Source organism: Streptomyces daqingensis, assembly GCF_014645895.1.
In the GTDB taxonomy this organism is placed as follows: Bacteria; Actinomycetota; Actinomycetes; order Streptomycetales; family Streptomycetaceae; genus Streptomyces; species Streptomyces daqingensis.
In genome coordinates this window covers 230,687-321,615 of record NZ_BMMP01000009.1, presented here as the reverse complement: position 1 = coordinate 321,615, position 90,929 = coordinate 230,687, and the positions used below count along the sequence as shown (strand labels likewise).

Genomic DNA, 90,929 nt, shown 5'->3' with positions numbered 1-90,929 from the left:
AGTTCTCAAAGAACGGACGCTTCCTTCGCAACCCTTTCACAGGCCACTCCGGGCGCTTCCCTCTCGGTGAATCCGACTCTACCAGAAGTTCTCCGGTGGAAAGTCGGGGGCCAACTCCGTTGCAGCTTCCGTTAATTCAGAGTGACTGCGTGAAGTCGGGAAGATACGGACCGCTTCTGCCGGGCTCGAGCGGCTCGGTGCAAGCGTTCGAATCAACCTCCACAGAAGGCCGGTTAGACCGGCTTCCGGGGCGGCGAGAACAGTAGCAGCTCATTCGGCGACTACGCACATCACGCCGCTGTCGGGACTGTCGCGGGTCGGTCGTCGGCTGCCACGTCTCCGGTCTCCCCGGCTTTCGCTGCACGTCCCCCGAGGACGTACACGTAGGTGAGGAAGAGGAGTTCGCATGCGACTCCGATCGTGATGCGCGCCCACGTCGGGAGTCCGGAGGGCGTGACGAAGCCTTCGATCACGCCGGAGACGAAGAGGACCGCTGCCAGTCCGATTGCCATACCGATGGCCGCGCGTCCCTCTGCCCCGAGGGCCTCCCGGCGAGTACGAGGGCCGGGGTCGACCACAGTCCAGCCCAGTCGGAGTCCTGTGCCCGCCGCGACGAAGACGGCTGTCAGCTCGAGGAGTCCGTGCGGGAGGATGAGTCCGAGGAAAACGTCCAGGCGGCCTGCGGACTCCATGAGGCCGATGCCCGTGCCCAGGACGAGCATGTTGGTGAAGAGCACCCAGAGCACCGGGATGCCCAGTAGTGCGCCCAGGACGAGGCATACGGCCACTGCCTGGGCGTTGTTCGTCCAGACCTGGGCGGCGAAGGATGTCGCCGGGTGGCTGGAGTAGTACGTCTCGTACTGACCGCCCGGGCGTGTCATGTCGCGCAGTTGTGCTGGAGCGGCGATCGCCGCGCGAACCTCGGGATGGGTGCCGATCCACCAGCCCAGTAGTACTGCCACGACGACGGAGGCCAGCGCCGTGGGCACCCACCAATGGCGGGTGCGGTAGACCGCTGCGGGGAAGCCGACGGCGAAGAAGTGGCCAACGTCCCGCCATGATGCCTTCCTTGCCCCTGTCACCACGCTCCGGGCACGCGCGACGAGTGAGGTGAGGTGGCCTGCGAGAGCCGGATCCGGAGCGCTCGACTGGACCTGGGAGAGGTGCGTGGCGGTGCGCTGGTACAGGGTGACCAGCTCGTCCGCCTCCCGGCCCGTGAGACGACGGTGGCGGCGCAGCAGCTCCTCCAGCCGGTCCCATTCCGCGCGGTGGGCGGATACGAAGACATCCAGGTCCATGGTGAGAGCTTGGCAGAACTCGCCGCGGCGACGGCAGACTGGGCGAGCGCGGGACTCAGCGGAGGCAGGGAGAGACGGTGGACGAACTCGTCACAGGAGATGCGGTCGTGCTGGGTCTCCGGCCTGCCCGGCTGCTGAGCCGCGGGCTGGCGGTCTTCGTCGATCTGACACTGGCTTGGGCCGTCTATCTGCTGCTCTCGATCGGGTTGTTGGCGGCAGTGGCATCGCTGGACGTCGCTGCTGTGGCGGCGGTTCAGGTCGCACTGTTCCTGCTGGTTCTGGTCGGTGTGCCGATCGCGGTGGAGACGCTCAGTCGCGGACGGTCGGTGGGGAAGGCGCTGTGCGGGCTTCGCGTCGTACGGGAGGACGGCGGGCCCGTGCGGTTCCGTCAGGCACTCGTGCGGGGCGCGCTGGGGGTCGTCGAGATCACGGTCTTCTTCGGTGTCGTCGCCTGCGCTGCCTCGCTCGTCTCGTCGAGGGGCCGACGGCTGGGGGACGTCTTCGCCGGAACTCTCGTCGTACGTGAACGCGTGCCCGCGATGCGCGGTCTGCCGGTTCCACCGGCCTCGTCGCCCGGTGGAAGCTTCGGCGAGCTGGACTTGTCGCAGGTGCCGGGCGGCCTCTGGCTCGCCGTGCGGCAATACCTGACGCGGACGGGACAGCTCGACGAAGCGGTCAGCCGTTCCATGGCGGAGCGGCTCGCTGCGGACGTCGCTTCGTTCACCGGGGTGCCCGCGCCGGAGGGTGTTCCTTCTGTGGCGTATCTGGCAGGTGTGGTGGCCGAGCGGCAGGCGCGCGAGATGCAGCGGACGTTCGGGGCACAGGTGCCGGGGGCTTGGGCGTCCGCGCCGGACTCCGGTGGCGCTGCGGCTGCACAGGGGCTGGTGGGCGGGACGTCTGTCCACTCCGGGGAGGCTCCTGAGCGTCCGGCAGCACACTCCTGGGCGCCGGTTCACGTGCCTCCGGCCTCACCGTTCACTGGACCTCCTGCTGCCACGTACGTCGCCGACGGGCAGGACAGCCAGCGCACGGATGGAGCGGGAAGGCCTTCCGCCGGCGGTGAGAAGCGGCGCACAGGGTTCGTACCGCCCACGTAGACGGCTTCGCACTTGCGCGGACTTGTCCGCACAGTGGGTCAGCTGAACGTGGAGGGCGGCGACTCCAGTTCCTCCAGTTCGATGCCCGGTGCGGACAGAACGACGTCTCCGGCGATGTGAACGGGGTTCTGCTCGCCCCTGTCGACCTCGACCACACGGTAGTTATGGACGATCAGCGGCTCGCTGTCGGTCTCGTGTGCCGAGGTGTCCACGAGCGACCACGTCTGATCGAGCGTGAGCGGGGCGAGTACAGGGGGTGTCAGGGCGACGAGCCGTACGCGCCTTGCCTGTTCGCCGGCGGACGGGCGCAGGAGCCGTGAGTTCGCGATGAGGAAGGCAGGCGATGCGCCGGTGAATGAGTGGGCTGCGACGTTGCCCTCCTGGGCGTGCTCCCCCGTGGGGTCCGTACGGACCCAGGTGACGCCGTCCAGAGCCGCGCCGCGCACCCGCCAGCCCGCGGCGTGCAGTTCGAGTCGGATGGGGCGGCCGAGTTCGTCCAGAGCGAGGTCGACCGAGCCTGCGTGGTCACCGGCGGGAGTGGTGATCTGGGAGACGTAGCGCCACCCCGACGGGCCCGTGGCGCACTGGAAGTGCTCGTCCCCGAGGTGGGTGCGGTCGTGCGGGTCGTGGAGCGAGTAGCGGCCGCGAGGCATGGTGCGACCCTACGTCCGCAGCGGCCGGGACAGCCGAAGACCCCCGCCGCGGGGACGGGGGTCCTGGTGCTCACCGGTACCGGAGCGGGTCACCGGTCCTGACGGCCGGCTCTCCGACGGATCAGTAGCGGTAGTGGTCCGGCTTGTACGGGCCTTCGACCGGGACGCCGATGTAGTCGGCCTGGTCTTTGCGGAGCTTGGTGAGCTTCACGCCGAGGGCGTCCAGGTGCAGGCGGGCGACCTTCTCGTCGAGGTGCTTGGGAAGCACGTAGACGCCGATCGGGTACGACTCCGGCTTCGTGAACAGTTCGATCTGGGCGATCGTCTGGTTCGCGAAGCTGTTGGACATCACGAACGACGGGTGGCCCGTCGCGTTGCCCAGGTTCAGCAGACGCCCTTCGGACAGCACGATGATCATCCTGCCGTCCTTGAAGGTCCAGGTGTGGACCTGCGGCTTGACCTCTTCCTTGACGACACCGTCGATGGCGGCGAGACCCGCCATGTCGATCTCGTTGTCGAAGTGGCCGATGTTGCCGACGATCGCCTGGTGCTTCATCCGGGCCATGTCGGACGCCATGATGATGTCCTTGTTGCCCGTGGTGGTGATGAAGATGTCGGCCGTCTCCACCACGTCTTCCAGAGTCACCACCTGGTAGCCGTCCATGGCTGCCTGCAGCGCGCAGATCGGGTCGATCTCGGTGATCATGACGCGCGCGCCCTGACCGCGGAGCGAGTCCGCGCAGCCCTTGCCGACGTCGCCGTAGCCGAACACCACGGCCGTCTTGCCGCCGATGAGGACGTCCGTCGCACGGTTGATCCCGTCGATCAACGAGTGACGGCAGCCGTACTTGTTGTCGAACTTCGACTTGGTGACGGAGTCGTTGACGTTGATCGCCGGGAAGAGAAGCGAGCTGTCCTGCTGCATCTCGTAGAGGCGGTGCACGCCGGTCGTGGTCTCTTCCGTCACACCGCGGATCTCGGACGCCAGCTGCGTCCACTTCTGCGGGCTGTCCTTGAGCGTGCGGTTCAGCAGCTCGAGGACGACACGGTGCTCGTCGTTCTCGGCCGTGTCCGGGGAGGGAGCGGCCCCGGTCTTCTCGTACTCGACGCCCTTGTGGACGAGGAGAGTCGCGTCGCCACCGTCGTCGAGGATCATGTTGGGACCGCCGGTGGAGGCGTTCGGCCAGGTCAGAGCCTGCTCTGTGCACCACCAGTACTCTTCGAGCGTCTCGCCCTTCCAGGCGAAGACAGGAACGCCCTGCGGGTTCTCCGGGGTGCCCTCCGGGCCCACCGCCACCGCGGCGGCGGCGTGGTCCTGGGTGGAGAAGATGTTGCAGGACGCCCAGCGGACCTCTGCGCCCAGAGCGGTCAGGGTCTCGATCAGGACGGCCGTCTGCACGGTCATGTGGAGGGACCCGGTGACCCGGGCGCCCGAAAGAGGCTTGTCAGCGGCGTACTCCCTGCGGATCGCCATAAGGCCGGGCATCTCGTGTTCGGCCAGGCGGATCTCCCTGCGGCCGAAGGCCGCAAGAGAAAGATCCGCGACCTTGAAGTCCTGGCCGTTGGAGGTCGTCGTCATGCGAGCTGCTCTCCTCGATGTCGAGGTCATGGCTGACTGGTCCGTGCTGCGGCTCTGGGGCTCCGTGTGCGGTACGTGCGTCAAGTGTGCAGAGCACACGCGGACACACTCGTCCCCTGCTCGCAACCCAGTCCGTCGGAGGCCCTCTCTCCCTCGGTGGCCCTCGGAACGGGCCAGCCGACCGCCATCAGCAGCGACGTCTGTGCTTTACGAATCTACACCCGCCCGTCCAGACGAACGGAGTGATCAGGTGCGAGCAAGGACGGACCTGATCGGTTCTCGGCCGCACACTGCACGCAGTCTTCCCGATGCCCACGAGCACGCGCTCCCACACATCCGGACGTACCGCCCATACGGGCCGGAGGGTGTGATTCCCCCCCGGCCCGCAGCACGGTGTTTGCGGCCCGGAAGGCCGCTGTTCCGGCTATGCCTCGGCGGTCGGTGCGGCCGCGGGCTCGGGCCGGTAGACGTCCGGTTCGAGATAGATCACACGGGCGCTGGAAACCGAGGTGCGAATGCGCTCCTCAGCTGCGTCGATGGCCCGGGCGACGTCTGCGGCGGAATCGTCGTGCTGCACCGCGATCTTCGCGGCCACCAGCAGCTCCTCGGGGCCGAGGTGCAGTGTGCGCATGTGGATGATTCGCGTCACACTGTCGCCGTCGACGAGCGCGGCACGGATCTTCTCCCGCTCGGCCGGGTCGGCCGCCTCCCCCAGCAGCAGCGACTTGGTCTCGGCCGCCAGCACTATCGCGATCACGACGAGCAGCACACCGATGCACAGCGTGCCGACACCGTCCCACACCCCGTTGCCGGTCGCGATGGCCGCGCCCACGCCGAACAGGGCGAGTATCAGACCGACCAGGGCGCCCAGGTCCTCCAGCAGGACGATCGGCAGCTCCGGCGCCTTGGCCCGGCGCACGAACTGACTCCAACTCAGCTTGCCGCGGACCTCATTGGACTCCTTGATAGCGGTACGGAAGGAGAGCGTCTCCGCGATGATGGCGAAAACCAGCACCCCGACCGGCCAGTACCAGTCGTTGAGTTCATGCGGGTGCTTGATCTTCTCGTAGCCCTCGTACAGAGCGAAGACGCCGCCGATGGTGAAGAGGACGATCGAGACGAGGAACCCGTAGATGTAGCGCTCCCGGCCGTAGCCGAAGGGGTGCTCCTCGCTTGCCGCCCGCTTGGCCTTCTTGCCGCCCAGGAGCAGCAGCGCCTGGTTGCCCGAGTCGGCGAGCGAGTGCACGCCCTCCGCGAGCATCGAGGACGAGCCGCTGAAGATGAACGCGACGAACTTGCCCACCGCGATGGCCAGGTTCGCGCCCAGTGCGGCGATGATCGCCTTCGAACCGCCTGATGCACTCATACGAGTCGGGTGTCCCTCTCTGCGTGTCGAACATGGTTCCCGGGCTCCCCCGGCCGCGGGGCACCGGCGTCCGCGGCGCCACGTCTCACTGATCGGCGACTGCCGCCGTTCCCGGGAGCCGGAGAGCCGTCCTGTCAGACGGCCACTGTGGCGCGAAAGAGCGTACCGTCACCGCTCGCCTCGACACTCTCCCCGGCTTGGACGTAGGCGGACTGCCCGCGTTCCAGGGTGAGTTCGCCACCGCCGTCCGCTGCTTTGCGCAGAACTGCACGGCCGTCCGCGCACAGGAGGATCTGGGGCGTACGGTCGTCGAGCCGGCGGGGTTCCCCGGCCGGCGACAGGAGGTAGCGGGAGAGACGGAAGTCGTCGGTCGGCACCTCGTACTGCTGCTCCCCCTCCGCGTCGGCGACAGGACGCAGCACCTCCGGGGCGCCGGACTCGAAGCGGACGATGCGCAGCAGTTCCGGGACGTCCACGTGCTTGGGCGTGAGGCCGCAGCGCAGCACGTTGTCGGAGTTCGCCATGATCTCGACGCCCAGGCCGGCGAGGTAGGCGTGGGGCACGCCGGCACCGAGGTAGAGGGCCTCTCCGGGTTGCAGGCGCACGTAGTTGAAGAGCATCGCGGCGATCACACCGGGGTCGCCCGGATAGTGATCGGCAAGAGAGGCGTAGGCGGCGTACGCGCGGGCTTCCAACTCTTCTCCGTACGCCGGGGCTTCCGGCCGAGCGCCGTCCGTCGCCGCTGCGGTTGCTCCTGCTCTGGCCGTCGGCGAGCCGCCGGCGAGGTGCCTGGCGGCGCGGGCGGCTTCCGCGACCGTACGGGCCATCTCGTCGCGGTCGGCCGTGAGCACGGCGGTCAGGACCTCGCGCAGGGCGTCGCTCTCCGGGCCGGCACGCAGGATGTCCGCGTACGGCTTGAGCCCGTCCACGTCCAGAGCGTCCAGCAGGTCCGCGGTCCTCGATGCGTGGCGGAAGCCGCACAACCCCTCGAACGGCGTGAGCGCGCAGATGAGTTCGGGCTTGTGCTGCGGGTCCTTGTAGTTCCGGTGGCCCGCTTCCAGAGGGACGCCGCGGGACTCCTCGTCGGCGAAGCCCTCCCGCGCCTGGCTGAGGTCCGGGTGCACCTGCAGGGAGAGAGGCGATGCCGCCGCCAGCAGCTTCAGAAGGAACGGCAGACGCGGGCCGAAGGCTGCCACGGCGTCCGGTCCCAGTTCGCCCTCCGGGTCCGCGTCGATGAGTTCCGAGAGCGGCTGTGCGCCGCTGCCACGGTCGACGTGGGAGGGGGCTCCGGGGTGGGCGCCCATCCACAGTTCGGCCTGCGGCTCGCCCGTGGGCGCTGCGCCCAGGAACTCGGGAATGGCGGTGGTGGAGCCCCAGGCGTACGGCCTGACGGTGTTGATGAGGCGGTCCATGCGGTGGTGCTTCGCTTCCTTTGGGCGGTCAGGACCATGAAGGGCCGCCGTCGGCCAGCGCGAGGTAGACGGCGGCGAAATCCAGAGTGGCGATCAGCTCCGCGGCAGCGGCGGCCGGGCTGCTGCTGTCCGAGGGTTCGAGCTCGCTGAGGGGCACCTCATGCGCGTACGCCAGTTCCCGTACGGCGACGGCTGCGGAGTGCTCGTAGTCGGTCTGCTCACGCACGAACAGCACACGCGCGCGCAGCGATTCGGGTTCCTCGACGCGGTCGCGGAAGAAGTCCTCCGGGTCCGAGGCGGCGGCGAGCGACCCGGACAGCAGCGTGCTGTGCTCGGACAGCGCTCCGGGAAGCGCGGCCGTGAGCACCGGGAGGCCCGGAAGGGCGGCGAACGCCCTGGCGCACCGCTGTGCGACAGCTTCCGCGACTGCACCCTCGCTCCACAACAGCGGGAGAGTGCCCGTGAGTTCCGTGGCAAGGGTCTTGGCGGGGTTCGTGTACGTGGCGATGGCCGGACCGCAGCGCTCGGCGACGTGGTCGAGCCGGTCGCCCAGCGACTGCAGGGACGAGGAGTCGGCGGGGAAGAGCCCGAGCCTGTCGAACAGCACGAGGAGGGGCGTCAGAAGCGACCACAGGACCGCCGGGGACGCGGACAGTGCGACGGACTGCTGAGCGAGCTGTCCGGTCTTCTCCTCCGCACCAGCGCGGGCGGTGGGCACGTAGGGCGGCTCCCACACCGCGGCCGGCCCGAGATGCAGCGGCACGGCGAGACCGTGGGTCTCGCCGGTCAGCTCGGCCACCGCGGCGGAGGCCGGTGAGACGCTCACGACGGTGCATCCGCGGCGGTACGCCTGCTCGATCAGTGCGGTCAGGCCGGCCTCACTGCCGTCGGTCGTGCACACGATCAGCAGATCGAGCGGACCGGCCCATCCCGGCAGCGTCCAGCGCAGCGCTCCGGGTGCCGCGAGCGGACCGTACGAACGCAGCAGCGTGACGGGCAGTGCACCGTTCGTGAACGCGCCGAGGAGGCCGGCGGTGCACGCCGTGGCGGGGCCCGAACCGGCGACGAGCACGGCACGGGGCCGCCCCTCGGGACGCAGCTCGCTGAGCGCGGACTCCTCCGCGTGGCGCGCCGCCGTCCGCACGTGGGCGCCTGCCTCGGCAGCGGCACGCAGCTGCCCCTGGGCGTCCGCGCGGGCCAGGGCCTCGGGAGAGTCGAGGAGCGACTCGTCGAACATCTTCCGGAGCCTCCGATCGGCTGCGGGACGAAGAGCTGCCAGCGCCGTGGTGTACAGGGGTGTGCCGCTCGACGGTGTGACCGTTCGGCCGGCAGCCGCCGGGTGCCGTCAGGCGGGGCGCCGGGCCTCGTCGACGAGGAGCACCGGGATGCCGTCGCGGACGGGGTACACCAGGCCGCACTCCGTACCGCCAGTGCAGACCAGCTCCTCGGACTCCTCGCGGAGCGGCGAGTGGCACGCCGGGCAGGCGAGGATGTCGAGAAGACCGGCTTCGAGCGGCATGGGGAACCCTTTCCAAAGCAAAGGCACGGCTGCTGGCAAGGGTACCGCCGGGGGCAGGACGCCCGTCGTGCGGCCCGGCGCCTCCGGCCGTCCCGCCCAGCCCGCAGCCGGGCCTCCCGCGGGGCGGGCCTTGCGCTGTGTGCGCGGGAGTGCTCCGCCGGAGCTCCGTGCCGAGGACGGAGCGCCCCCGGAGAGCTGCCCGGCTACGCGCGCACGATCCCGAGCACTTCGTCACGCACCGCGTCCACTGTGGCGGCGTCGCGGGCCTCGACGTTCAGCCGCAGCAGCGGTTCCGTGTTGGAGGCCCGCAAGTTGAACCACCAGTCGGCGGCGGTGACCGTCAGTCCGTCCAGCTCGTCGATCTCCACGCCGTCACGGTCCTGGAAGGCGGCCTTGACCGCAGCCGCGCGGCCGGGCTGGTCCTCGACCGTGCTGTTGATCTCGCCGGAGGCGGCGTAGCGGTCGTACTCCGCGACGAGTTCCGACAGCGTGCCCTGCTGCTCGCCCAGTGCCGCGAGTACGTGGAGTGCGGCGAGCATGCCCGTGTCGGCGTTCCAGAAGTCCCGGAAGTAGTAATGCGCGGAGTGCTCACCGCCGAAGATCGCCCCGGTGCGGGCCATTTCGGCCTTGATGAACGAGTGGCCCACACGCGTACGCACGGGCGTGCCCCCGCTCTCGCGCACCACCTCGGGCACGGACCACGACGTGATGAGGTTGTGGATGACGGTGGACCCCGGCGACTTGGCCAGCTCCCGCGCAGCCACGAGGGCGGTGATCGCCGACGGCGCGACGGGGTCGCCGTTTTCGTCGACGACGAAACAGCGGTCCGCGTCGCCGTCGAAGGCCAGCCCGATGTCGGCGCCGGTCTCGCGCACGCGGCGCTGCAGGTCGACGATGTTCTTCGGGTCGAGCGGATTGGCCTCGTGGTTGGGGAAAGTGCCGTCCAGTTCGAAGTACATCGGGTCGAGTTGCAGCGGCAGACCCTCGAAGACGGTGGGGACCGTATGTCCGCCCATTCCGTTTCCGGCGTCCACCACGACCTTCAACTGGCGGATTCCGGTGAGGTCGACGAGGGTGCGCAGGTGCTGGGCGTAGTCGGTGAGCACGTCCCGCTGTACGAGCGTTCCCTCAGCCACGTCCGGTTCACGGGCCGGCGGGCCTGAGACGCGCCACTCCTCGACGAGCGCGCGCACCTCTGCGAGGCCGCTCTCCTGCCCGACGGGCTTCGCGCCTTCCCGGCACATCTTGATGCCGTTGTACTGCGCGGGATTGTGGCTCGCAGTGAACATCGCCCCGGGCAGGTCCAGTTGCCCACTGGCGAAGTAGAGCTGATCCGTCGAGCAGAGACCGATCTCTGTGACGTCGGCGCCCTGGCCGGCGGCACCGCGGCCGAAAGCGCGTGACAGTCCGGGAGACGAGGGCCGCATGTCGTGTCCCACGACGATCGCCGACGCGTCGGTGACACGCACGAAGGCGGCACCGAACAACTCGGCGAGCGCCTCGTCCCATTGGTCCGGTACGACGCCGCGCACGTCGTACGCCTTCACGATCTCCGACAGATCAGCCACAGCCACGGGGCAGCCCTCTCCTGGGTGCTCGGGGTTTCCTACAGCTCACGAAGCCCCAAACCTACCCGCTGAGTCCTCGATCACCGTTGCCGCCAGGCGGAGTTCTCCCGGTGCGTCGCAGGGGCACGTGCCGGCGCAGCGGAGGCGGAAGGCCGAGCTCGGCGTTGCTCTGGCCGACCGGGAGCAGACGTAGTCGATGCCGCTCTGCGGCTGTAGCGGGAGACTGCCCGGCAGTTCTACTTCTCGGGCGACTTGAGCACTCGGAGGTGACCGCGCCGGGCGACCTCCATGGGGTCCGCGTCGCGTCCCTCGGGCCCGCCCACGGCATCGGAGGGGCGTGCCGCCGACGGGTCGCGGCGCGGCGTACGGGCCGCCTCCCGTACCGCGTTGGCGAGCGCTTCGAGGTCGTCGCCGCTCGGACGGGCCGGGCCCGTGTCGACGGCCAGCCGGACGACCTCCCACCCGCGGGGGGCGGTCAGCCGCTCGGAGTGCTCGGAGCACAGGTCGTAGCAGTGCGGTTCCGCGTAGGTGGCGAGTGGGCCGAGGACGGCGGTCGAGTCGGCGTAGACGTACGTAAGCGTCGCGACGGCGGGACGGCCGCATGCGGTGCGCGAACAGCGACGTACAGGGCTCACGACGATGGACCGTACCGCACTCTTGAGCGGCCTGCGACGACTCCCCTTGACGTCACTCCGTCGTGTCGTCCCGGTTCGTCTGAAACATCTGATCTGCGAGAAAGCGAAACCGCCGACACCCGTGTCCCCAGGGGGAGTCGGCGAACGCACAGCAAGCGGTCGCGAGCCGGACACAACGCGACCTCTGGGGGCGAGATCATCGGTCACAACAGGTATCCAGTGCGATACAGAACGTTCACCTGTCGATCGCCACAGGACACGGCCGTGAAAGACGCTCCAGAGGCTTGCGGCACCGGCGTGCGGGCTAGGCTCAGGGTGATGAGCAGCCCCGTACCGCCCCGACGTCCCGGTCTCGACGGCGAGAGCGGATCGACCGGTCCACGGCCGCGCAAGCGCGACCGTCATGGCCGCGGCATGCGCGGGCCGGTCGCGCCGCCGCAGGTACCGCTCGCCGTGAGCCGCTCGGAGTCCTTCGACGACCTGGTCCGCGACTCGGTCAGCAGGCTGGAGAGGCGCTGGCCGCAGCTGACGGGCGTGGAGTTCGCCGTGCAGGAAGTGCCACGGACGGACAACGGCGAACTCGACGAGCAGACCGACGTGGTGCCGCTGGGGCGGGTCGCGGAGCCCAAGGACGGACGTCCCGACAGGATCGTCGTCTACCGTCGGCCGGTCGAGATCCGCACCCGCAATCGCGACGAACGGGCACTGCTGGTGCACGAGGTCGTCGTGGAGCAGGTGGCCGAACTGCTGGGGCTGGCCCCGGAGTCGGTGGACCCGCGCTATGGGCAGGACTAGCACGGCAGGGGGCACCGGCACGTTGTCCGGGAATCGCTGCTCACGTGCGCTATCGCTCGGGTTGGGGATGCTGATCGAGTCGCATTCGTGCAGCGAACGCCGTGTGACCGTTCGCGCGTTGGCGCGATCAGTCACGTCGCACGTCCCCGTAAGGGCATGAGACCGGGTGGCTCGCTGCACGCACTCCGGCTGAACGCACCGGCGAGCGGGGATGCACGCAACTGACCGCATCCGTCGCCGGGTCCGGCGCGAGGGGTGGCCTGGTGAGCGACCGTGCTGACGCAGGGCGGCGCATCTATCCGGTCAACTCTGAACAGCCGGGCCGATGTCGGCGTCTGCCTCTCCCAGTTCCTCGCCGGTGCAACGAACGCTGACGCGGTCCGGCTGCGGCAACAGCAGCACCGCTGCCGCAGCCCGGTACATGAGCGCGGACTCGCGATCAGCCGCCTTCGGTGAGCACGGAGAGGTCCTGACCGGAGCCGGGCACCGAGACAGTGCCGCGGTCGTCCGGAAGTACCTGCACTGTGAACGCGGGCAGCTTCTTGCTCCTGCGCTCCAGCATCCGCGAGGCGTGCACCGGTCCACCCGAGAGCCGTTCGACAGTGACCGCGTAGCTCCCCTTCACGCCCTTCGGCAGTGGCGGGACGAGAGACCTGGTGGTCTTGCTCTTGACCTTGTACGTCTTGCTGACGGACTCGCCGCCACCGCTGCCCGCCGACGACGTCACACGGACTGTCGCGGACTTGCCAGGCGCGGTGAGCGACACGACAGAGCCCTTCCCGCTGTTGTCGGCCGCAGTGGCACGGTGCGCCAGGGGTGCCGTTCCGGGGATGAAGGCGGTCTCCTGGTTCGCGCCCTTGCCGCGTATGACGCGCACAGCGGCGATCACGGGCGTCGCGCTGCTCGCGTCCTCCGACGGAGAGAGCACCAGCGAGCCGGCCTCTCCCTTGGTGAGGTCCCGCAGATCGACAGCCTTGGTGGTACCTCCGCGCACGTGCAGCGTCTCGTAACCGGCCGGGGAGATCTGACCGGACGGGCCGGCGAGCCGGACGTCCAGGTCCGCGTCGTTCTCTCCGGGGGCGAATACCGCCAGGCGCACGGCCTTGGCGTCGCTGGGGATGCCCGGCAGGACGACCTGCGGGGCAGGATCGGCGACACCTGAGATCCAGTCGCCGCCCAGCTTCTTGTCGACTGCCTGCACTTGGGCGCCCACTCGGCCGGAGCGGGCGACGACATGGAGCGTCACGTTGACGGCGGGCTCGTTCGTCAGCGTCGAGAGCAGCACAGGGACCGTGGAGTGAGGCCGGATGGTGATGCCTTCGCCGGCCTTGGTGCTCTCCTTGCCCTTCTTGCTGTAGAGGTCGAGGTCGACCACTGCGCTCGTGTCGTCGGGGTTGGTCAGATGGACGTAGTCCTGCCGGTTCTTGTCGGTGCTCGCGCCGGGGAACCAGAAGTCGGTGTCGGGGGGCGCGCACGCCGTGCCCTGCAGTCCTCGCCCCGCTCCGGCGGATACCTGCGTGGTCTGCTGGACGGTCCAGCCGGGTGCCAGCCGTCCGTCCGCCGACCCGAAGAGAGCGGGTGCCTTGGCGGTGTCCTTCGTGGCCGTCGCGGGCTTGCCGGGGGCGTCCAGCGGGAGGAACGGCTTCGCCGCCGCGGCGTCGCCCGGCTCGTCCGTGCGCTTTTCCTTGTCCTCGGCGTCCTTCTTGCCGCCCTTGCCCTTGCCTTTGCCCTTGTCGTCGTCGGTGCCGTCCGTGTCCGTCTTCTCGGCGGGGAACAGCTTCGCCGCGCCCTTGCCCTCGCCGCCCTTGGGCGCGAAGGCGGTGTAGGCGGTCTCAGCGACGTCGGAGTAACCGGGCTGCGGGCAGACCAGCGTGGAACGCTCGACCGGCTTGCGACCGGCCCCGGCCGATGCCGCGGACTCCTCACCGCCCGGCGCTGCGACAGCGGCCACACCGGTCACGGCAGCGAGTGCGGTGACCGCTCCGATCAGGGTCATGGTGGTGCGGTTCACTGCTGATCGCTCCTGTTGCCGTACCGGGGGTCGTACCCGTACGGGTCGGCCGTCCCGGAGTAGTCGTCGTACTGCTGCGTCCTGTCCCAGCCGTCGTAGGGCTGCCCGTAACCCGGGTCGGCCGGCTCCCCGCCGGACGGCTGGTCACCGTAGGACGACTGGTCCTCGTAGTAGGGACGAGCCGACGGCGATGGCTCGAACTGCGGCTCGCCGTAGGACTGTCCGTACTCGGCGCCGTACCGTACGTCCGCTCCCGGCTGCGACCCGTAGGTGCTCTCGAACGCGGAGTCGTACGAGGAGTCGTAAGCTCCGTCGCTCACGCCCTCGCCGGACGCGCCGTGCACGTGCGCCGACTGTCCGTCCCGCTGCTCGCGCAGTTCGCCGTCCGATGCGTCCGCAGACGCCGATTCCTCACCTGCAGCTGCACGCAGCCTTCGCGCACGGCGCCCCTCTCCCGGGACGGGCTGCGCCGGTACGGACGCTGCTTCGGGCAGGTCGTCGTCCACTTCGCGACGGCGGCCGGGCAGTGCCATGACGACGACCACCACCGCGAGGAATCCCTGCATCCACAGCCACACGGTGTGCGCCATGTCCGTCTCGAAGGTGAGCTGCAGGCGCCCGCCGCCGGCCGGGAGCTTGAAGCCCTGGGCCCAGCCGTCGAGCGTGACGGGCTTCAGCGGCGTGCCGTCGAGCGTCGCCTGCCACCCCGGGTCGGCGCTGTCCGCGATGCGGAGCACACGTCCGGACGGCCCGGGCTTGATCTCCGTATCCGCCTCGACGAGGCCCGCGGCCACCGGGACGGGCGCCTTCTGCGAGCCGGCGCTGCCCGGTTCGCCGCTGTTCCCGCCGCTGACCACGCTGATCCGGGAGACCGCCCGGTCCACGCGCCACAGCTCGCTGCCGTCCTCCTGGCTCAGCCTGGTGAGGCCCGGCGTCGAGTCCAGCACGCGGCTCATCTGGCGGGGGGCGCCGTCCCGGACGAGTACGTAGTGCACCGCGTAGCCGCCCAGCTGCGTGGTCTGGTCGGCTCCGGAGCCCGCGACGAGATTGGCGACCACGCGTCCCAGACGTTCGTCGTCGCCCCCGGCAGCCGCCAGGTCGCCGTCTCCCAGCCGCGCGCCTGACCCGCGCACCAGCGAGTACGAGACGTTCGAGAGCGCCTTGGACGATCCGGGGGCGTCACCTGACAGCACCAGAGTGCGTGCCTGGTCGCGGGTGATGCTCTCTTCCGCCACGAAGGCAGGTACCTGTACGGGATCACGTCGCGACAGCGGACCGTCGGCGCCGCCGACCATCCAGCTCACCGCGGCGACCAGCGGTGCGGCGACCGCGGCAGCGGCGACGAGAGCTGCCGCGGGCTGCTTCCAGCCGAAGTTCTGCTCCGCGACACGTTCCTTGGCGCCGTCCGCCCCGATGGCCGCGGCGCACAGCAGTGCGAGGCCGTAGACGAGGGTCGACGGGCCGGCCCAGTACGAGCTGTTGCTGAGTCCGGCGTACAGCAGACCGATCAGTGCGACTGCCCAGGCGGCGCGAATGGCCAGCTGGCGCTCCTCCCGGAGCAGCGCGGCGAGCGCGGCCAGTACGACGCCGACGAGCAGCAGTCCGCCAGTGGCGCCGGGGCCGCCCGGGGTCAGGGTCAGCAGGTCCAGCGCGGAGGCCGAGCCGCCTCCGAACGGCAGTCCCGCTTCCGCGAAGAAGTCGGACGGGCTCGCCAGGAGTGACAGCGACCACGGGGCCAGCAGCACCATGGGGGTCACGAGCGGAACGCTGTTGCGGAGGGCGTACCGCTGGAGCGAGTCGCCCGCAGCGGAGCCCGAGCGGTCGGAGGCGGGGCCGATGAAGCCCTGCCAGCGCAGCACCACCAGCAGGACGGCCAGTGTCAGCGCCATCAGCCACACGACGGGCGTGAAGGCCGTCGCCAGGCTGAGCAGCAGCGCGTAACCCCACACCGCGCGCCAGCCGGGCTCGCTGCGCATTCCGCTGACAGCAAAGGCCGAACGCGCGAGCAGCGGAAGGGTGATGGCGAGTACGGCGGTCCCGATGCGGCCGCCCGCGAGTGCGCCGGTGGCCGCGGGCAGGAAGGCGTACGCGACGCTTCCCCACGCGCGCAGCAGGCGGGACTCGACGAGGGGCCGCGAGGTGAAGTACGCGGTGAAGCCCGCGAGCGGCACGGAGCACACGAGCAGCAGCGTGAGAGCGAATCCCGTACTGCCGAAGAGGACCGTCGCGACCGAGGCGACGACGGCGAGATACGGGGGCGCGGTCTGCGTGCCCCCGATGCCGACCGGATGCCAGCCGTCGAGGTAGCGGCCCCACAGGTCGGACACGTCGGCGGGTGCGGGGAGCAGTGCGCCGCCGGCGAGTGCACCGCTGCCGAGCAGCGCACGGCAGGCGATGAGCGACACCAGCAGCAGAACGACGAACAGCACGGGACCCGGCTTCCGTGCGATCTGCTTGAGCCGCGCGAACTGTTCGACGTCCAGGTAGTCCGCGTCCTCGTCTCCGGGACCGGTCTCGACGGCGCCGTGCCGTCCGCCCGAGGAGGTCTCCGGTTCCGACCTGCCGCCGAAGTGGCTGGCCACCTGCTCCGCGGTGACGCGGAGCGTGGCACCGGGCGGCGGGAAGAGGTGCCGCATGTCGGTGTAGGGCACGGCCGGCTTGCTCCGGCGGCGGCGCGCGCTCATGAGCCTGCCTGGCCGGAGGAGGGTGCCGGTGAGGCCGGTCACCTCGTCCAGGGCCTGCCCGGGCACCTTTCCGACGAGATAGGCGAGCGTGCGCAACAGCGTGCCGAGCACGAGGCGCAGCAGCACCCAGGGAAGCTTCTTGCTGGGCACGTTGGCGAGCAGCGTGTAGACGGCACCGGCCTTGTCGACGCGGTGCGGGCTGGCGCCGCCCCGGGCGGCCCTGCCCACGCAGTCGACGGGACGGCGCTCGCGCGACGCCGCCTCCGCGTGGCGGACCACGGCGTCCGGCACGATCAGCACGTTGTGCCCCGCGGCGTGTGCACGCCAGCACAGGTCGACGTCGTCACGCATCAACGGCAACCGCTGGTCGAAGCCGCCCAGTTGCTCGAAGACGTCCCGGCGGATGAGCATGCCCGCGGTGGAGACCGACAGCACCGTCCGTACCTGGTCGTGCTGTCCCTGGTCCTGCTCGCGCCGTTCGACCCCGGTCCAGCGCCGGCCGCTGTTCGCGATCGAGACACCGGCCTCGAGCAGTTGCCGGCTGTCGTACCAGCTGCGGAGTTTGGGGCCGACCACCGTCGCGCTGGTGTCGGCGTCGACGACGCGCAACAGCCGTGCCAGGGCGTCAGGTTCGGGGGCGCAGTCGTCGTGCAGGAGCCACAGCCACTGCACGGGCTCGCCGTGCGGCAGCTCCGGCATGTCGTAGGCGTCGTCCCGCCAGGTACGCGTGACGGGGTCCCATCCGCTGGGGCGCTTCAGGTACGGCAGATCGTCCGGTGTGGGCTGGCCCGCTGTACGTGCGGCCTCGTCGACAGCGGCACCGAAACCCGTACGGCGGGCCATGTGCAGGACGCTGTCCGGACCGAGCGACTCGGTGAGGAGGCGCGCTGATTCGTCTGCGCTGCCCGTGTCGGCCGCGATGACGTTCTGCACCGGGCGTTCCTGGGAGAGCAGCCCCGAAAGCGCTTCGGGAAGCCACCTCGCGCCGTCGTGCGAGACGAGCACGGCGGTGACGACGTGCCGGGGGAACTCAGGTGTGGCCGCTTCGTACTGGGCCGCCGAATAGCTGTGCACGGACATCGAGGTGCGGGCCCCTCCCGGGGGTGCGGGGGCGATCCCCCGAAGACGCTGCGACGGACTGAGCAGGCGCACTCGCCCCTGGGAGGGGTCGCGCACCGTGGACGGGCACACACTAACGGCTCAATGCCATGTGCTCATCGGTCCGTGCAACTAGTCCATGCAACTGTCCGTGCAAGTACGGGCGTTTGCCGCCCGGAAGCCTGTCAGACAGCGGCCTTCTTCAGGCGCCTGCGCTCACGTTCGGACAGCCCGCCCCAGATGCCGAAGCGCTCGTCGTTCGCGAGGGCGTATTCGAGGCACTCGGAGCGCACCTCGCAGGCCAGGCAGACCTTCTTCGCCTCTCGGGTGGAGCCGCCCTTCTCCGGGAAGAACGATTCCGGATCGGTCTGCGCGCACAAGGCGCGTTCCTGCCAGCCGAGCTCCTCGTCCACCTCATCGACCAGCACTTCCTGGAACAGCTCGGCCATTTGTGCGCCCCTCGTCCGTCTTTGCGTCCCCGTGATGCTGTCGTTATCGATTCCTGAACGACACGTGTGAAATTACAAGTGTGCCGATCCGCGCCAGTCAAGCCGAGATCTGCTATTGAGTCCGTTATTCACTCTGCGGAACCAAGGGCGATAGGAAGTGTTGATTTCCGCACAATCCCTGTCGCGGCCTCGCAGACGAGATGTGATCCACGCCTCCTGAGAGGCAGATCACGCAGCGCCTGCCGCCGTGAGCGGCTTCCCTCCACGCGTGCAATCCCGGTCACTGCGTGATCACGAGTGCGCAACGCCGTTCCCGTACGCGGGCGTTGCCCACCTGTACCCCCCACGGAGGTCACAAACCTCTCCGCGACCGCCACGACCGGATGTGGTGAACCATCGCCCCCAAACACCTCATCCAGTTGACATCGGTACGGGTGACTCGGTCTCCTTGACCACATGCCAGTGACCCCCACCGAGTCCCGCACGGCCGTTGCCCGTCGGCTCCTTCGCGCTGCTCGCGTCGTCCCGGGTCACTGCTGCTGTCGCTGTCGCTGTTGTTGAGGCACTCCTCGCAGCGTTTCGTTCTCGCTTCCTCCGCGGTTCCCGCCACCCGGCCGGAACCACGCCTCTCCCCGCCCGGCTCTGCCGGGCTCCCCTCAGCGCGAAAGTCCACTGACGTGAACAGCGACGTCGAGATCGCGGGCGACCCGCTCGCCCTCCCCCACCTGATGCCTCCGGCCCCGGCCCACCCGACGACTGTCGCGGGCTTCGCCCGGCTGATCCGCACCATCGCCGCCGACAGCCCCGGCTGGGCTCCGCTCGTGCAGTACGACCCCGTCAGCCGCTGGTACCACCGGCTGCGCACCGGTCCCGGCTACGAAGTGTGGCTGCTCAGCTGGCTTCCGGGGCAGGGCAGCGGACGGCACGACCACGGTGCGTCCTCCGGTGTGTTCACCGTGCTCGACGGTGAACTGACCGAGCACTCGCAGGGACAGCGGCACGTTCTCCGGCCGGACGCGCAGCGCGTGTTCGCACCCGGTTATGTGCACGAAGTGGTCAACGACGGTCTTGCGCCGGCCGTCAGCCTGCACGTCTACTTCCCCGGCCTGACGGAGATGGCGATGCACCCCTCCGGCGGCGCCTGCACCGCCGCTGCAGCGGCTCTCGCAGCCGACTGAGCAGGAGCCGGGCCGTGCAGTGCGCGGAGCCGCGGTCCGCAGTACGGGCTCCTCCGGGTGCGTGGGCGGCGTCCGGGCGGCGGCAACCGCCCTGCAGTTCGAGGACCGGCGGCTGACACACTGAGCGCATGGAGCGCATTGTGGTTCTGGCCGGCGGCATCGGTGGTGCCCGCTTTCTGCGCGGGCTGAAGTCCGCCGTGCCCGACGCGGACGTCACCGTCATCGGCAACACCGGTGACGACATCCATCTGTTCGGTCTGAAGGTCTGCCCCGACCTCGACACCGTGATGTACACCCTCGGCGGCGGCATCCACGAGGGACAGGGCTGGGGACGGGCAGACGAGACGTTCGCGGTGAAGGAGGAGTTGGCGGCCTACGGCGTCGGGCCGGACTGGTTCGGGCTGGGCGACCGCGACTTCGCCACGCACATCGTCCGTACGCAGATGATGAGCGCCGGATACCCGCTCAGCGCCGTCACCGAAGCGCTCTGCACACGGTGGCAGCCGGGAGTGCGGCTCCTGCCGATGACCGACGACCGCGTCGAGACGCATGTGCTCATCGACACGGCCGATCTCGGCGAGTCCTCGCAGGCCGGAGGCGAGGACGGCGGCAAGGACAGCCGCAAGGCCATCCACTTCCAGGAGTACTGGGTGCGGCTGCGCGCCTCGGTCGACGCCCACGCCGTCGTGCCCGTCGGTGCGGAGAGCGCCAAGCCGGCGCCGGGCGTGCTCGACGCGATCGCCGAGGCCGACGTCGTCCTCTTCCCGCCGTCCAACCCGGTGGTGAGCGTGGGGACGATTCTCGCCGTGCCCGGGATAAGGGAGGCGATCGCCGACGCCGGGGTTCCCGTCGTGGGGCTCTCACCGATCGTCGGGGGCGCGCCGGTGAGCGGCATGGCCGACAAGGTGCTCTCCGCGGTCGGGGTCGAGGCCACAGCGGCCGCCGTCGCGCAGCACTACGGCAGCGGGCTCCTGGACGGCTGGCTCGTCGACACGGTCGACGCCGACTCCACCCAGGCCGTCGAGGACGCCGGTATCCGCTGCCGCGCGGTTCCGCTGATGATGACCGACACGGAGGCCACGGCCGCCATGGCCCGGGAGGCTCTCGCCCTGGCCGAGGAGGTACGGGCATGACGCGGGTGCACCGCACGGACGACCACACAGAGCGCGCTCCCGCCTTCCAGGTGTGGGCGCTGCCCGGCATCCCGGAGGTGCGCCCCGGGGACGATCTGGCGAAGCTCATCGTCGACGCGGCGGGCACGGGCAGCGGCACGAAGCCGGAGCAGCAGGGGCTGGCCGACGGCGACGTCCTGATCGTCACGTCGAAGATCGTGAGCAAGGCCGAGGACAGGATCGTCCAGGCCGACGACCGCGAGGCGGCGATCGACGCCGAGACGGTCCGCGTGGTCGCGCGCCGCGGCCCCGCCCGGATCGTGCAGAGCCGGCACGGCTTCGTGATGGCGGCGGCAGGCGTCGACGCCTCCAACACTCCCGCGGGCACCGTCCTGTTGCTTCCCGAGGACCCCGACGCGTCCGCGCTGCGGATACGCGAGGGCGTGCGGGACGCGCTGGGTGTCGACGTCGGGGTGGTCGTCACCGACACGTTCGGGCGGCCGTGGCGCGAGGGACAGACGGACGTCGCCATCGGAGCGTCGGGCGTGCGGGTGCTGGAGGACCTGCGCGGTGCGCTCGACACCTTCGGCAACCCTCTGGGTGTGACGGTGACAGCTGTGGGCGACGAGCTCGCAGCAGCAGGCGAACTGGTGAAGGGCAAGGCCGACGGTCTGCCGGTGGCCGTGGTGCGCGGACTGCCGCAGCACGTGCTGAAGCCGGCCGAGCCCTCGGAGTCGGCTAGGGCGCTGGTGCGGGACGCGGAGCACGACATGTTCCGGCTGGGCACCTCGGAAGCCGTCCGAGAAGCGCTCGGACTGCGCCGCACGGTCCGCGAGTTCACCTCCGAGCCGGTCGACGGCGGCGCGGTGCGCCGGGCCGTGGACGCCGCGGTGACAGCGCCCGCACCGCACCACACGACGCCGTGGCGCTTCGTGCTGCTGGAATCCCCGGAGTCCCGCCTTCAGTTGCTCGACGCGATGCGCGACCAGTGGATCGAGGACCTCCGCGCGGACGGCAAGAGCGAGCAGAGCATCGCGAAGCGGATCCGGCGGGGCGACGTCCTGCGCAACGCGCCGTACCTCGTCGTCCCGTGCCTGGTGACGGACGGATCGCACGACTACCCGGACGCGCGGCGCGCTGCTGCGGAGCGGGAGATGTTCGTCGTCGCCTGCGGTGCGGGTATCCAGAACTTCCTGGTGGCGCTGGCCGGTGAGCGGCTGGGGTCGGCCTGGGTCTCTTCGACGATGTTCTGCAGGGACGTCGTCCGTGACGTGCTCGGCCTGCCTGACGACTGGGACCCCATGGGGGCCGTCGCTGTCGGCCACGCCGCGGCGCCTCCGCTGGTGCGGCCGCCGCGGGACGGCCGGGACTTCACCGAGGTCCGCTGAGCGCTGCTGCGCGCGGGCGCTCGTGAGGCGGGCGTCTCGGCGCGCCTCTGCCGGAGCGGTCATCGCTCTGCACCTGCCGCGGCCCGTACAGACGCCCGCTGGTTGATCAGAGGCGGGCGATGTCGGCGATCGGGAACTTCGGCTGACGGCGTGACGGGCCGCGGCCGACCATAAGGATCAGTCTGGCCGCCCGGTGCCGCTGTCCCTCGTACGGGGCGAGCAGCTCCAGCATCCCGTCGTCGTCGGTGTCACGTGCGCCGGTGAGCGAGTGCCCGATGATGCGTGGCAGGTGGAGGTCTCCGACAGTCAGCGCGTCGGGGGCGCCGTTACTGCGCTGAAGCGTCTCGGCAGCGGTCCACGGCCCGATGCCCGGAATGAGCTGGAGCCTCGCCATGGCGGGCGCGAGCTCCATCGACGCCGCCTCCTCCAGACGTGCCGCCCGCTGCGCGGCGCGTATGACTGCGGCGGAGCGTTTGCTGTCGACCCCCGCACGGTGCCACTCCCAGGACGGAATGCGGCACCACGCGCGGCAGTCCGGCATGACGTACATCCCGTCGTGCGGCCCGGGTGCGCGCTCGCCGAAGCGGCGCACGAGGAGGCGCCACGCGCGGTACGCCTCGTGGGTGGTGACCTTCTGCTCCAGCACCGAGGGAATGAGCGCCTCCATCACCAGTCCCGTGCGCGGCAGGCGCAGCCCGGGGTTGCGCCTGTGCGCCTCCCTGGTCAGACGGTGATGGGGCGTGAAGGCCGACGGGTCGTCCTCGGCTCCGAGCAGCGCGGGAAGCCGGTCGAGGGCCCACTCGGCGCCCGGGCCCCATGCCTCCCCGTGTACCTCGGTGCCGGCCGCCCGGGCCGTGAGCCGCAGCGTCGCGGGCCCCTCGGGCGTCCGTGTCGCACGCCAGACGGCGCCGTCCTCTGTCCGGTAGCAGGGGTCGTACGGTCCGCGCCGCAGCACGCGCAGGTTGCTGCGCAGGTCGTAGAACGGCGGCGCGGTCCAGGTACGGGCGGCAGCGGCAGGCACGCCCGACAGCGTAGGCGCGGCCGGGCGGGAGCGGCCCCGCGGGGCGGGGAACCGTTCAGCAGCGCAGCGGCGCGGGGCCACTGTCCGCTCTGCCGATGCTCCGCCCGGGGCTTCGCCGACGTGTCACTGATCGGACGAGAAGCGCACTGCCCCCGCGGGGATGCGCGCATCGCACCACACGCGGATTCCCCCGCGCAGTTCGTTGTGCTCCCCCACCACAGCACCGTCGCCCACCACAGCACCGTCGAGCAGGGACCCCTCACCGATACGGGCGCCCGCGCCGATGAGCGAGTCCCGCACCTCGGCGCCGGGTGCGATGACGGCGTCGTCCAGCACGGTCGAACCGTCCACGCGGGCGCCGGCTCCGACAGTGGCACCGGCCCCCACGACAGTGCCGCCCGTGAGCTTCGCGTCCGGGGCCACCTGCGCTGTCGCCATGACGAGTTGGTCCCCGCACCGGCCCGGCACCGCGGGGGACGGTGCTCTGCCGAGTACCAGATCGGCAGAGCCGCGTACGAACGCCTCGGGCGTGCCCAGGTCGAGCCAGTACGTGGAGTCGACCATGCCCTGGAGGTGCGCGCCGTCCGACAGCAGCCCGGGGAAGGTCTCGCGTTCGACGGACACGGGCCGCCCGGTGGGGATGGTGTCGATGACGGAGCGGTTGAAGACGTACGCGCCCGCGTTGATCTGGTCGGTGACGATCTCCTCGGGCGTCTGCGGCTTCTCCAGGAACGCGGTGACACGGCCGCTGCCGTCCGTCGGGACGAGCCCGTAGGCGCGAGGGTCGGAGACGCGCGTGAGGTGGAGGGAGACGTCGGCGCCGGTGCGGGTGTGGGTGTCCACGAGCGCGGCGATGTCGAGCCCCGTGAGGATGTCCCCGTTGAAGATGAGCACGGGGTCGGCGGGGCCAGAGTGCAGCCGCGAGGCGACGTTGCGGATGGCTCCGCCCGTGCCGAGGGGTTCCTTCTCGGTGACGTACTCCAGGTGCAGGCCCAGCTCCGAGCCGTCGCCGAAGTACGGCTCGAAGACCTCCGCCAGGTACGAGGTGGCCATCACGACGTGGTCGACGCCCGCCGCCCGCGCACGCGCGAGCTGGTGGGCGAGGAACGGGACACCCGCCGCTGGAACCATCGGCTTCGGCGTGTGCACGGTCAGCGGACGCAGCCGGGTGCCTTTGCCTCCGACCAGGAGGATCGCTTCTGTCACCAGTGTTCTTCGCTTCCTGACTGACGGAGGAGGCCTGAGCCGGTGGTCGGCGGCCAGTTTATGCAGGGGGACACACTGCCTGGGCGTGCCCCCGGACGTGCGACTGCCGCGCCGGGCGGAGGAGCGGCGCGGCAGCCGGGCATGGCGTGCGGATGCGAACCGACAGGGCGTCAGGTATTGAACTGCGCGCGCAGCGGACAGGCGAGCCGGCCAGCTCGCACGATCACTGAGCGTTGCTCTGCTCGCACCGCGCTCTGTTCACACCGCGCTGTTCGTGCCGCCTCCCGCTCAGCGTCCCTGGAGCCGTCCGGCTTGTTGCCGTACGGCGGGCAGCTCGCCGTAGAGCCGTTCGCCCGGACACTCCGTCACGTAGCCGTCCCGGTGACCGGAGACGGCGTTGAAGGAGACCTTCGTCCCCTTCGAGTGCTTGGTGCCGCCGCCGGAGGTGAGCGTCACCTTGCCCCGGGCGTCGACCCCGTGGACGCCGAGCTTCCAGGCGGAGAGCTTGGCCAGGGCCTCGGTGACCGCCTTGGGCGCGGACTCCTTCGTGTAGGTGCCCAGGACCGCGATGCCTGTGGTGTCCGCGTTGAACCCGAAGGTGTGGGCGCCCATCACCGGCCGGGCCATGCCTCCGGCGCGCCCCTCGTAGATCTTTCCGCACTTGTCGACGAGGAAGTTGTAACCGAGGTCGCGCCAGCCGCTGCTCTTGACGTGGTAGCGGTAGATGCCGCGGATGATCGCCGGGGCCTGGGCGCAGGTGTAGTCGTTCGTCTCGGCCGAGTGATGGACGAATGCGGCCTTGACGGTCTTGCTGTAGCTGAACTCCTTCTCCCTCATGCTTTCGTCCGCGCCCCATCCCTTGCGGGTGACGATGTCCGGACGGGGCCCGATGCGGGCGTCCGCGGGCCGGTCGCTCCGCGACGGGGTCGCCTTGGCGGCGTCGTCGCCGTAGGTCGCCCGCGTCTGGGCGGAGGTCATGGCGGGCAGCACGCCCCCGGGACGCTTCTCCGGCCTCTCCGCGGTCTCGCCGTTCGCCTCGCCGCCGTCCCGGCCCGCGCCCGGCCCGGGGTCGCGGCGCTCTTCCGGAGCCCGCTTCCCGCCGGCGGCCGGCGGAGTGTCCGGCCCGGGATCGACGAGTTCCAGGCGGGCGCCTCCGGGCAGTTCGGCCTTTCCGCGTTCCTGCCCGTGCGACTGTCCGCTCGCTCTCGTCGGGGACTTGTGCGGCACGACGCGTACGCGTACCGCGTCGGAGTTCCCGACCCAGAGCGGCGCCGTCGAACCGAGGGCCCGCCGACCGGAGGACCTCTTCGAGCTTGCCTCCGGACTGTGGCCGCCGTGGGTCTCCAGCGAGCGCCAGGCCGACCAACTGCCGCTGCCGGACGCTCTCGTCTGCACCTGGAGCTGTCCGCGCGGTTCGGCGGCGGCGTCCTCCCAGACCACCCCCACCAGGGAGAAGGGCTTCACGTTGCGGGAGGCGACGCGGCGTCCTCCTGAGGGGTCGTCCTCCCACGCGGAGAGAAGTCTGTCGACCGAGCGGGTGCTGTCGGAAGGAGTGCCGAGCGGCAGCGACTGCGTGCTGCCCGGTACTCCGGTTCCGGATTCGACCCGGGCCTCCCCGGCCGGGGGGACTGCGTCCTCCGCGGGGTTGGCGCGGCCGCCGGGCAGCGTGGAGTCGGCGGATTCGGTGGGCGATAGCGGAAGGAGCAGCAGGGCTCCCGCACACGCGGCTCCGATCGAGGTGACAAGTAGTGCACGCATGGTGCGATCGTGCACATATGCCTACAAATCTGTCTATTCGGACAGTGTTCGGCTGTTGACCCTGTGTCCGACCTCTGACCCAGGGTGTACTTGCGCCGCTCCCCCGCAGTCGCACGCGGAACGCCACACGTACGCTTGCCGGGTGAGTGCTCCCGTACGTACCGTCGCCGGCCTGCTGAACTCCGCCCTCGCGGAGGATCCGGGCCGCCCCCTGGTGACCTACTACGACGACGCGACAGGTGAACGCGTCGAACTCTCGGTGGCGACGTTCGCCAATTGGGTGTCCAAGACGGCGAACCTCCTGCAGGACGACCTCGCCGCCGAGCCCGGTGACCGGCTGGCCCTGCTGATGCCGGCGCACTGGCAGACAGCCGTCTGGCTGGTCGCCGCCTCCGCCACGGGAGTCGTCGTCGACCTGCAGGGCGACCCGTCGGCTGCCGCGCTCGTCGTCAGCGGCCCGGAGACCCTGGACGATGCCCGCGCGTGCCCTGGCGAACGGGTCGCACTCAGCCTCCGGCCGCTCGGCGCGCGCTTCCCGGAGACACCCGAGGGCTTCATCGACTACGCGGCCGAGGTTCCCGGGCAGGGCGACCAGTTCATGCCGTACGTCCCTGTCGACCCCGGCGCACCCTTCCTCGCCGTCGGGCAGACGCAGGAACTGACCGGGGAGCAGACGGTGCAGCGGGCGGAGGAGGACGCCGCCGCGAAGGGCCTGTCCAAGGGGTCGCGGCTGCTGTCGACTCGTCCGTTCGACAGCTGGGAGGGGCTGAGCACCGGCCTCCTTGCTCCACTCGCGGCGGGCGGCTCCGTCGTCCTCTGCCGCAACACGGCCCAGCTCGACGACGCGACGCTCCAGCGCCGGAGCGAGGAGGAACGCGTCACCCACACCGTCGGCTGAACGGTCTGCCGCCCTCGGCGCTCCTGTTCTTCCTTATCGGCTGTGATCAGCAACGATCAGGGGAGAACACGATCATCAGCTTTGCGTACAACTCTGCACAGGCTTCGGGTGTCTGCCTACGTGACGGGGCGCCCGCACGCCTGTACGCCTCCCTGCACGCGCCGCCGACCCGAGGGATGACGCAGACGTGACCGACCCCGGCCCAGACGAGGACAGAGCGACCGAGAACAGCACCGCGGCCACCGCGAGGACAGCAGCTTCGACACACTCCGGGCACACCGCCGGCCCCGTCCCCCGGAACCCCCGCCGGCCCGTCCCCGCCTCCTTCTCCCGAACCCCCGCACGTCCTGCCCCCCGATCCCGCCGTCGATGGCTGCGCTGGGCGGCGCTGAGCGCCTCCTTCGCCGTGCTGGGCGTGGCCGGCGCCGGCTGGGCCCTCTACGAGAGACTCGACGGCAACATCCGCACCGACGTCGGCACCGCGAAGGAGCTCAAGCGCTACGCCGCGGAGCGCCCCGCGGCGCCTGCCGGTGAGGCGAAGAACATCCTGCTGCTCGGTTCGGACAGCAGGAAGGGCAGCAACAGCGCCTACGGGCACGACGAAGGCAGCTCCCGCGCGGACACCGCGATCCTGCTGCACCTCTCCGCCGACCGGCACAGTGCGACGGGAGTCTCGCTTCCCCGCGATCTGATGGTGGATCTGCCCGGCTGCCGCCAGGCGGACGGCTCCCACACCAGGCCGCAGTTCGGACAGTTCAACTGGGCGTTCCAGTTCGGCGGTGCCGCGTGCACTATCCGTACGGTCGAGCAGCTGACGGGTGTACGAGTGGACCATCACCTCGTGGTCGACTTCGCGGGCTTCAAGTCGCTCGTCGACACGGTCGGGGGCGTCGACGTGTGTCTCCCCGGGGCCGTCCGGGACCGGGACGCCAAGCTCGATCTGCCCGCCGGGCGCCAGACACTGGGCGGCGAGGACGCCCTGGGCTTCGTACGGGCGAGACACGGACTGGGAAACGGCAGCGACACCGACCGCATGCACCGGCAGCAGCAGTTCCTCGGATCCCTCGTGAAGAAAGTGCGCAGCAACGGTGTCCTGCTGAATCCGGCAAAGCTCTATCCGGTCGTGCACTCGGCGACCTCCGCACTCACCGCGGACGAGGGCCTCGATTCACTCGGTGAACTGTACGAACTCGCGCGCGGCGCAAGGGATATCTCCGAGGACCAAGTGCGCTTTCTGACGGTTCCCCGGCAGTCTTACTCCCGGGACCGCAATCGCGACGAACTGGTCCAGCCGGCGGCCGCGCAGCTCTTCGCCCAGCTCCGCGAGGACCGCCCCGTGCAGGTCAGCGACAGCGGGGGCAGGACCGATCGCGCAGCTCCCGCACCCTCCGGGCAGGCCGAACGTCCTGCGAGGAACCATGCGCGGAGCAGTGCCGTCAGATCATCGGTGCGGACTGAGACCGCACCGCGGGCCCGTACGGAAGACGACGGGAAGGGTAAGGCTCCGCCGGTCTACCGGGGGACCACAGCAGCACACGACATCTGCACCGGCGACAGCGCTGAGAATAGGGTGAATTGACCAGTTACGAGTTCATGGAATTCGTCACCGCCGTCGCTCCACAGCGAACCGGGCGGATAGTGTGGCCGCTTCGGTTCGACCCGTCAGGGCGATGCCAGGCGGCTAATGGAGGACTTACGCAACCGTGAACGCGCAAGGCCGTGGGCACGCGGGAGATGTCGATCCCGCGGATCAGTGGGTGTTCGACCCGGACACCGGCAGCTACACGCTGCGGCTGAACCCCGTTGCCGACGACTCCCGGAGTCAGTACGGCAGCAGCCGCCCAACCGCGCCACGTCAGAGAAGCAGTCCCGGCCGCGGGGAGGAAGCACACGTCCCCCCGCAGCGCCGCCGTGGCCGCGCGGAGCCCCCCGCACCTGCCGGGAACCGCGCCGCGACGGGAGGCCGCCGCAAGCGCAAACCCGGCCTGACCAGGAAGCAGAAGGTCCTGCGCTGGAGCGCGGGAACTCTGGGATTGATACTGGTCGCGGGTGGAACCGCCGGATACTTCCTGTACAGCCATTTCAACGGCAACATCAACAAGGTCGACGTCGGCCAGAACAACGCGGCAGTGACCGACGGGCCGGTGAACATACTCGTCCTCGGCACCGACTCCCGTAAGGGCAAGGGCAACGGCGGATACGGCGACGCCGCCAGCGTCGGCCACGCCGACACCACGTTCCTCTTCCACGTGTCGAAGGACCGCACCAACGCCACCGCGCTCTCCATCCCGCGCGACATGATCACGGACATTCCGGACTGCCCGACGAAGCAGCAGGACGGCTCGACGAAGACCGTCCCCGGGCAGCGGCAAGTACGGTTCAACACCAGCCTCGGCCAGTCCGGCCGCGACCCGGGCTGCACCTGGCGCACCGTCGAGAAGATGACGGGCGTCAAGATCAACCACTTCATGATGGCCGACTTCAACGCGGTGAAGGAGCTGTCGACCGCCGTCGGCGGCGTCGAGGTCTGTGCCGCGAAGGACATCAACGACCCCAAGTCGCACCTCAACCTCAAGGCGGGCAGGCACGTCGTCAAGGGCGAGCAGGCCCTCGCCTTCGTACGGACCCGCAAGTCCGTCGGCTTCGGCAGCGACCTGAGCCGGATCGAACTGCAGCAGCAGTTCCTCAGCTCGATGATCCGGAAGATGAAGTCCGGGGGGACGCTGACCAACCCCTCGAAGCTCTTCGCGCTGGCCAACGCCGCGACCAAGGCACTGACCGTCGACACGGGCATCGGCAGCGTCGGGAAGCTGACCGACCTCGCCAAGGACCTGCAGCGGGTGGAGCCCAAGAACATCACCTTCGCCACGGTCCCGGTCGTGGACAACCCTGAGGACCCGGCAACGGTCATACTCGACGAGGCCAAGGCGAACCCGCTCTTCAAGATGGTGCAGGCGGACAAGTCGCTGACGAAGACGGGCAAGGGCTCCAAGGGGAAGGGGCCGTCGAAGGCGAAGAAGGTCCCGGCGTCGCAGGTCCGCGTGGATGTGCGCAACGGCGGCGGCCCGGTGGGCGCGGCCCAGGAGACCGTGGACTGGATGCAGAACCAGAAGGGCGTGGGGCTCTCGACCAACGCCGGCAACGCCCCTTCGCAACTGTCCAAGACCCGGCTGGAGTTCGCCCCTGACCAGGCGGGCCAGGCGGCCACCGTCGCGGACATGATGGGGCTGCCGAAGTCGGCCCTGAAGGAGAGCTCGAGCGCCGGCGAGGCGATGCAGCTGACGTTGGGCAAGGACTTCACCAAGGCGGGCGAACCCGTCTCCGCGCCCGAGAAGGCGCCGGACGGCGTGCAGAACGTCAAGGCGAACGACAAGAACATCTGCGCGAAGTGACGTAGAGACCCCCGGGCCCCATCCAGGGCCCGGGGCGCACACCGCGTGGGAACGGAAACGGGAGGTCCCGTGCGGCAGAACGGCACCCGAGGCGGCCGGGAGATGTACGACGGCGCGTCCGCGGAGCGTGACCGCAGGTGGGACGAGGCTTCGTACGAGGGAGGCCGCCTGCCGCGACAGCGACAGGGGCACGTACAGACAGGCGGCATGAAGATGGACTCCGACGGGTTCGACGACGGAGAGATCCGTCAGCCACGCAAGAAGAGACGGGTGCTGCGCTGGTTCAGCATCTGCCTGTCGCTTCTGATACTCGCGACCGCGGGCGCGGGCTACTTCTACTACGAGCACCTGAACGGCAACCTCAGCAAGGACCTGCTGAACCTCGGCGACAACAGGCTCGACAAGAGCAACCCCAACGCCGCCGGGCAGACCCCCATGAACATCCTGCTGCTGGGCTCGGACTCCAGGTCCTCGAAGGAGAACGTCGAGCTCGGCGGGGCCCGCGGGGACCGTGACCGCCCCCCGCTCGCCGACGTCCAGATGCTGCTGCACGTCTCCGCGGACCGCAGCAACATGTCGGTGATCTCGGTGCCCCGCGACACCAAGGCGACGATCCCCAAGTGCACCGACCCGGACAGCGGTGACGTGTACCAGGAGACCACCGACAAGATCAACAGCAGCCTCCAGCACGGCGGTCCGGGCTGCACCGTCGCCACGTGGGAAGAGCTGACGGGCATCCCGATCGACCACTTCATGATGATCGACTTCGCCGGCGTGGTCTCGATGGCCGACGCGGTGGGCGGCGTCCCGGTCTGCGTCGACAAGAACGTGTACGACCGGCAGTCCAAACTCCGCCTGAAGAAGGGCAAGTCGGTGGTCAAGGGCGAGCAGGCCCTGCACTGGCTGCGTACCCGCCACGGCTTCGGCGACGGGTCCGACATCGGCCGCGCCCGCGCCCAGCACATGTACATGAACTCGATGGTCCGCCAGCTCAAGGCCGGCACGAAGCTCACCGACCCCGGCAAGATGCGCGGCCTCGCCGAGGCGGCGACGAAGGCGCTCACGGTGGACGAGGGCCTCGGCACCGTCAAGAAGCTCTACGACCTCGGCAACGACCTCAAGCGGGTTCCGACCGAGCGCATCACCATGGCGACGATGCCCTGGAAGTACGCACCGGGCGGCTACGTGGTGCCCAAGCCGGGCGACGCGGACGACACGTTCTCGCTCGTCCGCAACGACATCGCGCTGGACGGCAAGGACAAGAAGAAGCAGAAGCCGAAGTCCCCGCCGCCCAGCAAGCCTTCGGCCCCCAAGGCGCAGATCCCCGTACGCGTCATGAACGGCACCGGCAGCGCATTGCAGGCACCCGTGTCCGGACGGGCGGGAGTGATCTCCGAGCAGCTCGGCCGTGAGGGCTTCGCCCAGGCCACCGCCGACCAGACACCCCGGTCCCAGGCGGACACCACGGTCAGCTACCCGCGGGAGAAGAACCGCGGGGACGCGCTCGCGGTCGCCGAAGCGCTCGGCGTGCCCGAGAGCGCCGTGAAGCACTCCAGCGGAGTGGAGCAGGTGACGCTGGTCATCGGCGGTGACTGGCGCGACGGTACGACGTTCCCGAAGGACGCCGGCGGCTCGGGCGGCAAGAAGGAGAACAAGGCGCCCGACAGCGCGGACGCGCTGCGCGGCGACGACGACAAGGCCTGCATGGAGGTCAATCCGTCGTACGTGTGGTGACGCCGGCGGCACCCCGTCTCCGGGACGGGCGAGCGGCGAGCGGACCGAGCGACGAGTAAGGGGCAGCCACCCAGGTGGCTGCCCCTTACGTCGCTGTACGGCCCCAGCGGCTCACTGCGCCGGCACGGGCTCCCGGCGCGAGGCGATGACCTTGCGGGCCAGCTTCCGCGGGCTCGTCAGGAAGCCCCAGCCCCACGACATGTGCATCGTGGCCAGCGCGACGGGGATCTGCACCCGGCTGCGCAGCGGAAGCCCCTTGCCCGCGGGCAGCGAACCGGCGGTGATCGCCGCCAGGTAGCCGCCCGGCACGAGGAAGCCCCAGGGGAACCCGGCCAGCCCGAGGCCGGTACCCACCGCGATGGCGCTCAACGCGACCGGCGGCGCGAGGTAGCGCAGGTTGATCGACCCGGCGTGGTAGCGCGCGACGACGTGGCGCCAACGTCCGTAGTTCTTGTACTGCTTGGCCAGCGCCCGCACGTTCGGCCGCGGACGGTACGTCACCTTCAGCTCGGGCGAGAACCAGATCCGGCCGCCCGCCCCGCGGATGCGGAAGTTCAGCTCCCAGTCCTGAGCCCGGATGAACTCCTCGTTGTAGCCGCCCTGTTGCTCAAGCACCGAGCGCCGGAAGACGCCCAGGTAGACGGTCTCCGCCTCGCCGGCCTTCCCGCCCGTATGGAACGCGGCGTTGCCCACGCCGATCTTCGACGTCATCGCCGCGGCGACGGCGCGCTCCCAGTCGTTCTCGCCCTCGGCGTGCATGATCCCGCCGACGTTGGCCGCACCGGTCTCGTCGAGGAGCCGCACAGCCGTGGAGATGTACCCCGGCGAGAGCATGCCGTGGCCGTCCACGCGCACCACGACCGGATGTCCGGACGCCTTGATGGCGGCGTTCAGCGCCGCGGGCGTACGGCCCGTGGGGTTGGGGACCGTGTGCACTCTCGGGTCCTGACGCACGAGCTCCGCCGCGATCTCGTCCGTACGGTCCGTGGAGGGGCCGAGGGCGATGACGACCTCCAGCTCGCCGTCGTAGTCCTGCTGGAGGATGTGCTTCACGGAGCTGCGGAGATGCCGTTCCTCGTTGAGAACCGGCATGATCACCGAGACGGCCGGCAGCTCCGCGCTCGTCGAGGAAGTCCTATCAGTCACGCGTTCACGTTACCGCGAACGGGCGTACGCCCCCGCACGCCAGGAGAGTGCCGCGGAACCGCGGAGCGGCGTGTGACCGGGAGCCGCCGGTCGTATCCCCCTACGGTATGGCGATGCGCGCGGATGCACACAAAGACGGCCGAAGGCCCCGCTGGGGTGTGCGCCTCGCCACAGCGCTCTCCGTACTGGTGCTGGGTGCGAGCGGTGTGGGCCACGTCATGGTCAACGGGCTCAACGCGGACGTGAACCGGCTCGACCCCTTCCACGGCCTGACCGACCGCCCCCGCGACACCGGAGGTGTCAACTTCCTCGTCGTCGGCACCGACAGACGCGACAAGCTCTCGCACGAGCAGCGGCAGAAGTACCGTCTCGGAGGCGCCCCGTGCGACTGCACGGACACTCTGATGCTGGTGCACCTCTCCGCCGGCCACGACCGCGCCAGCGTCGTCAGCCTCCCCCGCGACTCGTACACGAAGCTGCCGGCCCACACGGACGCCGGGACCGGCAAGCGGCACGCCGCCGTGCCGGCGAAGCTCAACTCCGCCTACGCGCACGGCGGGGCGCATCTGACGGTCAGCACGGTCGAAGCCATGACGGGCGTCCACATCGACCACTACCTGGAAGTCGACTTCACCAGCTTCATGCGCACCGTCGACGTCCTGGGCGGGGTGCCCGTGTGCACCGACGAGGCGCTCAGGGACAGCCACTCCGGCCTGGACCTGCCCGCGGGCCGCACGAACCTCGACGGCGGCCGCGCCCTGCAGTACGTGCGGGCCCGGCATCTCGGCGACGGCTCGGACCTGAGCCGGATGAAGCGCCAGCAGCGCTTCCTCGCCTCCGTCATCGAGAAGGCGACGGACAGCGGCGTGCTGATGAACCCCGTGAAGCTGAGGAAGGTCTCCTCGGCGATCCTCGAGTCCGTACGCGCGGACGACGGCCTGGGCACGGAGCAGATGCTCGAACTGGGCCGGGCCATGCGACGCTTCACTGCCGAGTCGTCCGAGTTCGCCTCGGTCCCCGTCGAGGACTCCGACTTCACCGTGCCGAAGCTGGGGTCGACCGTGAAGTGGGACGAGCGCAAGGCCAAGAGGCTCTTCGACGCACTGCGCGCGGACCGTCCCCTCACGGAGCAGAAGCACCGCAGGACGGAGCGCGCCGACGGCGACTCGCAGCAGGCCGGGAAGGCGGACCGCCCCGCGACGGTGCGCATCCCTCCGTCCGGCATCCGCGTGCAGGTGGAGAACGGCACCGGCCGCGAAGGACTCGCACGCGAGGTCGAGGCGGAACTCGGCCGCACCGGTTTCGACACGACGGGAACGCCGACCTCGGCCGCCGCCAGCGACGTCGCGCGTACGAGGATCGCCTACGACCCGCGCTGGGACCGCTCGGCGAAGACGCTGGCCAAGGCGCTGCCCGGCGCCAAGCTCGTCGAGGAGTCCGGACGCGGGCCCGTGATGCGGGTCACGGTGGGGCGGAAGCACCACACCGTGCGGCGGGTGCGCGTCGAGTCGTCCGCCCCGAGCTCCGAACCGTCCCGGCCCGCGGGCGACGCGGTCAAGGGCGACAAGCAGGCCTCCTGCTCCTGAGCCCGCACTGCCGGGGCCCGCACGCCGCTCCGTGGGGCGGCGCCCCTCCCCGGACCAGGGCGGGTCGTTCGGATCTTCGTTGATCAGCCCGGGGCGCGGGATGCGGTGCATCGCGAGGCGGGGGATCGTCCTCGTGCTCGGGGTCCCCCATGCCGAAGGCCAGGGGAGTACTCAGGCGACTCCGACAACGCAGCGAGGTGCCGTAGCCGGCGTCGCGGGCCTACGGAGATCCAAACGACGCGGACTAGCCCCCGGACTCCACGGTCCTGCGGGCGCGCAGCTCCTTGATCTCGCGGCGCCGCGCCAGACGGTGCGTGCGCCGGATCTGGGCCTCCTGGTAGCGCCTCTTGTCCTGCTCGGACTCGGGCACCACCTGCGCGACGGGCCGCGGCCTGCCGTCCTCGTCGACCGCGGCGAAGACGAGGTAGGCGCTGCCGACGTGGCTCGCGGGCGTCGACTCGTTCCAGCGCTCGGCCAGTACCCGCACGCCGACCTCCATCGACGACCGGCCTGTCCAGTTCACCTGGGCCTTCACATGGACGAGGTCGCCCACGCGCACCGGCTCCAGGAAGACCATCTCGTCCATCGAGGCCGTCACCGCGGGCCCCTCGGAGTGCCGGCCCGCGACCGCTCCGGCGGCGTCGTCCACCAGCTTCATGATCACGCCGCCGTGCACGGTGCCGAGGAGGTTGGTCTCGTTGCCCGACATGATGTGGGACAGCGTGGTCCGGGAGACGGCGGTGGGCTTGCCCGGCTGGTCGCCCGGATCCGCGTGGGCCTGGTCGGTCATGGCCTCTACCCTAAGTGCCGGTGCGGTACCGGAGGCCCGGGGACCGTCGTGGAACGTTTGCATCAGAACGGCTACAGCCTCGGTCCGATGCGGTACCCGGTCTGTGTTCACCCGGGCGGCGCAAGGCAGACTGCCGTCCATGAATGAGTGGCCCGGTGGATGGAACGACGGTTCCCGCGACAGGTACGGCAGCCCGCGAGCCCACGGTGGCGTGCCGCCCCAGGCGAGGGGTGGCCACGACGCCGGTTACGGCAGACAGCCGGGCTACTACGAGGACGGCTACACCGACTACGACTCCGGATACAACACGGGTCAGGTGTACGGCGGTGGCGGTGGCGACGGCTACGCCCCGTACGACGAGCCGCCCCGGCGCCGGCGCGTGCGCTTCAAGACGGTGGTCATATCGCTGGTCGTCGTGCTGCTGGTGTGGTCGGTCGGCACGTACTTCTGGGCGAACTCGAAGCTGAAGCGCGAGGTCGACCTCAGCATCGTCCAGGACCGGCCGGAGACCGGGGACGGCACCAATTACCTGATCGTCGGTTCCGACAGCCGGGAAGGCCTCTCCGCGCAGGAGAAGAAGGACCTGCACACGGGTTCGGCAGCGGGCAAGCGCACCGACTCGATGATGATCCTGCACGTCGGGAGCGGCGCCCCGACGCTGATCTCGCTGCCGCGTGACTCCTGGGTCGAGATCCCGCCGTTCAAGGGCTCCGAGTCGGGCAAGCAGTTCAACAACACGCAGCAGACGAAACTCAACGCCGCCTACGCGCAGGACGGCGCCCCGCTGCTGGTGCGCACGGTGGAGCACAACACCGGCCTGAAGATCGACCACTACGCGGAGATCGGCTTCGGCGGCTTCGCGAAGATCGTCGACTCGGTCGGCGGCGTGGAGATGAACATCCCGCAGGACATCAAGGACAAGAACTCCGGGGCCGACTTCAAGAAGGGCAAGCAGACCCTGGACGGCAAGCAGGCCCTCTCCTTCGTCCGCAACCGCCACGCGGGCACCGGGGACAGCGACCTCGGGCGCACCAAGAACCAGCAGAAGTTCCTGGCCGCGCTGGCCAGCCAGACGGCGACCCCATCGACGATCCTCAACCCCTTCCGGCTGTACCCGACGCTGGGTGCCGGCCTGGACACGCTGATCGTCGACGAGGACATGAGCCTGTGGAACCTGGGCTCGATGTTCTTCGCGATGAAGGACGTCTCCGGCGGCGAGGGCAAGCGCATGAACATGCCGATCTCCGGTCCCGCCCCCGCCGGTTCGCTCCAGTGGGACAAGGCGAAGGTCCAGAAGCTGATGCAGCAGCTGAAGAACGACGAGAAGGTCACGGTCACGTCGGACCGCTGAGCCCTGATATGCGATGCTGCCGCCGTCGGCTGACGGCGGCAGCATCGCGTACCGGCAGCGGTCAGGCCGGTGACCGGCCTACGCGTCGCACAGGCAGAACGGGTGCCCGGCAGGGTCCAGGTAGACGCGGAAGCCTCGCTTCCCGTCGTCGTCCCCCTGGATCAGCCGGGCACCCAGTGCGATGACCTCCTGTTCCGCCTGGTCCATGCGCTCCCTGGGGACGGTCAGGTCCAGGTGAAGCTGCTGGGGCCGCTCCAGGCTGGGCCACTGCGGCGGAATGAACCCGGGTGACTCCTGGAAGGCGAGCTTGTGCCCGTCGGGGCCGGTGACGTCCACCCAGTCGCTCTCTTCGCCGGGTTCGACCTTGCCCCCGAGTACCTGCGCGTAGAACTCGGCGAGCCTTCGCGGGTCCGGGCAGTCGAGAACTACCGAGTGCATTGTGGCGATCGCCATGGTGGTTACCCCTTAATGCCATGATCCGGTAACGCTCTTCGGTTACCAGATGATGGCCCCTTGCCAGTAATCTGGCAAGCGTGACGGACCGTTCAGCCCCGAAGACACTCGTCCTGGTGCAAGAGCTCGTGAACACCCTCGACGTCGAGACGGGCGAAGACTCGCTGACCACCCCGGACGGCGTCGCGGAGTTCGCGGAACGCCAGGACCTGCGGGGCCTCGGCCTGGAGGAGACCGGAGACGCGGACCTGCGCGCGATCCGCGAACTGAGGGAGTCCCTGCGGGCGGCCTGCCTGGCGCACACCGGGACGGACATGCCGCAGGAGGCGGCGGCGAAACTGGCACGGCTGCTCGCGGCCGCACCTCTCGTGGTGACGCTGGACGAGTCGGGCCGCCCCCGGCTCGGCCCCGCCGGGGGCCTGTCGGGGGCCGCCGCGCTGACCGCCGAGATCGCCGCGGGCATCGCCACCGCCGAGGCGGACGGCTCGTGGCGTCGGCTCAAGGCCTGCGAGGCACACGACTGCCTGTGGGTGTTCTACGACCGCAGCCCGGCCGGCCGCGGCCGCTGGTGCACGATGGCGGTGTGCGGCAGCAGGGCGAAGATGCGTACGTACAGGGCGAAGCGCCGCGCCTGAACCGGGCCGGGCACGGCGACCCGCGCGAGACGGCGGGACGGGGCAGCGCGGCCGGTCAGGCCGTGGGGCGTCCCAGCGCGCGGAAGTGCCAGTTCTCCTTGCGCCACATCGCCGGGTCGAGGGTGTTCCGCCCGTCCAGCACGCGCCGTACCGCGACGACCTCGCCCAGCGCCGCCGGGTCCAGCTCCTGGAACTCGCGCCATTCCGTGAGATGCAGCAGGACGTCGGCGCCCCGCGCGGCCTCATGCGCGCTCGGCGCGTAGCGCAGCGTCGGGAAGATGGCCCGCGCGTTGTCCATGCCCTTGGGGTCGTAGACCGTCACCTGCGCGCCCTGCAGGTGCAGTTGGCCGGCGACGTTCAGCGCGGGCGAGTCCCGTACGTCGTCGGAGTCCGGCTTGAACGTGGCGCCCAGCACGCCGATGCGCGTTCCCAGGAGCGTGCCGCCGACGGCCTCCCGCGTCAGCTCGACCATGTGGGCCCTGCGCCGCATGTTGATCGAGTCGACCTCGCGCAGGAACGTCAGCGCCTCGGACGCGCCCAGTTCGCCCGCCCGCGCCATGAAGGCACGGATGTCCTTGGGCAGGCAGCCGCCGCCGAAGCCGATGCCGGAACGCAGGAACTTCTTGCCGATGCGGTCGTCGTGGCCGATCGCCTCGGCCAGCTTCACCACGTCGCCGTCGGCGGCCTCGCACACCTCCGCCATCGCGTTGATGAAGGAAATCTTCGTCGCGAGGAAGGAGTTGGCGGACGTCTTGACGAGCTCGGCGGTCGGGAAGTCGGTGACGATGAACGGCGAACCCTCGGCCAGCGGCGTCGCGTACACCTCGCGCAGCGTCTTCTCGGCGCTCTCGCTGCGGACGCCCACCACGACGCGGTCCGGGTGCAGGGTGTCCTTCACCGCGAAGCCCTCCCGCAGGAACTCCGGGTTCCAGGCCAGTTCGGCCTCCTGGCCCGCCGGCGCCAGCTCCGCGAGCCGTACCGCCAGGCGCTGCGCGCTGCCCACGGGCACGGTGGACTTCCCCACGACCAGGGCACGGCGCTTCAGATGCACCGCGAGCGCGTCGATGGCGCTGTCGACGTAGGACATGTCGCACGCGTACTCACCGTGCTTCTGCGGGGTGTTGACGCAGATGAAGTGGACGTCGCCGAATTCGCCCACTTCCTCGTAGGAGGTCGTGAAGCGGAGCCGTCCGCTGGAGTCGGGGTGCCCCGCCACGTGCCTGCGCAGCAGTTCGTCCAGACCCGGTTCGTACATCGGCGTCTCGCCGCGCTCCAGCAGCGCGATCTTCTCCGGCGAGATGTCGAGCCCGAGCACCTCGAAGCCCAGTTCGGCCATGGCGGCGGCGTGGGTGGCGCCGAGATACCCGGTGCCGATCACTGTGATCCTGAGCGGGGCCTTGTTGGCCATGAGGGGGTGCTCCTGTAGGACGACGTCTGGAACGCTCCGAGAACGCTGCCCGGGCAGCATAACGGGGGCGTCCTGTCGTGAACCTCACGTATCCCGGTCAGGCCGGTGACCTCTAGAATCGGTTACTTAACGGTAGTTAGCCGTCCCACAGTCCCCACACGTATTCCGCTCGCCGCCCAGCGAAGCAGAGCTGAAGAGGAGTGAGTCACCTTGGCGCCATCGGGAAAAAGCGCGGCCGCCGAATTCGGCCTCTACCGGCCGTCCGAGGAGCACGACATGCTCAGGGACTCGGTGCGCGCCCTCTCCGAGGCGAAGATCGCCCCCTTCGCCGCGGAGGTCGACGAGGAGGGCCGCTTCCCGCAGGAGGCCCGGGACGCGCTCGAGTCCAACGACCTGCACGCCGTGCACGTACCCGAGGCGTACGGGGGCGCGGGGGCCGACGCGCTCGCGACCGTCATCGTGATCGAGGAGGTCGCACGCGTCTGCGCCTCCTCCTCCCTCATCCCGGCGGTCAACAAGCTCGGTTCGCTGCCCGTGATCCTCTCGGGCAGCGAGGAGCTGAAGAAGAAGTACCTCGCCCCGCTCGCCCGCGGCGAGGCGATGTTCTCGTACTGCCTGAGCGAGCCGGACGCCGGCTCGGACGCGGGCGGCATGAAGACGAAGGCGGTGCGGGACGGCGACCACTACGTGCTCAACGGCGTGAAGCGCTGGATCACCAACGCCGGCGTCTCCGACTACTACACGGTCATGGCCGTGACCGACCCGGACAAGCGCACCAAGGGCATCTCCGCGTTCGTCGTCGAGAAGGACGACGAGGGCGTCTCCTTCGGCGCCCCCGAGAAGAAGCTCGGCATCAAGGGCTCCCCGACGCGCGAGGTGTACCTCGACAACGTGCGCATCCCCGCCGAGCGCATGCTGGGCGAGGAGGGCACCGGCTTCGCCACGGCGATGAAGACCCTCGACCACACCCGCATCACCATCGCGGCCCAGGCCCTCGGCATCGCGCAGGGCGCTCTGGACTACGCCAAGGGTTATGTCACCGAGCGCAAGCAGTTCGGCAAGCCGATCGGCGACTTCCAGGGCGTCCAGTTCATGCTCGCCGACATGGCGATGAAGCTGGAGGCCGCCCGCCAGCTGACGTACGCGGCTGCCGCGAAGTCCGAGCGCGTCTCCCTCGGCGGCGGCGACGAGGACCTGACCTTCTTCGGCGCGGCGGCCAAGTGCTACGCCTCGGACGCGGCCATGGAGATCACCACGGACGCCGTCCAGCTGCTCGGCGGCTACGGCTACACGCGCGACTACCCGGTCGAGCGGATGATGCGCGATGCGAAGATCACGCAGATCTACGAGGGCACGAACCAGGTCCAGCGGATCGTCATGTCCCGCAACCTGCCGTAGGCCCGGCGGCACCGGAGCCGCGCGAGCTCCGGCGCCCGTTGCCGACCGGCCCGGAGGGGCGCTCCCGATCGAACGGGAGCGCCCCTCCGGCGTTTCTCCGGGGGCAGGGGCGACAGTGCGCCCCGCTTCCGTGCACGCGCCGCCCGGACGCCTCGCGGCCGTCACGGCGGCCGCGCCGCGTCCCGCTCCGTACGTGCGCCCGTGCGGGCCGCGATCCAGCCGAGGACCCGCTCGGCCACGGCCGGCGTGCGCATCAGCGCCCCGCCGTGCTCCGCCCCGGGGACCGTCACGACGCGGACGTCGTCCGCGCCCATGCCGCGCCGCCGCTCGGCCGCGCGCAGGTCCTCGGAGTGCACCGGCGGCACGAAGTCCCGCCGGGAGTGGACGAGCAGCATCGGGGCGTCGTCGCCGCCCGTCGCGTGGTGGACCGCGGACATGTCCCGCCAGACACGCCGGCAGTCCGCCCGCTCCGCGCCGGAGCCGCGCCGCGGGTCGCATCCCGCGAGCACGGCGGCGCTCGAGCGCAGGACGGCCGCGCCACGGCGGACAGTGCCGCCGTCCCTCGCCGCGCCGTCCCGCCAGGCGCGGTACGGATCGACGACGGGCGAGAGCGCCACGGCGCCCGCGAGCAGCTCGCGGCCGGCCCCGTACGCCGCCACGTTCGTGGCCAGGTGCCCGCCCGCGGACGACCCGAGGAGCACCAGCCGGCGCGGGTCGACGCCGAGGCTCCCGGCGTGCCGGCGGATCCAGTGCAGCGCGCGCAGGACGTCCCGGCGCTGAGCCGGCCAGGGGGCGTCCACGCTGCGCCGGTAGTCGACGTCGAAGACGACGACGCCCTCGTCGGCGATGCGCCGGGCCCACGGGCGCCAGCCCCGCGACCTGTCCTGGTACCAGAAGCCGCCGTGCAGGACGACCACGCCGGGGAGCGCCTCGCCGCGAGCGGGCGGCGTCCGGTCACGGTAGGCGACCAGCTGCTGGCGTGCCCGCGGGCCGTAGGAGTGGGCGCGCTCCGTCTCCCGTCCGGCCGCGGGGCCGGCGTACAGCACGGGTGACGTGCAGAGCAGCACCGTCAGGCCGACGAGGACAGCGAGGGGAAGCCTGCGCACACCCTCAGCGTCGGGGCGCCGGCCCATGGCCGCAACATCGCCCTCCGCGACCGCGCGGGTGCCGGAAGCGCGCCGCCCGTACGCACGGCGGCCCCCCGGCTCTGGGAGCCGGGGGGCCGCTCGCGGTCGTACCGGGGCCGCGCGGGTTACTTCACCTCACCCATCAGGGGCCGGATCTTGTTGCGCGCGGCGAGGAAGACCACGCCGGCGAGGGCGGCGATGACGCCCTGCACCGCGAAACCGGTCCTGCCGCTCGCGGCGTCGCCGATGAGCAGCTGGACGATCGCGAAGACGCAGTCTCCCGCCGTGACGGCGAGGAACCACACGCCCATCAGCTGGCTCGCGTACTTGGCCGGGGCCAGCTTCGTCGTCACCGACAGGCCGACGGGCGAGAGACACAGCTCGGCGAGAGTCTGGATCAGGTAGACGAAGATCAGCCAGAGCGGGCTGACCTTGGCGTCGCCCGAGGCGGCGGCCATGGCCAGCATCATCAGGCCGAAGGACGCACCGACGCCTATGAGACCCATCGAGAACTTCGTCGTGGTGGTGGGGTTGCGGCTGCCCAGCTTCACCCAGAGCGCGGCGAGCACCGGGGCGATCGTCATCACCCACAGCGGGTTCACCGACTGGAACCAGCTGGTCGGGAACTCGATGCCCCACAGGTCCGTGGACGTCTCCTTCTCGGCGAACAGCGTCAGCGTGGAGCCGGACTGGTCGAAGATCATCCAGAAGATGGCCGCGGCGATGAAGAACCAGATGTAGGCGCCGAGCTTCTTCTTCTCCTCGACCGTGACCTCACGGTCGCGCCGCATCCGCACGAAGTACCACGTGGGCAGGATCAGTCCGGCGATGCTCACCGGCCACAGCACCCAGTCGATGGTGAAGGCGTCGGCGAGCACGACGGCGGTGTAGAAGAGCGCGAGCACGACGACGGCCAGCACGGTGTTGCGGATCGCCTTCGTCCGCTCGTCGCGGCTGAGCGGGTACGGGACGACGCTCGAGCGCGCCGGCAGGTGCCGGGTGCCGATGAGGAACTGGATCAGGCCCAGCCCCATGCCGAGCGCGGCGAGGCCGAAGCCCAGGTGCCAGCTGACCTTCTGGCCGGCCCAGCCGATCAGCAGCGGCGCGGCGAAGGCGCCGATGTTGATCCCCATGTAGAAGACGGTGAAGCCGCCGTCCCTGCGCGGGTCGTTGGGCCCCTGGTAGAGGTGGCCGACCATCGTCGAGATGTTGGCCTTCAGCAGACCGGAGCCGACGCCGATGAACACCAGCCCGACGAAGAACAGGGCGTCGACGCCCACGGCCAGCAGCCCGTGGCCGATCATGATCACGAACGACGAGACGGCGACCGTCTTGCGGGGGCCCCAGACGCGGTCGCCGAGCCAGCCGCCCGGCATCGCCATGAGGTAGACGGTGGCGTTGTAGACGGAGTAGAGGGCCACGGCGGTGGCCGTGGCCATTCCCATGCCGCCTTCGGTGACCGCCGCCGTCAGGTAGAGGACGAGCAGGGCGCGCATTCCGTAGAAGCTGAAGCGCTCCCACATCTCGGTCATGAAGAGGGTGGCGAGACCGCGGGGGTGACCGAAGAAGGTCCTGCCCTCGGCCGCGGGTGGATCCTGCGGTTCGTCCTTGGAGAGTGTGGAGGCCATGTGGGGGGTTCCTCGCTGTTGGGATGGTGCCTGCCAGCCGCGCACCCCCGTGCAACGCGCGTAGATCACGCAACGGGCCCAGCCGACGGGTCACTGACCGATCTCGGGCCGCCTCCGCCGTGCCGGTCCGGCCGCGACGACGGCCGGGCGGGCATCTGCGCACAGAAGCCCTGAACAGGGCCGACGGTGATACGTGCAGAACACACGCACCCGGAAGCGGCCCTCACCATACGTCACGAAGACCCCCCGAACGGAAGGCGTTGCGACACAGATCACAGGTGACGCCCATATCATTTCGGCCAAATCGAAGGTAACGAGTGTGCATCTCCGACGATCCGCACCGGTTGCCGGGGACCGGCCTTACGCATCGCAACGAGGACTACCATCAGCTCATGACCCGTGTACTGCTCGCCGAGGACGACACCTCGATCTCGGAGCCGCTCGCCCGTGCGCTTCGCCGCGAGGGATACGAGGTCGAGGTGCGCAAGGACGGCCCCACGGCACTCGACGTCGGGCTGCGCGACGGGATCGACCTCGTCGTGCTGGACCTCGGCCTCCCCGGAATGGACGGTCTGGAGGTCTGCCGCCGGCTGCGCACCGAAGGGCACACCTTCCCCGTGCTCGTCCTCACGGCCCGCGCCGACGAGGTGGACACGGTGGTGGGCCTCGACGCGGGCGCGGACGACTACGTGACGAAACCGTTCCGCCTCGCCGAGCTGCTCGCGCGCGTCCGGGCCCTCCTCCGGCGCGGCGCACCGGTCGAGCCCGTGGTGCCGCCCGCGACGCACGGGGTGCGCATCGACGTCGAGTCGCACCGCGTGTGGATGGGCGAGGAGGAACTGCAGCTGACGGCGAAGGAGTTCGACCTGCTGCGCGTCCTGGTGCGCGACGCCGGACGGGTCGTCACGCGCGACCAGCTCATGCGCGAGGTGTGGGACACCACGTGGTGGTCCTCCACGAAGACCCTCGACATGCACATCTCGTGGCTCCGCAAGAAGCTGGGCGACGACGCGGCCAACCCCCGCTACATCGCGACCGTGCGGGGCGTGGGCTTCCGCTTCGAGAAGAGCTGACCGTGAGGCGTACGTGCGACGGCGGCTGATCCAGTCGACCCTCGCGGTCGTGCTCGTCGTGGTCGCCGTCTTCGGCGTCTCGCTGATCCTCGTGGAGTCGCGCTCCATCGAGAACAGCGCCCAGGACGGGGTGCAGTCGGAGGCCGCCCAGCTGATCTCCGTCGTGGAGAGCCGCATCGTCGCAGGTGAGCGGGTTTCCCCGGGCACGATGAGCAACGCCGCGCCGACGAACCGCCACGTGCGCATCGAGGTCCCGGGGCAGCGCACCATCACGCTCGGAAAGAAGCTCGAGGGCAAGGTCATCCAGGCGTCGCAGACGGGCGGCCACGGCGAGCGCGTCACCGTGCGGCGGTCCTACGGCTCGGTCCAGGAGGAGATCGGCCGCACCCTCGGGATCATTCTCGCGGTCGCCCTTCTCGCGGTGGCCGCCGCCGCGATCCTCGCGGTACGGCAGGCGCACCGGGTCGCCGCACCGCTCACCGACCTCGCCGAGACCGCCGAACGGCTGGGTTCGGGCGACCCCAGACCGCGCCACCGGCGCTACGGCGTCCCCGAGCTGGACCGGGTCGCCGACGTGCTGGACGGCAGCGCCGACCGCATCGGGCGGATGCTCACCGCCGAGCGGCGGCTCGCCGCGGACGCCTCGCACCAGCTGCGCACGCCGCTGACCGCGCTGTCCATGCGCCTCGAGGAGATCATCGCGACCGCCGACACCGACGACCCGGAGGACCAGGCCACCGTCAAGGAGGAGGCGACGATCGCCCTGGCGCAGGTGGAGCGGCTGACGGACGTCGTGCAGCGCCTCCTCACCAACTCCCGCGATCCCCGCTCCGGTTCGGCCGTGGACTTCGATCTGGACGAGGTGCTCAAGCAGCAGGTCGAGGAGTGGAAGCCGGCCTGCAGGAGCGAGGGGCGGGCGATCGTCCGCTCCGGAAAGCCGGGTGTGCGGGCGGTGGGGACGCCGGGAGCCGTGGCCCAGGTGCTCGCGACGCTGATCGAGAACTCCCTCATGCACGGGGCCGGGACCGTCGCCCTGCGCACCCGCATCACCGGCAACCAGGTCGTCGTGGAGGTGACCGACCAGGGCCCCGGTGTGGACCCGCAGCTCGGCTCGCGGGTCTTCGAGCGGACGGTGAGCGGTCACAACTCCACCGGTCTCGGCCTGGCCGTCGCCCGCGACCTCGCCGAAGCGGACGGCGGGCGGCTGGAGCTACTTCAGCAACACCCGCCGGTCTTCGCGCTTTTCCTTGGACGAGAGCTCTCCTGAGGCGCCGGAACGTCCGAAGACGCGGCCTGCGGAACCCGTCTGGAACACCCACGTGCGGTACGTCCAGAAGCGAAAGACCGTGCCGATGCCCAGACCGATCACGTTCTTGGCGATGTTGTCCGCGAGCGGCGAAGTGAAGCCGAGACCGTAGTGGGAGACGGCGAGCACCGCGTTCTCGATGACGAGCGCGACGCCGCTGAAGGCGAAGAAGAGGACCGTCTCGCGGTGGATGCGCCGCTTGTCGGTGTGCCGGTACGTCCAGTACCGGTTGCCCAGGTAGTTGGTGCCGATCGCGACGACCTGCGAGATCACACCGGAGCGGATCGGTGCCAGCTGGAACGTGTGGATACACAGGTTGAAGACGGCCACGTTGACCAGGAACCCGACCGCACCGACAGCACCGAACTTGGCGACCTCGCGAGCGAGGCGTTCGAGCCGGGTGCGCAGTCGTCTCACTGTGCGCGCTGCGCCCCATTCACCCATGGTCTCGCTGTGCCCCGTTCCGGTCGCGGTCGTCCGTCCCCCGCGCACATGCTAACCAGCGGCCCCCGCTCGCGCAGCGCGGTGCGGAGCAGCCGGGCGGGCCGGGACCCGCGCGGCGGCGTCCGCACCGGGAGCGTGCGGGAGCTGCGACGCCGGCCCCGGGCGCACCACGGCTGAGCCGGACGGTGCACCGCCGCGCGAGCCGCTGAGGCCCGCGGCGGGAGTGTCGGCGGGGGGACACGGCCGGTGCTCCGGACGGCCGCGCCCCGGGAGTGGCCGGACGCCACCCGCCGGGCTCGGGGACCGGAGGGCGTGCGGATACGCTGACGTTGTGACGTTCCCGGTAGTCGGCATGGTCGGCGGTGGCCAGCTCGCCCGTATGAGCCACGAGGCGGGCATCCCTCTCGGCATCAGATTCAGGCTTCTCTCGGACACCCCGCAGGATTCCGCTGCGCAGGTCGTGCGCGACGTCGTCGTGGGCGACTACCGCGACCTCGACACGCTGCGCGAGTTCGCCCGCGGGTGCGACGTGATCACCTTCGACCACGAGCACGTGCCGACCGAGCACCTGCGCGCCCTGGAGGCGGACGGGATCCCCGTACGCCCCGGGCCTGACGCGCTGGTGCACGCGCAGGACAAGGGTGTGATGCGCGCCCGGCTCGACGCCATGGGGATCCCGTGCCCGCTGCACCGCATCGTGCGCGACCCCGGGGATGTGGCGGCCTTCGCCTCCGAGGCGGCGCGGGCGGCCGGCGCACGGCAGGACACGGGCGACGCGGACACCGGCTCCGGCCCGGGCTCCGGCTCCGGCTCCGGGAGCGCCTTCCCCGTGCCCGTCGTGCTGAAGACCGTGCGCGGCGGCTACGACGGCAAGGGCGTGTGGGTCGTGCGCAGCACCGCCGAAGCGGCCGACCCGTTCAAGGCGGGCGTCCCCGTCCTGGCGGAGGAGAAGGTGGACTTCGCCCGCGAGCTGGCGGCCTGCGTGGTGCGCTCGCCGCACGGCCAGGCGGTCGCCTACCCCGTCGTCGAGTCGATCCAGGTGGACGGCGTCTGCGACACCGTGATCGCCCCTGCCCCCGCCCTGCCGGAACAAGAGGCCGTGCAGGCACAGGAGTTGGCGCTGCGCATCGCCGGCGAACTGGGCGTGGTCGGCCACCTCGCGGTGGAGCTCTTCGAGACCCGCGACGGACGGGTGCTGGTGAACGAGCTGGCGATGCGCCCGCACAACTCCGGCCACTGGACGCAGGACGGCGCCGTCACCTCGCAGTTCGCCAACCACCTGCGGGCCGTGCTCGACCTCCCGCTGGGCGATCCGCGTCCGCGCGCCGAGTGGACGGTGATGGCGAACGTACTCGGCGGCGACTACCCGGACATGTACTCCGCCTACCTGCACTGCATGGCGCGCGACCCGCAGCTGAAGATCCACATGTACGGCAAGGACGTGAAGCCCGGCCGGAAGGTCGGCCACGTCAACACCTACGGCGACGACCTGGCCGATGTGCGCGAACGCGCGGCCCACGCCGCCGGATACCTGCGAGGGACGATTCCCGAATGACGACTGGAACCCCGCTTGTGGGGCTCGTGATGGGCTCCGACTCCGACTGGCCCGTCATGGAGGAAGCCGCGAAGGCGCTGGACGAGTTCGAGGTCCCCTACGAGGCGGACGTCGTCTCCGCACACCGCATGCCCCGCGAGATGGTCGCCTACGGGGAGGAGGCGGCCGGGCGCGGGCTGCGCGCGATCATCGCCGGAGCGGGCGGCGCCGCCCACCTGCCGGGAATGCTCGCCTCGGTGACACCGCTGCCGGTCATCGGCGTACCGGTGCCGCTGAAGTACCTCGACGGCATGGACTCCCTGCTCTCGATCGTGCAGATGCCCGCCGGGGTGCCGGTGGCGACGGTCTCGGTCGGCGGGGCCCGCAACGCCGGCCTGCTCGCCGTCCGGATGCTCGCGGCGGCCGACCCCGAGCTGCAGGAGCGCATGCGGCGGTTCCAGGAAGAGCTGAACGAGGAGGCGTCCGAGAAGGGCCGCAGGCTGCGCAGCAAGGTGGCGGCGGGCCACTCCGGCTTCGGATTCGGGGGCTGACGCGGATGACTGCCGACGGATCCCTCCTGGAGCGCGCACGCGGACTCCTCGACGCGCACCCCGTCGTCGACGGGCACAACGACCTGCCGTGGGCGCTGCGCGAACAGGTGGCGTACGACCTGGACCAGCGGGACATCTCCGCGGACCAGTCCGCGCACCTGCACACCGACATCCCCCGGCTGCGTGCCGGCGGAGTGGGCGCGCAGTTCTGGTCCGTGTACGTGCGCACGGACCTCAGCGGCGACAGCGCGGTCAGCGCGTGCCTCGAACAGATCGACGTCGTACGCCAGTTGGTGGACCGCCACCCCGCGGACCTGCGGCTCGCCCTGACAGCCGACGACATGGAGGCGGCGCGGTCTGAGGGCCGCATCGCCTCGCTCATGGGCGCCGAGGGCGGCCACTCGATCAACAACTCGCTCGCGACGCTGCGCGGACTCCACGAGCTGGGCGTGCGCTACATGACGCTCACCCACAACGACACGATCGACTGGGCCGATTCGGCAACCGACGAGCCACGGCACGACGGCCTCTCCCGCTTCGGCGAGGAGGTCGTGCGCGAGATGAACCGGACGGGGATGCTCGTCGACCTCTCGCACGTCGCCGCGAGCACGATGCGCGACGCGCTGCGGGCGACCGAGGCCCCGGTGCTCTTCTCGCACTCCTCGGCGCGCGCGGTCTGCGACCACCCGCGCAACATCCCCGACGACGTGCTCGCCGCGCTGCCCGCCAACGGCGGTGTCGCCATGGCCACGTTCGTGCCGAAGTTCGTCCTCCCCGAAGCCATCGCCTGGACGAAGGCGGCGGACGAGAACATGAGGGCCCACGGACTGCACCCGCTGGACGGGGGCGAGGAGGGGACGCGCGTGCAGCGGGAGTTCGAGCGCGGCAACCCGCGTCCGCTCGCCGACGCGTCCACGGTCGCCGACCATCTCGACCACATGCGCGAGGTGGCCGGCATCGACCACATCGGCATCGGCGGCGACTACGACGGCACCGCCTTCACCCCCCGCCACCTGGAGGACGTCTCCGGCTATCCGCACCTGGTCGCCGAACTGCTGCGCAGGAACTGGTCGGAGGAGGACCTGGCCAAGCTGACGTGGCGGAACGCCGTCCGGGTGCTGCGCGACGCGGAGGCGGTCTCACGTGAACTGCGCGCACGTCGCGGGCCGTCCGTGGCGAGGATCGAGCAACTCGACCGCTGAGACTGAGAAGTCGCGCCCCCCTGCGAGGGCGCGACGCGGACGGGCCGGCCGGGCAGTGAGCACCGGTCGGCCCGGGCCTACGGAGGCGGCCGTCAGCTGGGCGCGGCCAGCTCCGCCCACACGGTCTTGCCGCTGCCCTCCGGGTTGCGTACGACGCCCCAGTCCAGGCAGAGACGCTGGACGATGAACATGCCGTGCCCTCCGGGGCGTCCGGCGCGGTGCGGCGTGCGGGGAGCGGGCGACCCGCTGCCCTGGTCGACGATCTCCAGCCGGAGCACCTTCGATCCGCTGCCGACGCGCAGTTCCTCGGGCCCGTCCGCGTGCAGGCACGCGTTCGTCACCAGCTCGGAGACGACCAGCAGGACATCCTCCGCGGCGGCCCGCTGGTCGCCGGTGGCCGCCGGCAGCCAGCCCCAGTCCTGCAGCGCCTGGCGGACGAAGTCACGGGCGCGGGGAACGGCACCGCTGACGCCGACCAGGCGCAGTCTGCGCACCTGGCGCATGGGATGCCCCTTCCCGGTCTCTCGCTCCGCGGGGCCGCCGGTGCCGCCGGGCTCCCCCGCCCCGCCTTCCTGCGCCGCCTCACCGGCGGGAGGCGCCTGGACGGGCTGCTCTGTCCGGGCGTCGTGCGGGACCTGGCCCTGCGTGCTCTGCTGTTCCGCCGAGCCTGAGGCGCCGCCCGGTCCGGACGGCTTCGCGGCGCCGGTCGCGCTCGCGGCACCGGACGCGGAGAGGCCGGCGACGGCTTCCGTTCCGGCAGTCCCGGTGCCGGGCGTGGCTGCTGTCGTCGCGGCGCCCTCGGGCTCCGGACCGCAGTCGCCCGCCGGATACGGCCGGGTGGTGCTCATCAGTGGTTCACCTCACCGATCACCGATAATGCCTCTCGTCGCCGGGTGCCCGGGCCTGCGACAACACACGAGTGTCCGACTGCCCATCTGACTGCCCAGAGGATCTCCTGCCCTACGGAACCGTGAGAACACCCACTGATTCGGACGGACTCATGTGACACGCGTAACTTCCGCGCAGTCTGCCGGACACATCCGGCGCGGACACCGCTACGCCTCCGCCACATGGGCCAGGGCCGCGTCCACGTCGTCGTGCACCGTGAAGACCGCTCCGGCGCCCGTGATCTCGAAGACCCGGGACACCACCGGCAGCATTCCCGCCAGGTGCACCCCGCCGCCCGCCGCCTCGGCCTTCAACCGGGCTCCGAGCAGTACGTTCAGACCCGTCGAGTCGCAGAACTCGAGTCGCGAACAGTCCAGGACGAGGCGGCTGAAGCCGTCTTCGAGGGCCTGTTCCAGCGGAGCGCTGAGCACCTCCGCGGTGTGGTGATCGAGCTCACCCTCGGGGGTCAGGACGGCACTGCTCCCCTGGTGTCTGACGTCGACCGTCAGCCGACCCCGGCTCGTGCTGCCGGGCATCCCGCGGTCCATGCACACCCCTCTTGCTGTCAAAGCGCCGTCTCTTGTTCCCCCGTCGAGCGACATGAACCCTACGCCCTCACCGGCACAACCGGTAGCCGAACAACCCACACATTGGTGCATATTCGGACAATTAGCACTTGCCATGCGCGTGTGCGAGCGGGTAGGCGTATAGGCATACAGAAAACGCGTCGGCTTTGGAGGCGCCGCACCTTCGTAGTGCACGTCACGGCTTCGGCAGCCATATGCCGAGATGATGGAGGACACCGACATGTCACCCAGGCTCGATCACGGGAACCCGGGCACCGCTACCGCCCCGGTCGTTCCGGCGCAGTTCAGCCCGGAGCAGGTGCCGGACCCCGCGAGCCCGGAAGAGGTCGCGGAGCTTCTCGAAGAGCAGCTCGGGCTGCCGGAACTCCCACCCTATGACGAGGTCGGACCCGTCGACGCACGGGCCATGTCCAAGACGCTCTTCACGCGCCTGGAGCGCCTCGAAGAGGGCACGCACGAGTTCTCGTACGTGCGCAACACCCTGGTCGAACTCAATCTCGCGCTGGTGAAGTTCGCGGCCTCGCGCTTCCGCTCCCGCAGCGAGCCGATGGAGGACATCGTCCAGGTCGGCACGATCGGCCTCATCAAGGCCATCGACCGGTTCGACACCGAACGCGGCGTGGAGTTCCCGACGTTCGCGATGCCGACGATCGTCGGCGAGATCAAGCGCTTCTTCCGCGACACCTCCTGGTCCGTGCGGGTCCCCCGCCGCCTCCAGGAGCTGCGCCTGGACCTGGCGAAGGCGGGCGACGAGCTCGCCCAGAACCTCGACCGCGCCCCCACGATGGAGGAGCTGGCCGAGCGGCTCGGCATCTCCGTCGAGGAGGTCGTCGAGGGCATGGCGGCGAGCAACGCCTACACCGCCAGCTCCCTCGACGCGCAGCCCGAGGAGGACGACACCGAGGGCGCCCTCGCCGACCGCATCGGCTACGAGGACAACGGCCTGGAGGGCATCGAGTACGTCGAGTCCCTCAAGCCGCTGATCGCGGAACTCCCCTCGCGCGACCGCACGATCCTCTCGCTGCGGTTCGTCGCCAACATGACCCAGAGCGAGATCGGCGAGGAGCTCGGCATCTCCCAGATGCACGTCTCGCGGCTCCTGTCGCGCACGCTGAACAAGCTGCGCAAGGGGCTGATGGTCGAGGAGTGATCCTCGTCCGTCCCGTCCGGGCGGTACCCATACACGCAAAGCGGTCCGCCCCGGTCACACGACCGGGGCGGACCGTTTCGCGTCCGCGGCGCGGGCGTCCGCGGCGGGCCCGCGGGGCTCACGCGTCCAGCAGCGCTCCGCGGTGCCAGACGCGCGAGACGAGCGGGACACCGGGCCGGTAGGCGAGGTGCACGTGCGAAGGCGCGTCGAGCAGCACGAGGTCCGCGCGTGCGCCCGGGGCGACGCGGCCGACGTCCGTACGCCGCAGAGCGCGTGCGCCGCCCTCCGTCGCCGCCCAGACGGCCTCGTCGGGCGTCATGCCCATCTCCCGTACGGCGACCGCCACGCAGAACGGCATCGACGAGGTGAAGGACGACCCCGGGTTGCAGTCCGTGGACAGCGCGACCGTGACGCCGGCGTCCAGCAGGCGGCGGGCGTCGGGGTACTCGGCGCGGGTGGAGAACTCGCAGCCGGGGAGCAGCGTCGCGACCGTGCCGGCGGACTGGCCGAGCGCGTCCACGTCCGCGTCGCTCAGGTGCGTGCAGTGGTCGGCCGACGCGGCGCCCAGTTCGACGGCGAGCTGGACGCCGGGGCCGTACGAGAGCTGGTTGGCGTGGACCCGGGGCGTCAGCCCCTTCGCCTGCCCGGCGGTGAGGATGGCGCGGGCCTGGTCGCCGTCGAACGCTCCCTTCTCGCAGAAGACGTCGACCCAGCGGGCGTACGGGGCGCAGGCGTCCAGCATGGGTCCCGTCACGAGGTCGACGTAGGCGGCCGGGTCGTCGGCGTACTCGGGGGCGACGATGTGCGCGCCCAGGTAGGTCACCTCGTCGGTCTGGCGTGCCGCCACCCGCAGCGCGCGTGACTCCTGCTCGGGGGTGAGGCCGTAGCCGGACTTGGTCTCCATGGTCGTGGTGCCCTGGCGCCGCGCTTCCGCGAGGTAGCGCGCCAGGTTCTCCGCCAGCTCCTCGTCGCTCGCCTCCCGCGTCGCGGCGACGGTGGTGCGGATGCCGCCCGCGCTGTAGGGGCGTCCGGACATGCGGGCGTTGAACTCTTCGGTGCGGTCGCCGCCGAAGAGGAGGTGCGAGTGGGAGTCGACGAATCCGGGGAGCGCGGCCCGGCCCTGCGCGTCGTGCCGCCGGTCGGCCGCCGGCGCCGCGGAGGCGGGCCCGGCCCATGCGACGTGCTCGCCGTCGAGGACGACGGCCGCGTCCCGGACGAGGCCCAGCGGCCCCTCGCCGAGGGCGGGGTCGTTGGTCACCAGCGTGCTGATGCCGGTGACGAGGGTGCTGGTCATCTCTCGGGTCCTCCCGGTGGTCATAGGGGCGCCCCGCCGGGGCGTTCCGGGCGTACGGGGCGGCGGGGGCTAGCTGAGCGCGCCGATGGCCTCGGACAGGGCGCGGGGCACGTCGGGCACGGACGTGTGGCTGCCGTCGCGCACGACGTGGCGGCCGCCGACGACGGTGTGCCGCACGTCCGCCGCGGTCGCCGCGAAGACGGCCGTCTCGGCGGCGGTGCGGGCGATCGCCCCCGCGGTGCGTACGGAGTCCAGCGCGACCGTGGTGAAGTCGGCGAGCATCCCCGCCTCCAGGCGCCCGGACTCGGGCCAGCCCAGGGCCTCGTGCCCCTGCTCGGTCGCCGCGCGCAGCAGCTGGGCCGCGGTCCAGTGCCCGCGGGTGCGGGCGCGGAGCCTCTCGTTCAGCTCCATCGCGCGCATCTCCTCCAGCAGGTCGACGACGGCGTGACTGTCGCTGCCCAGCGACAGCGTGGCCCCCGCCCGCTCCAGCCGGGGGGCCGGGCCGATGCCGTCGGCGAGGTCGCGTTCGGTGGTGGGGCACATGCACACCCCCGTCGAGGCGCCGCCGAGCAGGGCGATGTCCTCGTCCGTGAGGTGCGTGGCGTGGACGGCCGTCGTTCGGCGCGAGAGCACCCCGTGATCGGCGAGGAGACGGGTGGGGGTGCGGCCGTGGACCTCCTGGCAGGCGTCGTTCTCAGCCGTCTGCTCCGAGAGGTGCACGTGCAGGGGCGCGGAGCGTGTCCGGGCCCACTCGGCCACCGTGCCCAGCTCCCTCGCGGGGACGGCCCGTACGGAGTGGATCGCGGCGCCCGTACGGACGTGGTCCGCGCCGGCCCGCAGGCCGCCCGCGCGCTCCGCCCACGCGTCGGCTGTCCCGTCGGAGAACCGCAGCTGGGGGCGCGTGGGCGGCTCGCCCGCGCCGTGGCGGCCGATGCCGGACGCCAGGTACGCCGTGTCCAGCAGCGTGATGCGGATGCCCGCGTCGGCCGCCGCCGCGATGAGCGCGTGGCCCATCGCGTTGGGGTCGTCGTAGCGCTCTCCGCCGGGGGCGTGGTGCAGGTAGTGGAACTCGCCGACGCAGGTGATGCCCGCCAGGGCCATCTCCGCGTAGACGGCGCGGGCCAGGGCGTAGTACGAGTCGGGCGTCAGCTCGGAGGCGACCCGGTACATCGTCTCGCGCCACGTCCAGAAGGTGCCCGACCCGACCTGCACGGTGCCGCGCAGCGCCCGGTGGAAGGCGTGCGAATGCGCGTTCGCCAGGCCGGGGAGGGTGAGCCCGCGCAGCGGCTCGGCACCCCGCGGGGGCGCGTCGAGGGCGGTGCGCACTTCGGTGATCTTGCCGTCGGCGCCGGTGTGCAGGACGACGCCCGACTCGACGAGGCCGTTGAGCCAGGCGTACTCGCACCAGTAGGTCCGCCCTGCCTGCTCCGTCCCGGGCGTCATCGGCATGCCAGCTCCTCCAGTACGTCGGCGAGGGCCTCCACTCCGGCCTCGCAGTCGTCCTCCTCGGCGAACTCGGCGGGCGAGTGGGAGACGCCGGTGGGGTTGCGCACGTACAGCATCGCCGTGGGGACGGAGGCGGAGAGGATGCCGGCGTCGTGTCCCGCGCCGGTCGGGAGCAGCGGGGCGCCGTCCAGGCGCCGCGCGAGGCGGTCCCGCAGGCCGTGGGCGAACTCCACGACGGGGGTGCGGGATTCGCGTGTCACGTGTACTTCCACGCCGTCGCGGCGTCCGCGTTCGGCGGCGGCGTCCTCCACTGCCGCGACGACAGCGGCCAGGGTGTCCTCGTCCGCCGCGCGGGAGTCGAGCCAGCCGCGCACCAGTCCGGGGACGGCGTTGACGCCGTTGGGCTCCACTGCCACCTTGCCGAAGGTGGCGAGCGCTCCGGTGAGCAGGGCCTTCTCGCGTGCCGCGAGCACCGTGGCCGCGTAGGTGAGCATCGGGTCGCGGCGGTCCTCGATGCGGGTCGTGCCCGCGTGGTTGGCCTCGCCGCGGAAGTCGAAGCGCCAGCGCCCGTGCGGCCAGATCGCCGACGCGACGCCGATGGGGCGTCCGCGCGTGCCCGTGGAAGCGGTGTCCGCGCCGAGGCGGGCGAGGGCCGCCGGGTCGGCGAGCGCCCGGCCCTGTTCGATGTGGAGTTCGACGAACGCGCCGATGCGCGCCATACGTTCGGGGTCGGGGCCGATGGCGTCGGGGTCGTGTCCGGCCCGTTCCATGGCCTGCGGGAGGGTGATCCCGTCCGCGTCCGTCAGCGCGTGGGCCTTCTTCTGGCTGAGGCCGCCCGAGCTGAGCCGGGACCCGACGCAGGCGAGCCCGAAGCGGGCGCCCTCCTCGTCGGTGAAGTTGACGATGCCGACGGGAGCGGTGAACGCCGCGTGGCCCGCCCGGAGCCGGTCGAGCGCCGCGAAGGCGGAGACCACGCCGAGCGGCCCGTCGAAGGCGCCGCCGTCGGGGACGGAGTCGAGGTGGGAGCCGGTGACGACGGCGTTGCCGAGGGCGATGTCCTCCGCGGTGGCGACGCCGAGCCACGCCCACTGGTTGCCGTTGCGGTCCAGTTCGTACGCCAGGCCGCGGCTCTCGGCCTGGGCGCGGAACCAGGCACGGCAGTCGGTGTCCGCGCCGGTCCAGGCGTAGCGGCGGTAGCCGCCGCTGCCCTTGTCGCGTCCGATGGAGGCCAGATCGCGCCACATCTCGTGGAAGGACGGCGGTCGGGGCTCGGCTTCCGCCGCCGGTGCCGCGTCCCGCAGCCGCGGTACGGGCCTGCCCACCACAGGCCCGCCCCCTGCGCGTCCGGCGGGGCTCCCGGACGCGCCCTGGACGTCCTGGCTCTCGTCGCGCTGCTGCGGTGAGGTCACGCGGTCTCGCCTTCCCGCATCGGCACGCGTACGCCCTTCTCGGCGGCGATCTCCTCCGCACGCCCGTATCCGGCGTCCACATGCCGCACGACGCCCATGCCCGGGTCGTTCGTCAGGACGCGGCGCAGCTTCTCCCCGGCGAGCTCCGTGCCGTCCGCGACGGTGACCTGGCCGGCGTGGATCGACCGGCCCATGCCGACGCCGCCGCCGTGGTGGACGGAGACCCAGGTCGCCCCGGACGAGACGTTGACCATGGCGTTGAGGAGCGGCCAGTCGGCGATCGCGTCGGAGCCGTCGAGCATGGCCTCGGTCTCGCGGTAGGGCGAGGCCACGGACCCGCAGTCGAGGTGGTCCCGGCCGAGGACGAGGGGTGCGGACAGTTCGCCGCTCGCCACCATGTCGTTGAAGCGCTCGCCGGCGCGGTCCCGCTCGCCGTAGCCCAGCCAGCAGATGCGGGCGGGCAGGCCCTGGTAGTGGACGCGCTCGCCGGCCAGGCGCAGCCAGCGCGAGAGCGACTCGTTCTCTGGGAAGAGGTCGAGCAGCGCGCGGTCGGTCGCGGCGATGTCCCGGGGGTCGCCGGAGAGGGCGGCCCACCGGAAGGGGCCCCTGCCCTCGCAGAAGAGCGGCCGGATGTAGGCGGGCACGAAGCCGGGGAAGTCGAACGCCCGCCCGTAGCCGTGGAGCTGTGCCTCCCCGCGGATGGAGTTGCCGTAGTCGAAGACCTCGGCGCCCGCGTCCATGAAGCCGACCATGGCTTCCACGTGCCGGGCCATCGACTCCCGCGCACGAAGGGTGAAGTCGGCGGGCTTGTCGGCCGCGTACGCGGCCATGTCGTCGAAGTCGACTCCCGCGGGCAGGTAGGACAGCGGGTCGTGCGCGCTCGTCTGGTCGGTGACGATGTCGATCGGCGCGCCCCTGCGCAGCAGCTCGGGGACGACGTCCGCCGCGTTGCCGAGCAGCCCGATCGACAGCGGCCGGCGCTCGTCCCGCGCGCGGGTGGCCAACTCCAGGGCGTGGTCGAGGGAGTGGGCGCGCACGTCCAGGTAGCCGTGGTCGATGCGGCGCTCGATGCGGGTCGGGTCGCACTCGACGCAGATCACCACGCCGTCGTTCATCGTCACGGCGAGCGGCTGGGCGCCGCCCATGCCGCCGAGGCCGGCCGTCAGCGTGATCGTCCCGGCGAGGGTGCCGCCGAAGCGCTTGGCGGCGACCGCGGCGAACGTCTCGTAGGTCCCCTGGAGGATTCCCTGCGTCCCGATGTAGATCCACGAACCGGCCGTCATCTGCCCGTACATGGTCAGGCCGAGGGCGTCGAGGCGGCGGAACTCCTCCCAGTTGGCCCAGTCGCCCACGAGGTTGGAGTTGGCGAGCAGGACGCGCGGAGCCCACTCGTGCGTCCGCATCACGCCGACGGGGCGGCCGGACTGGACGAGCATGGTCTCGTCGTCGCCGAGGGTGCGGAGTGTGCGCACCATCGCGTCGAAGGACGGCCAGTCACGTGCCGCCTTGCCCGTGCCGCCGTAGACGACGAGCTTGTCGGGGTGCTCGGCGACCTCGGGGTCGAGGTTGTTCTGCAGCATGCGAAGGGCGGCTTCCTGCTGCCAGCCCCGAGCGCTGAGTTCGGTGCCGCGCGGCGCCCGTACGGGTCGCGGTCCAGACATGTGCCTGCCTCCCAGCTGTGCACCCGACTTCATTTATTCACCAACTCTACGGAGTGAATAGACCTAGTCAACACCGTGAAGTGGTCTATACCGCTCCCCGGCCGAACGTGTTTGGCTTGTTCCATGCACCACTCCACCGACACCCACAGCGACTCCGCCGCCGCGGCCCGCCGCGACCTGGCCGTGCGAGCGGCCGTCGACCAGGGACTCGTCACCGACGACGACCGGCCCGTCGTCGCGCTCCTCGACGTGCGCGCCGTACGGGAGACCGCCGCAGCCCTGCGCGATGCCTTCACCGAAGTGGCCGCTCCCGGCCAGAACGTCCTGCACACCTTCGCCGTGAAGGCCGCCTCCCTGGTGCCCGTACTGCGGCTGCTGGACGAGGAGGGCATCGGCTGCGAGGTGGCGAGCCCGGGGGAGCTGGCGCTGGCCCGTGCCGCCGGCGTCCCCGCGGACCGAACGGTCCTGGACTCCCCCGCCAAGACCCTCGCCGAACTGCGCGAGGCGCTCGGCCTCGGCATCGCGCTCAACGCCGACAACCCGCAGGAGCTGGCCCGGCTCGACGCTCTCGTCACGCCCGGCGAGCCCCCGGCCTCGCCCGTGGGACTGCGCGTCAACCCCCAGGTCGGCGAGGGCTCCATCGGAGCCATGAGCACCGCGACGGCCACCTCGAAGTTCGGCGTCGCCCTGCGCGACCCCGGTGCGCGGGAAGGGGTCGTCGAGGCGTACCGGCGGCGGCCCTGGCTGACCCGGCTCCACTCGCACATCGGCTCGCAGGGCATACCCCTGGAGCTGATGGCGGAGGGGGCCCGCGCCACCTACGACCTCGCCGAGGAGATCAACGCCGCCGTCGGACGGCGGCAGATCGACACCCTCGACCTGGGCGGCGGCCTGCCCGTCAACTTCTCCTCCGACGAGTTCACGCCCACCCACCGCGAGTACGCGCAGCTCCTCGCCCGTACCGTTCCCGGGCTCTTCGACGGCCGGTACGGCATCGTCACCGAGTTCGGCCGCTCACTGACGGCGAAGGCGGGCACCGTCCTCGCCCGGGTGGAGTACGCCAAGTCGGCGGGCGGCAGGCCCATCGCCGTCACCCATGCGGGCGCACAGATCGCCGTGCGCACCGTCTTCACACCCGACGCCTGGCCGCTGCGCGTCGCCGCCTACGACGCCAAGGGGCTGCCCAAGAAGGGCGGCGCCGTCGCCCAGGACGTCGCGGGGCCCTGCTGCTTCGCGGGCGACCTCGTGGCGCGTGACCGGCTCCTCCCGCGGCTGGAGGAGGGCGACCACGCCGCGCTGCTGGACACCGGCGCGTACTACTTCTCCAACCCCTTCGGCTACAACTCCCTTCCCCGGCCTGGGGTCTACGGCTTCACGGTCGGCGAGGACGAGACGGTCCGCTTCGCCGCCGTACGCGAACCGCAGTCGCTGGAGAGCATCGTCGCCGAGTCGGGCGGGGCGCACCGCGACGCGCTGCGGTCCGCGGACTGACACAGCCCGGCGGCCAGTTCGCGGAGCTCTTCGAGCCCGGCGGCGACGGCGGGGTGGCCGTCGCCGCCCCGCCGCGTGACGCTGACCAGGCGCCTCGACGGCGGCGACTGGAGCGGCGTGCGGACGACGTCCAGCCCGGGAGGCAGCACCGCCAGCCGCGGCACCAGCGCGATCCCCAGACCGTGCGAGACGAACGTGGCGGCGACGTTCCACTCCCGCGCCGCGTGGGCCACGGACGGGACGAACCCCGCGCTGTGGCAGGCGGACATCACGAGCTGGCGGGAGGTGCAGCTGCTGCCGGGCATGCCCAGGACCCACCTCTCGGTGGCGAGGTCCTCCAGCGGGACGGGGGCCTCGCCGGCGAGCGCGTGGCCGGGCGGCGTGAGCAGGTCGAACGGGTCGTCCAGCAGCCGGCGCTGGTCGTAACGCCCGTCGTCCGGCGGGGGGTTGTCCGGCGTCGCCTCGACGACAGCGAGATCCGTGTCGTCGGAGAAGAGGAGCGAGAAGCACTCCAGCGGCTCGGCCTCCCTCACCTGGACGGTCAGGCCCGGCCACTGGGCGTGCAGGCGCGCGGCCAGTGGGGCGAGCAGGGTGGAGGCGGCGGTCGGGAACCCCGCCACCCGCAGTGTCCCGCTCGGCTCCCCCGCGCCCGTGCCGTGCATCTCCGCCTCGGCGCGCTGCCACAGCTCCTCCATCGCGTCGGCGTGCTGGAGGAGCACTCGCGCCGCCGGGGTGAGCCGCACTCTGCGGCCCCGCGGCTCCAGCAGTGCGACGCCCAACTCTCTGCCCAGCGCCCGGACTTGCTGGGAGACGGCGGAGGGAGTCAGATGCACGGCCGCGGCGGCTGCGGTCACCGTGCCGTATTCCGCGATGGCCCGCAGGACGGTGAGACGCCGCAGATCAATCATGTAGCCGTTCTACACGTTCAGTTGAAGAAAGAGAACCTGGACCTGAACGGTCACGGCCGTGCAGCCTTTACTCATGTCTCACTGCCCGTACTGCGGCTGGCCCGACGACCAGCCCGCCCAGGACCTCTCCCTGCACCGCACCGCCGAGGGCGCGGTCGTCTGGACGCGCTGCGGATGCGGCTCGCTCCAGGCCCGGGTCCTCACCTCGGGTTGCGTGCGGATCGTGACCCGCGGCCGCCCGCCCGCCTGACGGACGGGGGCCCGCGGCGCCCAGCCCGCGAGGGGCGTGGGCTGCCCCGCGGGCACGGCGCGCCTACGCGCCGCCCCAGACCTCCTCCGCCGTCTCCACGATCAGCGCCAGCTTCGCCTTCTGGTCGTCGACCGTGAGGTTGTTGCCCTCCAGGGTCGAGGAGAAGCCGCACTGCGGCGACAGGCAGAGCTGGTCGAGGTCGACGAAGCGGGACGCCTCGTCGATGCGGCGCTTGAGCGCGTCCTTGTCCTCCAGCTCCGGCCGCTTGCTGGTGACGAGCCCGAGGACGACCTGCTTGCCCTTCGGCACGTACCGCAGCGGCTCGAACCCGCCGGAACGCTCGTCGTCGTACTCCAGGAAGAAGCCGTCGACGTCCAGCCCGCCGAAGAGCGCCTCGGCGACGAAGTCGTACCCGCCGGAGGCCACCCACGAGGAGGCGAAGTTGCCGCGGCACATGTGGGTCGTGACGCGCAGGTCGTCCGGCCTGCCCGCGAGGGCCCGGTTGATGTTGGCGATGTAGGTCTCGTGCTGGTGCTCCGGATCGCCGCCGATCTCCGCGACGTGGCGCCGCTGCTCGGGGTCGTTGAGGTAGGCGAGGCTGGTGTCGTCGAGCTGGAGGTAGCGGCAGCCCAGCTCGTACACCCCGCGCACCTGCGCCGCGTACGCAGCGGTCAGGTCCTCCCAGAAGGCGTCCATGCCCGGGTAGACGCTCTCGTCGATGGCGGCGCGCCCGCCCCGGTAGTGGACCATGCTCGGCGACGGGACGGTCAGCTTCGGCGTGACGCCCTCGGAGACGGTGTCGCGGAGGAAGGCGAACGCGTCGGCGAAGATCGTCTCCTCCAGCCGCACGCGGCTGTCCACGTGGGCCGAGGGCGGGGCGAACTCGATGTCCCCGTCCTCGTTGTGGAACTGGACGCGCAGGTTCTCGTCCATGACCTTGTTGACGCCGCCGAGCGCGTAGATGAAGTCCATATGCCAGGACTGGCGCCGGAACTCACCGTCGGTCGCGCCCCTCAGCCCGGCCTCGCGCTGAAGCCGCACGACCTCGCGCACCGCCTCGTCCTCGGCCGCCCGGAGCCCGGCGGCGTCCAGCTTCCCGGCGGCGTGGTCCTCCCGCGCGGCCTTCAGGGCGGCGGGGCGCAGCAGGCTTCCCACGTGGTCGGCCCGGAACGGGGGCAGCGTGCGGGGGCCGGACGGGACCGGCGGGGTCGTGGGTGTGGTCGGCTCTGGCGTCATGAGGCCACCTCTCCTCGGGTACGGGGAGCCACCCTGCTCCGGAACCGTCCACTCCTCAACCACCGCTTCCGGTATCCGGAAGCGGTGGTCCACGATCGCCCGCCCAGGTGCAGGGCCCGGACGCGTCCCCTCTCAGCGACGGGCGGCCTGCGGGCCGAACCGCCACCGGGTCTGCGCGTAGTCGCCCTTGCGGAAGCCGAACGCCTTCACCGGGGCGACCTCGTAGACCAGTGCTTGCGCCCCGTCCGCGTGGTGGAACGCCCCGTCCCGTGCCTCGAAGCGCCACTCCTCGCCGTACTTCTCCACCCAGGCATCGGCCAGGCGGCGCAGCTTCGCTCCGTCGGTCACGCGGACCGCGTCGCCCTCCACGACGAGATCGGTGCCGCCGTCGGTGGAGTCGTTGCCGGTGGTCAGCACGCAGTGCGAATTCGCCGCCAGGTTGCGGGACTTGCGCTCGTCCTCGCCCGTGCAGAAGTGCAGCGCGCCGTCGAGCCACACCGCCAGCAGCGGCGTGACGTGGGGCCGGCCGTCCGGGCGGACCGTCGAGAGCCAGTAGACGCCCGCGCGGGCGAGCAGGCCGCAGGCCGTCTCCCACTCGGTCGGCACCGCGCCCGGCGCGCTGAAACGGGGGTCCAGGTCGGTCGTGGGCAGCTGTTCGGTCGTCATGCGGATCTCCTCGGCGTCGACGTGGCGGAACGGCCCCCGCGGGAGGGTGCGTTGGGGCGCGCGTGGGGGCGCCAACAGTCGTGACAGCGCCCGCGGAAGGGACCACGTGACGGAACGGAAATCATCGGAGGCACTAACGATCACTGGGATGGGAAGCTAGTGCGCATGCCGGACACACGAGACGCGACAGCGACCCCGGGGCCCTCCGGGGAGACCCCCCTCCACCGCGCGATCGGCCCGAAGCTGCTGGTCCTCTTCATCATCGGCGACATCCTGGGTACCGGCATCTACGCCACCACCGGCAGCGTCGCGGGCAAGATCGGCGGGGCGCTGTGGCTCCCGTTCGTCATCGGATTCGCGGTGGCGCTGCTGACGGCGGCCTCCTACGCGGAACTCGTCGGCAAGTACCCGCGGGCCGCCGGGGCCGCGCTCTACACGCAGCGCGCCTTCAAGGTGCCGTTCCTGACGTTCATCGTGGCGTTCATGGTGATGTGCTCGGGCCTGTCCTCGGCCAGCGCGGCCGCCCGGGCGTTCGCGGGCGACTACCTGGGCGAACTCGTCGACGTGCCGCCCACCCTCGTCGCGATCCTCTTCGTCCTCGCGCTGGCCGCGCTCAACCTGCGCGGCGTCTCCGAGTCGGTGAAGACGAACGTCGTGCTCACCGTCATCGAGCTGACGGGCCTGCTGATCATCATCTCCATCGGCGTGTACGCGGTCTTCGCGGGCGAGGGCGACCCCGGCCGGCTGACGCAGATCGACACGGCCGGCGGTACCGGTTACGCCGTGCTGACGGGCGTGATGGGCGCGACCGCCCTGGGCTTCTTCGCCTTCGTCGGCTTCGAGGACTCCGTCAACATGGCGGAGGAGACCGTCGACCCCTCACGGACCTTCCCGAAGGCGCTGTTCATCGGCGTGTGCGTCACCGGCACGATCTACGTGCTCGTGGCGCTGGTCTCCTCGCTGCTGGTCGACTTCCGGGTGCTGGAGGGCTCCAGCGGGCCGCTGCTCGAGGTCGTCAAAGCGGGAGGAGTGAGCTTCCCGCCCGAACTCTTCGCCGTCATCGCCCTGTTCGCCGTCAGCAACTCCGCTCTGATCAACATCATGATGGCCTCGCGGCTGTGCTACGGCATGGCCAACGAGCGCATCCTGCCCCGCGTCATGGGCAAGGTTCTGCCGGTGCGGCGCACACCCGTCGTCGGCATCGTCTTCGTCTCGCTCCTCGCCGTCGTCCTCGTCTCCACCGGAGAGATCGAAGGACTGGGCGACACGACGTCGTTCCTGCTCCTGTGCGTCTTCGCCATCGTCAACGTCGCGGTGCTGGTGCTGCGCAGGGACCGGGTGGAGCACGAGCACTTCCGCACGCCCACGGCCCTGCCCGTCGTCGGTGCGATCGCCGCCGGTCTCCTGGCCAGCCCCCTGGCCGACCGCGAGACCGGCGTCTACGTGCGGGCGGGCGTGCTGGTGCTTCTCGGCATCGTGCTGTGGGCCCTCAACAGGATCGCGCTCGGAGCGGCCGCCCGGCGCCGATGAGTTCGCGCCCCGCGCGCGGTCCGTACCGGTGGCATGAAGGACCGTCACCTGTGGAGGACTCATGGCAGCACAGGGCAGCCCGCTCGGCGCGGGCATCCTGCTGGGCAGCACCGACCGGGACCGGCTCGTCGCCTGGTACCGCTCCGCTCTGGAACCGCTCGGCGCCCGCTGGGAGGAGCACCTGCTGGCGGTCGGGGACGGCACGTACATCGGCTTCGACGGGCGGGACGACCTCGCTGGAAGGTCCGCCGAACCCGGGCGGCACATGATCAACTTCACGGTGCACGACATCCGGACCGTGGAACGGCACCTGAACTCCCTCGGCGTGCGCTGGGTGCGTCCCGTAGAGGCGACCGACGACGGATTCTGGTCCACGGTCGAGGATCCGGACGGCAACTACGTCCAGTTCATCGAGCTGCGGGACGGACAGGGCTGACCGCGGGGGCGCGGGCGGCACGGGACGGCGGGACAGCGATGGAGGGCGGCACGGCGATGGCCGAGACGGAGCTGCTGGAGCGGGCGCTGGGGTACACGCTGTGCGCGCTGCGGCCGGTCACCCTCCGGACGCTCAACCGTCCGACGCCGTGCCGCGGTTGGGACCTGGAGACGCTGCTGTGGCACACCGACGACTCCCTGTGCGCGCTGCGCGAGGGGATCGAGGACGGGTACGTGGGGGTGCCCCCGCGGGCAGAAGCGGAGTCCGATGCGCAGGTCCGAGCGCAGGCTGACGCGGAGGCGGCCGATGCGGGGACGGAGGCGGGCGCGGAGCCGCGTGCGCCCGGAGCCGGAACCGCCCCCGCGACGGCGGGGGCCCGTCGCGACTCGGTCCCGCGTCCGTCCCTTCCGCCCGACGGCGAGCGGCACCGCAGGGACGATCCCGCGGCGACGGTGCGTGCCACGGCGTCGCGGCTGCTCGGCGCCTGGGTGGCCGCACGCCCGGACCAGGTGCTGTCCGTCGCCGATCTGCCGCTCACCGCCGCGGCCGTCGCCCGGGCCGGCGCGCTGGAGATCGCCGTGCACGGCTGGGACATCGCACGCGCGACGGGCCTGCCCCGGCCCGTCCCCGCCGCACTGGCGAACGAACTGCTCCGCACGGCACGCCAGTTGGTGCCGTCTCCGGCCCTGCGCTTCCCGCTCTTCGGGCCTCCGCTGACGGTTCCCGCGGAGGCCGATCCGAGTGACCGCCTCGTCGCGTTCCTGGGGCGCGATCCGGCCTGGAACGCCGGAGGCCGGCGGCGCGCACCCTCTCGCCGGCCGGTGCCTCCGCCCGGCGAGGCGTCAGGCCGCCCGCCGCTCACTCCATGAAGAGCCCGCGTTCCACCGCGCGCGCGTCGAAGTCCTCGAGCCGCGCCTGCGCCTGCGGCAGCCCGTCGCACATCGCCTCGAGCAGCACCCGGCCCAGCAGCATCGGCGCGCAGGCCGTGTCGAACACCAGCCCCGTCCCGACCGCTGCCGGAAGCAGCAGATCGTCCGGGTGCGCGACGGGCGCGAACGCGCTGTCGGCGACGGTGATGATCCGCAGCCCCGCGTCACGCGCGTACGAGAGCGCGTCGGCGACCTCCTTCGGGTGACGCGGCAGCGCGAAGCAGAGCAGCGCCTGCGCCCCGGCGCGCACGCATCCGTCGATACGGTCGGCCAGCATGCTGCCGCCCTCGTCCAGGAGCCGCACGTCCGGGTGGACCTTCGCCGCGAAGTAGGCGAAGCCGCGGGCCTGTGCCGACGCCGCCCGCAGACCGAGGACCGGAAGGGCGGGAGTGGCCGCGAGCATGCTGCCCGCGCGCTCCACCGGGGCGGGGTCGGCGAGCAGCGCGGCGAGGTGCCGCAGGTTGTCGATCTCCGCTCGGACGGCCTGCTGGTAGGCGTTGCAGGGTTCGTCTTCGCCGCTGCCGACTGCGGCCCCGGCGTCGGCCGCCTCCGGCGCCGTCTCCCGCAGATGCCTGCGCAGCGCGGGGTAGCCGTCGAAGCCGAGCGCCACGGCGAAGCGCGTCACGGAGGGCTGGCTCACGCCCGCCAGCTCGGCCAGTTCGACGCTGGAGAGGAACGGCGCGTCCCCGGCCTGCCGCACCATGCAGTGCGCGATGCGGCGCTGCGTCGGCGTGAGGCGCTGCCCCTCGAAGAGCTTCAGCAACCGCGCGCTGGCGCTGCTCATCCCGTCCTCCTGCTCGATGCGCTCCCGCTCGGGGGCTTGTACTCGTCGTGCGTGGCGGCGCCGGCAGCGGACCGGGAAGGGAACCCCTCCCACCCGGCCCCACGGCCACTATTCACTACGCAACGACTGTGCATGACCATATGCAGTGGGGCAAGGCGCTCCAGCCGTCCCGGCGTCGACGACGGTCCGGCACCGGAACCCGCCCCGTACCCACCCGCCGCCGCTCGTGGGGGGGCCAAGCCGCAGTGACCATACGGGGGCTAGCACCACTGCCCTCGGCGGCGGGGAAGCGTAACGTCCGGCTCATGAACGCCCGCGACCCCGAGTTGGCTCGAGAACTCGACGCGACTCTCCAGACCCGCAGGGAACTCGGCCCGGAGTACGAGGAAGAGCTGATCGCCTCGTTCCTGGAGAAGTTCGACAAACGCCTGGAGACCGTGGTGGACAAACGGACGCGCCGCGCCATGGCCGAGCAGCAGATGGTCGTGGCCCGCGGCGGCGAGCGCACGCACACCGGCACCGGCCCGTCCTCGCATCCGGAAGGCATGGGTCCCCGGCTGCTGGCTGTCGCCTCGCTGGTGCTGGCCGTTCCCCTCTCGGCGATCGCCGCGGTCAACACGGGGCTGCCCGGACTGCTGGTGTGCTGGGGCGGGATCGTGGCCGTCAACGCGGTGCAGGCGCAGCGGCCCTGGTTCGGCCTCGGGCGGGCCGGCGAGTCCCGCAAGGACGGCGACTGGGACTGACCCGCCGCGAGCGGGTCGCGCGGGCGGCCCGGTGCCCCAAGTGCCCCACCGCGCACCGGCGTTCACCAGCCGACGTCCGCAACCGCGGCGGAGGCACCGGCAGTCGGCGCTACGGCCGGACGGAGATCGGGCCGACGGTTCCGGGCCGATGGCAAACGGGCGGAGACCGGGGGCGGGCGCGAAGGCGGGGGCCGCCGCACCCCGGTGCGTGCACCGGGGCGGGACGACGGGCAGCCCCCGCCGGGATGCGCACCGGCGGGAACCGGTCGCGCCCGGGGCGCCTGGGGGCCGGGAGCCGCTCCGGAGTGTCCCCGGCGCCGATACGACCACTCTGCGGGAGCAGTGTTAACCGCTCTTTTCAGCACCGTGACACTCGCGGATCACTTCAGCGCCTGCCCGCCCCCTCGCGCCCCTCCGCTGTCACCTCCGCGCAGTCGGCGCTGCCCGCGCTCTCACTTCTTCGCGCCGCTCGCGAGGTACGCCAGCAGGTCCTGCCTGCTGACGACGCCCACGGGCTTGCCGTCCGCCAACACCACTGCGGCGTCCGCGCCTTCGAGTACGGGCATCAGATCGTCCACGGACTCGCCGGAACCGACGTGCGGCAGCGGCGCGCTCATGTGCTTCTCCAGCCGGTCACCGAGCGACGCCCTCTGCGCGAACAGGGCGTCCAGAAGCTCCCGTTCGACGACGGAGCCCACCACCTCGGCCGCCATCACGTCCGGGTGCCCGGCGCCCGGCTTGACCACCGGCATCTGCGAGACCCCGTACTCGCGCAGCACCTCGATCGCCTCGCCGACGGTCTCGTCGGGATGCATGTGGACGAGCGACGGGATGGGCCCCTCCTTGTGGCGCAGGACGTCTCCGACGCGTACGAGGGTGGGTTCGCCCTCGGACAGGAAGCCGTAGTCGTTCATCCACTCGTCGTTGAAGATCTTGCTGAGGTAGCCGCGCCCGCCGTCCGGCAGCAGCACGACGACCACGTCGTCCGGGCCCAGCCTGCGGGCGACTTCCAGCGCGCCGACGACGGCCATGCCGCAGGAGCCGCCGACGAGCAGCCCCTCCTCCTTGGCCAGACGGCGCGTCATCTGGAAGGAGTCCTTGTCGGAGACGGCGACGATCTCGTCGGCCACACCGCGGTCGTAGGCGTCGGGCCAGAAGTCCTCACCGACGCCCTCCACGAGGTACGGACGGCCCGAACCGCCGCTGTAGACCGAGCCCTCGGGGTCCGCGCCGACGATCCGCACGCGGCCCTCGCTGATCTCCTTGAGATAGCGGCCCGTTCCGGAGATCGTGCCGCCCGTGCCGATGCCCGCGACGAAGTGGGTGATGCGCCCGTCCGTCTGCTGCCACAGCTCCGGTCCGGTCGTCTCGTAGTGCGAGCGCGGGTTGTTGGGGTTGCTGTACTGGTCGGGCTTCCACGCGTCGGGCGTCTCGCGTACGAGCCTGTCCGACACGTTGTAGTAGGAGTCGGGGTGTTCGGGATCGACGGCCGTCGGGCAGACCACGACCTCGGCGCCGTACGCCCGCAGCACGTTGATCTTGTCCGTGGAGACCTTGTCAGGGCACACGAACAGGCAGCGGTACCCCTTCTGCTGGGCCACGATGGCAAGCCCCACACCGGTGTTGCCGGAGGTGGGCTCGACGATGGTGCCGCCCGGACGCAGTTCGCCCGAGGCCTCCGCCGCCTCGATCATCCGCAGTGCGATCCGGTCCTTCACCGAACCGCCGGGATTGAAGTACTCGACCTTCGCCAGAACGGTGGCACGGATACCCTCCGTGACGTTGTTCAGCTTGATCAGCGGGGTGTTGCCGACAAGGTCGATCATGGACTCGTGATACTGCACCGTGGTCTCCGCGTGTCCGTGGGCAGCGTCGTTGCTTACCCGTACCGTCACCATATTGCGCAACACGCGCACACCGGAGGCCCGTTGCGAAGGTTGCAGAGGGGGCCTCACGGGGCAACACAGTGTTAGGAGCGCTCAGCCCGCACGTCACAAGACACGCACCGGGCGCTCACAGCGACTACCCATCCAGGGTGCCCCTTCATGCACCTGAGCACCATCCGCCCCTGGATTCGGCGGTACGGGCACGACCGACGCGGCCGCACGGACCGCCGGAACACAGCTCACACGTGACGCACGCGCACCACCGCACACGCACCACCTACGACGCACCACCCAGCACGTACGACCCATCCGTACGACCAGCAGCACCGAGCAGAGACCGACGACGACGCACGGCACAGCACGGACCACGCACCACGAATCATCCACCGAGCAGAAGGCGCACCACGCACCAGGCCCCGGACAGGCAGGGACGACCACGCACCACGCACTCCGTCCAGGGCGCCGGAACCACCAGCCGGGAGGCGGACCAGAGAAATGCCGATGTCGAAGGCGGCGAGCGCAAGAGTGGCAAGGCGGATCGCGACCGCGGCCGCATACGGGGGCGGCGGACTCAGTCTGCTGGGCGGCGCGGCGGTCGGACTGCTGTTCACCGAGGCACAGCTCGCCAAGCGCAAGATCGGTGGTTCGGACGACGAACCACCGCCCGCCGACGGGCTCTACGGGTCCGCGTTCTCCGGCCAGCAGCACGGCCGGCGGATCCGTCTGGGCTTCCTCGGCGACTCGACGGCCGCCGGCCAGGGCGTGCACCGCCCCCGGCAGACGCCGGGCGCCCTGCTCGCCTCCGCGCTGGCGGCGGTGGCGGAACGCCCCGTGGAGCTGCGCAACGTGGCACTGCCGGGGGCCCAGTCCGACGACCTGGAACGGCAGGTGACGCTCCTGCTCAGCGAGCACGAACTCGACATGGCGCCGGACGTGTGCGTCATCATGATCGGCGCCAACGACGTGACGCACCGGATGCCGCCGTCCCGGGCGGTGCGGCTGCTGTCCGACGCCGTCGCGAGGCTGCGCACCGCCGGATGCGAGGTGATCGTCGGCACCTGCCCTGATCTCGGCTCCATCGAACCGGTCGGGCAGCCGCTGCGCTGGGTGGCCAGGCGTCTGAGCCGTCAGCTCGCAGCGGCACAGACCATCGCCGTCGTCGAGGAGGGCGGCCGTACGGTCTCGCTCGGCGACCTGCTAGGGCCGGAGTTCGCGGCGCACCCGCGGGAGCTCTTCGGACCCGACAACTACCACCCCTCGGCGGAGGGTTACGCCACGGCGGCCATGGCCGTCCTGCCGACACTGTGCGCGGCACTCGGCCTGTGGCCGACCGAGGACGAGCGTCCGGACGCGGCGCGGCGCGAGAGCATCCTGCCGGTCGCGCGTGCGGCTGCCGAGGCCGTCGCGGAGGGCGGCACGGAGGTCACCGGCGTGCGAGGCCCCTGGGCGCTGCTCAAGCACCGGCGCAGGCGCCGGCTGCCGCCCGCCGAGGACGTCACGGCTCCCCGCGAGGAAGCGGTCTAGCTTCCTCGCGGCGGGGGCCGCCACCCGCCGCTCCGGGGAGTACGGGGAGCGGCATACCGTGGAGAGCAGCCGTCCGGATGAGGGCGCCACCCGGACACCAGCCAAGCAAGCGCTTAGAAAAGAGTCCCGCATCACACCCTGCGAGCAGTGACCCGGGGCTTACGGACAGGTAGCTTCCCGCACGTAGCCAACGTGCCGACGCAGACACCCTCTGGAGCCGTGATGCCCGAAGCAGTGATCGTCTCTGCAGCCCGCTCACCCATCGGACGCGCCTTCAAGGGGTCGCTCAAGGACGTACGGCCCGACGACCTCACCGCGGAGATCGTCAAGACCGCGCTCGCCAAGGTCCCGGAGCTCGACCCGGCGCAGATCGACGACCTGATGCTCGGCTGCGGTCTGCCGGGCGGCGAGCAGGGCCACAATCTGGCCCGGGTCGTCGCCGTCCAGATGGGCATGGACCACCTGCCCGGCTGCACGATCACCCGGTACTGCTCCTCCTCCCTGCAGACGACGCGGATGGCCATGCACGCCATCAAGGCCGGCGAGGGCGACGTGTTCGTCTCGGCCGGCGTCGAGGCGGTCTCCCGCCAGGTGAAGGGCACCTCCGACGGCATGCCCGACACCCACAACCCCTTCTTCGCCGAGGCCGAGGAGCGCACCGCCGCCCGCGCCGAGAACGGCGGCGAGGGCTGGAAGGACCCGCGCGAGAGCGGCAAGGTGCCCGACGTCTACATGGCCATGGGGCAGACCGCCGAGAACCTCGCACGCCTCAAGGGCGTGACGCGCAAGGACATGGACGAGTTCGGCGTCCGGTCCCAGAACCTCGCCGAGAAGGCCATCGCCGACGGGTTCTGGGAGCGCGAGATCACCCCCGTCACCACGCCGGACGGGAACACCGTGGCCAAGGACGACGGCCCGCGCGCCGGCGTGACGATGGAGGGCGTCGAAGGGCTCAAGCCGGTCTTCCGCCCCGACGGCCTGATCACCGCGGGCAACTGCTGCCCCCTCAACGACGGCGCCGCGGCGCTGGTGATCATGTCCGACACCAAGGCGCGCGAGCTCGGGCTGACGCCGCTGGCCCGCATCGTCTCCACGGGCCTCTCCGCCCTCTCCCCCGAGATCATGGGCTACGGGCCCGTCGAGGCCAGCAAGCAGGCGCTGGCCCGGGCGGGCATGACGATCGGCGACATCGACCTCGTCGAGATCAACGAGGCCTTCGCGGCCCAGGTCATCCCCTCCTACCGGGACCTCGGCATCGACCTGGACAAGCTCAACGTCAACGGCGGCGCCATCGCCGTCGGGCACCCCTTCGGCATGACGGGCGCCCGCATCACGACGACGCTGCTCAACTCCCTGCAGTGGCACGACGAGCAGTTCGGTCTGGAGACCATGTGCGTCGGCGGTGGCCAGGGCATGGCGATGGTTCTGGAGCGGCTCAGCTGACACCTCCGCGGCGGCCCCCATGGGCCGCCGCACGAGGTGCCGGGGCAGCCGCACTGCCCGGTACCACGCGAAGCATGCGCCCCCGGGATGTGATTTATCCCCCGGGGGCTTTGCGTTTGCCCAGCTCACAACGGCGGGGGCGGCAGAGGTCGCTGTTCGCCTCTGTCCTATTCACGGCGTTTGGGACTACGGTCGAGACGCCTTCCGCCTGAATGGCGGATGCACAGGACTTCGGGGGACGGACCAAACCGGGAGTACGTCAGTGAGCGCCATATCCCTGCTTCTGCTAGCGACCGCGGTGACCGCCACGGCCGTCGGCGGCGCCGCCCTGTACTCGGCTCGCGGCCTGCGCCGCCGGCTCGACGACCTGGGCGCCCGGCTCAGCGCGCCCGCGGGCGCCGCCGCGGCCTCCGGGAGCCAAGCCGCTGCCGCGTCGGTGCCGCGGGCCCGTACGGCCGCCTCGGCGGAGGAGATCCGCAGCATCGTCGCGGAAGCGCTCGCCGAGGAGCGGGAGCGCGAGCTGGCCGAGGCGCGGGCCTTCTGGGCCGCGCAGGAGACGCGGGCGGAGACCCCCGAGGACGGCTCCCTGCTGGCGGGACACGGCACCGAGTACGAGGTGGCCTCCACGCCCTCCGGCGTCGACTCCGCCCTCTGGGACGCGCTGCTCAAGGGCCGCGTCGACGAGGACGTCCTGCGTATCCTGCGCGAGCTGCGGGAGCGCGACGTGCCCGAGCCGGGTGTCTTCGTGCCGCGCCAGGCCGAGCGTGAGATCGAGCCGGCGCTGGACATCGACGTCGAGGCAGCGCCCGCGGACGGCGTGCACGGCGTGCCCGGGCCCGGAGCGGAATCCGCGGACACGGCCGACGGCGCCGTCGCCGAGCCCGCGGACGCGAGCACCGCGGCCCCGGGGAGCGCCGAACCGCACGCGGGCGCCGCCCCGGCCTCCGGGCCGGAGTACGGCACCGAGCCGCCCGAGGTCGCCGCCGCCCGCCGGCGCCACCCCTCGCAGCCCGAGTACACGCTCAGCGGCGACCCGTCCGCGCCCGCCGGGGCTCCGCCGTCCGGCGCCCAGGTCGTCGCCGGCCACGAACGCACCGTGGGGCGGCTGGCCGAGCTGGCGCACGCCCGCACGCCGCTGGCCGACGTGCGACAGGGCCCCCTGGGCACCCTCGACGTCTACCTCTTCGAGGACGGCACCACCGTGTGCCTCTCCCCCGGCCACCGCGAGACGGCGGAACTGCTGTGCGCGGCGCTCCGCGACGGCGACGTGCCGGTGCTGATGGGCGGCTCCAGCGTGTCCGGGGCCTACGCGCTGACCTTCGCCTACGGAGAGGGGCGGACCGCCTACCTGCTGGCGGACCGCGTCATCGCCTCGCTGTAGCGGCGGCGATGCGGCGCCCCGCCTCTTCGACGAGCGCCGTCGCTTCCGCGAGCTCGCCCGCGGCGTCAAGGCCGCGCACGATTTCCGCCAGATCGTGTGCTGCCACCGCGAGCTGGTCCCCGACGGCCAGAACGCCCACGTCGGGGAGGTCCAGCGGGGTGCTGCCGGGGAACTCGAGGAGCTGCGCCCTGCGGGCCAACTCCCGGGCCAGCGCCAGCCCTTCGGCTGCCGCGCCCCTGCGCAGAGCGCTCTCCGGAAGCCTTCGGAGACGGTCGCTGTGAAGCTGCGCGGCGGTGGTCAGCGGGGCTGTATCGAGCACCGTTCCAGCGTATGCGCCCCTTCCTGACTGTTGCCAACGCCCCCGCGCTCAGGCACCTTGGCGGGAAGGACTCCAAAAGGCAGCATCCGGAGGCGCCGATGTCCCAGATCTTCTCCGAAGAGACCCACCGGAACATGCTCACCCGCATCCCACACTGCACCGGTCGTGAAGTCGCCGACTGGCTGCGCACCGTCGACGAAGGTCCGTCCCTTTTCCGCTTCGAGGAGAAGGTCAGCTGGCTGCGGGGCGAGCACAACCTCGCCTACGGCCACGCGAAAGCGATCATCCACGAGTACGACCTGCGGCGCGCTGCGCGTCACCGCTGAACTGCCTCCCCTCCAGGCTTGGAACCTCGGAACACGCGAAAGGGCCCGTGAGGCGTCACCGCCTCACGGGCCCTTCGTCGTACGGCTACGGGCTCAGGCTCCGAGGCCGCTCACGGGCCTCGCCGCCCCGCCCGGTGGTGCGGGGAGCCCGGTCAGTCGTTCCCTTGCAGGATCGCGATCAGACGCAGGAACTCCAGGTAGATCCACACCAGGGTCAGCGTCAGCCCGAAGGCCGCCAGCCACGACTCCTCACGGGGCGCGCCGTAGGAGATGCCGTCCTCGACCTGCTTGAAGTCGAGCGCCAGGAACAGCGCACCGATCACGATGCCCGCGATCCCCATGATGATGCCGAGGGTGCCGCTGCGGAAGCCGAGGCCGTCGCCGCCGCCGATGACCGCGAACAGCATGTTCACCATCATCAGCAGGACGAAGCCGATCGCCGCCGCGATCGCGAACTGGTAGAAGCGCCTGGTGACCCTGATGATCCGGGTCTTGTACATCACCAGCACCGCGGCGAAGACCGCCATGGTGCCGAGCACCGCCTGCATCGCGGCGCCGTCGGCGATGTAGCTGTCGACGAAGTTGCTGATGGCGCCCAGGAAGAGGCCTTCCAGGGCTGCGTACGCCAGGATCAGCGCGGGAACTGCCTTGCGCTTGAACGACTGCACGAGCGCCAGCACCATCGCGACGAGACCCGCCCCGATGGCCAGCGGAAGCGCCAGGTCGGTGATCCAGGCCACAGCGGCCATGACCACGACGAGCCCGACCGTCATGCCCGTACGGGCGACGACGTCGTCCATCGTCATCCGCCCGGTCTGGGGCGGCGCGGCGGGCGGAGCGCCGAAGGGCTGCCCCGTGGTCTGGGGCTGCTGCTGGGCGTAAGGGTTGTTCGCGTAAGGGCTGTTCGCGTACGGGTTCCCGGCCTGCGGCTGCTGTCCGGCGTTGAAACCGGCGTAGCCGCCCGAGCGGCTGAACCCCCGTCGCGAGAAGACCGGGTTGCTGCTCCTCATCTCACTCCTCCATGGCCGCACGGCACGACCTAGCTTTCAGAGTAATGCTTTAGCAAAACCAGCACGCTACTCCACCGTCAAGAACGAAGAAAAGCAACGGCTGGTTCCGTCTTCGTTCCGTTCTTGTACCGCTGCTGGAGCGGCGTACACCGTGAACGTCACACTGCGGCGGAGCTGTTCCGGCAATGCTGTTTCCGCACCGGATTCCCGGCCTCGCTCCGGAGCCGCGCGAACGCGGCCCCGGAGCCGTGGAACCGGTGGCGCGGGGCGGCGGGACCCCTCGGCGGAGGAAGTACGCACCGGGTGCGGCCAGGAGGGTCACGGCCGTGTGACTGCCCCCGGCTCGCCCGCCCCGCTCCCGCCGCGCCTCAGCCGAGGACGTGGCCGGTGGTGGCGTCTACGTGGTCCGGAAGCGGGTCGTGCCGGTCGCCCACGCTCGACGTGCCCGACGGCTCGAACAGCAGGATCGAGGCGCCGTCCACGGCGACGGGCCTGTGCGGGACGCCGCGCGGGACGACGAAGACGGAGCCCTTCGAAAGGGTCACCGTCCGCTCGGCCGCAGGGGTTCCGGCGCCGTCGCGGAGCGTGATGTCCAGCTCTCCGTGGAGGACGAGGAAGAACTCGTCCGTGTCCTCGTGCACGTGCCACACGTGTTCCCCGGCGACCTTCGCGACGCGCACGTCGTAGTCGTTCACCGTCGTCACGATGCGCGGGCTCCAGAGTTCGCTGAAGCGTGCCAGTGCGGAATCCAGATCGATCGGCTCGTCTGCCATGCCGGACATCCTCGCCGCTGGCGCCCGCGGGCGGTGAGTGCTAGGAATCGCATGTGCCGCACGAATCCTCGCAAGATGCCCGGCTCGGCCGGAGCCGCCGGACGGAAGGGGGATCCGGCGCTGCACGTGCGCCGCACCGCGTCGCCGCGATCGTCGACGAGGGCTCCAACCCCTTCGAACTGGGCGTGGCGCCCGAGCTGTTCGGGCTGCGCCGTCCCGAAGTGGAAGCGCCCTGGTACGAATTCACGCTGTGTGCCGCGGCGCCCCGTACCCGGATGCACCTCGGGATGTTCACGCTCTCGGACGTGGCGGACCTCTCCGCGGCCGACGAGGCCCACACCGTGCTCGTCCCCAACCGGCCGGACCCCGAAGTGCGGCCGTGCGGGCCCGTCCTGGAGGCCGTCGGGCGTGCGGCTGCCCGGGGCGCGCGGCTCGTCGGCTTCTGCACCGGTGCGTTCACGCTGGCCGAGGCAGGAGTGCTGGAGGGCCGTCGGGCCACGACGCACTGGCGGTGGGCGGAGCTCTTCGCCGCCCGCTATCCGTCGGTCCGTCTCAAGCCGGACGTGCTGTTCGTGGACGACGGCGACGTGCTCACCGCAGCGGGCAGCGCCGCCGCCCTCGACCTGGGGCTCCATCTGATCAGCCGCGACCACGGGGCCGAGGTGGCCAACACGGTCAGCCGCCGCCTGGTGTTCGCCGCCCACCGCGACGGCGGGCAGCGGCAGTTCGTCGAGCAGCCGGTGCCGGTGGTACGGGACGCCTCACTCGCGCCGGTGCTCGACTGGGTACGCCCACGGCTCGGCGCCCCGCTGACGGTGGACGCGCTGGCGGCCCGGGCCGCGGTCAGCCCGGCGACTCTGCACAGGCGCTTCCGCGCGGAGCTGGGGACGACGCCGCTCGCGTGGCTCACCGGTGAACGCGTGGCGCTGGCCTGCCGGATGATCGAGCGCGGCGAGCCCTCGCTCGACGTCGTGGCCCGCGAGAGCGGGCTGGGCACGGCGGCGAACCTGCGCGCGCAGCTGCGGCGGCGCACAGGACTCTCCCCCAGCGCGTACCGCCGCCAGTTCGGCACCGGGGGCGCCTGACGGGCCCGGGCCGCGCCGGAACTCGGGCCGTCCAGGGGCCCCCTGACCGCGGATCTTCGCCGAGTACGGGCGGGCCGCGTGCGCGGCGCTCTACGCTGAGCCGGTGACCAGCAAGCGATCAGTGCCGTCGTGGGCGCGCGCACGCGTGTGCGCACCGGTGCGCCGCGGCTGCGCGACGGCCGTGCTGGTCGCCGTCGTCCTCAGCGGTCTGCTCGCCATGCACGGCCTCGGTACGGCGGCCCCACCCGGGCCGGCTGCGGCAGCGGGCTCCGGGCACGCAGCCGCCGGTGTGCACTCGGGTGAGCACGGCGGTGTCCAGGGCGGCGGCGGGCACAGCGGTGTCCAGAGCGGCAGCGTTCCGGGCGGCGGGCACAGCGGGTGCCCGCACCACCTCGCAGCGGCCCATGCGCCGGGCCCCGGTTCGGGCGAGCCGGAGCAGGGCGCGCACGACGCGGACGTGCACAGTGGCACCGCCCATGGTGCGGACGGCTCCGCCACGCGCGGAGCCGGGACCGCGCACGAAGCGGAGGGCGACGGGGCCGGCCACGGCGGTCACATCGCCCACGCCGACGCCGCCTGCGCCGCCCAGGGAACGAGCGGCGCCCCCGACCTGCCCGTACCCGTGGCGGGCACGGCGTCCGAAACGCCTGCCGTGCCGGGTGGCGGCGCGGGGCTCGCCGGAACGGCCGCCGCCGTGCCGGAGCGTGCCCCTCCCTCGCTCCACCAGCTCCAACTCCTGCGTATATAGGCGCGCTTCACGGCACCGGGCCCGCTACGGCGGGGCCGCCGCCGTCTCCGGCACGTCCGAATTCACCACTGCACGCAGGAGTTTCACCCATGAAGTCAGACCACCGTTCCGTCACACGCGCGGCCCGCACGGCCGCATCCGCCGTGGCAGCCGCTCTGCTGCTCGCCGCCTGCGGCGCGGGCGGCCACGAGAAGACCGGCGGCGGGTCCCAGCACGGGGACCACGCGGGGAGCGAGAAGGGCTCCGGCTCGGGCAACGCCGCCGACGTCGCCTTCGCGCAGGGGATGATCCCCCATCACCGGCAGGCGCTGGAGATGTCGGAGCTCACACCCTCACGGGCGTCGTCCCCGGAGGTGAAGTCGCTGGCCGCGGCCATCCGCGGGGCGCAGGAGCCCGAGATCGAGACCCTCTCGGGCTGGCTGGAGTCCTGGGACGAGAAGGTCCCGCCGAAGAGCTCTTCGGGGCACTCGGAGCACGGTGAGCACTCGGGTCACGCCATGCCCGGAATGATGACCGCGGAGGACATGGAGCAGCTGAAGAAGGCATCCGGAAAGGAGTTCGACCGGAAGTTCCTGAAGCTGATGATCGAACACCACGAGGGCGCCGTGGAGATGGCCCGCACCGAGGTGGACAAGGGCTCGTACGGCAAGGCGAAAAGCATGGCCCGCGACATCGAGCGGTCGCAGAAGGGCGAGATCGCTCAGATGCGGAAGATGCTGAAGCAGTAGCCGCCGTCCCGCCAGTGTCACAGCAGCGTGCGGCGGGCCGTGCCGGGAGGCGCGGCCCGCCGTTCCGCTTTCCGATGGGCGGGATGCTCGACCTGGGGGCTGGCGCTCAACTCCCCTTCCGCGCACCGCCGTCGGGGGCGGTCGGTCCGGCGGGCCGGTCGCCCCCGGCCTCGTCGGCATCGCCGGCGCGCACGCCGTCTCCGAGCTCAGCGTCCTCCCGTACGTCCGCACCCTCCCGTGCCTCAGCGCCGTCCCGTACGTCCGCGCCGCCCATCCGCCGCCTGATGAAGCGCGACCCGGCGAGCAGCACCAGGCCCGCGACGAGGCCGCACCCGCCGACCACCGCGAAGTACCCGGCCGCGTCCGCACGGTTGTAGAGACGCACCACCTGCGCCGAGATCCCCTGTGCCGCGGCGTTCGACGCCAGCCACAGCCCCATCATCTGCGTGGTGAACGCGGCGGGGGCGAGCTTCGTCGTCACGGAGAGCCCGATCGGGGAGAGGAAGATCTCGCCGACCGTGATGATCGCGAAGCTGCCGAACAGCCACAGCGGACTGCTCATGCCCGGTCGTGCTGCGGGCAGCACCAGGACGAGGTACGACAGCCCGGCCAGCACCAGGCCGACGCCGAACTTCACGGGCGTCGACGGCGCCCTGTTCCCCAGCTGCATCCACAGGGACGCGAAGAACGGCGTGAGGACGATCAGCACGAACGATCCGGTCGACTGGAACCAGGAGGAGGGGATCGCGAAGCCGAGGGCGTCCAGGTCGGTGCTCTGGTCGGCGTACTGGGCGAGCACGCTCGCGCCCTGCTCCTGGATCAGCCAGAAGAAGACCGACCCGCTGAACAGCGGTATGTAGGCCCGTACCCGTGAACGTTCGACTGCTGTGGTGCGCGGGCTGCGCAGCATCACTGTGAAGTACGCGACGGGCAGGGCCACGGCCAGCAGGCTGATGAGGTCGACGACGCGCTGCGCCGTGAACAGACCGGCGACCGCCCCCGCCGCGACCGCCACGGCGAGCAGCACTGCCCCGACGGCGATGCCGGCCGTCAGGCGCGTGGGGACGTCGCGGAGGCGCAGGGGGTTGCCTGGCCGCAGGTCCTCGGGGCTGAGGTGACGCTGCCCCCGCACGTAGACCAGGAGCCCGACGGCCATGCCCAACGCGGCGACGCCGAAGCCGAGATGGTAGTCGTACCTCTGCCCGAGCGTGCCGACGATCAGCGGTGCGACGACGGCGCCGACGCTGATGCCCATGTAGTAGATGCTGAATCCGGAGTCGCGGCGTACGTCCCGCTCGCCGTAGAGTCGGCCGACCGACGCGGAGACGTTCGGTTTGAGCAGCCCCGTGCCGGCCACGATGAAGGCCATCGAGCCGTACAGAGCGCCCTTGCCGGCGGGCAGCGCCAGACAGACGTGCCCGCACATGATCAGCACGCCGCCCCAGAGGGTGGCGCGGCGCGCGCCCAGCAGCCGGTCGCTCACCCAGCCGCCCGCGATGGCGGCGAGGTAGATGGACGCCCCGTACACGGCGATGAGGGAGCCGGCGGTCGCGCTGTCGATGCCGAGGCCGCCGTCCCGCGCCCTGTCGTACATGTAGAACAGCAGGATCGCTTTCATCCCGTAGTACGAGAAGCGCTCCCACGCCTCGGTGAAGAACAGCGTGGCGAGGCCGCGGGGATGTCCGAAGAACTCCCGGCCCGCTCCGGGACGTTGGGGGCCGGGACTCTCGGGACCGGGCCGTCCGGGAACAGGCCGTCCGGGCGGCGGGGCGGCAGCCTTCATGCGCTCTCCGGGCTGATCACGGCGGCCGGGCGGGTACGGGCGGGAGCGGCCCGCCTGCCGACGGCTGTACGTGCGCGTCCCGGCCGTGGACTTCCGATGTGCGCACACAGGAGAGCACCCGTGCGCGCGTGCGGACAAGATGTACGTAGCAACTGTCTGCCGCCGCCTTCACCGGGGCGGTGCGTCAGCTCGCCCTCCCCCCGGGGGCGCACCGGAACCCGGCGGTCACCCGGCGTCCGGCAGCACGCCCCTGCCGCGCGCCCCGCGCGTCAGGGCTTCCGCGCGACCCCCGCCAGGATCAGGGCCTTGCTGTCGGGAAGCCCGGGGTCCTCCGTCTCAGGACGCCATCGGGTGACGGGGACGAGGCCGGGCTCCACCATCTCGAGGCCGTCGAAGAGCGAGAGGATCGTGCCGTACGGGCGGGCCTGCCCGTCGGAGACCTTGGACCGGTAGTACTCGGCGGCCCGCTCGGACACCTCCGCCTCCTCCGCGTCCTCCGTGCCGTGGGAGATCACCAGGTAGCTGCCGGGCGCCAGCGGCTCCAGCAGCCGCCGCACGATGTCCGTCGCGGTGCCGTCGTCGGCGATGAAGTGCAGCAGCGCGACGAGCGACAGGGCGACCGGCTGCTCCAGGTCGAGGGTCTCGCGCACTTCGGGGGAGGTGAGGATCGCCTGCGGATCGGTCACGTCGGCGTGGAGGTAGGCGGTGCGGCCTTCCGGTCTCGACCGCAGCAGGGCCTGCGCGTACTGCAGCACGATCGGGTCGTTGTCGGCGTAGACGACCCTGGAGTCCGGGGCGGACTGCTGCGCGATCTGGTGGAGGTTCGGCTCCGTGGGGATGCCGGTGCCGATGTCGAGGAACTGCCTGATGCCCGCCTCCCCGGCCAGGAAGCGTGTCGCCCTGTGCATGAACGCCCTGTTGGCCGCGATGAGCGCGCGCACACCGGGCCACATCTCCTCGAACCGCCTGCCCGCTTCGGCGTCGACCTCGTAGTTGTTCTTGCCCCCGAGCCAGTAGTCGTAGACCCGCGCCGAATGGGGCTTGCTGGTGTCGATCTCCGGATTCACGTCGTCCCCTCATGACCCTGCCCCGTCCCCGGCTGGATCCGGAGTCGCTCCCCGGCAGGGTCTGGCCAGAGTTTAGGCGGAAGCAGTCCGCAGTTGTCCGGCTTTCGCCCGACCCCTCTCCGCTTCCCCCGCACCCCCCGACCGGCGGCGACCGGCCGGCGCCGCGCTGGGTACCCGCACGCGCGGCCACGGCACGCGCGGCGCACGGAGAAGCGAGGACTCGGTGACTGAGGCAGGACCCGGACGTGTCTGACGTATCCCGGCGGGAGAACACGCGCCGCTGGAAAGCGCTGGCCGTCTGCCTGGTCGCGGGCTTCATGGCGCTGCTCGACGTCTCGATCGTGAACGTGGCCCTGCCGTCCATCAAGGAGGGGCTGCACACGAGCGAGTCCGAACTGCAGTGGGTGCTCTCCGGTTACGCGCTGTCTTTCGGGCTGTGCCTCGTCCCCGCGGGACGGCTGGGAGACGCGCGGGGACGCCGCAGGGTCTTCATGGCCGGGCTGGCCCTATTCACCCTGGCGTCCGTGGGCTGCGGCGCCGCCCGTACGAGCATGTGGCTGATCGTGGCCCGTCTCGTGCAGGGCCTGGGCGGCGGGCTGATCTCCCCGCAGATCTCGGCGCTGATCCAGCAGATGTTCAGGGGCCAGGAACGCGGCAGGGCCTTCGGGATGTTCGGCACCGTCGTCGGCGTCTCCACCGCGGTCGGACCGCTGCTCGGCGGGCTGCTGATCCACTGGGCGGGAGCGAGCGAGGGCTGGCGGTGGGTCTTCTACGTGAACCTGCCGCTCGGGATCGTCTGCCTCGTCCTGGCGCGGCGCCTGCTGCCGGACACGCCCTCCGCCGGCACCCGGCGCACCCAGAGCCTCGATCCGCTCGGCGTCGCCCTGCTCGGCGCGGCGGTGGTGGCGGTGCTGCTCCCCTTCGTGCAGTCGCAGCAGTGGCGCGGCGACGCGAAGTGGCTGCTGCTCGTCGTCGCGGCAGCCCTGACGGCGGTCTTCGTCGCATGGGAGTCGCACTGTTCACGCAGGACCACGGTGCCGCTCGTCGACCTGACGCTCTTCCGCATCCGCTCCTACTGGCTGGGCTGCCTGCTCATCCTCTTCCACTTCGCCGGATTCACCTCGATCTTCTTCGTCACCACGCTCTACCTGCAGAGCGGCCTGGACTACACGGCGCTGGAGGCGGGCGCCGCCATCACGCCCTTCGCCCTCGGCTCGGGAGCGTCGGCGGGGCTGGGCGGCAGGCACGTCCTGCGCTTCGGCAGACCGCTGGTCGCCTGGGGTCTCGCGCTCACGGCCGTCGGCCTCGCCGGTGCCGTCGTCACCGCACACGCGGTGCCGGGCCGCGAGACGGGCTGGTACCTGACGGTGCCTCTGCTGGTCGCCGGCGTCGGGTCGGGGCTCGTCATCTCCCCGAACCAGACGCTGACGCTCTCGCAGGTCCCGGTGGCGCGCGGCGGCAGTGCGGGCGGCGTGCTGCAGACCGGGCAGCGCATCGGGGCGGCCGTCGGCATCGCGGGAGTGGGGTCCATCTTCTTCAGCAGGCTCGACGCGGGCGGCGGCCGCCCCGGCTCCTGGCCGGACGCGTACCAGCACGGGCTGGTCCTGTCCGTCGGCTTCGTCCTCGTCGCGCTGGCCGCCGCACTCGCCGACGTGTGGACGGAACGCCGCGAGAAACACCGGGAGAACGGACGCGCTGGAGACCGGCCGAAGCGTCCCGGCGTGCTGCGGCGGCTGCCCCGCTGACGGTCGGGGGCAGCCCTCGGGGCTCGTCAGTTGCGCTGCTGCGGCTGCCCGCTGTCGTCCGCGGCCGGCTCGTCCTCGGACCCTCCCCCGCCGCTGGAGCCCGAGGGCATCGCCGGGTGGCGCCCGAGCAGGAAGATCGCCGAGACGGCCGCCCCCAGGCCGACGATCTCCCCGGTCAGCGCCAGCGGCGTGACCCGCACGGTGTCGCCGAGGAAGCCGATGCTGCACGCGATCCCGGAGAGCGGGTTGGCCGCCGTCAGCGCCGGCAGCGACTGGCGCAGCGGCCCCGCCTCGAAGGCGCTCTGCACCAGGACGAGCCCCACGACCGCCGAGGTGACGATCGTGTAGGGCTGCCACGTGGTGATCAGCCCGCCGATGCCCGACTCCTCCAGGACCGTGCTCGCGTCCCGCGTCAGCGCGTCCTGCAGCCCGTAGAGCACTCCCGCGCCGGCCGCCAGCCAGGGCGGCTCCTCCGCCAGCCGCAGGTGGCGGGCGATCATCACCATCAGCAGGGCGACCGCGAGCACTGCCCCGATGACCAGCCAGCGGCGCAGGGGTCCGATCTGCGCGTCGTCGTTGCCCTGCGGCGAGCCGGCCGCCACGAACACGGCCACGCCGCCGCTGAGCATCACCACACCCGCCCAGCCGGTGCGGCCGAGCCTCTGACCGCTGATACGCCTGGCCAGCACCATGGCGAACACCAGGTTCGTCGCCAGCAGCGGAGCGACCCGGGAGACGTCGCCCAGAGAGAGCGCGAGCGCGCTGAGCAGCTGCCCTACGACCATGAAAGCGATGCCCAGCAGCCACCGCGGGACCTTCATCAGGTCCAGCAGCAGCCGGAACGAGAGGATGTCGCCGAGCGGGGCGCGGGCGGCTGCGTCCTGCTGCAGCACGAACCCCACTCCCAGAAAGCAGGACGCCGCCAGGCCGTACACGTAGACCAGGATCGGCATGCCACTCCACGGCGCTCGGGCGGGGCCCGCGCAGCTGCCCCGGCAGTTCGTCCGGTTTCGCCTCAGCATCTCCCACCTGTGACGCCGGGAGGCGTTCACGAGGCCGCGACACAGGCGATTGACCTCCGTGCCGCCGTCCCCGCTGCTCCACAACGGGTGCACGCGGGACAGGTTCACCGGCCGGGGCGCGCCGTCCGTCCGGGCCGGGGCCACGGCCGCGACGATCCGTCAACTGCCGGGCGGGTGGCCGGAAAGGCGGTGCTCGCAGGACGTGCGTCGGCCCCATTCCGCGTCCCGGCACACGCCCCGCCCCGCACTGCCTAGCGTGGACGGCATGAGCCTGATGACCGAGGGAGAGGCACCGGGGCCCGTCCGGTTCTACCTGGCCTGCGACGACATCGGTTGTCCCGCGCGCGCGGTGTTCGACCTCGTGATCGACGATCCGCCGCCCCCGATCGAGGAGGACCTCTTCGCCCACGTCCTGCACAGCAGCACGCGAGCGGCGCCCTACATCGAGCGGCAAGGCTGGACCTTCACCCGCGGCATCGGCTACTGGTGCCCCGATTGCTCCACCCCCCGCTCCCGGCGGACGGCTCCGCCGAAACCCGCGCGGCGGTCCTCCGTAAGGCGCCGGCGGCGCGACCCGAAGGGACCGCAGGGCCCACAGGGGCCTCAGTGACCGGTCGGCACAGGCCCTGACGCCGCGCTCCGCGGGACGGGTGGGCCAAGGGAGGGGTGAGCCGCGTCCGCCCCGGTTTCCCGGCCCCGCGGCCCTCCGCTCCCCTCCAGGACGCCGCCCGCGTCCGCTGCGGTTGTGTCCGGTCCCGTCTGGATCGACCCTGTAAGAAACGAATGCGGGCTGGATTGGTGCCATGAACGCGTGGAGCGAGGCCGAGAGCATCGACTTCCGTGGGCCACTCGACGTCACGAGTGCCGCCACGGCGCTGCTCGACAGCGACAACATGGTCATCGGGTGGAGCGAAGCCGCCGAAGAGCTCTTCGGTTACGAGCCGCACGAGATCCTGGGCCGCCGGGTGGACACGCTGATGGTGGGCCGCTCGACCCACGAACACGCGCTGATCGAACTGCTCGACCGGTCCGTCGGCCCCACCTGCCGCAACGAGGCCCGCATCGCCCGCCACCGCGACGGCCACCAGATCGAGGTGGCCACGACGATCTGCTCCTTCTCCGGCCAGGACGGCTCACCGCAGATCATGGCCGCCGTGCCGCTGGAGCCGCTGCGCTCCTGGGAGGCGCACCAGGCCATGCTCCGCGGCCTGGCGACGCAGTCCCCCATCGGCCTCGGCATCTACGACACGGAGCTCAGGCTGACCTGGGCCAACGCCAAGTACGAGAGCGAGATCGACCGGAAGTTCAGCGAGTACGCCGGGAAGCGCGTCGACGAGCTGTACAACGGCGGCGAGGTGCTCACCGAGGGGTATCCCCGCGCCCTCGAGGACGTCATGCGCGGGGTGATCGAGACCGGCGAGCCCGTCTTCGGCCTCCTCTACCAGGCGCGCCCGCCGGCCGACCCCGAGCACGAACACGTCTGGTCCTGCGCGTACTACCAGCTGCGCGATCCCGACGGCCACGTGCTCGGCGTCTGCGAGGACGCACTCGACATCACGGAGCGCTACCGCGCGCAGCAGCGGCTCGCGCTCACCGTGCGGGCGGGCGTCCGCATCGGCACGACGCTCGACATGATCACAACGGCCCGCGAGATCGCCGAAGTCGTCATCCCGGCGTTCGCCGACAGCGTCACCGTCGACCTGGTCGAGGGCGTCCTGGAGGGCGAGGAGCCCCGGCCGCAGGGAGAGTCGCCCTCCCTCGTGCGCGTCGTGGAACGCGTCGGCAGCCCGTACTCGGACGCCGACGGTGAGGACGCCCCGACCGGGGGCCCCTTCCGCGTCGCCTACGAGCCCGGTTCCCCGCAGCAGGCCGCGCTCTCCTCCCGTAAGGCCGTGATCATCGACCGGCGGAGCGAGTCGGCACACCCGGAGAGGAACGGCATGCACTCCACACTGGCCGTACCGCTGCGCGCGAGGGGCACGACCATGGGGCTCGTCACCTTCCAGCGCGACGAGAGTTCGGCCCCGTTCGACCACGACGAGATGTCGCTCTCCAACGAGCTGGCGACGCGTACCGCACTGTCGATCGACAACGCCCGCCGCTACACGCGCGAGCGGGCCTCGGCGCTCACGCTGCAGCGGAACCTGCTGCCCCGGGGCCTTCCCGAACAGTCCGCCGTCGAGGTCGCCCACCGCTACCTTCCGGCCGACATCGGCCTCGGCGTCGGCGGTGACTGGTTCGACGTCATCGCTCTCTCCGGTACGCGTGTGGGCCTCGTCGTCGGCGACGTCGTGGGGCACGGCATGAACGCCGCCGCCACCATGGGCCGGCTGCGCACCACTGTCCGTGCGCTCGCACGGCTGGACCTCTCCCCCGACGAGCTCCTCTCCCGCATGGACGACCTCGTCCTGCAGGGGGTGGAGGAGCAGGAAGCAGGCGCCGGGCCGGGGGCCGACGAGGGGCTCGGTGTCGCCTGCCTGTACGCCGTGTACGACCCGGTGTCCCGCGTGTGCACCGCGGCCCGCGCGGGCCACCCGCCCGCCGCCGTCGTCGATCCCGACGGGACGTTCGACCTGCTGGAGATCCCGCCGGGCCCGCCGCTCGGCGTGGGCGGCCTGCCGTTCGAGTCGATGGAGATCTCCCTGCCGGAGGGCAGTCTCCTCGCCCTGTTCACCGGGGGGCTGGTGCAGGACCGCGACCGCGACATGGACACGGGCGTCGCGAAGCTCAAGGACGTCCTCTCCGACCGGGCGAGCACCCTGGAGGAGCTGTGCGACCGGGCTCTCGCCGAGCTCCAGCCCAACGGGCCCGCCACCGACGACGCGGCCCTGCTGCTGGCCCGTACGCACGAACTGGGCGCGGACCAGGTCATCGGCTGGGAGCTGGAGGCGGAACCCAGCGCGGTCTCGCGCGCCCGCACGCTCGCGCTGGATCAGCTGGCCGAATGGGGCCTGGACGAACTGGCGTTCACGACCGAACTCGTCGTCAGCGAACTCGTCACCAACGCCGTCCGGCACGCCTCCGGTCCGGTCTACCTCCGGCTCATCCGGGACCGCAGCCTGCACTGCGAGGTGTCCGACAAGGGGCACACCTCGCCGAACCTGCGGCACAGCGCCACCGACGACGAGGGTGGGCGCGGGCTGTTCATCGTCGCGCAGATCGTCCAGCGCTGGGGCACCCGCTACACGGCGTCCGGCAAGACGATCTGGACGGAACAGGCCCTCCCCTGAGGGACGGCCGCTCACTGTCCGGTCTCCCCGGGCTTGCGACCCGGTCGGCGAGCCCGGCTGCTTCGCCCCGATCCCCGAACAGTCGGAGAGGGTCCGTCAGTTTGCTGACGGACCCTCATGCTGGGGTTGGTTCAGCGACGTTCCAGCGCTGCCTGACGGGCCACCACGGGCCCAGGCACTACGTCACTACGCCGAACCCTTCCCTCGATCGGCCTCAGAAGAGGGGAGTGACGCTCCAGCGCTGCTTGGCGGTGTTCTGGTCCTCCTCCAGGACGACCCTGGTGAGTTCCCTGTTGGCGAAGGGCGTCAGCACGCCACCCGTGGAGACCGAAGTGATCTTGTAGGTCTCGAGCCCCACACCCCTCAGCCGCCACTGGAATTCGGGGGTGTAGCTGCACGTCCACTGCTCCACGCGGGTCTCACTGCCGAACCTGACCGGCCTGAGGCACTTGTCGGTCTTCGCATTGCGAATGATGCGGGAACCGTTGCCGACGGACTCGAAAGTCCACTGGTTGCCCTCGCCGGTGTACCGCGCCCTCCCGGTCCAGATCTGAATTCCGTCGCGGTCACTCGTGCCGTAATAGTACGGCGTCAGGTTGCCGCTGGTCTGGTAGTTGACGATGCGGTGCCGGGGGCCTTCGGCGGCAGTTGCGGAGCCTGCCGTCAACCCGCCGAGCAGGGCCGTGAGCAGGCCCAGGACGAGAAGAAGCCGGTTGGCTGAGCTCTTCACGAAGTCATGCCTCGTTTCTGTGCTGAATGAGGTGATGGACTGCACGGCGCCTTTGAGAAAAACGGCGCGGTGCACCAGGAGAATATGGAACTTCCAGCCCCTCAACAGCAGTTCACAACCTCTTTCATTCGATCAGGTATCAACGGCCATTCAAAACCGACACGTTGTGATGAAGGCTCCGGTGCGGCCCTGCAAATCAAGGGAATGCCCGCATTCGAACTCGGGCCTCCGCTTGCGGCACGGGGATTCGGAGCAGGTACCTGCCGCGCTGCCCCTGGCAGTGCCGCCCATGGAGCGAGCCGGCCGACAGCGAGTGCTATGTGCCGCGGTTCGACGGCCTCCGGGACCACCAGGAGGGCCACGACGACCCCGGCAGCGTCCGTGTGGCCGGTCCCTCATCAGCGCGATGAGACGCGCTCGCTCGGCCTGGAGGACGCCCCGGCCGGACGGACCGGGACGCGCCGTCCAGGCGGTGACCGAGCCGGAGGGCGGCGAACACGGTGGTGGTACGTGAGGGGTGCGCAGGACAGCGCCAACGGACGGGGCCGACTTGGCCCTTGGCCGCGGTGAGAGAGGTGATGGCCTCGGCCGCGGTGAGGGAGGTGGCGGCCGGCCGGGCCCGCCGCGTCGACGGCCCTGTTGAACACCCTGGCCGATGTCTCGTCGTCGACCGTCCCGGACTGCCCCCGGGCCGCTGCGGAGACCGCCGTCGCGCCGGCTCTCCCGCTGCCGGCGAAGCGTGTGGCACAGAACAACCGCGCGTTCACACGGTGTTCCCGCCCCAACAGGGACAGTCCGCGCAGGTCGGAGAGGTGATTGGTGGTGCCCGGAGCCGGACTTGAACCGGCACGGCCCTTGAGGGCCAACGAGGTTTAAGCTCGTCGTGTCTACATTCCACCATCCGGGCACCGGCTCCAGGTCCGGCCGTCCGCTACGCAGAGCGCGCCGGTCCTACCCCAGGGTGCAGGGAGAGCCTATCCAGCGTCACGCCCTCAACTACGGGGCGCTGGCCCGATGTTGTCTTATTTTATGGGCAACTGACGAGCCGTCAGTACCGCGCCCCCCATTTCGGGGCCTCCCGGGGAGCCCTTCGCATGCTCGGGAAATGACGGAAAGTCGCCGTCCGGACACTGGAATTCACCTTCCGCCACTTGAGCCGCCGCACCCGAAGCGGCCGTCAGGGAGAGCGTCATACCCAGGGATGACGGCCCGGGCGGGCAGTACCCCGCAAGGCTGGGCCGGAAAGGGGCACGGGGGCTGATCCGCAGGCAGGGGCCGCACGGAAGGATGAAGGTGTCCCGATCCGCCATACCTTCCGACAGGAGCACAGTCCCGTGACCACCACCTACACAGGCGTCGACGCGACCGCACCCGCGCCCGCCGGCGTCGCCGCCGCGCGCGCCACAGATCTCACCAAGGTCTACGGACAGGGGGAGACCAAGGTGGTCGCCCTGGACCATGTTTCGGTCGAATTCCGGAAGGCCGAATTCACCGCCATCATGGGGCCGTCGGGCTCCGGCAAATCGACGCTGATGCACTGCATGGCCGGGCTGGACACCGTCTCCGGCGGCAGCGCCCTCATCGGCGGCACTGACCTGACCAAGCTCAAGGACAAGAAGCTCACGCAGCTGCGCCGCGACCGGATCGGCTTCATCTTCCAGGCGTACAACCTGCTGCCGACGCTCAACGCCCTGGAGAACATCACCCTCCCCCTGGACATCGCCGGCCAGAAGCCCGACAAGGCGTGGCTGGACCGCGTCATCGAGACCGTCGGTCTCTCCGGGCGCCTCAAGCACCGTCCGAGCGAGCTCTCCGGCGGCCAGCAGCAGCGCGTCGCGGTGGCCCGCGCCCTCGCGAGCAGGCCGGAGATCATCTTCGGTGACGAGCCGACCGGCAACCTCGACTCCCGTTCCGGCGCGGAAGTCCTGGGCTTCCTGCGCAACTCGGTACGCGAACTTGGCCAGACGATCGTCATGGTCACCCACGACCCCGTCGCCGCCTCCTACGCGGACCGTGTCATCTTCCTCGCCGACGGCCGCATCGTCGACGACATGTTCGGGCCGACGGCCGAGTCCGTCCTCGAGCGGATGAAGAGCCTCGACTCGAGGGTACGGACGAGCTGACCGGCCGGATCTGACGGGACGGCTCTCGGGCGGTCCGCAGACGGCGGGCCGTCCGCGCCGAGGCATCCCGTCCCGCGAACCCGCCACCAGGACAGTCCACTTGGCAGGGCACGCCACGCGACGGGGCGCGCCCTCGAGACGGCCTGCCCGCACACACCCACCGACACCTGTCCGCGTCCACGACCCGGACGGGCACCTCTCACTTCCAGGACTCACCGATGCTCCGTACCGCCTTGCGCAACGTCTTCGCGCACAAGGCCCGGCTGCTGATGACCGTGCTCGCCGTGCTGCTCGGCGTGGCCTTCGTCTCCGGCACTCTGGTCTTCACCTCGACCATCTCCGACGCCTACCAGAAGAGTTCCGAGAAGGGCTTCAGCAACGTCGACCTCGCCCTCGAGCCCTCCGGCGGCAAGGAGTCGGGCAGGGGAGCGCCCGGCAAGCAGACCCGCCTCTCCCAGGCGACGCTGGACAAGGCGCGCGACCTGCCCGGCGCCTCCACCGTGACCGGCTCCGTCTCCGGGTTCGCCGCGCTGGCCGGCAAGGACGGCAAGCTCGTCGGCGAGGGCTGGCAGTCCACGGGCGCCAACTACTACGCCGGCCCCGGCGAGAAGGGCAAGGACGCCCGCTACCCCATGAGCGAGGGCCGGGCGCCGCAGCGCGGCGGTGAGATCGCCCTCGACCAGAAGACCGCTGAGCGCACCGGCTACAAGGTGGGCGACACCGCGCGCCTGTCCATCGACGGCCCCGTCCGCAAGGACCGCGTCGTGGGCGTCTTCACCACCGACGACGGCAACGTGGCGGCGGGCGGCACACTCGTCCTCTTCGACACCTCCACCGCCCAGCGTCTCTTCTCCGCACCCGGCCAGTACGACCAGGTGACGCTCGAAGCCGCCGCCGGCACGTCGCAGGCGGAGCTGAAGTCGCAGGCGCAGAAGATCCTTCCCGACGGCGCCGAGGCCGTCACCGGGAAGAAGCTCGCCTCCGAGCAGTCGAAGGCGATCGAGAAGAGCATGAGCGGCATGCAGACCGGCATGCTGGTCTTCGCCGGGATCTCGCTGTTCGTCGGCATCTTCATCATCGCCAACACCTTCACGATGCTCGTCACCCAGCGCACC

76 protein-coding genes, 1 tRNA gene and 1 pseudogene (1 of these 78 cut by a window edge) are annotated in these 90,929 nt (G+C 71.1%); 37 read left to right on the top strand and 41 right to left on the bottom strand.

Annotated elements, in window-relative coordinates; all coding sequences use genetic code 11:
* Window positions 1–290: 290 nt before the first annotated feature.
* Window positions 291–1,298, bottom strand: coding sequence for a stage II sporulation protein M (locus IEY56_RS15840; protein WP_189037818.1), 1,008 nt, complete (start codon window positions 1,296–1,298; stop codon window positions 291–293).
* Between the two features lie 77 nt (window positions 1,299–1,375).
* On the opposite strand from IEY56_RS15840, the gene IEY56_RS15835 reads away from it, so the two are divergent.
* On the top strand, window positions 1,376–2,395 hold the full coding sequence (locus IEY56_RS15835) for an RDD family protein (protein ID WP_189037817.1): 1,020 nt from the start codon (window positions 1,376–1,378) through the stop codon (window positions 2,393–2,395).
* Window positions 2,396–2,433: 38 nt separating this feature from the next.
* Here IEY56_RS15835 and IEY56_RS15830 read toward each other — a convergent pair whose 3' ends face one another.
* The 8 genes from IEY56_RS15830 to IEY56_RS15795 form a co-directional block, all read right to left on the bottom strand.
* A complete protein-coding gene (locus IEY56_RS15830) occupies window positions 2,434–3,048 on the bottom strand; it encodes a hypothetical protein (RefSeq protein ID WP_189037816.1) in 615 nt (204 codons plus the stop codon).
* Between the two features lie 121 nt (window positions 3,049–3,169).
* Window positions 3,170–4,627, bottom strand: coding sequence for an adenosylhomocysteinase (gene ahcY / locus IEY56_RS15825; RefSeq protein WP_189037815.1), 1,458 nt, complete (start codon window positions 4,625–4,627; stop codon window positions 3,170–3,172).
* Between the two features lie 424 nt (window positions 4,628–5,051).
* Window positions 5,052–5,993 carry a cation diffusion facilitator family transporter gene (locus IEY56_RS15820; protein WP_189037814.1) on the bottom strand — a complete coding sequence of 314 codons (942 nt, stop codon included), beginning with the start codon at window positions 5,991–5,993 and terminating at the stop codon, window positions 5,052–5,054.
* Between the two features lie 134 nt (window positions 5,994–6,127).
* Entirely contained in the window at window positions 6,128–7,405 is a 1,278-nt protein-coding gene (gene manA / locus IEY56_RS15815) for a mannose-6-phosphate isomerase, class I (protein WP_189037813.1), read from the bottom strand.
* Between the two features lie 28 nt (window positions 7,406–7,433).
* Window positions 7,434–8,642: an SIS domain-containing protein gene (locus IEY56_RS15810; protein ID WP_189037812.1), complete on the bottom strand. Its 1,209-nt coding sequence runs from the start codon at window positions 8,640–8,642 to the stop codon at window positions 7,434–7,436.
* A 108-nt stretch (window positions 8,643–8,750) separates the two neighbouring features.
* The gene (locus IEY56_RS15805; RefSeq protein WP_074467984.1) at window positions 8,751–8,924 is read right to left on the bottom strand and encodes a Trm112 family protein; all 174 of its coding nucleotides are present in this window, start codon (window positions 8,922–8,924) and stop codon (window positions 8,751–8,753) included.
* A 203-nt stretch (window positions 8,925–9,127) separates the two neighbouring features.
* A complete protein-coding gene (locus IEY56_RS15800; RefSeq protein WP_189037853.1) occupies window positions 9,128–10,492 on the bottom strand; it encodes a phosphomannomutase/phosphoglucomutase in 1,365 nt (454 codons plus the stop codon).
* 236 nt (window positions 10,493–10,728) lie between these two features.
* Complete coding sequence (locus IEY56_RS15795; RefSeq protein ID WP_045861877.1) at window positions 10,729–11,127, bottom strand: DUF3499 domain-containing protein; 399 nt, start codon at window positions 11,125–11,127, stop codon at window positions 10,729–10,731.
* A 318-nt stretch (window positions 11,128–11,445) separates the two neighbouring features.
* On the opposite strand from IEY56_RS15795, the gene IEY56_RS15790 reads away from it, so the two are divergent.
* The gene (locus tag IEY56_RS15790) at window positions 11,446–11,922 is read left to right on the top strand and encodes a metallopeptidase family protein (protein WP_189037811.1); all 477 of its coding nucleotides are present in this window, start codon (window positions 11,446–11,448) and stop codon (window positions 11,920–11,922) included.
* A gap of 439 nt (window positions 11,923–12,361) precedes the next feature.
* Here the strand turns inward: IEY56_RS15790 and IEY56_RS15785 are convergent, their stop codons facing one another.
* The 3 genes from IEY56_RS15785 to IEY56_RS15775 form a co-directional block, all read right to left on the bottom strand.
* The gene (locus tag IEY56_RS15785) at window positions 12,362–13,933 is read right to left on the bottom strand and encodes a DUF5719 family protein (protein WP_189037810.1); all 1,572 of its coding nucleotides are present in this window, start codon (window positions 13,931–13,933) and stop codon (window positions 12,362–12,364) included.
* Window positions 13,930–17,697 carry a glycosyltransferase family 2 protein gene (locus IEY56_RS15780; RefSeq protein ID WP_189037809.1) on the bottom strand — a complete coding sequence of 1,256 codons (3,768 nt, stop codon included), beginning with the start codon at window positions 17,695–17,697 and terminating at the stop codon, window positions 13,930–13,932. The genes IEY56_RS15785 and IEY56_RS15780 overlap by 4 nt, the downstream gene beginning before the upstream one ends.
* Before the next feature lie 203 nt (window positions 17,698–17,900).
* Window positions 17,901–18,164: a WhiB family transcriptional regulator gene (locus IEY56_RS15775; RefSeq protein WP_045861881.1), complete on the bottom strand. Its 264-nt coding sequence runs from the start codon at window positions 18,162–18,164 to the stop codon at window positions 17,901–17,903.
* Between the two features lie 677 nt (window positions 18,165–18,841).
* Here IEY56_RS15775 and IEY56_RS15770 point away from each other — a divergent pair.
* The 3 genes from IEY56_RS15770 (at window position 18,842) to IEY56_RS15760 (ending at window position 21,842) form a co-directional block, all read left to right on the top strand.
* On the top strand, window positions 18,842–19,342 hold the full coding sequence (locus IEY56_RS15770; protein WP_189037808.1) for a cysteine dioxygenase: 501 nt from the start codon (window positions 18,842–18,844) through the stop codon (window positions 19,340–19,342).
* Between the two features lie 128 nt (window positions 19,343–19,470).
* Window positions 19,471–20,475 carry a 2-phospho-L-lactate transferase gene (gene cofD / locus IEY56_RS15765; RefSeq protein ID WP_189037807.1) on the top strand — a complete coding sequence of 335 codons (1,005 nt, stop codon included), beginning with the start codon at window positions 19,471–19,473 and terminating at the stop codon, window positions 20,473–20,475.
* Window positions 20,472–21,842, top strand: a complete 1,371-nt coding sequence (locus IEY56_RS15760) for a coenzyme F420-0:L-glutamate ligase (RefSeq protein WP_189037806.1) — start codon at window positions 20,472–20,474, stop codon at window positions 21,840–21,842. The genes cofD and IEY56_RS15760 overlap by 4 nt, the downstream gene beginning before the upstream one ends.
* A gap of 106 nt (window positions 21,843–21,948) precedes the next feature.
* Here the strand turns inward: IEY56_RS15760 and IEY56_RS15755 are convergent, their stop codons facing one another.
* The 3 genes from IEY56_RS15755 to IEY56_RS15745 all read right to left on the bottom strand — a co-directional run bounded on the left by IEY56_RS15755 (window position 21,949) and on the right by IEY56_RS15745 (window position 25,827).
* Window positions 21,949–22,863 carry a DNA-3-methyladenine glycosylase family protein gene (locus IEY56_RS15755; protein ID WP_189037805.1) on the bottom strand — a complete coding sequence of 305 codons (915 nt, stop codon included), beginning with the start codon at window positions 22,861–22,863 and terminating at the stop codon, window positions 21,949–21,951.
* A gap of 123 nt (window positions 22,864–22,986) precedes the next feature.
* Window positions 22,987–24,069 carry a mannose-1-phosphate guanylyltransferase gene (manB, locus tag IEY56_RS15750; RefSeq protein WP_189037804.1) on the bottom strand — a complete coding sequence of 361 codons (1,083 nt, stop codon included), beginning with the start codon at window positions 24,067–24,069 and terminating at the stop codon, window positions 22,987–22,989.
* A 288-nt stretch (window positions 24,070–24,357) separates the two neighbouring features.
* A complete protein-coding gene (locus IEY56_RS15745) occupies window positions 24,358–25,827 on the bottom strand; it encodes a peptidoglycan recognition protein family protein (RefSeq protein WP_189037803.1) in 1,470 nt (489 codons plus the stop codon).
* A 142-nt stretch (window positions 25,828–25,969) separates the two neighbouring features.
* Here IEY56_RS15745 and IEY56_RS15740 point away from each other — a divergent pair, with 142 nt between their 5' ends.
* From IEY56_RS15740 to IEY56_RS15725, 4 genes are all read left to right on the top strand, one after another.
* A complete protein-coding gene (locus tag IEY56_RS15740; protein ID WP_189037802.1) occupies window positions 25,970–26,725 on the top strand; it encodes a TIGR03089 family protein in 756 nt (251 codons plus the stop codon).
* 187 nt (window positions 26,726–26,912) lie between these two features.
* Entirely contained in the window at window positions 26,913–28,304 is a 1,392-nt protein-coding gene (locus tag IEY56_RS15735) for an LCP family protein (protein WP_189037801.1), read from the top strand.
* 124 nt (window positions 28,305–28,428) lie between these two features.
* Entirely contained in the window at window positions 28,429–30,117 is a 1,689-nt protein-coding gene (locus tag IEY56_RS15730) for an LCP family protein (protein WP_189037800.1), read from the top strand.
* Window positions 30,118–30,324: 207 nt separating this feature from the next.
* Window positions 30,325–31,851 carry an LCP family protein gene (locus IEY56_RS15725; protein WP_229711923.1) on the top strand — a complete coding sequence of 509 codons (1,527 nt, stop codon included), beginning with the start codon at window positions 30,325–30,327 and terminating at the stop codon, window positions 31,849–31,851.
* A gap of 111 nt (window positions 31,852–31,962) precedes the next feature.
* Here IEY56_RS15725 and IEY56_RS15720 read toward each other — a convergent pair whose 3' ends face one another.
* The gene (locus tag IEY56_RS15720; RefSeq protein WP_189037851.1) at window positions 31,963–32,943 is read right to left on the bottom strand and encodes a glycosyltransferase family 2 protein; all 981 of its coding nucleotides are present in this window, start codon (window positions 32,941–32,943) and stop codon (window positions 31,963–31,965) included.
* A 167-nt stretch (window positions 32,944–33,110) separates the two neighbouring features.
* On the opposite strand from IEY56_RS15720, the gene IEY56_RS15715 reads away from it, so the two are divergent.
* Window positions 33,111–34,583, top strand: coding sequence for an LCP family protein (locus IEY56_RS15715; RefSeq protein ID WP_229711922.1), 1,473 nt, complete (start codon window positions 33,111–33,113; stop codon window positions 34,581–34,583).
* Window positions 34,584–34,827: 244 nt separating this feature from the next.
* Here IEY56_RS15715 and IEY56_RS15710 read toward each other — a convergent pair whose 3' ends face one another.
* Window positions 34,828–35,373: an acyl-CoA thioesterase gene (locus tag IEY56_RS15710; RefSeq protein WP_189037798.1), complete on the bottom strand. Its 546-nt coding sequence runs from the start codon at window positions 35,371–35,373 to the stop codon at window positions 34,828–34,830.
* A 139-nt stretch (window positions 35,374–35,512) separates the two neighbouring features.
* Here IEY56_RS15710 and IEY56_RS15705 point away from each other — a divergent pair, with 139 nt between their 5' ends.
* Window positions 35,513–36,724, top strand: a complete 1,212-nt coding sequence (locus IEY56_RS15705) for an LCP family protein (protein ID WP_189037797.1) — start codon at window positions 35,513–35,515, stop codon at window positions 36,722–36,724.
* 78 nt (window positions 36,725–36,802) lie between these two features.
* On the opposite strand, the gene IEY56_RS15700 is transcribed toward IEY56_RS15705, so the two are convergent.
* A complete protein-coding gene (locus IEY56_RS15700; RefSeq protein ID WP_189037796.1) occupies window positions 36,803–37,177 on the bottom strand; it encodes a VOC family protein in 375 nt (124 codons plus the stop codon).
* 80 nt (window positions 37,178–37,257) lie between these two features.
* Between IEY56_RS15700 and IEY56_RS15695 the strand changes: the two genes are divergently transcribed.
* Window positions 37,258–37,812: a CGNR zinc finger domain-containing protein gene (locus tag IEY56_RS15695; protein WP_189037795.1), complete on the top strand. Its 555-nt coding sequence runs from the start codon at window positions 37,258–37,260 to the stop codon at window positions 37,810–37,812.
* Window positions 37,813–37,867: 55 nt separating this feature from the next.
* Here IEY56_RS15695 and IEY56_RS15690 read toward each other — a convergent pair whose 3' ends face one another.
* Window positions 37,868–39,220: a UDP-glucose dehydrogenase family protein gene (locus IEY56_RS15690; RefSeq protein WP_189037794.1), complete on the bottom strand. Its 1,353-nt coding sequence runs from the start codon at window positions 39,218–39,220 to the stop codon at window positions 37,868–37,870.
* A 210-nt stretch (window positions 39,221–39,430) separates the two neighbouring features.
* Between IEY56_RS15690 and IEY56_RS15685 the strand changes: the two genes are divergently transcribed.
* Window positions 39,431–40,618, top strand: coding sequence for an acyl-CoA dehydrogenase (locus tag IEY56_RS15685; RefSeq protein ID WP_268241329.1), 1,188 nt, complete (start codon window positions 39,431–39,433; stop codon window positions 40,616–40,618).
* A 161-nt stretch (window positions 40,619–40,779) separates the two neighbouring features.
* Here the strand turns inward: IEY56_RS15685 and IEY56_RS15680 are convergent, their stop codons facing one another.
* Window positions 40,780–41,724 carry an alpha/beta hydrolase gene (locus IEY56_RS15680; RefSeq protein ID WP_189037792.1) on the bottom strand — a complete coding sequence of 315 codons (945 nt, stop codon included), beginning with the start codon at window positions 41,722–41,724 and terminating at the stop codon, window positions 40,780–40,782.
* A 146-nt stretch (window positions 41,725–41,870) separates the two neighbouring features.
* Complete coding sequence (locus tag IEY56_RS15675) at window positions 41,871–43,373, bottom strand: peptide MFS transporter (protein ID WP_189037791.1); 1,503 nt, start codon at window positions 43,371–43,373, stop codon at window positions 41,871–41,873.
* Between the two features lie 392 nt (window positions 43,374–43,765).
* Between IEY56_RS15675 and IEY56_RS15670 the strand changes: the two genes are divergently transcribed.
* Together IEY56_RS15670 and IEY56_RS15665 are read left to right on the top strand one after the other, a co-directional pair.
* Window positions 43,766–44,446, top strand: coding sequence for a response regulator transcription factor (locus IEY56_RS15670; RefSeq protein ID WP_189037790.1), 681 nt, complete (start codon window positions 43,766–43,768; stop codon window positions 44,444–44,446).
* A gap of 13 nt (window positions 44,447–44,459) precedes the next feature.
* Window positions 44,460–45,713 (top strand): sensor histidine kinase, encoded by a 1,254-nt coding sequence (locus IEY56_RS15665; protein WP_189037789.1) that lies wholly within the window; start codon window positions 44,460–44,462, stop codon window positions 45,711–45,713.
* Here IEY56_RS15665 and IEY56_RS15660 read toward each other — a convergent pair.
* Window positions 45,657–46,196, bottom strand: a complete 540-nt coding sequence (locus IEY56_RS15660) for a GtrA family protein (protein ID WP_045861900.1) — start codon at window positions 46,194–46,196, stop codon at window positions 45,657–45,659. The two genes, IEY56_RS15665 and IEY56_RS15660, sit on opposite strands and share 57 nt — an antisense overlap.
* A gap of 352 nt (window positions 46,197–46,548) precedes the next feature.
* Between IEY56_RS15660 and IEY56_RS15655 the strand changes: the two genes are divergently transcribed.
* The 3 genes from IEY56_RS15655 to IEY56_RS15645 are packed head-to-tail and all read left to right on the top strand — an operon-like array spanning window position 46,549 to window position 49,483.
* A complete protein-coding gene (locus IEY56_RS15655; RefSeq protein WP_189037850.1) occupies window positions 46,549–47,751 on the top strand; it encodes a 5-(carboxyamino)imidazole ribonucleotide synthase in 1,203 nt (400 codons plus the stop codon).
* A complete protein-coding gene (gene purE / locus IEY56_RS15650; RefSeq protein ID WP_189037788.1) occupies window positions 47,748–48,281 on the top strand; it encodes a 5-(carboxyamino)imidazole ribonucleotide mutase in 534 nt (177 codons plus the stop codon). The genes IEY56_RS15655 and purE overlap by 4 nt, the downstream gene beginning before the upstream one ends.
* Before the next feature lie 5 nt (window positions 48,282–48,286).
* Window positions 48,287–49,483, top strand: a complete 1,197-nt coding sequence (locus tag IEY56_RS15645; protein WP_189037787.1) for a dipeptidase — start codon at window positions 48,287–48,289, stop codon at window positions 49,481–49,483.
* Between the two features lie 92 nt (window positions 49,484–49,575).
* Here IEY56_RS15645 and IEY56_RS29085 read toward each other — a convergent pair whose 3' ends face one another.
* Together IEY56_RS29085 and IEY56_RS15635 are read right to left on the bottom strand one after the other, a co-directional pair.
* Complete coding sequence (locus IEY56_RS29085; RefSeq protein ID WP_189037786.1) at window positions 49,576–50,331, bottom strand: ATP-binding protein; 756 nt, start codon at window positions 50,329–50,331, stop codon at window positions 49,576–49,578.
* Between the two features lie 207 nt (window positions 50,332–50,538).
* Complete coding sequence (locus IEY56_RS15635; protein WP_189037785.1) at window positions 50,539–50,919, bottom strand: STAS domain-containing protein; 381 nt, start codon at window positions 50,917–50,919, stop codon at window positions 50,539–50,541.
* A 259-nt stretch (window positions 50,920–51,178) separates the two neighbouring features.
* Here IEY56_RS15635 and IEY56_RS15630 point away from each other — a divergent pair, with 259 nt between their 5' ends.
* Window positions 51,179–52,108 carry an RNA polymerase sigma factor SigF gene (locus IEY56_RS15630; protein WP_373292094.1) on the top strand — a complete coding sequence of 310 codons (930 nt, stop codon included), beginning with the start codon at window positions 51,179–51,181 and terminating at the stop codon, window positions 52,106–52,108.
* A 118-nt stretch (window positions 52,109–52,226) separates the two neighbouring features.
* Here the strand turns inward: IEY56_RS15630 and hutI are convergent, their stop codons facing one another.
* The 4 genes from hutI to hutU form a co-directional block, all read right to left on the bottom strand.
* The gene (hutI, locus tag IEY56_RS15625; protein WP_189037783.1) at window positions 52,227–53,402 is read right to left on the bottom strand and encodes an imidazolonepropionase; all 1,176 of its coding nucleotides are present in this window, start codon (window positions 53,400–53,402) and stop codon (window positions 52,227–52,229) included.
* 69 nt (window positions 53,403–53,471) lie between these two features.
* Window positions 53,472–54,851, bottom strand: a complete 1,380-nt coding sequence (locus IEY56_RS15620) for a formimidoylglutamate deiminase (RefSeq protein WP_189037782.1) — start codon at window positions 54,849–54,851, stop codon at window positions 53,472–53,474.
* Entirely contained in the window at window positions 54,842–56,092 is a 1,251-nt protein-coding gene (locus IEY56_RS15615; RefSeq protein WP_189037849.1) for an allantoate amidohydrolase, read from the bottom strand. Before IEY56_RS15615 ends, IEY56_RS15620 begins: the two co-directional genes overlap by 10 nt.
* Window positions 56,093–56,253: 161 nt before the next feature.
* Window positions 56,254–57,918 (bottom strand): urocanate hydratase, encoded by a 1,665-nt coding sequence (gene hutU / locus IEY56_RS15610; RefSeq protein WP_189037781.1) that lies wholly within the window; start codon window positions 57,916–57,918, stop codon window positions 56,254–56,256.
* A 123-nt stretch (window positions 57,919–58,041) separates the two neighbouring features.
* Here hutU and IEY56_RS15605 point away from each other — a divergent pair, with 123 nt between their 5' ends.
* Window positions 58,042–59,409: a type III PLP-dependent enzyme domain-containing protein gene (locus IEY56_RS15605; protein WP_189037780.1), complete on the top strand. Its 1,368-nt coding sequence runs from the start codon at window positions 58,042–58,044 to the stop codon at window positions 59,407–59,409.
* 11 nt (window positions 59,410–59,420) lie between these two features.
* Here IEY56_RS15605 and IEY56_RS28475 read toward each other — a convergent pair.
* Window positions 59,421–60,317, bottom strand: a pseudogene (locus tag IEY56_RS28475) (LysR family transcriptional regulator); the annotation flags it as partial.
* A 73-nt stretch (window positions 60,318–60,390) separates the two neighbouring features.
* Here IEY56_RS28475 and IEY56_RS15600 point away from each other — a divergent pair.
* Window positions 60,391–60,567, top strand: coding sequence for a hypothetical protein (locus tag IEY56_RS15600; protein ID WP_189037779.1), 177 nt, complete (start codon window positions 60,391–60,393; stop codon window positions 60,565–60,567).
* A 63-nt stretch (window positions 60,568–60,630) separates the two neighbouring features.
* On the opposite strand, the gene IEY56_RS15595 is transcribed toward IEY56_RS15600, so the two are convergent.
* Together IEY56_RS15595 and IEY56_RS15590 are read right to left on the bottom strand one after the other, a co-directional pair.
* Window positions 60,631–61,803, bottom strand: a complete 1,173-nt coding sequence (locus IEY56_RS15595) for a 5-methyltetrahydropteroyltriglutamate--homocysteine S-methyltransferase (RefSeq protein ID WP_189037778.1) — start codon at window positions 61,801–61,803, stop codon at window positions 60,631–60,633.
* A 132-nt stretch (window positions 61,804–61,935) separates the two neighbouring features.
* Entirely contained in the window at window positions 61,936–62,469 is a 534-nt protein-coding gene (locus IEY56_RS15590) for a pyridoxamine 5'-phosphate oxidase family protein (protein ID WP_189037777.1), read from the bottom strand.
* A gap of 165 nt (window positions 62,470–62,634) precedes the next feature.
* Here IEY56_RS15590 and IEY56_RS15585 point away from each other — a divergent pair, with 165 nt between their 5' ends.
* The 3 genes from IEY56_RS15585 (at window position 62,635) to IEY56_RS15575 (ending at window position 65,304) form a co-directional block, all read left to right on the top strand.
* Entirely contained in the window at window positions 62,635–63,999 is a 1,365-nt protein-coding gene (locus IEY56_RS15585) for an APC family permease (RefSeq protein ID WP_189037776.1), read from the top strand.
* Window positions 64,000–64,060: 61 nt separating this feature from the next.
* Window positions 64,061–64,435 (top strand): VOC family protein, encoded by a 375-nt coding sequence (locus IEY56_RS15580; protein ID WP_189037775.1) that lies wholly within the window; start codon window positions 64,061–64,063, stop codon window positions 64,433–64,435.
* Between the two features lie 56 nt (window positions 64,436–64,491).
* Complete coding sequence (locus IEY56_RS15575; RefSeq protein ID WP_189037774.1) at window positions 64,492–65,304, top strand: DinB family protein; 813 nt, start codon at window positions 64,492–64,494, stop codon at window positions 65,302–65,304.
* Here IEY56_RS15575 and IEY56_RS15570 read toward each other — a convergent pair.
* Window positions 65,294–66,148, bottom strand: coding sequence for a MurR/RpiR family transcriptional regulator (locus IEY56_RS15570; RefSeq protein ID WP_189037773.1), 855 nt, complete (start codon window positions 66,146–66,148; stop codon window positions 65,294–65,296). The genes IEY56_RS15575 and IEY56_RS15570 overlap by 11 nt on opposite strands.
* 305 nt (window positions 66,149–66,453) lie before the next feature.
* Between IEY56_RS15570 and IEY56_RS15565 the strand changes: the two genes are divergently transcribed.
* Window positions 66,454–66,891, top strand: coding sequence for a hypothetical protein (locus tag IEY56_RS15565; RefSeq protein ID WP_189037772.1), 438 nt, complete (start codon window positions 66,454–66,456; stop codon window positions 66,889–66,891).
* 452 nt (window positions 66,892–67,343) lie between these two features.
* On the opposite strand, the gene IEY56_RS15560 is transcribed toward IEY56_RS15565, so the two are convergent.
* Window positions 67,344–68,735, bottom strand: coding sequence for a cystathionine beta-synthase (locus IEY56_RS15560; protein ID WP_189037771.1), 1,392 nt, complete (start codon window positions 68,733–68,735; stop codon window positions 67,344–67,346).
* A gap of 537 nt (window positions 68,736–69,272) precedes the next feature.
* Between IEY56_RS15560 and IEY56_RS15555 the strand changes: the two genes are divergently transcribed.
* The 3 genes from IEY56_RS15555 to IEY56_RS15545 all read left to right on the top strand — a co-directional run bounded on the left by IEY56_RS15555 (window position 69,273) and on the right by IEY56_RS15545 (window position 73,125).
* The gene (locus IEY56_RS15555) at window positions 69,273–70,301 is read left to right on the top strand and encodes an SGNH/GDSL hydrolase family protein (protein ID WP_189037770.1); all 1,029 of its coding nucleotides are present in this window, start codon (window positions 69,273–69,275) and stop codon (window positions 70,299–70,301) included.
* 222 nt (window positions 70,302–70,523) lie between these two features.
* Window positions 70,524–71,744 (top strand): acetyl-CoA C-acetyltransferase, encoded by a 1,221-nt coding sequence (locus IEY56_RS15550; protein ID WP_189037769.1) that lies wholly within the window; start codon window positions 70,524–70,526, stop codon window positions 71,742–71,744.
* A gap of 262 nt (window positions 71,745–72,006) precedes the next feature.
* The gene (locus IEY56_RS15545) at window positions 72,007–73,125 is read left to right on the top strand and encodes a hypothetical protein (RefSeq protein ID WP_189037768.1); all 1,119 of its coding nucleotides are present in this window, start codon (window positions 72,007–72,009) and stop codon (window positions 73,123–73,125) included.
* On the opposite strand, the gene IEY56_RS15540 is transcribed toward IEY56_RS15545, so the two are convergent.
* A complete protein-coding gene (locus IEY56_RS15540; RefSeq protein ID WP_189037767.1) occupies window positions 73,109–73,444 on the bottom strand; it encodes a hypothetical protein in 336 nt (111 codons plus the stop codon). The genes IEY56_RS15545 and IEY56_RS15540 overlap by 17 nt on opposite strands.
* A 98-nt stretch (window positions 73,445–73,542) precedes the next feature.
* On the opposite strand from IEY56_RS15540, the gene IEY56_RS15535 reads away from it, so the two are divergent.
* A complete protein-coding gene (locus tag IEY56_RS15535; RefSeq protein WP_045865161.1) occupies window positions 73,543–73,770 on the top strand; it encodes a DUF4287 domain-containing protein in 228 nt (75 codons plus the stop codon).
* Window positions 73,771–73,922: 152 nt separating this feature from the next.
* Here IEY56_RS15535 and IEY56_RS15530 read toward each other — a convergent pair whose 3' ends face one another.
* Together IEY56_RS15530 and IEY56_RS15525 are read right to left on the bottom strand one after the other, a co-directional pair.
* The gene (locus IEY56_RS15530; protein WP_189037766.1) at window positions 73,923–74,780 is read right to left on the bottom strand and encodes a Bax inhibitor-1/YccA family protein; all 858 of its coding nucleotides are present in this window, start codon (window positions 74,778–74,780) and stop codon (window positions 73,923–73,925) included.
* A gap of 368 nt (window positions 74,781–75,148) precedes the next feature.
* Complete coding sequence (locus tag IEY56_RS15525) at window positions 75,149–75,553, bottom strand: cupin domain-containing protein (RefSeq protein ID WP_189037765.1); 405 nt, start codon at window positions 75,551–75,553, stop codon at window positions 75,149–75,151.
* Between the two features lie 149 nt (window positions 75,554–75,702).
* Between IEY56_RS15525 and IEY56_RS15520 the strand changes: the two genes are divergently transcribed.
* From IEY56_RS15520 to IEY56_RS15510, 3 genes are all read left to right on the top strand, one after another.
* A complete protein-coding gene (locus IEY56_RS15520) occupies window positions 75,703–76,638 on the top strand; it encodes a helix-turn-helix domain-containing protein (RefSeq protein WP_229711930.1) in 936 nt (311 codons plus the stop codon).
* A gap of 103 nt (window positions 76,639–76,741) precedes the next feature.
* The gene (locus tag IEY56_RS15515) at window positions 76,742–77,386 is read left to right on the top strand and encodes a DUF6153 family protein (protein ID WP_189037763.1); all 645 of its coding nucleotides are present in this window, start codon (window positions 76,742–76,744) and stop codon (window positions 77,384–77,386) included.
* An 89-nt stretch (window positions 77,387–77,475) separates the two neighbouring features.
* A complete protein-coding gene (locus IEY56_RS15510) occupies window positions 77,476–78,114 on the top strand; it encodes a DUF305 domain-containing protein (RefSeq protein WP_189037762.1) in 639 nt (212 codons plus the stop codon).
* 106 nt (window positions 78,115–78,220) lie between these two features.
* Here the strand turns inward: IEY56_RS15510 and IEY56_RS15505 are convergent, their stop codons facing one another.
* Together IEY56_RS15505 and IEY56_RS15500 are read right to left on the bottom strand one after the other, a co-directional pair.
* A complete protein-coding gene (locus IEY56_RS15505; RefSeq protein ID WP_189037761.1) occupies window positions 78,221–79,897 on the bottom strand; it encodes a peptide MFS transporter in 1,677 nt (558 codons plus the stop codon).
* A 269-nt stretch (window positions 79,898–80,166) separates the two neighbouring features.
* Window positions 80,167–80,964, bottom strand: coding sequence for an SAM-dependent methyltransferase (locus tag IEY56_RS15500; protein WP_189037760.1), 798 nt, complete (start codon window positions 80,962–80,964; stop codon window positions 80,167–80,169).
* 245 nt (window positions 80,965–81,209) lie between these two features.
* Between IEY56_RS15500 and IEY56_RS15495 the strand changes: the two genes are divergently transcribed.
* A complete protein-coding gene (locus IEY56_RS15495) occupies window positions 81,210–82,709 on the top strand; it encodes an MFS transporter (protein WP_229711920.1) in 1,500 nt (499 codons plus the stop codon).
* A gap of 26 nt (window positions 82,710–82,735) precedes the next feature.
* On the opposite strand, the gene IEY56_RS15490 is transcribed toward IEY56_RS15495, so the two are convergent.
* The gene (locus IEY56_RS15490) at window positions 82,736–83,662 is read right to left on the bottom strand and encodes a DMT family transporter (RefSeq protein WP_189037759.1); all 927 of its coding nucleotides are present in this window, start codon (window positions 83,660–83,662) and stop codon (window positions 82,736–82,738) included.
* Window positions 83,663–83,996: 334 nt separating this feature from the next.
* On the opposite strand from IEY56_RS15490, the gene IEY56_RS15485 reads away from it, so the two are divergent.
* Together IEY56_RS15485 and IEY56_RS15480 are read left to right on the top strand one after the other, a co-directional pair.
* Window positions 83,997–84,341 (top strand): hypothetical protein, encoded by a 345-nt coding sequence (locus tag IEY56_RS15485; RefSeq protein WP_189037758.1) that lies wholly within the window; start codon window positions 83,997–83,999, stop codon window positions 84,339–84,341.
* Window positions 84,342–84,534: 193 nt separating this feature from the next.
* The gene (locus tag IEY56_RS15480) at window positions 84,535–86,961 is read left to right on the top strand and encodes a SpoIIE family protein phosphatase (RefSeq protein ID WP_189037757.1); all 2,427 of its coding nucleotides are present in this window, start codon (window positions 84,535–84,537) and stop codon (window positions 86,959–86,961) included.
* 214 nt (window positions 86,962–87,175) lie between these two features.
* Here IEY56_RS15480 and IEY56_RS15475 read toward each other — a convergent pair whose 3' ends face one another.
* Together IEY56_RS15475 and IEY56_RS15470 are read right to left on the bottom strand one after the other, a co-directional pair.
* Window positions 87,176–87,691: an RICIN domain-containing protein gene (locus tag IEY56_RS15475; protein WP_189037756.1), complete on the bottom strand. Its 516-nt coding sequence runs from the start codon at window positions 87,689–87,691 to the stop codon at window positions 87,176–87,178.
* Between the two features lie 820 nt (window positions 87,692–88,511).
* Window positions 88,512–88,598, bottom strand: a tRNA-Leu gene (locus IEY56_RS15470).
* Between the two features lie 427 nt (window positions 88,599–89,025).
* Between IEY56_RS15470 and IEY56_RS15465 the strand changes: the two genes are divergently transcribed.
* Both IEY56_RS15465 and IEY56_RS15460 read left to right on the top strand, forming a co-directional pair.
* The gene (locus tag IEY56_RS15465) at window positions 89,026–89,814 is read left to right on the top strand and encodes an ABC transporter ATP-binding protein (protein ID WP_189037755.1); all 789 of its coding nucleotides are present in this window, start codon (window positions 89,026–89,028) and stop codon (window positions 89,812–89,814) included.
* Window positions 89,815–90,032: 218 nt separating this feature from the next.
* Window positions 90,033–90,929: the beginning of an ABC transporter permease gene (locus IEY56_RS15460; RefSeq protein WP_189037754.1), read on the top strand. Its footprint extends 1,653 nt past the window's final position; only the first 897 of its 2,550 coding nucleotides appear in the window; it begins with the start codon at window positions 90,033–90,035; its stop codon lies off the right edge, out of view.

Excerpts from the sequence above, each read along its gene's own strand:
- IEY56_RS15840 (WP_189037818.1), bottom strand. The coding sequence starts at position 1,298 with ATGGACCTGGATGTCTTCGTATCCGCCCACCGCGCGGAATGGGACCGG.
- IEY56_RS15830 (WP_189037816.1), bottom strand. The coding sequence starts at position 3,048 with ATGCCTCGCGGCCGCTACTCGCTCCACGACCCGCACGACCGCACCCAC.
- ahcY (WP_189037815.1), bottom strand. The coding sequence starts at position 4,627 with ATGACGACGACCTCCAACGGCCAGGACTTCAAGGTCGCGGATCTTTCT.
- IEY56_RS15820 (WP_189037814.1), bottom strand. The coding sequence starts at position 5,993 with ATGAGTGCATCAGGCGGTTCGAAGGCGATCATCGCCGCACTGGGCGCG.
- manA (WP_189037813.1), bottom strand. The coding sequence starts at position 7,405 with ATGGACCGCCTCATCAACACCGTCAGGCCGTACGCCTGGGGCTCCACC.
- IEY56_RS15810 (WP_189037812.1), bottom strand. The coding sequence starts at position 8,642 with ATGTTCGACGAGTCGCTCCTCGACTCTCCCGAGGCCCTGGCCCGCGCG.
- IEY56_RS15805 (WP_074467984.1), bottom strand. The coding sequence starts at position 8,924 with ATGCCGCTCGAAGCCGGTCTTCTCGACATCCTCGCCTGCCCGGCGTGC.
- IEY56_RS15790 (WP_189037811.1), top strand. The coding sequence starts at position 11,446 with ATGAGCAGCCCCGTACCGCCCCGACGTCCCGGTCTCGACGGCGAGAGC.
- IEY56_RS15780 (WP_189037809.1), bottom strand. The coding sequence starts at position 17,697 with ATGTCCGTGCACAGCTATTCGGCGGCCCAGTACGAAGCGGCCACACCT.
- IEY56_RS15775 (WP_045861881.1), bottom strand. The coding sequence starts at position 18,164 with ATGGCCGAGCTGTTCCAGGAAGTGCTGGTCGATGAGGTGGACGAGGAG.
- cofD (WP_189037807.1), top strand. The coding sequence starts at position 19,471 with ATGGAGCGCATTGTGGTTCTGGCCGGCGGCATCGGTGGTGCCCGCTTT.
- IEY56_RS15760 (WP_189037806.1), top strand. The coding sequence starts at position 20,472 with ATGACGCGGGTGCACCGCACGGACGACCACACAGAGCGCGCTCCCGCC.
- IEY56_RS15745 (WP_189037803.1), bottom strand. The coding sequence starts at position 25,827 with ATGCGTGCACTACTTGTCACCTCGATCGGAGCCGCGTGTGCGGGAGCC.
- IEY56_RS15725 (WP_229711923.1), top strand. The coding sequence starts at position 30,325 with ATGAAGATGGACTCCGACGGGTTCGACGACGGAGAGATCCGTCAGCCA.
- IEY56_RS15720 (WP_189037851.1), bottom strand. The coding sequence starts at position 32,943 with ATGCCGGTTCTCAACGAGGAACGGCATCTCCGCAGCTCCGTGAAGCAC.
- IEY56_RS15715 (WP_229711922.1), top strand. The coding sequence starts at position 33,111 with ATGCGCGCGGATGCACACAAAGACGGCCGAAGGCCCCGCTGGGGTGTG.
- IEY56_RS15710 (WP_189037798.1), bottom strand. The coding sequence starts at position 35,373 with ATGACCGACCAGGCCCACGCGGATCCGGGCGACCAGCCGGGCAAGCCC.
- IEY56_RS15705 (WP_189037797.1), top strand. The coding sequence starts at position 35,513 with ATGAATGAGTGGCCCGGTGGATGGAACGACGGTTCCCGCGACAGGTAC.
- IEY56_RS15700 (WP_189037796.1), bottom strand. The coding sequence starts at position 37,177 with ATGGCGATCGCCACAATGCACTCGGTAGTTCTCGACTGCCCGGACCCG.
- IEY56_RS15690 (WP_189037794.1), bottom strand. The coding sequence starts at position 39,220 with ATGGCCAACAAGGCCCCGCTCAGGATCACAGTGATCGGCACCGGGTAT.
- IEY56_RS15675 (WP_189037791.1), bottom strand. The coding sequence starts at position 43,373 with ATGGCCTCCACACTCTCCAAGGACGAACCGCAGGATCCACCCGCGGCC.
- IEY56_RS15670 (WP_189037790.1), top strand. The coding sequence starts at position 43,766 with ATGACCCGTGTACTGCTCGCCGAGGACGACACCTCGATCTCGGAGCCG.
- IEY56_RS15660 (WP_045861900.1), bottom strand. The coding sequence starts at position 46,196 with ATGGGTGAATGGGGCGCAGCGCGCACAGTGAGACGACTGCGCACCCGG.
- IEY56_RS15655 (WP_189037850.1), top strand. The coding sequence starts at position 46,549 with ATGGTCGGCGGTGGCCAGCTCGCCCGTATGAGCCACGAGGCGGGCATC.
- purE (WP_189037788.1), top strand. The coding sequence starts at position 47,748 with ATGACGACTGGAACCCCGCTTGTGGGGCTCGTGATGGGCTCCGACTCC.
- IEY56_RS15645 (WP_189037787.1), top strand. The coding sequence starts at position 48,287 with ATGACTGCCGACGGATCCCTCCTGGAGCGCGCACGCGGACTCCTCGAC.
- IEY56_RS29085 (WP_189037786.1), bottom strand. The coding sequence starts at position 50,331 with ATGAGCACCACCCGGCCGTATCCGGCGGGCGACTGCGGTCCGGAGCCC.
- IEY56_RS15635 (WP_189037785.1), bottom strand. The coding sequence starts at position 50,919 with ATGGACCGCGGGATGCCCGGCAGCACGAGCCGGGGTCGGCTGACGGTC.
- IEY56_RS15630 (WP_373292094.1), top strand. The coding sequence starts at position 51,179 with ATGTCACCCAGGCTCGATCACGGGAACCCGGGCACCGCTACCGCCCCG.
- hutI (WP_189037783.1), bottom strand. The coding sequence starts at position 53,402 with ATGACCAGCACCCTCGTCACCGGCATCAGCACGCTGGTGACCAACGAC.
- IEY56_RS15620 (WP_189037782.1), bottom strand. The coding sequence starts at position 54,851 with ATGCCGATGACGCCCGGGACGGAGCAGGCAGGGCGGACCTACTGGTGC.
- IEY56_RS15615 (WP_189037849.1), bottom strand. The coding sequence starts at position 56,092 with ATGTGGCGCGATCTGGCCTCCATCGGACGCGACAAGGGCAGCGGCGGC.
- hutU (WP_189037781.1), bottom strand. The coding sequence starts at position 57,918 with ATGTCTGGACCGCGACCCGTACGGGCGCCGCGCGGCACCGAACTCAGC.
- IEY56_RS15605 (WP_189037780.1), top strand. The coding sequence starts at position 58,042 with ATGCACCACTCCACCGACACCCACAGCGACTCCGCCGCCGCGGCCCGC.
- IEY56_RS15600 (WP_189037779.1), top strand. The coding sequence starts at position 60,391 with ATGTCTCACTGCCCGTACTGCGGCTGGCCCGACGACCAGCCCGCCCAG.
- IEY56_RS15595 (WP_189037778.1), bottom strand. The coding sequence starts at position 61,803 with ATGACGCCAGAGCCGACCACACCCACGACCCCGCCGGTCCCGTCCGGC.
- IEY56_RS15590 (WP_189037777.1), bottom strand. The coding sequence starts at position 62,469 with ATGACGACCGAACAGCTGCCCACGACCGACCTGGACCCCCGTTTCAGC.
- IEY56_RS15585 (WP_189037776.1), top strand. The coding sequence starts at position 62,635 with ATGCCGGACACACGAGACGCGACAGCGACCCCGGGGCCCTCCGGGGAG.
- IEY56_RS15580 (WP_189037775.1), top strand. The coding sequence starts at position 64,061 with ATGGCAGCACAGGGCAGCCCGCTCGGCGCGGGCATCCTGCTGGGCAGC.
- IEY56_RS15575 (WP_189037774.1), top strand. The coding sequence starts at position 64,492 with ATGGCCGAGACGGAGCTGCTGGAGCGGGCGCTGGGGTACACGCTGTGC.
- IEY56_RS15570 (WP_189037773.1), bottom strand. The coding sequence starts at position 66,148 with ATGAGCAGCGCCAGCGCGCGGTTGCTGAAGCTCTTCGAGGGGCAGCGC.
- IEY56_RS15565 (WP_189037772.1), top strand. The coding sequence starts at position 66,454 with ATGAACGCCCGCGACCCCGAGTTGGCTCGAGAACTCGACGCGACTCTC.
- IEY56_RS15555 (WP_189037770.1), top strand. The coding sequence starts at position 69,273 with ATGCCGATGTCGAAGGCGGCGAGCGCAAGAGTGGCAAGGCGGATCGCG.
- IEY56_RS15550 (WP_189037769.1), top strand. The coding sequence starts at position 70,524 with ATGCCCGAAGCAGTGATCGTCTCTGCAGCCCGCTCACCCATCGGACGC.
- IEY56_RS15535 (WP_045865161.1), top strand. The coding sequence starts at position 73,543 with ATGTCCCAGATCTTCTCCGAAGAGACCCACCGGAACATGCTCACCCGC.
- IEY56_RS15530 (WP_189037766.1), bottom strand. The coding sequence starts at position 74,780 with ATGAGGAGCAGCAACCCGGTCTTCTCGCGACGGGGGTTCAGCCGCTCG.
- IEY56_RS15525 (WP_189037765.1), bottom strand. The coding sequence starts at position 75,553 with ATGGCAGACGAGCCGATCGATCTGGATTCCGCACTGGCACGCTTCAGC.
- IEY56_RS15510 (WP_189037762.1), top strand. The coding sequence starts at position 77,476 with ATGAAGTCAGACCACCGTTCCGTCACACGCGCGGCCCGCACGGCCGCA.
- IEY56_RS15505 (WP_189037761.1), bottom strand. The coding sequence starts at position 79,897 with ATGAAGGCTGCCGCCCCGCCGCCCGGACGGCCTGTTCCCGGACGGCCC.
- IEY56_RS15490 (WP_189037759.1), bottom strand. The coding sequence starts at position 83,662 with ATGCCGATCCTGGTCTACGTGTACGGCCTGGCGGCGTCCTGCTTTCTG.
- IEY56_RS15485 (WP_189037758.1), top strand. The coding sequence starts at position 83,997 with ATGAGCCTGATGACCGAGGGAGAGGCACCGGGGCCCGTCCGGTTCTAC.
- IEY56_RS15480 (WP_189037757.1), top strand. The coding sequence starts at position 84,535 with ATGAACGCGTGGAGCGAGGCCGAGAGCATCGACTTCCGTGGGCCACTC.